A 115,343-nucleotide genomic window follows, 5' to 3' on the forward strand; every position below is an offset into this window, starting at 1 on the left:
GCCTGTCGCGCCGAGGGTGGCGCCCGGCAGCTCCCCCGCCACACCGCACACAACGAACGCGAGGGCGAAGCCGAGCCTGAATAAAGCCGTGCGATGATCGGGGTTTTCCCCGCACCCACGGAGCCCGCATGTCCCCCTGGATCCGAGCCATCGCCTTCGCCGGACTGTTCGCCGGTACCGCCCATGCCGCTCCGCCGGCCGACGACGCGTTCAAGGCCATCTACACCAAGGAATGGACATGGCGTAACGGCCAGGCGGGCATCCTCACCTCGGGCGAGGCGCAGCCAGGTGACGGACGGCTCGATACGGTGGACGCGGCGAGCCAGGCCAAGCGGCTCGCCTACTGGAACGACGTGCTGGCGCAACTCGACCGCATCGATCCGAAGTCGCTGAGCGGGACCGTCCGCGTCGACTACGCCGTCTACCGCGAACAGATCGGCAACCTCGCCGCCGCGCAGCGTTTCGCGCAGTGGCAGATGCCCTTCAACAGCGACTCCGCCTTCTGGTCCGATATCTCCTATGTGCTGCACGGCGACGACCTGCGCACGCGCGACGACTACCGTCACTACATCGAGCGCCTGCACCAGATTCCCGCGTACATGGACCAGGAAATCGCGAACATGCGCCTGGGCCTGGCACGGGGATTCACCGTGCCGCGCGAGGTACTCGGTGGCCGCGACGTCTCGATCGCCGCGGTGGCGGAGCTGAAGAGTCCCGAAGACAGCGCCCTGTACAAGCCGTTCAAGGCGATGCCGAAGAACCTCCCGGCGGCCGATGCCGAAGCCTTGCGCACCGACGCGCGCAAGGCGATCGCCGAGGGCGTGATCCCGGCCTACGGACGCCTGCTGACCTTCTTCCGCAACGAGTACGTGCCCAGGGCGCGGCCGACGCTGGCCGCCGAATCGTTACCCGATGGCAAGGCCTACTATCGCCAGCAGATCCACGAGTACACCACGCTCGACCTCTCGCCCGACGAGATCCACGCGATCGGCCTGCGCGAAGTCGCCCGACTCCATGCGGACATGCTGGAGACGATGAAGGAGACCGGCTTCAAGGGTGACTTTCCTGCCTTCCTCACCTTCCTGCGCACCGACCCGCGGTTCTATGCGAAGACGCCCGACGAGCTGCTGATGCGCACCGCGTGGGTTGCCAAGCAGGTCGATGCGAAGCTGGGCAAGTACTTCGGCTTGCTGCCACGACAGCGCTTCGCGATCGAACCGGTGCCCGCCGACATCGCGCCTTACTACACCTCCGGCCGGGGTGGCGCGGACGTCTATCTGGTGAACACCTACGACCTGCCGTCGCGACCGCTGTTCAACATGCCCGCACTGACGCTTCACGAATCCATGCCCGGCCATGCCCTCCAGCTGGCGCTTTCGGCGGAGCAGCAAGGCCTGCCGCCGTTCCGCCGCGACGGCTACATCTCCGCCTATGGCGAAGGCTGGGCGCTGTATTCGGAGTACCTGGGCGAGGAAATGGGCATCTACCACACGCCCTATGAGCACTTCGGCTATCTCACCTACCAGATGTGGCGTGCCTGCCGCCTGGTCGTGGACACCGGTATCCACCACCTGGGCTGGACGCGCCAGCAGGCGATCGATTACCTCACGCAGAACACGGCGCTGAGCGATCGCGAGATCGCCAACGAGGTGGACCGGTATATCAGCTGGCCGGGCCAGGCCCTGTCGTACGAACTGGGCTACCTGAAGATTCGCGAATTGCGCGAGCGCGCCGAGAAGCAGCTGGGTGAGAAATTCGACCTGCGCGCCTTCCATGACACCGTGCTGGCGCTGGGCTCCGTGCCATTGCCGGTGCTCGAACAGCATGTGGATGCCTGGATCGCGTCGAGGAAGTCATAGGCCTACTCCAATTTCTCCATAAGTAGAGTACACTGCATCACAACTCCACAGGTAAAGCCACGATGCAACCAGCCATCCACGCCGAACCGATCCACGCCGGAGACCTTGGCGGTCCCGCCCTCCGCGCCTTCTTCGCCCTCGCGGAGCGATGGAAATTACGCGCCGCCGAGCAGCGGACCCTGCTCGGCGAGCCGCCGGAATCCACCTATTTCAAATGGAAGAAGCAGCAGGACGGCGCGCTCTCGCGCGACGTGATCGAGCGGATCAGCTACCTGCTCGGCATCTGGAAAGACCTGCAGATCCTCTTCCCCGATCCGGCCCAGGCCGATGCCTGGGTACGCAAGCCGAACGACGCGCCGCTCTTCGGCGGCCATTCGGCCCTGGAGCGGATGCTCTCCGGCAACGTCGCCGACCTCTACGTCGTCCGCCAATACCTGGACGCCCAACGCGGCTGGAACGGATGAGCCCGGCGCCACCGCTCCGCCGGATTCGCTGGAGCCAGGCCTACCGGATCGTGCCCAGCCGGTTCCCCCCTGTAGGCCTGTTCGATCGCATCGCCGAGCCGAAGGACATCGACGCGGTCATGGCCGTCGAATCGCTGACCAACCCGCGCCTGCGCGAGGAGATGGGCGCGCTTCGGCTGACGCCGCCGGAACGCCGCGTCTCCGGCCCCGGCACCTCTCCGATCATGGCCGCTTTCACCCATATCCCGCCCGAAGGAAGCCGGTTCAGCGATGGCCATTGGGGCGTGTTCTACGCCGCGCACAGCGTGCCGACGGCGATCGAGGAAACCGTCTTCCACCGCGAGGCCTTCCTCGCCGCCACGCACGAGCCGCCCACCGACGTGCAGGTGCGCTGCTACAAGACCGCCATCTCGGGCCGCTTCCATGACATCCGCGGTGGCTGGCCCGCCGAGCACGATCCCGATTCCTACGCGGCCAGCGTGAAGCTGGCGCGGACGCTGCGCGGGCAGGGCTCCAATGGCATCGTCTACGACAGCGCTCGCCATGCCGGTGGCGAATGCGTCGCGGTGTTCTATCCCGACCTCGTCGCTCCCTGCGTGCAGGCCGAACACTTCATCTACCGCTGGAACGGCAACCGCATCGAAGCGGTGCTCAAGGTGACGCCCGTCGAGCGGCAGGGTTTACCCCAGCGTCTGTAAGAGGTTACGGTGCGTGGGATGAAACGCCTGACGCTCCTCCTCACCCTGCTCGCCCTTTCCTTCGCCGCCCATGCCAAGGGGCCGGACCACAGCCAGTGGGAACACGACATCCAGGCTTTCGAGGCCGCGGACCGGAGCACGCCCCCGCCGGCGAACGCCGTGTTGTTCGTCGGCAGTTCCTCGATCCGCCTGTGGACGAGCCTGGCGGCCGACTTTCCGGAGTACCGCCTCATCAACCGGGGTTTCGGTGGTTCCGACCTCGACGACGCCACCGCTTTCGCCGATCGCATCGTCAAGCCGTATCACCCGGTGGCGATCGTGATCTATGCGGGGGACAACGACCTGCAGAACGGCGACACGCCGGAACAGGTCCGCGATGACTTCGCCGCGTTCGTGGCCAAGGTACGCCAGGACCAGCCGGAGGTACCGATCGCTTTCATCTCGATCAAGCCCAGCGTGGCCCGCCTGAACCTGCTGTCGAATATCGAAAGGGCGAACGCGCTGATCCGTGACTGGTCGATGGCGCAGAAGGGCGTCGCCTTCCTCGACGTGGCACCGGCGATGCTGGACACGAACGGACAGCCGAAGCAGGAACTCTTCGTCGGCGATGGCCTGCACATGAATCCGAAAGGCTATGCGCTGTGGGTCGCGCAGGTGCGCCCATGGTTGGCGGAGCACGCTGCAGCGGCCGAAGTTAAACGGGACCCAAACGCAGCCATGAAGTGATACGGGAACTTCACGGCTCCGCCCTTATCTAAGTATTCGATCGCCGAGAGGCGACCTGTTGGCAACAGGCGCGATTGATTCGCCAGTTGTCCCGGGTCCCGCTATTTCCCCTGATAGCCTGGACCCGACGCGACCCCGGCAGCTCCTCCCCTGGCTGCCGGGGTTTTATTTTGTCTGATTTTTGTCACCAAAGAAAAAAGGCGGGCCAGCCTTTCGGCCAACCCGCCCTTGCTGCCCTTGTGGGAGCCGACCTTTCAGGTCGTCGTCAGACGTGATGCACCCGCGTCGCATAGGGGCGAATCGACGTATCGAACGCCCGCCACACGCCGTCGTTACCTTCGATGTTCAGCACGATGTCCGATGCCGCGTTGGCGGCCTCGATGCGGCGCGCCTCCTGCAGGGCGCATTCGAGCGCGTCATCGCGTGAGCAGAATTCCCCGTACTCGGACTCGTTTTTCTGCAGCAGCCAAAGACCGGGACCGACGGACTCGAACGGAATGTCGAAGACGACCACGATGGACCCACCCTGTTCAATGGAGTTGGGTCCATCGTAGAGACCCATTCGTTAGGCCGTCGTTGAGTTTCAGTTGTCTCCGCCGGAAACGAAGCCTTCGCGCGTGCCGCGCTGATACACCTTGTCCGTCGCCAGCACGTCCCCCGCCGCCACGGGTGTCCCGCCCGCGAGCTTCGCGTAGATCGGGGTGAAGTCCGGGCGAGTCGCGTCGAACAGTTGCTCGAAGTCGTCGATCACGAAGTAGGTCTGCTGGTAGGTGTCGATCTTGTACCGGGTATTCATGACCCGCTCCAGGTCGAACCCGATCCGGTTCGGCGCCGGCGAATCGATCGAATAAATGGACTCGCCCTTCGAACTGACGATGCCCGCGCCGTAGATGCGCAGCCCCGCGTCGGTCCGGATCAGGCCGAACTCCACCGTGTACCAGTAGAGGCGCGTGAGGTTCATCAGCGCGTCCGGGCCGATGGCATGGGCCTTCATGCCGCCCTTCCCGTAGGCCTGCATGTAGTCGGCGAACACAGGATTGAGCAGGAGAGGCACGTGGCCGAACAGGTCGTGAAAAAGGTCCGGCTCCGCCAGGTAGTCCAGCTGGTCGGGCTTGCGGATCCACCAGCTCACCGGGAAACGGCGATTGGCGAGATGGTCGAAGAAGACCTCGTCCGGCAAAAGGCCCTCCACGCCGACCACTTCCCAGCCGGTGGCCTTGCCGAGCACCTTGTTCAACTCGTCGAAGCGGGGAATGCCGCCATCGCCCAGGCCGAAGCGGTCGACGCCGTCGAGGAATTCCTGGCAGGCATAGGCCGGCAGCAGCTCACGCTGGCGGCGGTACAGGGTGTCCCACACCTCGTGGTCGATCTTCGAGTAGCTTGCCCACGGCTGCTCCACGGTGCCGGTCGCATAGACGGGCACGTATCCGCGGTCGGTCTGCTGGTGTTCGACGCGACGGGGGGTGTCCATGGCGGGCCTCCTTGGGGCTGTGGGTGGTCGTTGAGCAACAGCATAGCGAGGAGGATGCGCAATAGGCTTGCCTTGTTGCGTGAAAGCAGCCCGTATGTGCAATGATCTGTTGAATGTAAGCCATATGGCGGAAGAATCGTGCAAACCAACCTGGATCGTACCGACCTCCGGCTCCTCGCCGCGCTGCAAGCGAACGGCAGGATCAGCAACGCCGAGTTAGCCACCGAGGTGAACCTTTCCCCGTCGGCCTGCCTGCGCCGCGTGCAGAAGCTGGAGGCCGACGGCGTCATCGCCGGCTACGGCGCGCGGCTGGAACCACGTTCGCTGGGCCTGGGCTTGCAAGCCTTCGTCCGCGTACAGCTGAGCCGGCACGAGTCCGAGGCCATCGATTCCTTCACCGAGCGAGTGGCCGAATGGGATGAGGTGGTGTCCTGCTACGCGTTGACCGGGGACATGGATTACCTGCTCCAGGTATACGTGGCCGACCTGGACGGATTTTCCCGGTTCCTGCTCGATCGCCTGTTGAACGCGGCGGGCGTGGCGGACGTCAATACCAGCTTCGTCCTGCGCACGGTGAAGGCTTCCACGGCCCTTCCCCTCGGGAATGTCCGCACTTAGCGCGGCGCAAGCCCAGGTGTCTCAACAATAAAGACAACTTCCCCTAGCGGCAGCGACCGCCCATCGTTAATCTTGTGCGCTCGATGGAAGCCGCCTCCGCCAACCCGACCCCACGCGACCGACTGCGTCCGCTGCGCTATGTGTGGCGAGTGCCGTTGCTGGTGCTCCATGTCCTGTTCGGCATCGTCATCTGCGCGTTGATCCTGAGCTGGGCAGGCGGGGTGATGAAGAACGGGCGCGAGCCGCTGGCCCACCGAACCATCCGCATGTGGTCGACCCTGCTGTTGCGCGTGTTCGGGTTCCGAAGCCGGCGCTTCGGCCAGCCCTTGCCCGACCCGGTGCTCTTCGTGGCCAACCATACGTCGTGGCTGGACATCGAACTGCTTCATTCGCAGCGCGCCGCTTGCTTCGTCGCCAAGGCCGAGATCGCCAGCTGGCCCCTGGTCGGCTGGATGGCCGCGCGCGGCGGCACCATCTTCCACCGCCGGGGCAGTAACCACTCGCTGGCCTCGGTCATGGCCTCGATGGTGGAGCGCCTGCGCGAAGGACGCTCCGTGGCGGTGTTCCCCGAGGGTGGCACGGGCCACAACGGCGTGCTGCGCGTGTTCCATGCACGCATCTTCCAGGCCGCCCTCGACGCCGGTGTGCCGGTGCAGCCGGTGGCCCTGCGGTTCGCCCGTCACGGCAAACGGCTGATCGATGCCGGGTTCCGCGAAGGCGAGAGCTTCATGGGCAATTTCCTGCGCTTGCTGGGCGAGCCTCCGCTCGACGTGGAAGTGCATTTCCTCGAGCCGGTCCCGGTCTCGGCCGACGGACGTCGCCGCATGGCGGAGGCCTCGCGCGAACGCATCGCGCAGGCCCTGGATACCGATACCCCGGCATGAGCCTGCCGCAGGGCTCCGACTTCCTGCCGCCGTGGCCGCTGCGCAGCGGACACATCCAGACCATGCTTTCCTCCAGCGGCATCCGCCGCCGCCTGCTGCCGAAACGGGCGCACCAGGTGCAGGAGAACGCGCAGGAGGTGCTGATCGACGTCGGTCGCGGCGACCGATTGAGTGGCCGTTTCACCGCGCAACGCACGGGTCGTGAGTCGCGTGGCCTGGCCATCCTGTTCCATGGCTGGGAGGGCAGCGTCGATTCCACGTACGTCTTGCAGACGGGCAGCCGCTTGCTCGAGGAAGGCTGGGATGTCTTCCGCCTGAATTTCCGCGACCACGGTGACAGCCACGGCCTCAATGAAGCCCTCTTCCATTCCTGCCGCATCGACGAGGTGGTGACCGCCCTCGGTGAGATCGTCAGGATGTTCCCGGCGAAAGCCGTGGGCGTGGCCGGATTTTCCCTGGGTGGCAACTTCGCGCTGCGCGCCGGCATGCTGGCGCCCAGCCAGGGTGTCTCGCTGGATTACGTGCTGGCCGTCTGCCCGATCATCGACCCCAGCGAAGGCCTGTTCTCCCTGGAGAGCGAAGCGCCCTGGTTCTACCAGGCCTATTTCATGCGCAAGTGGCGCCGCTCGTTGCAACTCAAGCAGCAGGCGTTTCCGCACGCGACGTACTTCGAACTCGAGGAACTGCGCCAGAACATGCGCGACCTCACCCGTTCGCTGGTGCTGCGGCACACCGACTTCGGTTCGCTCGAGGCCTACCTCGATGGTTATTCCGTGGCCGGCGACCGGCTGATGGACCTGCACCTGCCGGCGACCATCCTCACCTCCCGCGACGATCCCGTGATTCCGGTCGGCGCGTTCGACCAGTTGCGCGTGCCACCGAACATCGAGCTGGACATCGCGACCCATGGTGGTCATTGCGGTTTCATCCGCGATTTCAGCATGACCAGTTTCACCGACGACTACATCGCGGCCCGTTTCGACGCCATCGCTCGTTGAACCTTCCACGCCTGGCAAGAATTGCGAGGAGTTCACGCCGCCCGTGCTTAAGCTGGGGGCCCTCATCGTCGCCGAGCACGGTTCGTGGACCTGCTGATCAGCGATGACGACAACGGTGCCATCTATCGCGTGACCTATTAAGAAGCCATAAGGAGTCCCCATGCGCCTCAATAGCGACAGCATCCAGAACGGCAAGCCCATTCCCCCGAACTTCGCCTTCATGGAAGTCGGCGACCCCATCAAGCCAGCCGGTAACGTCACGCCGCATCTGGCCTGGACCGAGGTACCGGCCGGCGCGCGCTCGTTCGCCATCGCCGTGATCGATACCGACGTGCCCTCCAAGCCGGACGACGTGAACGTCGAGGGCCGTGAAGTGCGCCGCGACCTGCCCCGCGTGGAATTCGTGCACTGGCTGATGGCCAACATTCCCCTGGAATGCCGTGAGCTGGGCGAAGGCGCCTGCGGCGAGGGCATCGTGCCCCGTGGAAAGAAAGATCCGGTGGGCCCGCCAGGCTCGGTGCAGGGCCTCAACGACTACACGGGCTGGTTCAAGGGCGATCGCGACATGGAAGGCCACTACCATGGCTACGATGGCCCGTGTCCGCCGTGGAACGACACCATCCCGCACCATTACCACTTCCACGTCTATGCCTTGGACGTGGAGAACGTACCGCTGGAAACCGGCTTTTCACTGGCCGAGTTCCGCGACGTGATCGAAGGCCACGTCGTGGACCAGGCGACGATCACCGGAACCTATTCGCTGAACCCGAAGGTCAAGGCGTGAGGACGAAGTGAAGGACACTGGCTGAATGCCTATTGAGCGAGGCCTGCGGGCTTCACGCGGCATGCGCGGCGCGCGGGACTAAATGGTCCCGCGCTACCCACGGAGAAACCACCATGTTGCACTACGCCCTCGTCTTCCTCGTCATCGCGATCATCGCGGCCGTGTTCGGCTTCGGCGGCATCGCGGGCACGGCGGCCGGCATCGCGAAGATCCTCTTCGTGATCTTCCTGATCCTGGCGATCATCTCCTTCTTCCGCGGCCGTAACGTATAGACCACGGCGTCACCCTTTTTGCCGTACCTTGTTCGATCCCAGTCCCGGAGACCGTCAAATGAACAAACCTGCCGACCCCGTCGCCAACGCCGCGACCGCCGCCGCGAACACCGTTTCGGCCGCCGAGCGCATCGACGCACGCGCCGAGCGAGTGAAGCAGGCCACCTCCGAAGCCGTCGACCGGACCAAGGAAGTGGTCGACCGTGCCGCCGACAAGGTGGAGAACACGCTGCACAACGCCACCGACAAGGCCGCCCATGGCGCCACGCGCGCGGCTGAAAAGGCCGAGGAAGCCAAGCTGCGCGGCAAGGAAGCCTATGGCGAGGCCGTGGAGACCGCGAACGACTGGCTGGACACGGCCCGCGAATACGTCCGCGAGAAACCCGTGCAGTCCATCGCCCTGGCCCTGGCCGCGGGTTGGCTGGCCGGCCGTATCCTGCGCAACTGATCCTTTCCTCCCCAGGGGCGCGACACATGCTGGAAGACGGCCCCTCGGGGCAAGACGACGCGGACGGAACGGCGCCGGCGGATGCGGCAGCCGGTCCCAAGCTGGCCATGCCCGCCTGGGTGGCGGATGTCCGCCGCCTGGGCGCGGGGCTGAAGAAGCTCTTCGCCGCGCAGTTGAAGCTGCTCGGCGCGGAGATCGGCCTGGCCCGGAGCGGCATCGTCTTGATGCTCTTCATGGGGCTGGCCGCCATCGTCTTCGCTGTGGCGCTGGGATTCACCCTGCTGGCCTTGGCCGGTTGGGGCCTGGCCCAGTGGTTCGGTTCCTGGGCGTGGGCATTGACCGTGCTGGCGGCCTTGCAACTCGTGCTGCTGGTCGGCGCGATCCTCGTCTTCCGCCGCGGCATGCACTGGCTTACGCTCCCCGCCACGCGCGCCGAACTCTCCACGCTGGCAAGGGATGCCGCGAAGCAGGGCAAGGCGGAAAGCGAGCAGGCGGGAGAACAGGCATGAGCATTTTCAGCAGCATGGCGAAAGTCACCGCCGCCCGGGCCCGGGTCGCGGCGGCACGGCGGGAAACCGTCGAACCGGCCGCCGCCTTGATCGCGCGCGGCTATGAACACCCCCTCACGGTGCTCGGCATGGCCGCCGGTTCGGGTTTCCTGCTCAGCAAGGTCAAGCTCAACCCGCTCGCGGTGCCCGGTGTCACGGGCGTCGTGGCGGCGGGTAGCGCCGACCTCATCGGCAAGATCGTTTCCATCGCCGCCGGAAGTTTCCTCGGCGAGATGGCCGGCGACGTCGCGGACGCGGCCGAAGAGGCGCCGTGAGCGACTTTCCCAGCCCACTACCCACGCCGGTCCCTTCGACGGCGGCGCCGGGCGCGGCCGTGTCCACGATCGCCGTGCCCTCACGCCGGAAGCCCGGCAGCGGCCGGAGCAGCCGGCGGATGTCGCGCAACCTCCGCGCGATCCGCATTTCGCTGACCTGCCTCGTCCTGCTGGCGGCGATCTATACGGTGGCCATCGGCAAATCGTTGCTGGTGCCGCTCGTGCTCGCGGGGTTCATCGGCCTCGCGCTCAATCCCATCGTCGCCGCCGCGGCGCACGTGCGCATCCCACGCTGGTTGTCGGCGGTGACGGTGATGCTGCTGCTCGGCTTCGGCCTCGTATCGGCCGTGACCACGCTTTCGGAGCCCGCGCTCAACTGGTTCCACGAGGCGCCGACGGCGATGCGCGCCTTCGCACCGAAGATCAAGCCGCTGACCCAGCAGATCGAGGCCGCCAGCCGGGCGACGCAGAACCTGGTCGGCGGCACCGTGGTGCGCAACGCGCCGCAGAGCCCCAACAGTTTCGCCTTCACGGCGTGGGATATCCTCGCGGGCGCACCGAAGGTACTCGCGAGCGTGTTGACGGTCGCCTTGCTGGTGTTCTTCTTCCTCGTCTACGGCGACGAGATCCTGCGGCGCGCGGTCGAGATATCGCCCACCTTCGCCTATAAGCGACACACCGTAAGCATCGTGCGCAGCATCCAGGTGGAGGTGTCGAGCTACCTCCTGCTCACGGCGGCGATCAATGTCACGCTCGGCCTGGTCACGTCGGGCATGCTCTACCTCTATGGCGTGCCCGATCCGCTGCTATGGGGCACCGTGGCGACGATCGCCAACTTCATTCCCTACGTCGGCGCGATCACCACGACATCCGTGCTGGCCGTCGTCGGTGCCCTGCACTTCCAGGAACTCGGTCCCGCCTTGCTTCCCGCCGCCACGTTCGCGGGCATCACGGCCGTCGAAGGCAACATGATCACGCCGATGCTGCAGGGACGCCGTTCGCGGCTCAGCCCGGTCGCGATCCTGCTCTGGCTGCTGGTGTGGGGATGGCTCTGGGGCGTGCCCGGCGCACTGCTGGCCGTGCCGATGCTCACCTGCGTGAAGCTGATCACCGCTAAGCTGCGTGGCTGGCAGTGGTTCGCGCATATCATCTCGCGCTGAGTTCGCCCGCCTACCAGCCGATCTTCACCCGGTCGCGAAAGAACTCGCCCGTGGCCGCTTCCCGTTCCGGCAGCAAGGCCGCCCATACGACGCCTTCGGCGCTTTCCGCGGCGGGCCGGCCGCCGCTGCCGCCGAGCGCGGTGGCGGTCCAGCCGGGACAGACGGCGTTGACGAGGATGCCGCTGCCGGCGACTTCGCGGGCGGCGACTTGCGTGTACGCGTTGAGTGCGGCCTTCGAGATGCGATACGCCGGGGCCTTGTCGCTGCACATGGCGTGTACGGCGCACTCGCTCGACACGTTGACGATACGGCCGTAGCCGTGCCGGTGCATCAGCGGCAACGTGGCCGCCGTGAGGCACCATGCGCCGAGCAGGTTCACTTCCAGCGCCCCGCGTATCGCGTCCAGGTCCGGTGTCGACGTGCGCGCGTCGGGATCGTAATAGCCACCCGCGTTGTTGATCAGGATATCGAGCCGGCCGAAGCGGCCGTCGATGTGTGCGATCGCGTGCTCGATGTCGCCCTGGCGGGTGACATCGAGCTTGATCGCATAGGCATCGCCGCCGAGCTCACGGATGGCGCGGGCGGCCTTCTCGCCCTTGCCGGGTTCGCGCATGCCCATGAACACCGTGACCCCGAGCGAGGCGAGCTGGCGCGATACCTCCAGCCCGATGCCGCGATTGGCGCCACTCACCAGCGCGACGCGCTGGGTGAGTGGCGGCTCGACCGCCATCGCGCTCCTGCGCTTCGCCTGCACGGGCAGGCGATGAACCTTGGCGGCACTCATGGCACCTTCGCAACCTCGCTGCACGCGTTGTCGCCACACGCCTGCCAACCACCGCCGAGCGCCTTGTACAACTGCACCGCGCGGGTGTTGATCGCGGCCTCGGCTTCGGCCAACTGGTCTTCCGCCGAAAGCTGGGTGCGCTCGGCGTCGAGCAGTTCGAGGTAATCGGTGCGGCCGGCGTCGTAACGGATCTTTGCCAGGTCGGCCGCGCGACGGCTTTCCGTGGCCTGCACCACCAGTTTCTCGACGCGCTCGCGCTGCTGATTGAAACCGACCAGCGAATTGTCGACATCCTCGAGCGCCGCCAGGACGGTGCGCTCGTAATTGGCGCGTGCCTCGTCGGCGCGCGCCTCCGCACCCTTCACGCCCGACCGCACGCGCTGCACGTTCAGGCCCGACCACGAGATGCTCGGGGCGAGCGACCACGCACGCGAATCGGCACCGCCGAAATCGTTGCTGCGACCGGCGAGGAAGCCGATGAATCCGCCCAGCGTGATGTGCGGGAAGTAATCGGCCTTGGCCACGCCGATGCGGGCGTTCGCGGCGGCGAGCTCGCGCTCGGCGATGCGGATGTCCGGGCGCCGTTGCAGCACCTCGTCGGCACCGCCGATGGCGAGGCTGACGTCGATGGGCTTGAAGGTCGCCGGCGAGAGGTCGATGTCCAGTTCGCCCGGACGCGCACCGAGCAGCACCGCGATGCGGAACTGGTCGGCGCTGGCCTGGGTCTCCAGCACGGGCAACTGCGCTTCCACGGAAGCCAGCCGCGCCTTGGCGCTGGCGAGGTCCTGCTCGGCCCCGGTGCCGACCTCGACGCGGGCGGCGATCACCTTCAGCGAGTCCTGCTGGTTGGCGATGTCGCGCCTGGCCACGTCGATGCGCAGCTGCGTGCCGCGCAGGTCGAAATAGTTGCGCGCCACTTCGGCGAACAACGTGACCTGCGCATCTTGCAGCGACGCCTCGCCGGCGGCGGCGTCGGCGCGTGCGGCCTCGACCGACCGGCGGATGCCGCCGAAGAGATCGAGTTCCCACGACGCATCGAAGCCGGCCTGGTAGGCCGTGACGGTCTGGCGCTGGTCGCTGAAGCCCGGCTGCTGCTGGCGACTGCGCTGGTAGGACACCCCGGTTTCGATGTCGGGGATCTGCTGCGATTTCGCCGTGCCGAGCGCGGCACGCGCCTGGTTGAGGCGCGCCACCGCGATCTTCAGGTCCGGCGAGCCCTGCGCCGCGCGGACGATCAGCGCGTCGAGGGTCGGGTCGCCGAACTGCTTCCACCAGCGTGCCTGCACGTCGCCGTTGTTCTGGTGCGTCGCGTCGACGCCCTGCAAGGTCACCGGCGCTTCCTTGGGCGCGTGGTAGTCGGGGCCCACGCTCGCGCAACCGGCGAGGACGAGGGCCGCGAACAACGCGGTACTGCGAAGAACGATTTTCATATCAGGACTCCCGGGCCGCATGGGCGAGGAGACGGCGTTCGCGGCGAGCCTGGCGGCGTGCCTCCGAACGCTCGTTCCACGCGCGGATCAGCACGTAGAAGAGCGGGGTGAAGATCAGGCCGAAGAAGGTCACGCCGAGCATGCCGGAGAACACCGCCACGCCCATCGCATGGCGCATCTCAGCACCCGCGCCGTGCGAGGTCACCAGCGGCACCACGCCCATGATGAAGGCGAACGAGGTCATCAGGATCGGGCGCAGTCGCAGGCGCGCGGCCTCGAGCACGGCATCGATGCGGTTCATGCCACCGATCTCCGCTTCGCGGGCGAACTCCACGATCAGGATCGCGTTCTTGCAGGCCAGGCCCACGAGCACGATCAGGCCGATCTGGGTGAAGATGTTGTTGTCACCACCGGTGGCGATGACGCCGGCAATGGCGGACAGCAGCACCATCGGCACGATCAGGATGACCGCGAGCGGCAGGCTCAGGCTTTCGTACAGCGACGCCAGCACCAGGAACACCAGCAACACGGACAGCGGGAACACCAGCACCGCGGTATTGCCGGCGAGGATCTGCTGGTAGGTCAGTTCGGTCCACTCGTAGCTCATGCCGTTGGGCAGGCTCGAGGTAACCAGCTTCTCCATGGCTTCCTGTGCCTGGCCCGTGCTGTACCCCGGGGCCGCGCCGCCGTTGATCTCGGCCGTGGGATAACCGTTGTAGTGCTGCACGCGGTCCGGGCCGTTGGTCTGGCGCATGGTGAGGAAGGAACCGAGGGGCACGAGGTCGCCGGCGGCGTTGCGGGTCTTGAGACCGACCACGTCGGACGGCTCGTGACGGAAGGACGGTTCCGCCGACACGTTCACCTGATAGGTGCGGCCGAAGCGGTTGAAGTCGTTCACGTAGAGCGAGCCGAGATAGGCCTGCAGCGTCTGGAACACGTCGCCCAGGTCGATGCCTTCCGACTTGGCCTTCTCGCGGTCCACGTCGGCGTCGAACTGCGGCACGCTCACCTGGAAACTGGTGAACAGGTGCGCGAGTTCCGGCGTCTTCTGGCTCGCCGCGATGATGCCCTGGGTCTGCTTGTAGAGTTCCTCGAAGCCCATGTCGCCACGGTCTTCGATCTGCATGCGGAAACCGCCGATCGTGCCAAGGCCGTTGACCGGCGGTGGCGGGAAGATCGCCATGTACGCACCCTGGATCGACGCGAACTGGGCGTTGAGGCGCGCAGCGATCGCATCCGCCGAGAGGTCGGCCGAACGGCGTTCCTCGAACGGCTTCAGCGCGACGAAGACGATGCCCGAGTTGGTACTGTTGGTGAAGCCGTTGATCGACAGTCCGGGGAACTGGATGGCGTTGGCGGTACCCGGGTCCTTCAGGGCGATATCGCCCATCTGGCGGATCACGGCTTCGGTGCGGTCGAGCGAGGCGGCATCGGGCAGCTGCGCGAAGGCGACCAGGTACTGCTTGTCCTGCGGCGGCACGAAACCCGTCGGCGTCCTCATGAAACCGAAGACACCGAGGGCGACAAGGCCGGCGTAGATGAACAGCACCATGGCGGAGAAGCGCAGGATCTTCTGCACGCCACCGACATAGCCATGCGAAGCGCGTTCGAACGTGCGGTTGAACGGGCGGAACAGCCAGCCGAGGCTCCGGTCCATCCAGACGGTAAGCTTGTCCTTCGGCTCATCGCGGCCCTTGAGCAGCAGCGCGGCGAGCGCGGGGCTGAGGGTCAGCGAATTGAAGGCGGAGATCACCGTCGAAATGGCGATGGTCAGGGCGAACTGACGATAGAACTGGCCGGTGAGACCGCTGATGAAGGCGGCCGGGACAAACACCGCGCACAACACGAGTGCCGTCGCGACGATAGGGCCTGTCACTTCGGTCATGGCCTGGCGCGTGGCCATCTTCGGATCGAGCCCATGCTCGATATGACGCTCGACGTTCTCAACGACCACGATCGCGTCGTCGACGACGATGCCGATGGCGAGCACCAGTCCGAACAAGGACAGCGCGTTGAGCGAGAACCCGACCATGTACATCACCGCGAACGTGCCGATGAGTGAAACCGGCACGGCCACGAGTGGGATGATGGACGCACGCCACGTCTGCAGGAACAGGATCACCACGAGCACGACGAGAATGATCGCCTCGAACAGCGTGTGCACGACGGCTTCGATGGAGCCGCGTACGAACACCGTGGGATCGTAGACGATGGTGTAGTCGACGCCTTGCGGGAAGTCCTTCTTCAGCAGGGCCATCTCCGCCCTGACCTCGTCGGAAATGGCGATGGCGTTCGAGCCCGGGCGCTGGAAGATCGGGATCGCCACCGCTTCGCGGTTGTTCAGAAGGCTGCGCAGGGCATAGTTGTTCGAGCCCAGCTCGACACGGGCGACATCTCGCAGGTGCGTGACGGAGCCGCTAGGGTCGCTACGCACGATGATATTGAGGAAGTCGTCCTCGGTGACGAGGCGGCCACGCGTATTGATGTTGACCTGGAAAGCATTCGTACTCGGACCGGGTGGCGCGTTCAGCGCACCGGCGGCGACTTCGATGTTCTGCTCACGCACCGCCTTGATCACGTCACCCGTGGTGAGGTTACGGATGGCCAGCTTCTCCGGGTTCATCCAGATACGCATGCTGTATTCGCCCGCGCCGAACAACTGGACGTCGCCCACGCCGTCGAGACGGGCGAGCTGATCCTTGATGCGCGTGCGGGCGTAGTTCGACAGGTAGAGCATGTCGTACCGGTTATCCGGCGAGGTGAGATGCACGACCATGGTCAGGTCGGGCGAACTCTTGGTCGTCGTCACACCGAGGCGTTGCACTTCTTCCGGCAGTCGCGGAAGGGCCTGGGCGACGCGGTTCTGCGTCTGCACCTGCGCGTTGTCGAGGTCGGTGCCGAGGGCGAAGGTGACCGTGAGGGTCATCGTGCCGTCGCTGGTCGCCTGCGAGGAGGTATAGAGCATGCCTTCCACGCCGTTGATCTGCTCTTCGAGCGGCGTGGCGACGGTTTCGGCGATGACCTTCGGGTTCGCACCCGGGTAGGTCGCCTTCACCACCACGGTCGGCGGGACGACCTCCGGGTATTCGCTGATCGGCAGCTTGAACACGGCGATACCGCCCGCGATCAGGAACAGCACCGATAGCACGCCCGCGAGGATCGGGCGTTCTACGAAGTATTGAGCGATTTTCATGGCGGAATCAGTCCTGGTTCTGCGCCACGCTGTCGACGCCGGCCGGACGCGCCGCCGCGACATTGCGCGCGGTGTCCGGTACGAGCGAGGCCATCGTCACGCGCTTGGCATTCACTTCCACGCCCGGGCGCACGCGCTGCAGGCCGTTCACGACGACCACGTCGTCCGCGTTGAGGCCCGAATCGACCACGCGCAGGCCATCCACCAGCGCCCCCGTGGCGACGCGGCGGTACTCGACCTTCTTGTCCTTGCCCACCACGTAGACGAACTTGTTGCCGAGGTCGGTGCCCACGGCCTTGTCGTCGATCAGTGCGCGTGGCTGGGTGTTGCCGCTACGCAACTGCACGCGGGCGAAAAGACCCGCGGTGTAGGCGCCGTCCGCGTTCGGGAATACCGCGCGCAAGCGGATCGTGCCGGCCCCGGCACGCACCTGGTTGTCGACGAAGTCGATCTTGCCGACGTGCGGATAGGCCTGCTCGTCGGCGAGGCCCATTTCCACTTCGGGCGCACGGCCGTTCTGCCGGCGCAGGCGGTCCAGCTTCAGGAAGGTCTGCTCGTCGACATCGAAGTAGACGTACATCGGGTCGACCGTCACCACGCTGGTCAGCGTGTCGCTGGGGGTGACCAGGTTGCCCGGGGTGATCTGGGCATTGCTGACCTTGCCGTCGACGGGGGCGCGGACTTCGGTGAACGACAGGTTGAGGCGGGCGTTATCGAGCGCGGCCTGCACGGAAGCCACCTGGGCCTTGGCGCTGGCGGCGGCGGTATCGAGGCGGTCGGCTTCCTCGCGCGACACCGCGTGCTGTTCCACCAGCTTGGTGCCACGGGCGGCGTTGGCGTCGGCGTTCTTGCTTTCGGCCCTGGCCTGGGCGAGGTTTGCCGCCAGGCGGTCTACCTCGGCGCGATACGGGCGGGGGTCGATGGTGAAGAGCAGGTCGCCCTTCTTCACCGTCGCGCCTTCGCGGAAGTGGATCGAATCGACGTAGCCGCTGACGCGCGGCTTGATCTGGATCGTGTCCACCGCCTGGATCCGGCCGGTGAAGGCGTTGGTGTCCGACACGGGGCGCAGGAGGACCTGGGCGACGGTCACTTCGGGGGCCGGCGGCGCGGCGGCGGGCTCGGCGGCATGGCTGGGCGTGCCACCGGAGCTCAGCCAGATCGCCGAGGCGACGGCGACCGCCAGGGCGGTCGAACCGAACAGGATTTTCTTCTTCATGACGGGTCCTGGAGTGTCTAGGGGGATGCAAGATCTTTCGTCGGCCGCGCAGCGTGCGACCTCAACGTTGGTTAAGGTCAAGTCGGTCCGTCGCAGGTGGCGAAATCTAGGTCTTGCTCGTCAAGCGAAAAATGGGTCTACAATCATTCCGCCTGTGACGCTCAGTCACGAATGCAATCTCCGGAGTCGGCGATGGAAGACTTTTCCGCGATCAGCGTTTTCGTCCGCGTGGTGGAGGCCAAGAGCTTCTCCGCCGCTGCGCAACACCTGCAGATGACCCCGTCGGGAGTCAGCCGGGCCATCTCGCGCCTGGAGGAAAGCCTCGGCGCCCGGCTGTTCTTCCGGTCGACGCGTTCGCTGAGGTTGAGCGACGATGGGGCCGCGTTCTATGCGCGTTGCAAGGAGATCTTGGCCGACCTGACCGAGGCCACCGAGGCTCTCGGGTACGCCAAGACCAAGCCGGCGGGCAAGTTGCGCGTGGCGGCATCGTCGGCGGTCGGGCGCGCGGCGTTGATCCCGAACCTCGCCGAGTTCGAGCACAAATTTCCCGATATCCGCCTCGAACTGACGATGTGCGACTTCCCGTTCGACCTGAACGAGGAAGGCTTCGATTGCGCCATCCGGATGGGCGAGCTGGCCGATTCGAGCCTGATCGCACGCAAGATCGGCCATTTCAGCAACGTCCTGTGCGCCGCGCCGTCCTATCTGGCGCGGCACGGCATGCCGACCTCGATCGAGGACCTGAAGAACCATCGCTCGGTGAATTTCGTCCACCCGAGCACGGGCAAGCCTTACCAGTGGCAGTTCGATTCGCCGAGCGGCCGGGTGTCGGTGGACGTCGACGCGCACATGCTCATCAATGACGGCGAATCCGTGATCCAGGCGGCCATCGCCGGCCTGGGCATCATCCAGGCGCCGCATTGCCTGGCGGCGAGCGCCCTGGAGAAGGGCTTGCTCGAGATCATCATGACCGACACGATCTCCACGGGATCGAACCTGTGGATCGTCTACCCGCAGAAGCGTCACCTCTCGGCGCGGGTGCAAGCCTTCATCGAGTGGACCAGCGAGTTGTTCCAGCGCACCAGCGAGCCGAAGTGCAAGCTCGTGCAACAGCAACAGGCGGAGCTGGCGCGCATGCGCAAGTCGCAGCCACTGGAAATCGCGGCGGTCGCCTAGGCGCCGCCCGCGCTTCATAAATCTTCATACGCACTTCAGGCGCTTCACCGCGCCGCGCGCTTCACTCCGGGCTCCACCAAGGGAGTCCCGACCATGCGCCGCACCACTACTCGTCCGTCCTTCCCCGCCATGCGCCGCGTCGTTGCGGCGCTGGCGCTCGCCATCGCCTTTCCCGCCAGCGCGGGTCAGTATCAGCCACCGAAGCAGGCGAACGACGGCTGGCCCACGGCCGACGCCGGCACGCTCGGCTGGAAGACCGCCACCCTCGCCACCGTCGAGGACAAGATCGCCGACGGGACGTACAAGAAGATCACCAGCGTGCTCGTCGCCGACCACGGCCGCCTGGTCTACGAGCATTACTTCAATGGCGGGTCCGCCGACCTGCTGAACGACGTCCGCTCGGCGACCAAGAGCCTGACCGCCATGCTCGTCGGGGCCGCCATCCAGCGCGGCGCGATCCGCGATGTGACGGCGCCGGTGTACGCGTTCTTTCCCGATGTCCACCTCGAGCGTCCGGACCCCCGCCGTGAAGCGATCACGCTCGAAGACCTGCTGACGATGAGTTCGATCTGGGAGTGCGACGACGACAATGCGTTCTCCACGGGCAACGAAGAGCGCATGTACGTGTCCGAGCACTGGCTGGACTTCGCGCTCAACTTGCCGGTTCGCGGGTACGCGCCGTGGGTGAGCCGGCCCAAGGACTCCCCCTATGGCCGTACGTTCTCCTATTGCACGGCGGGGGCGTTCGTCGCGGGAGCCGTGGTCGAGCGGGCGACGAAGCAGCCGCTGGCGTCTTTCGCGCATGAGGCGTTGGAAGTGCCGCTGGGCATCTCGCAGGTGAAATGGAACGTGTCCGCCGAGGGCATCGGCATGGGCGGCGGCGGAACGCGCTACCGCTCGCGCGATCTGGCGAAGCTCGGCCAGCTTGCCGCGGACGCGGGACGTTGGCAGGGGAAGGCGGTGCTGCCGGCTGCCTGGGTCACCAGGATGTTGACGCCGCACGCCCAGGCACGCGACGACGCCGATTACGGTTACCTGTGGTGGCAGTTCCGCTTTCCGATCGGCGGCGTGGAGACGAAGGTGTGGGCGATGGGTGGCAACGGCGGCAACTATGTCTTCGTGCTGCCCGAACGTGGGCTGGTCACGGTGATCACCAGCCAGGCCTACAACCAGGGCTACGGACATGCCCAATCGCAGGCGATTTTCCGCGACATCGTGCTGAAGGCGTTGCCTTAGCGGCGGCCTGCGCCGAGGTCGGGCGGGCACCAGGGCGCCTGGAGCACCCGATCCCGGTCGGCGGCGACATGTCGTGCGATGGTATCGAGCACCGCTTCGAAACCCGGATCACCTGCCAGCGGCGAGAACAGCGGCGATGCGCGCAGGTAGCCGGCATCGCGCCAGCCCTTGTCCACGGCATCGGCGAGGGCGGCGGTCGCACCTCGGCGATCGCCCGCGGCGTGCAACAACAGGGCGAGTTCGAGCCGGCTCGCCGGCCAGGGGTCTCCCGCCAGCGATGCGCGGGTAGCCGCGATGCGCTGTGTCAGCCATGCCGGATCGACCGGCGCCACGCCATGCAGCACCGCCAGCGTGGCGGGCAAGGAGGCGTCGGGTCGCAGCGCCCTCGCTTCGGCGAACGCGTTGGCGGCGGCCGTGCGATCGCCGCGGCGCAAAGCCAATTCACCGTCCAGCTGGGCCAGTTCGGCACGCGAAGTGCCGCGCGCGCGTGCCTGCGCCAGCGCGCCGCGTGCTTCCTCGAAACGCCCATGGGCGAACAGGAAGGCGGGCCAGCCGATGTTGCCGAAGACGTTATCCGGCGCGAGGTCGAAGAGACGCTTGTAGCGGGTCTCCGCAACGCTGTCGAAACCGAGCAACTCGTATTCGCGGGCCAGTTGCACGTCACGGAATCGCACACGGGAAGGGTCTCCGCGCATGTCGAGGTTCGCATGCAGGGCATCGGCCAGGCGGCCTTGTTCCTGGTAGAGGTAGGCGGCGGAGGCGCGGCTCGCGTCGTCGGTGGGATCGAGGCGCACCGCGCGCTCGTAGCCGGCGATGGCGCCGGGAATGTCGCCGAGGCAGTCGCGTGCGTAGCCGAGCGCGGACCACGCCGTGGCGCTGTCGGGGCGCACGGCGACGGCGCGCGTGGCGAGCCGCAGCGCATCGCGCGCTTCCGCCGGCCCCGCGTTGTACAGGCAACGGCGCGCCGAGCGCGCACGGCTGGCGCCCGACAATGCTTCCACGTCGTCCGGCGCTTCACGCAGGGCGCGATCGTAGAGGTCGAGGGCGCGTTCGTTGTTGTCGCGCTGGCCCATGGCGGCGTACCAGCGCGCGCGATCCAATACCTCGCGTTGCGCACCGGCCATGGGTTTCTGTTCGCGGGCGAGGAAGCCCACGCCGACGGACGTCGCGGCGAGGATGCCGACGGCGGCGACCGCCGGCCATAGCGTGCGCCGGCGTCGCGCGGTCTCGGTGAGCGGTTCCGGCGGCGCACCCAGCTGGTAACCACGGCTGCGCACGGTACGGATGTAGCGGGGCTGGCGAGCGTCGTCACCCAGCGCCTGGCGAAGCAGGCGCACGCGCTGGGTCACGGTTTCCTCGTTCACCACCGCGGGTGCCCAGACTTCCGACATCAGCTCGTCGAAGCCCACCACGCGGTCGCCACGCTCGACCAGGCAGGCGAGCAACTGGAAGCTCAGCCCCGCCACGTCGAGCGGCGTGCCACCGCGTTCGACCCGCTGCCGGGCGAGGTCGATCGTGAGGTCGAGCAAGCGGTAGCGGGTCACCTTGTCCATGTGCGCGGCTGTCGTGGGTTTCAGCCGCCGGCGGGCAGGAACAGCAACAGCGCGATGCCCAGCGCGATGCGATAAATCGCGAACGCCGTGAACCGGTGCGAGCGGATGTAGCCGAGCAGCCATTTCACCGCCACGAAGGCGACGATGGTGGATACGACGAACGCCACGCCCAGGCCGGTCCAGTCCTCACCGGCGGCACCGCCGTGCTGGAAGGTCTTCAGCAGTTCGTAGCCGGTCGCGGCGTACATCGTGGGGATGCCGACGAGGAACGCGAACTCCGTCGCCGCGGCGCGGTTGTTCGTACCGGCGAGCATGGCGATGAAGATCGTCGCCGCCGAGCGGGATGTCCCGGGAAAGATCCCGGCGACGATCTGCGCCAGACCGACGAGGATCGCCACCTTCCAGGTGATGAAGGCGCGCTCGGGCCGCTGCGCGGCGAGCTTTTCGGCGGCCATCATCCAGATGCCGCCGATGATGAGCGCCCAGGCGATGGGCGTCACGGTTTCAGGCAGCTTGAAGCCGAGCTTGGCCACGACGAGGCCGAGCGCCGCGGTGATCAGGAAGGCGACCAGCAGTTTCAGCACGTAGTCGCGCGTCTCTGGCCTGCGCCAGTTCATGGCGAGACTCCACAGCGTTCGCCAGTAGATGAAGGTGACGGCGAGGATCGCGCCGGCCTGGATCGCCACGTTGAACAGGTCCGAGCGGGCGCCGAGCCAACGCTCGGCGATAAGCAGGTGGCCTGTGCTGGAGATGGGCAGGAATTCGGTGATCCCCTCGACGATGCCGAGGAGGATGGCGCTGATCAGGTCGTTCACGTCGGGGACTTTCCGATGGGGGACGGCCCCATAGCTTAGCCGCAGGTCACCCCGTCCCGTCACGCGGTGCCCACGCGGGGCGCTGATATGTTCGGTGACGCATGGCGGGCGACCCCGCGTGGCCGCCCGGTCGCAAGAACTTCCGATACGGACCTGCCATGGCGTCATTCACCCAACGGACGCGCCGTCCCCACGGCGGCTTGCGCGTCGCCGTCATCGTCGCGCTGCTGGCGCTTACCGGCTGCGCTCCCCCGGTGCGGCCCCCGGCTTTCGTACCGCGCGACGAGGTGCCGCTCGCCGGTTTGCCCACGTCGCAGGCGGGCTGGCCGCGCGCCGAATGGTGGAAGCGTTACGGCGATGCGCAACTCGATCGCATCGTCGACCTCGCCATGCGCGGTTCGCCGGACATGGAGCAGGCCGAGGCGCGCTACCGCGCGGCGCTGCGTGCCGTCGATTCGGCCAGGGCCGAGCTGAACCCGCAGGTGCGTGGCCTGCTGGACGGTACACATGGCTATAGCGACGTCGCCGTGCGTGGCGAGACGCCGGGTGCCGCGGGCAGCGCGCAGCGCTTCCAGCTCAATCCCGGACACAGCTGGAGCAACAGCGGCGTGGCCGGTGCGCTGGCGACGTGGGACCTGGACCTCTGGGGCAAGCAAAAAGACGCCGTGGCCGCGGCCGTCGGGCAAGCCCGCGCCGCCGAAGCGGAGCGCGCGTCGGCGGCCACGTCGCTTCAATACAACGTGGTGAACACTTATTTCGATTGGCAGGCGCAGCAGGCAAGACTCGAGATCGCCCGTCACGCTTCGTCGAGTTCGGCGCAGTACCGCGAACTGGTCGCGCTGCGCGTGCGAAGCGGCCTCGACGATCCCTCGGCACTCGACCAGGCCGATGCGCAACTCGCCCAATTGCGCCGCTCGGAAGCGCAACGGGAAGGTGCCGCGAACCTCGACCGGGTGCAGCTGGCCGCGCTTGTCGGCGTGTCGCCGGACGAGCTGGGCACGTTGACGCCTGCGCCGCTGCCCACGCCCGACACTCGCCTTCCGTCCGACGCACGGCTCGGCCTGCTGGCGCGGCGACCCGACATCGCCGCCGCGCGCTGGCAGATCGAGGCCTCGTCGAAAAACATCGACCAGGCCCGCAAGGCCTACTACCTGGACGTGAGCTTGATGGCCCTCGGCGCCTTCCTTCGCACCTACCCGGACCTGGGTTCCGGTACGCGCACCGACCTGACCCTCGGTAACATCGGTGCCAGCGTGCAGTTGCCGATCTTCAGCGGCGGACGCCTGCGTGCGCAGTACGAGAGCGCGCAAGCACAGCTGGATAGCGCCGTCGCCCGATATGACGGCGCCGTGGTGCAGGCGGCCGGCGACATCGCGCAAGGCGTCGCCACGCTGCGGACACTCGACGACCAGCGCGTGCAAGTGGACCGCCAGTACGAGGCGACGGCGGCACAGAAGGCCAAGGCCGCCGACCGCCGCTCGAAGGGCCTGATCGACGACCGCACCTGGCTCAACGCCGACATGCAACTGGACCAGCAGCGCGACGCGCGCCTGCAACTCGCCAGCCAGCTGCTATCGGCCAACCTCTCGCTCATCCACGCGCTCGGCGGCGGATACCACGTCGACGACCTGCCCGATCTTCCGGCCACCGCCGCCGGAAAGGATTCAACGCGATGACTCCAGAGAAAGACGAACGCCGTGATGAAGAGCGGCGCGACGAAGAACAGCGCACGAAGGACGAGAACAAGGACGAAAAGACGAACGAAAAAAAGGATGGAAAGAAGGAGGACCCGAAGGCCCGGCGCAAGAAGGTGATCATCCTCTCCGCCATCGCGGCCGTCTTCGTCCTTGCCGGCCTCGCCTGGCTGCTGCTCTACATCTTCGTCTTCTCGCAGCGGGAAACCACCGACGATGCCTACGTGAAAGGCGACATGGTGACGATCTCGTCGCGGATCGCGGGCACCGTGGTCGAAGTGGCCGTCGAGGAGACCGACCGCGTCCATCAGGGCCAGGTGTTGGTGAAACTCGATCCGGTCGATGCCCGCGTCGCCCTGATGAACGCGGAGGGGCAGCTCGCCCAGGCCGTGCGCGAAGCACAGGCGCGCATGCAGCAGGCGAACCAGGCCGACGCCGCGATCCCCCAGCGTCGCGCGCAGTACGAGCAGGCGCGCGACGAATATAACCGTCGTCATCCCCTGTTGGAGCGGCGGGCGGTATCTGCGGAAGAAGTGGACACAGGCAAGCGGCAGATGCAGCAGGCGCTGGCCGCCTTGCAGGCCGCGGAACGCGAGGCCGCCGCCGCCCATGCGCAAGTCGACGGCACCACGGTGGAGGATTTTCCCGCGGTGATCCAGGCGCGCGCGCAGTTCCGCAACGCCTGGGTGAACAACGGGCGCAACGCGATCGTCTCGCCCATCGAAGGCTATGCGGCGCGGCGCCAGGTGCAAGTGGGCCAACGCATCCAGCCGGGACAGGACTTGCTCACGGTGGTTCCCCTGTCCGATCTCTGGGTGGATGCGAACTTCAAGGAAACCCAGCTGGAACACATCCGTATCGGGCAGCCGGTGAAGATCACGACGGACATGTACTCGGATGTCGAATACCGCGGCACGGTGGTGGGTCTCAACGCGGGTACGGGCAGCGCCTTTTCGTTGCTGCCCGCCGAGAACGCCACGGGTAACTGGATCAAGGTGGTGCAGCGCCTGCCGGTACGCGTGGCGATCAACGCCGACGACCTGCATAGGCATCCCTTGCGCATCGGCTTGTCGACCTATGTGAACGTGGACACGCACGATCGCAACGGCCGCGTGCTGGCGGAAACACCACGCGACAAACCACTGGCCAGCACCAACGTATACGAGCAGGAGATGGACCGCGCCGACGAACGCGCGCAGGAAATCATCCGTGCCAACACCGTCGATGCGGTGCCGAAGCCGGTGGCGGCGGCAAGGCGCGGCGGTTGAGTCATGGCGGCACCGAACGAGAAAGGCCAGTCGAGGCCACCGCTGCGCGGCGCGCAGCTGGCGCTCCTGACGGCGGGTGTTGCTTTCGCCACCTTCATGGAGGTGCTCGACATCTCCATCGTCAACGTGTCGGTGCGGACCATCGCCGGCAACCTCGGTGTCAGCAGCAACGAGGGTACGATGGCGATCAGCGCGTATTCCATGGCGAGTGCGGTGATGCAACCGCTGACCGGCTGGATCGCGCGGCGTTTCGGCGAAGTGCGTACCTTCGCCATCTCGGTGACCTTGTTCGTGGTGTTCTCGGCCCTGTGCGGGTTCTCGCAGAGCATGCCGATGCTCATCGTGTTCCGCCTGTGCCAGGGCGCCGTATCGGGGCCGATGGTGCCGTTGTCGCAGACCCTGTTGCTCAACAACTACCCGGTGGCCAAACGCCCGATCGCGCTGGCGCTATGGGCGATGACGGTCGTGGTGGCGCCGGTGTTCGGTCCCATCCTCGGCGGCTGGATCACCGACAACTACCACTGGTCGTGGATCTTCTTCATCAACATCCCCGTGGGCCTGTTCGCCATCGTGGTCACGTACGCGCTCCTGCGCGACCGCGAATCGAAGATCGTGAAGATGCCGGTCGACGCGGTGGGCCTGTTCCTCCTTGCCGTGGGCGTGGGCTGCCTGCAGTTCATGCTCGACAACGGCAACGACGACGACTGGTTCACCTCAAAGACGATCACCGTGCTGGCGATCGTGTCGCTCGTGTGCCTGACCTTCCTCGTCGCCTGGGAGCTGATGCACAAGAATCCGGTGGTGGAGTTGCGCCTCCTGGGCAAGCGCAACTTCCTCGTGGGCGTGCTGTGCCTGTCGCTGGGCATGTTCGCCTTCTTCGGCGGCACGGTGGTCATGCCGATGTGGGTACAGGAGGTGCTCGGTTATACGGCGACGTGGGCGGGCTTCGTCGTCGCGCCCATCGGCGTGCTGGCGATCGTCATGTCACCCCTGGTGGGCGCTTTCCAGAACAAGTTCGACCTGCGCCTGCTGAACACGGTCGGCTTCGCCATCTTCGCCGGGGCCTCGTTCTACATGTCCACGCTGAGCACCAACGCGCCCTACAGCGAGCTGGCGCTGCCACGCATGTGCATGGGTGCGGGCGTGGCGTTGTTCTTCGTGCCGGTGAACCAGATCATCCTGTCCGGACTGCCCGACGAGCGCGTGGCCAGCGCCTCCGGCCTTTCGAACTTCTTCCGCACCCTGGCCGGCAGCATCGCGACGGCCGTCAGCACGACGATGTATTCGCACCGGACGACCTACCATCACGCCATGCTCGCCGAGAACGTCTCCGAAGGCAGCCGGACAACGACCGAGTACCTCGATCGTTTCCAGGCCTTCGGCGTGCAGGGACCCACGGCGAACGCGGCCTTGAACCGGATCGTGGACATGCAGGCCGCGACCCTCGCCGTCAACGACGTCTTCTGGGTCTTCGGCCTGATGTTCGGCTTGGCCATGATCGCGATCTGGTTCGCGAAGCCGCCGTTCGCCTCGGGCGGCACGCCGGGACACTGAGGCGGGGTCGCTATGCCTCGATGCTGAAGTCGAGCGTCTCGGTCAGGTCGCCGGGCGCGGGTCCGCCGGCGGCGATCATCGCGTCGTCGCGCATCTTCAGACCGGGCAGGGTTTCCAGCTTGAACCTGCGGGTGATGAAGCGGGCGATGGAGCCTGTGTCGTAGACCGTATGTTCCACGTGACCGCGTTTCGCATAAGGCGAGATCACCAGCGCGGGAATGCGCGAGCCCGGACCCCAGCGGTCGCCCTTGGGCGGCGCGACGTGGTCCCACCAGCCGCCGTTCTCATCGAAGGTGACGACGACCAGCATGTTCTTCCACTGCGCGCTCTTGCGCAGGTGGTGGATGACGTTGGCGATGTGGCGATCGCCGGCTTCCACGTCGGAATAGCCCGCGTGCATGTTGAGATTGCCTTGCGGCTTGTAGAACGTCACCGCCGGCAGCTTGCCCGAGTCCACGTCGGCGAGGAAACGATTGGTCGCGGATGTCTCGCCCAGGCCGCCGTCACGCAGGTGCCGCTCGCGCGCCTCGCTGCCAGGAGCGAGCGACACGAAGTAATTCAGCGGCTGGTGGTGGGCCTGGAAATTCGGCGTCTGCGGGAAGCCGCCGTCCGTGCCGTCGCCCTTGCCGTCGAGCGCGGCCTGGAAGCCACCGGCGTACCAGGCCCAGTCGATTCCCTTGTCGGACAGGAGGTCGCCGATGTGCTTGTGCGTTTGCGGCGGCAGCGTGTTCGCGCTGGTGGCATCGGCGAGCAGTGGATTCTTGCGGTCCACGTTGAAGCCGGGCGAATAGGGCGGGCCCATCGTGTTCACGGCCCAGAAGTCCGGCGTCAGCGAATTGTGGTGGGCGAACTTCGGCTTGCCCTGCATGGCGCTGGCCGGTGAGTCCTCCGCCATCTTCAGGCGGTGATCCTTCGGATCCCCGCTTTCGGTCACCGCGATGTTGAACTGCGCCGGGCTCTTGTCCGCGGCGGGATAGAAGGGCGGCTGCGCGGCCACGAGATACTGGTGGTTGAGGAAGGAGCCGCCGAACGCGCCCATGAAGAAGTTGTCGCAGAGGGTGAACTGCTCGGCGAGGCGCCAGAGGCGCAGGTGCACCGGCGTGCTGGCGTAATAGCCCATGGTGAGCGCGCCATTGTCGCCCCAGGCGACGAAGCCGTCGTTCTTGCCGCCGTTGATCTGCAACTGGTTGTTGTAGAAGGCATGCACGAGGTCGCGCGTGATGAGGCCATGCGGCAGTGGCGTGCCGTCGCCCGTGTGCAGCGCCCAAGGCGCGTTCGGCAGGCCGGCGATGTCCTTTTCGACGATCTTGTAGCTCTTGTGATCGACGACCTGCTCGTGGGGCACCATGCCGCCCCAGATCGGCGGAAGCGTCTTGAAGACCGTGCCATCGCGATCGCGCTGGATGTAGCGTTCCGGCGGCACCGCGCTCAGCGGTTGCTGCAACCCCGGGTAATCGCCGAACAGGTTGTTGAAACTGCGATTTTCCGCATAGATCACCACGACGTTCTGGATGTGCTTGTCGAGCAGGGTATCCAGATCCTTCCCGCCGGGCGGCCGTGCCGCGGGCTTCTTGCCGTCGGCGACGGCCTCCTGCAATCCACCCAGCGCAAGCAGCGCGCCCGTGGTGGCCATGCCCCCGAGCAGGCGGCGGCGCCCGGTGTCGGGAGTGTCGTCATCGTGTTCGTTCGTCATGCCATTACCCGAAATGAAATCGCGCCGCCGCCCTGGGGGTGGGAAGCAGCCTGGTGGGAAGCGGCCTAGGCCGCGACGCAGGGTAAACGATGACGGCCGGTCTCGCGAAAAACGCTGAAAGGCGGCCAGAACGGTGCATTCGAAGGACTGACGCACCAATATGGTGCATTTGCACACGAGCCGTTGACCCGTTCTATGATGCCGAGGCTTGCCCCAGGCCGGTCCGTCGATGGCGGAAACGCTGGCACAGCGATTGCTAAATGCACTCCGCCCATACCCATTCGAGGTTTGTATGTCCGCCGCTTCCAAAGTGCTGAACCTGATCCAGGACGAGGAAATCGAGTTCGTCGACCTGCGCTTCGCCGACATCCTCGGCAAGCACCACCACGTCACGTTCCCTGCCCATGCCATCGACGAGGGCACCTTCGAAGACGGCAAGATGTTCGACGGTTCGTCGATCGCCGGCTGGAAGGGCATCAACGAGTCGGACATGGTCCTCATGCCGGACCCGGAAACGGCGCACCTCGACCCGTTCAGCGCGCACAAGCAGCTGATCATGCATTGCGACGTGCTCGAGCCGAGCACCATGCAGGCCTACGGCCGCGACCCGCGTTCCATCGCCAAGCGCGCCGAAGCCTTCCTGAAGTCCACCGGTATCGCCGACACGGCGTTCTTCGGCCCGGAGCCCGAGTTCTTCATCTTCGACTCGGTGCGCTGGCAGAACGACATGGGCCGCGTGTTCTACGAGATCGGTTCGGAAGAAGCCGCCTGGTCGTCGCGCTACAAGTACGACGGCACCAACACCGGCCATCGCCCGGGCGTGAAGGGCGGCTATTTCCCGGTCAGCCCCGTGGACAGCCTGGGTGACCTGCGCGCCGACATGTGCAAGGTGCTGGAATCGCTGGGCCAGGTGGTCGAAGTGCACCATCATGAAGTGGCCAACGCGGGCCAGTGCGAGATCGGCACCCGCTTCAACACCCTGGTGAAGAAGGCCGACGAACTGATGACGATGAAGTACGTCATCAAGAACGTCGCCCATCAGGCCGGCAAGACGGTCACCTTCATGCCGAAGCCGATCGTCGGCGACAACGGTTCGGGCATGCACGTGCACCAGTCGTTGTCGAAGAACGGCGAGAACCTGTTCGCCGGCGACCTTTACGGTGGTCTCTCGCAGACGGCGCTGTGGTACATCGGTGGCATCTTCAAGCACGCCAAGGCGATCAACGCCTTCGCCAACTCCACCACGAACAGCTACAAGCGCCTGGTCCCGGGCTTCGAAGCGCCGGTGATGCTGGCCTATTCGGCACGCAACCGCTCGGCGTCCTGCCGTATCCCGTACGTGTCGAGCCCGAAGGGCCGCCGTATCGAGATCCGCTTCCCGGACCCGATGCAGTCGGGCTATCTGACCTTCACCGTGCTGATGATGGCCGGCCTCGATGGCATCCTGAACAAGATCGACCCGGGCGCACCGGCCGACAAGGATTTGTACGACCTGCCGCCGGAAGAAGAGAAGAACATCCCGCAGGTCTGCGCCAGCCTCGACGAGGCGCTGGTCGCCCTCGACAAGGATCGCGAGTTCCTGAAGGCCGGTGGCGTGTTCACCGACGACTTCATCGACGGCTACATCGCGCTGAAGATGCAGGAAGTGACCCGCTACCGTGCGAGCACGCACCCGCTCGAGTTCCAGATGTATTACGCGATCTGATCCTGCGATCGATCTCGCGGTGATCGAAAGGGGCGCTTCGGCGCCCCTTTCCTTATGATGCGGCGTCCGCCGTGGAAGTCCTTCCCTTGAACAAGATCGCCATACTCGCCTTCGTCGCGCTGGTCGCAGGTTCCCTCGCCGCGCATGCCTCGGCCGGAACCATCCCCGTGTATGGCTACAAGGTGGTCCACACGTATCCGCACGATCCCCAGGCGTTCACCGAAGGCCTGTTCTATGAAGACGGCTACCTGTACGAAAGCACCGGCGAGCGTGGCACGTCGACCGTGCGCAAGGTGAAACTGGCCACGGGCGAGGTCGTGCAGCGGCTCGATACGCCGCCGGGGTATTTCGGCGAGGGCATCGTCGCCGCGGGCACGAAGCTGGTACAGCTGACCTGGCAGGAAGGCATCGCCTTCGTCTACGACAAGGCGAGCTTCCGGTTGCTCGGCGCCTTCCGTTATCCCGGTGAAGGCTGGGCGTTCACCCGCGACGCGACGCACATCTACATGAGCGACGGCACGCCCACCATTCGCGTCCTCGATCCGGCCAATTTCGATCGCACCGGCTCCATCGATGTGACAGCGGATGGCGTTCCCCTGCGAAGCATCAATGAACTGGAGTGGGTGAAGGGCGAGATCTACGCCAATGTCTGGCAGACCGACCGCATCGCCCGCATCGACCCCGCCACGGGTCACGTCGTCGGCTGGATCGACCTGAAGGGTCTGATGGACAAGACCCGCCTGGCCGACCTCAGTGATGACGTGCTTAACGGCATCGCCTACGACGCCACGCACGACCGTCTGTTCGTGACCGGCAAGCGCTGGCCCTCCTTGTTCGAGATCCGGGTTTCCCGCCAGCCACAGCGTCCGTAGAGCCTGCCTGCGCCTCGTCCACCCACGAATGTGAAGACGCCCTTTTCAAGCCTTGGCGCGCCCTGCCGATGATGTATGGGCGGCGTTGAGTCGATTCTCATGTCCGCTGTATAGTCAGGTTCATATCGCAAGCCGGTGCCGCCGGCCTGCCTTGGAAGGGGTACCCGCTTGAAGAAGTTCATCCTCGGCGCCGTGGCGCTGATCGCTCCCGTGCTTGCGGAGGCGGCCGACGCCACACGCAACGATTACGACTGGCGCACCAACTGGCCGACCCATTACGTGTTCGCCGACGGCACCGATGTGGGCTTGACGGTGAAATACCAGTACGACCTCGCCCGCTTCTCGCACGACGAGGGCATCTACGAGGACGCGCAGACCAACCGCCGCAAGGAATTCGGCTTCTTCGTCCGCAAGAAGGGCGTGTACGACGCCACGGCGGTATTCGATTTCCAGGCCAAGACCTGGCTGGACGTGTTCTTCCGCCTGCAGACCAAGGCCGTGCTGGGTAGCGATGCCGGCGCGGTTCGCATCGGTTTCATGAAGACGCCCGTCGGCTTCGAGGGCAATACCAGCACGGGCAGCACGTCCTTCCTGGAAACCTCGCTTCCGATGCAGGCCATCTATGCGAATCGCCGCCTGGGTATCGACTGGGCGCTTGCGCGCAAGGCCTATCTCGTGCAACTGGGCTACTACAACGGTGGCAACCTCCAGGGTGACCTGGACGGCCACATGGTGGCTGGCCGCGCAGCGTGGACGCCGCTGAACACGCCGGGCAACGTCCTGCATATCGGCGGATCGTTGTCGCGTGAAACGCCCTATGGAACGACCGACGGCCGTGGCCGCTATACGCCACCGAGCGTGCGCTTGCGGGCGTTGCCGGAAGCAGGGCTCATCACCCAACGCCTGATCGACTCCGGGGCGCTGAGCGTGGCCGAGCACGTGGATCGCCGCGGGCTCGAGGCACTGTGGATCGGCGGGCCATGGTCGGTGCAGGGCGAATACCTGGATGCCAGGGTAAAGCTGGAGAACAAGCCCGCCTACAAGGCGCATGGCTGGTACACCTTCGGCAGTTGGGTGGCGACCGGCGAGTCGCGCTCGTACAGCGCGGGCAATGTTTCCGACGTGGTGCCCAAGGGTCCTTGGGGCGCGCTGGAATTCGTGCTCCGTTACAGCACGCTCGACCTGGACGATGGTCCCACGCTGGGTGGCACCGAACACGACTGGACCTTCGGTGCGAACTGGTACCTGACGAAGTACCTCAAGTTGCAGGGCAACTATGTCCGGGCGATCAGCGATCGACGCGATGTACGCGTCGATCCCCGTATAGTCGAGGTGCGTGCCCAGGTGATGTTCTGACCGACGCGTCAGGGCGAAGGCAACGCGGCGGCGGCGGGTAACCGGCAATTGGTCAGCTTGTCGGCTGGAAGGGCGCCGTCCGCGAGGAACCGGCCGGCCACGGCCGACACGCAGGGACGGTCGGTGCGCGTGACCACGCCATGCGCACGCAGGCCACGCGCCACGACCATGGTGGCGCTCGCATGTGCGTTGAGCATCATCGCCGCGTTGCGCAACGGCGCTTCGTCATCGAATTCCGCATGCACCATGAGGAACCGTGGCACGTCGTGGAGCGCGGGTGCCGAGGTGATCTTCTCGAAGGCGCCTGGCCATTCGCTACAGACCATGCCCTGGAAGGTATCGTTACCGACCCCGGCGGGCCATGCTTCTCCCAACTCGAGTGTGCGATCACGCCAGTATCGGCGACGCGTGCCCCACGAACCGTCGTTGCAACGCGCTGCGAAGGCGCTGGCCACGACCGCGGGCGGGATGCCGTCGGCGCGGGGGCCGAAACCATAAAGGTCGCCATTGGCTTCGACATCGAGCCGATCGAGCAGCCGTTCCGCCGCGGCACGGATGGCGCCGTCGTCCTTGGCGTCGACCGCGAATCGTATCGTTGCAAAGGAGCCGCGAAGCGCGCTTGTCGAAAGCGTGGAATCACGCTCCAGAAGGCGTCCCATCGCGAGCGCGGCCGATAGTTCGTGTTCGCCATGCACGTGGCGCATCCAAACGGCATGTGCCGAAGCGGGAAGCATGCCGAGACGCCGATGGATGTCGTTGGCATCGTTTCCCCAGCCATAACGACCGGAAGCTTCAACCAGGGCCGAGACGGCCCGGCGAATCGTCCGCCCGCGTTCGGCGATACGTGCTTCCATCGCTTCGGAGAGGGAGCCGTCCGCATCCCACGTGCTATCGAGCAGCAGGCGACCGACGTTCCGCGGGTAGCGTTCGGCGTAATACGTCGCCACCCAGCCGCCGTAGCCGGTGCCGAGGATGTGCAGCCTGGACTGGCCGAGGGCGCCGCGCAGCATGTCGATGTCCTCCACGCGCGGCGGCATGCCGATATGCGCATGCATCGGGTCGTTCTGGCATGCCGTGCCTACGGCCAGCGCGAGATTTTCGGCGTCCACGAAATTGGCGTCGGTCGTGTCGGCACCCAGTGAAGCGTGGCGGGGAAGCCGCGAGGTCGCCGACAGGCAGTCGTATCCGCTCGCTTCATCCATCAGGCGCGGTGCGAGGCCGACCAGATCGAGGCGATTGGCGACGTCGCGCCAGTTCTCGTCGCCTTCCAGCCATCGCGATGCCATCGCCGCGATGGATTGGTCCAGGGAACCCGTGAATTCATCCGGCTCCAGGAGCAAGGTGCCGTCGTGGCGCGCGCCACGTTCAGCAGCGGCTCTCACTCGGACCACATCCAGGTTCAGGGTGCCCGCGGCGGGGTTGGCGTAGTCACGCGGCACGGCCAGGCGTGAGCATTCCATGCGAGCCGCGACGTTGGTCGCCACCGCAGGCACGCTGTCGCAGGATGTCCATGCAAGTGGAGCGGCGGATTCCGCCGTGGCGGGGAGAGAGGTGGCGAGGGCTGCGGCGAGCAGGCCAAGCGAGGCAGGTTTCATCGACGTTCCTATCGATCGGGGCGGCCGACAAAATTAGGGGCTGCCGCCGAGGACCGGTAGCGGATAACCGCCAGTGTTGCGTCGGCGAAAGATGGGACATCGAGCAAGGGTTATGCATTCGGCGGGAAGGCGGGTTTCCGTCAATGCATATGCCAGCCATGCGTCACCACGAGCGATTGTCCGGTCAGGGCTTTCGACCCGAAACCCGCGAGGAACAGGGCGGCTTCAGCGATATCTTCGAGCGTGGTGAATTCGCCATCGACGGTATCGCGCAGCATCACGTCGCGGACGACTTCCTCCTCGGAGATACCCAATTCGCGCGCCTGCTCGGGAATCTGTTTTTCGACCAGCGGCGTTCGCACGAATCCCGGGCATATCACGTTGGATCGGATGCCGTCGGCGGCACCCTCCTTGGCGATCACCCGGGCAAGGCCGAGCAAGCCGTGCTTCGCCGCGACATACGGTGCCTTGAATTTCGAGGCGACGTGCGAATGCGCCGATCCCATCAGGATCACCGATCCGCCGCGGCCGGAGGCCACCATCTGGCGCATGGCCGCGCGGCTGGTGAGGAATGCTCCGTCCATGTGGATGGCCAGCATGCGCTTCCAGTCGGCGAAGGAGAGGTCGACCAGTGGCGAGATGACCTGCACCCCGGCATTGCTCACCAGGATATCCACCGGCCCGAGTTCACGTTCCACACGGGCGAAGCCGTCCTCGACCTGCGCTTCGTCCGTTACGTCCATGCCGATACCGATGGCGCGTCCACCGATATCGGCAGCCACCTGCATCGCCCTGTCGTGGGCGATGTCGGCAATGGCGACCGATGCGCCGGCGCCTGCGTAGGCGACGGCGATCGCGCGGCCTATGCCGCTGGCGGCGCCCGTGACGAGGGCGACCTTGCCGGTCAGGTCGTTCATGCGTGCATTCCCATGGCTGATGTCGCCCGGATTATGCGCGCCGCCGACAGGCGGGCGCATCGTACCAAGGTACGTGGTGGCCCGGGGAGGATGCGCCGTTACCGTCAAATGGCCCGATACAGACGCCGCAGTTCGTCGCGAACATCGCTTTCCGTCGGTGCGTCGCTTGCTTCGCGGACTTCCCGCCGCGTGGGTGGTGCGACGAAGTCGCAGCCCGACAGGTGTGAGGCCGGCAGTTGGCCGGTGAGGAGGAAACGACCGGCGGCACGTTCGACGCATGGCGTCGCCGATTGGCCGAACAACCCGTGCATGTCCGAGCCGCGCGCCAGGACCATGTACGCATCGGGTGATGCGTCGAACGCCTTCATGGCACCCGTGAACGGTGTTGCCGGATCGAACTCGGATTGAATCATCAGCACGGGCGGGGCCTTCGCCAGTTCCGTCAACGCGGGTCTCCACCGTGGCGCCGAGGGCCAGTGCGAGCAGATCAGGCCGATGATGACCGCTTCGCCGCCGGCGGCCGGATAGTTCTTTCCTATCCGGCTGACCAGTGAGCGCCAGGCCTTGAGGTCGTTCCGCCATGACGTGTCGCCGCAAATCACGGCGGTGTATACGGAATGATCGACCAGGCCATCCAGTGACGGATCGACCGGTATGTCCAGCAGGGAGACGAGTTCCGTGGCCGCCGCCTTGATCGCGTCGTTCGCTTGGGTATCCGGACTGAAGATGTGATTCCATAAGCGCGTCACGAGACGATCGCTGGATATCTGCATATCGCCCCGTACCCAGTCCGCGAGGGTCAGCGCCGCGGCCAATTGGTAGGGCGTGTTTATCCCTTGGGCCCATGCCGAGAGTGCCCGGGATGGCATGTCGCGAAAGCGGGACATCGCTACCCGGGGATCGGTGCCGATGCCGTACACATCGGGTTGGGCCAGGGCTGGCCGCAGGGCGTTTCGTGCGAACAGCGCCTGGCGCTCCTCGGGAGAATCCGTGAGCTGCTGTTCGAACGTCCCGGCGTAGTTCATGACGGAATCCAGCAGGATGCGGCCACTGTGCTGCGGATACATCGACGCATAGAAGGCACCCACCCAGGAGCCGTAGGAAATGCCGACGAAGTGCATCACGGGCTCGTCCAGTGCGCGCCGGGCATGTTCGATGTCGACGACATGCTGCAGGGTGCCCACATGCGAATGCAGCGGATGCTCGCCGCAGGTATCCGCATACATCCTGGCGGATTGAACGAAGCCGACCCAGTTCCAGTCGGCCAGGTAGACCGTCGGGTCATGCGTGGTGAGGAACGCCGGGTAGGTTCCGCATGTAAACAGGGTTCCTCCACGCAATCCTCGCGGAATCACCGCGACGAGATCGAAGCGGTCGGCCAGGCGCCGCTTGTCGCCATCCAATGGATGGTCGATGGAGCGCGAGGCCCAGAGGTGGGCGATAGGCGGCAGGAAATCCAGCGGATTGGCACCGGGACCTCCGAAATTGAAGAAAATGGCCCCTTCTCGTTTCTCGGGTCGTCCCGCCTTGTGTCGAACGAGGCCGACGGTGACCGGGCGTTTCCCGGTGACATCCTCGTCGGGTGTAGCCAGCATGCTTCCGCATTCCAGCCGTTCCCCCAAGGCGGCGGCCCAGCTGTCGTTTACCAGGTCCGGCGTGCAGGGACGCCAGGTGATCGGTGCCACGCCGGGCTGCATGGGGGGTACCTGGGCGATGCCGAGCGTGGGCGCGAGCGCCATGCACAGGGTTATGCACACACGGCGTGCAGCCGCATGGCGCGAGATCCGACGTTGTCGTTTCATCGTACGCTCCTTCATGGGACGCGTACGCTATGACGAGGCAGGCAGTGCCCGGGAGCGGGCGAAGAGGGCAGCTATGTAGGCTTCCTGCCCTTCGAACGCAAGGCTACCCCGTCATTGGCCCAACAGCACGAACGTCGCAGGTACACCCGCCGCCGACGAACCCGAGATCCACACCTGGAAGTCGCCGGGTTCCGCTTCGAACGTGGTGCCGTCGCGATGGGTGAACGCGAGATCCTTGCGGGTCAATTCGAAGGACACTTCCTCCGACGCGCCAGGGGCGAGCATGATCTTGCGGAAGGCCTTCAATTCGCGCACCGGCCGCACGCGGCTGGCCACGCGATCGTGGACATACAGCTGCACCACCTCTTCACCGGCGACCTTCCCGGTGTTGGTCACGGTGGCCGATACGACGATGGTTTCATCCCAGCCCACCGTCGACTTCACCTGGGGAAGGCTGTACTCGAAGCTCGTGTAGCTGAGCCCGTGTCCGAAGGGGTACAACGCGTCGAAGGTGACTTCGCGATAGCGCGACTTGAACGCCGGTGGCTGGTCGGCCAACTCCGGGCGCCCCGTGCGAAGGTGGTTGTAGAAATAGGGCTGCTGTCCGGCATCCTGCGGGAAACTCACGGGCAGGCGCCCCGAGGGGTTGTAGTCGCCGAAGACCACATCGGCGATCGCGGGGCCTGTCTGGCTACCGAGGAACCAGGTGACGAGGATCGCATTCGCCTCGCGTATGGCGCCGGTGAGCGCCAGTGCCCGGCCGTTCTTCAGAAGCACCACGACCGGCGTGCCCGTCGCCGCCACGGCTTCGGCCAGCGCCTGTTGCGCGGGAGGGACCACGATCTGCGTGCGCGACTGCGCTTCGCCGGAATAATTCTGCGGCTCACCAATGGCGAGCAGCACCACGTCCGCCTGTTTCGCGGCGGCCACGGCGGCCTCGATGCCACCCTGGATGGGCTCTTCGATGCCGCAGCCGGCGACGACGTCGAGCGAGCTCGCGTCCGCCAGGGCGTCGCGCAATCCGGTCTCGATGTCGACGTGGCGCCGCTTGTCGCCGAACAAGGTCCAGCATCCTTCGAGGTTGTCGACATCGGCCGCGAACGGGCCGATCAGTGCGATCTTCTGTCCGGACTTGCGCAGCGGCAGCACGCCGTCGTTCTTGAGCATGACGATGGAACGACGCGATGCATCGCGTGCGAGCGCAGCGTGGGCGGCATTCGGCGATGTATCCGCCTCGACGGCGGGATCGAGCGAACGGTATGGGTTGTCGAGCAGGCCGATGGCCTGCTTCACCGAGAGCACGCGACGCACGCCTTCGTCGAGCACCTCCAACGGCACGTCGCCTTTCTCGACGAGGTCGGCCAGGTGCGCGGCGTAGAAGCCGCTCTGCATGCTCATGTCCACGCCGGCGAGGAACGCCAGGCGCGCCGCGTCGCGTTCGTCGTCCGCGAAGCCGTGTGCGATCAATTCCATATCGGCGGTGTAATCGGAGACGACGAGGCCTTCGAAGCCCCATTCGCCGCGCAGGATGTCCGTCATCAGTTCGCGGTTGGCCGACGCCGGCACGCCGTTGATGTCGTTGAACGCGCTCATGAAGGTGAGCGCACCTGCGTCCATTGCCGCCTTGAAGGGCGGCAGGTGCACGTCGCGGAGTGTCTGCGGCGCGATGTCGACGGCGTTGTATTCCATGCCGCCGGCGACGGCGCCATAGGCGGCGAAATGCTTCGGCGTGGCGAGGAGGGCATCGTCGGCCGTCAGGTCCGGGCCCTGGAAGCCACGCACGCGCGCCGCGGCGAACGCGGAGCCCAGCACCACGTCTTCACCGGCACCTTCGGCCACGCGGCCCCATCGCTGGTCACGTGCGATGTCCACCGCCGGTGCGAACGTCCAGTGGACACCCGCCGCGGTGGCTTCCACGGCGGTGGCACGCGCCGTGCGCTCGGCGAGGCCCGGTTCGAAACTGGCCGCTTCACCGAGCGGGATCGGAAAGACGGTGCGCATGCCGTGGATCACATCCGCTCCGAACAGCAGCGGAATTCCAAGGCGGCTTTCCTCCACGGCGACACGTTGGGCCTCCCGGCCTTCCGCGGCACCCACCCCGTTGAACAACGCGCCGACCCTTCCGGCACGGACCTGCTCGAGCACCTCGGCGGCGCCGCGGGCATTGGTCTCCGGATTGATATCGGGTGCGAAGGGGCGCACGGCATCGGCGAACACGCCCAACTGGCCGACCTTCTCTTCGAGGGTCATGCGGGCGATCAGGTCTTCGATGCGGGGGTTACGGTTCATGGGCGAGGCCTTGGGGGACGGAGCGACGGCGAACGGAGGCACGTCAGGCGGGCAAGGATACTGGCATCGGACGACGAAGTGGGCACGTAAATGATGTTACATGTAAACGATTACGTCGTTGGGACACAATGCCTTTACATATGTGAAGGGTGCCTCCGGGCCGATCGCGGGACCAGGGAGGACGCTTCGCCCGCGACGCCGGCAAACGCAATCGCTACGCCTTTCCGGCAGCGTTGGCGTTCTCTTGACACAGAAAGGTCTAGCGCCCGGGACAACGCTGTGGACTGCAGTTAGGCTGGGTGAACCGCCGCACCGGAGTTTCGCGATGCAAGCGCACACGCGGCCAGCGATCATCGAGATGCATGGCATCGGCAAGGTATTCCATGCTGGATCGGTGGAATGCCAGGTGCTGACCGACATCCACCTGACCGTGCGGCAGGGGGAATTCGTTTCGATCGCCGGTCCGTCGGGATGTGGAAAGACCACCCTGTTGTCGCTGATGGGCCTCCTGGACGCGCCCAGTCATGGCGAATTGCGTTTCCGCGGCGAAGCGGTTCACACCATAGGACGCACGGAGAGGGCGCGCCTGCGCAACCGGCATATCGGTTTCGTCTTCCAGGCGTTCAACCTGATCGACGACCTGAACGTGGCGGACAACGTCGCGCTGCCCCTGAGCTTCCGTAAGGACATGCTGGCGCGCGATCGTGCGCGACGCGTCGTCGATGCCCTGGGTAGCGTGGGCATGGCGCATCGCATGCGTCACTACCCAGCCCAGTTATCGGGTGGCCAACAGCAACGGGTGGCGGTGGCACGGGCGTTGGCGGGCGACCCGTCGATCCTGCTTGCGGACGAACCGACCGGCAACCTCGACCTGCACAATGGCGAAACCGTGATGGCGTTGCTGAACAGCCTGCACATGGACGGCCGGACGATCTGCATGGTCACGCATGACGACCGTTTCAACGCGATGGCCGATCGCACCGTTCGCCTCCTCGATGGCAGGGTCGTCGACGAGAGCACGTTCCGGCAGTTGCAGAGCGAGGCGGAGTCGGGCCTGGACGAACGGCGGCACAGTGCATCGTCCCCATGAACCGCTTCATGGACATCGTACGTTTCTGGCGGGCCTCGCCGCGCCAGCCTGGTTCGCTTTTGCTGGCGTCGGCGACGCTTGCCATCGGAGTAGCCGCCCTGGCCGGCGCGTTCACGCTGACGGAAGCCGTATTGCTCCGTCCACCACCCTGGCCCAACCATGCCAGGGTCGCCGTCTACGGTGGACGGACGGCCGACGATCCCATGCGTGCGGCCTCACCAAGCCTCTACAACATGGTGGGAAGCCCGACGCCAGTGCTTTCACGTGGTGCCGCCCTCATGCCCGAGGCGATGAACGTCGTTCATGGACGTCATCGGGGCCTGCTGCGGACGCAACGCGTCGATGTGGGATTCCTGCCGACGCTTGGTGTCGTCCCCGCATTCGGTGAGCGTGTGCCGTCCCACGGGGGCGGTGCGGAGGTGATGGTGTCGGATTCGCTGTGGCGCCGTTGGTTCGGAGCCGACCCGGCGGCAGTCGGGCAGGTGCTGCTGGTCGACGGCCAACCGATGCGTATAAGCGGCGTCTTGCCGCCGGACTATCGGTTCTTCACCGATGTCGACCTGATCCTGCCCCTGGTCCTGCCCGAGGATTCCGCCGATCGCACCGAGAACATGACGGCGGTGGCCCTCCTTGCGCCTGGGAGCATCGTGGCGTTTTCCGATAGCGTCATGGACACGGCCGGGCGCAACACCGCCAGGTTGCACCTGAAGCCAGCGGACGGGCAGTGGTACGGCGCGACATCCCTGGATGCACTGACGGCTCCGGGAGCCAGGACGACCATCTGGTTATGCGTGGGAAGCGCACTGCTCGTGCTCACCGTGGCTGCCATGAATGTCTCCAACCTCATGCTGTCCCGCGCACTGGACCGCAGGCGGGAAACGTCCTTGCTGTTCGCATTGGGAGCCACGGGATGGCGTCCCTGGGTGCCGGCATTGTCAGCAGCGGTGATCATCGCACTGCTCGCGGTAGCGATAGGCATGCCTGTCGGAGCCCTTCTGGTGATGGCGGTCCGTCCGCTCGTACCGGATAGCTGGCTGGCTTCGGCCGCACCGTTGGCACCCGGAAGCGACGTGCTGGTGGCGGTCCTTGCCAGCGCTCTGCTCGCCGCCCTGCTGGCTACTTGCAGCGCGGTGGCTCACCAGCATTTCGCCGCGCCCGGTTATCCGGCCGCGGCTTTCGCGTCGCGCCGGATGTATTCGGCGATGGCCCTGGTACAGACGGCATTGGCGACCTTGCTGCTATGCGCCTCGAGCGCGGCGGCATTGCGCTGGTGGCGGCTCGACCAGCGTCCACTGGGTTTCGATCACGCAAATGCCCTGGTCGTGGAAATCCGCGCGCCACCCGCGTGGTATCCGGAGCGGGGCACCGTCGAACGGCTCACCGGGGGCCTGCGCGCCAGAACCATGCGCTTGCCCGGTGTCGAAAGCGTGGGATGGTCCACCCAGCTTCCTGTCGGCGACGGTTTCGTGATGCCCTTCCTTCGTCCTGGCGGGGCCGTGGTTCGGCTGCAGTACGTGGTGGTGACGCCGGGCGCGCTCGAGTCGCTCGGATTGGAAAAGACCCGTGGCCGATGGTTGGACGATGACGATCGGGACGATTCGGAGCGCGTCGTCATGGTGAACCAGGCCTATCTCGACCAGGTCGATGGACGTGGCGTGGACGGTACGGTGCGTCCGGCATCGGGCCGGCATGCCGCGCGGATCGTCGGCGTCGTCGCCAATACGCCACTCGCGGGCGTTTCGGCCGAGGTCGAACCGGCTGTCTTCGTTCCGCTCGTGCAAATCGATCCCTCGTCGTTCGCCATCGTTCGCCAGTGGACATCGATGTATGCCGTGCTGCGCGGGCCGGGCGTGGGCCCTGCGACCGCGGACGCCTTCGCACGGATCATCGAGGACATGGCACCGCCCCTCGCACCCGCCAACGCGCGAACGCTCGACCAGGTGGCGCAGACGGCATACGCGGAACCGCGCCGCGACGCCGTGCTCCTTTCCAGCTTCGCGGCGTTCGCCCTGGCGCTCGCCTGCGTAGGCCACTACTCGGTGCAGGCTGTCGAGGTGGTGTCACGCCGTCGCATGTTCGCCCTGCGCGGTGCCTTGGGTGCGACACCCGCGAACCTCATGGCGCAAGTGTTGCGGCGGGCCCTGGTTTGGGCGTTACCCGGCGTCGCCGCGGGATTGCTCGCCGCACTCGCCGCGCATCGATGGTTGTTCACGGCCGACTCCCTCCTGGGCATGAGCGATCCATGGGTATTCGCCACCGTGGTGCCGATGATGACCGCGGCCACGATCGCTGCCGTGCTGTTGCCCGCATGGCGGGCGGCCGCGGTGGAACCTTGGCGCGTCCTGCGCAGCGACTGAAAGGGACAAATATGTACCAAGATCACAGGGTCCAGGTGCCGGTGCTCGTCGTCGACGACCATCCAGACGTTCGCCTGGCGATGCGTATGCTGTTGCGTTCCGAAGGCATTCCCTCCGTGGAGGTCGACTCCCCGGCCGCGGCGCTGGATGCCGTGTCGCGGAGTGAATTCGCGTGTGCGGTCGTCGACCTGAATTACTCCGCCGATACGATCTCCGGCCGCGAGGGGCTCGAACTCGTGCTGCGTATCCGTGAGGAAGCACCGGAACTACCGTTGGTGGTCATGACGGCCTGGGGAAGCATCGACGTGGCGGTACAGGCCATGCGCCTTGGCGCGGCGGATTTCATCGAAAAGCCATGGAACAACGCGCGGCTGATCCACACATTGCGTGGCCAGATCGCCTTGCGCGAGATCCGCGAGGAGAACAGGCGGCTGCGCACGGAAACCGCCCTGTCCCGCCAATCCGGGGACATGCTTCGCGTCTGCGAATCGTCCGCCATGCGGCGCGTGGTCGAACTGATCGAGCGGATCGCCGTCGGCGACGCCAACGTACTCATCCTGGGGGAAAACGGCACGGGGAAATCGTTGTTCGCCCGTGAAATCCACGCGCTGTCGAAACGCGCGGAGCAACCGGCGATCCGCGTCGACATGGGTAGCCTTCCCGACGCGCGCTTCGCCGACGAGATGTTCGGCGAAGACAAGCCGGTGCCGCGATCCGGCCGTTTCGAACTGGCCGATGGGGGAAGCCTTATCATGGAGGAAGTCACCAATATCCATCCCCTGCAGCAGGCAAAGCTGCTGCGCGTGATCGAGGAGGGTGAACTGGAGCGCGGCGGCACCATGCGTACACGGCGCGTCGACGTGCGAATCATCTCCACGACCAACGCCGATCTCGATGCGGCCATCCGTAACGATCGCTTTCGCCGCGATCTGCTCTATCGGCTCAACGCCATGCAGGTGCGCTTGCCTGCCTTGCGCGAACGCCAGGAGGATATCGTGCCGCTCGCACGTCACTTCATGTTGCGCGACTGCCAGCGCCGCGGCAGCGGGGCCATGACATTCTCACCGTCCGCCGAGCGGGTGTTGCGAGGCTACGACTGGCCGGGCAACGTGCGTGAACTCGAGCATGCGGTCGAACGCGCCGTCCTTCTCGCCAATCACGACACCATCGATGCGGAAGGTCTGGCGCTCCGCCGTCCCGGCGACACGCCGCTGGCGCTCGATGGCCTGACCCTGCCCGAGGCCGAGGAACTCCTGGTCCGGAACGCGCTCGAGCGCAACGAGCACAACCTGCAACGTGCGGCCGATGCGCTTGGGATTTCGCGCCAGGCGCTCTATCGCCGACTCGGCAAGCAGCGGACGAAGGGAGCGGAGTTGACCGGATGAGCCGTGCCCGCCGTCTTGTCCTCCGGTACTGAAGGATGACCTACACCTTGCACCCCGACCGGATGCGTCGCGGGGTGATGACGTGGGCGGGTATCGTCCTCCTGCCGATGATGGCCTCCGGTGGCGTCCTCGCGGTTTGCGATGGATTGCCGTTGACGGTCCGCGCGAGTGTTTTTTTCGCTGGGCTGGCGCTCACGTTCGCGCTGGGCTGGCTTGCCGGGTACCGCTCGTTGGGAACATTGGCCGCGGTATCCGATCTCCTGGGTGCGCTGCGCGAGGGCGATTTCGGCATGCGTGGACGGGTGCGTCCAGGATACGATCCCCTGCAAGACCTGATGGCCGACGTGAACCTTCTCTCCGACGAGCTTCGCGAAGGCAGGCGGAAACGGACCGCGACCTCGCGGTTCCTCGGCAAGACGCTCGTTGCACTGGGTGACCCAGTCTTCGTCGTCGACGACAAGGATGCTTTGCGGCTCATCAATCCTTCCGCCCGCAAGCTGATCGGTGCAGAGAGAAGTACGGTCATCGGCCAGGACGTGAAGTCGCTCGGGCTAGCCGAAGTCCTTGCCGCGCCCGACAACGCCGTTTTCAACGGACGCTTTCCTGGAGGGAGCGGACGTTGGTCGATACGGCGCGCCGCATGGCACAGCGATGGACGAGAGCACAGATTGCTCATGCTGCGCGATCTCAGCGTCGCGCTGGGAGAAGAGGAGAGACGGGCCTGGCAACGCCTGATCCGTGTTCTGAGCCACGAGTTGAACAATTCGCTCACGCCGATCGGCTCGCTCGCGGGCAGCCTTTCGACCCTGCTCGCGGAGCGCGGTGTCGACGAGACACGCGAGGAGTTGCAGATCGGACTGGAAGTCATCGAACGGCGCGCCGTCTCGCTGGCACGGTTTCTTTCCGGTTACGGCAAGCTGGCCCGACTACCGCCGTTACACGTCCGCCTGTTCCGTCTCGACCGCGTGCTTGCCGGATTGGCCATGTTCGAGCAGCGCCTGCCCGTCGCCATCGTCGGCGTGGAGGCCGTGACACTGAGCGGCGACGAGGACCAGTTGACGCAGGCCTTCATCAATCTGCTGCGCAATGCCGTCGAGGCGGCCCTTCCCGTGTCTGGCGCCGTCCGCGTGGACTGGCGCCTGGAGGGCCGTTACGTCCGGATAGTCATAGAGGACGGAGGCATCGGATTACCGTCCAGCGACGCACTGTTCGTCCCCTACTTCACCACCAAGCCCGAAGGATCGGGCATCGGTCTCAGCCTCACCCGGATGATCGTCGAAGCGCATGGCGGCACGGTGGAACTTTCACCCATGGTCGACGCACCGGGGGCCGTCGCGACGGTCCGCCTTCCCCTGGGAGGCTGAGGTCTTCCATGTCCATAAACGGACGTCGTCGTCCATTTCCGGACAGGATGACGACCGCTTTCGATAGACCACCCGAGAAACATGCGTCGCACGGATCGGAACCACCATGCGCGGGCATGGCCGCCGTTGCCAGTCCTCGCCGCGCTATCTAGATTCGTCCTGCATCCGCGCCTCGCGGAGGCGAACTCATCACCCACAGGAGGGAAGGCATGGACCGGATACTGGATCTTCAGCGATTGATGGCGGAGATGGACTCCGCGGACGTGACGGGCACCAACTACAGCAGCTGCAGTCATCGGGCCTGCTCGATCGCCAACTCGGATGGATTCGAGGACTGACCGGTTCACGACGACACCCCTTCACAGGAATCACCGAAGCATGGAGCGACGTACGGAACTGCTGCATTACACGGCGATCGACCGCGAATTCTTCGAGCCCTATGGGCGGCATGTCATCGACCCGGCCGACTTCGTCGAGCCTGTCCGCAAGATCGTTCCCGACGAGTGGCGGATGCGGCGCACCGGTATCTGGATGCATTGCGCGCCGCCCGGCCTCGTGTTGCCGGCGCAAGGCTGGAAGATCCACGTCTCGTCCGTCGCCTCGACGGCACGCATCGTGCTGTCGATCGCGGCCGCGATGCTGGCCGCCGCCGGCATCGCGTTCAAGTTCGCCGCCGATGCCCGGATACTATCCGCGGTGAACGGAAAACGCTGGCCGCGCGGTGGATCGGGCAAGTTCATCACCGTCTATCCGCATGACGCCGCCGACTTTCGCGGCATCATCGACGATCTCCATGCCGCGCTTTCGGGATACGCGGGACCCTATATCCTGAGTGACCGGCGGTATCGCGATTCGCGTGTCCTTTACTACCGCTACGGCGGAATCGCCGGCGAGCATCGCCTCGCGGCGGACAGCCGCCCTGAATGGTTGCTGCGCCGGCCGGACGGCCGGATGGAACCGGATCAGCGCAAGCCGCACTTCCACCTTCCGGACTGGCTGCGCGATCCGTTCCCGCGCGAGGAGGCGGGCAAGTCGATGGACGCGCCGCTCCTGGGTGGAGGCCGCTACCGTATCAAGCGCTCGTTGTCGTTCTCCGCCGCCGGCGGCATCTACCTGGCCGATGACCTCGACGAAGGCCGCGCCGTGATCGTGAAGGAAGCGCGTCCTTTCATCGGAGGTGGTGACGCCGCGACGGCGATGTTGCGCAAGGAATACCGGCTGCTGCGCCGGCTGGCCTCCCTGCGCATCGCGCCGGCACCCGTCGCTTATTTCCAGGACTGGGAGCACAGCTATCTGGTCGAGGAGTACGTCGAGGGCGTCACGCTGCGCAGCTGGCTGGCGCGCCGGTATCCCTGGTTGAAGACGCGGGCGACCCGCGCCGACGTCGCCGGATTTCTCGACGAGGTGGTGGAGGTATTCACCAGCATCGCCCGGAACCTCGAACGCCTGCACGCGGCTGGCATTTCGATGGGCGACCTGTCGTTCCACAACTGCATCGTGACCGCCGAGGGAGGCACCCGTCTGATCGACCTGGAATCGGCGGTCGAGGAAGGCCTCGATCACCCGGTGGACGTACGTACGCCAGGATTCGCATCGCCGCTGTCCCGGCGTGAGATGCCCGTCGACGCCCGTGCGGAAGACGTCTATGCCTTCGGTGCGAACCTCGCCGCGGCGATCATGCCGATGAATGCCATGCTGCCGCTGGACCGGAGCGCAGCGCTTCGCTTCGCGCGCCGCATGTCGACGGACATGGGTTATCCGGAGGCTTTCGTCCAGGTTCTCGAGCAGTTGCTTGCCGCCGACGTCCACCGGCGGCCTCCACCGGTCGCGGCCATGGCGTCCCTGCGTGCATCGATCGCCGACCTGCCGCGGGACACCGCACCCGTGCCGTACCTCGCCTCCTCCACGGAAGCGGCCACGGACGCCGCCGATGCGCTGTTCGACTATATCGATGAGCGAGCTCGTGGCGCGCGCGTGGACCGCTATGTGCCCGCCGGACCCGAGGTATTCGAGACGCATCCCTGGGGCGTGGCTCATGGCGCCGCGGGTGTGCTTCACGCCTATCTGCGCGGCGGTAGGACGCCACCGCCGGGCCTGCTTACCTACGTGCTGGAGGGTTGCCAGCGGCCGGACCATCGGGGTGACAGCCTCATGTACGGCGATGCCGGCATCGCCTGGGTGTTGTTCGATGCGCATGCGCGCGCCGAGGCGGCGTCGCTGCTGCGGGGACGGCCGGCGGGCGAAAGCATCCGTGAGCGCCATGGCCTGTACGATGGACTGGCCGGATGGGGTCTTGCACGTATCAAGGCATGGCACGAGACGTCCGATGCCGGCTTCCTCGACGACGCGTGTGTCGCTGGCGACATGCTCCTGCATGACTCGCGCATCGACAATGGCATGCTGCACTGGCCACGGGGAACCGTACAACCCGTGGGCCTTGCGCACGGTGCCTCCGGCATCGCGCTGTTCCTGCTCCACCTGCACGTGGCTACCGGTGACGAGCGCTTTCTTCGCGCTGCGCGCGACGGACTCGCCTTCGACCTCGCGCAGCGTGGCATCAATCCCGACGGTGCCGCGAGCTGGCCGAAGGACGTGGGCGGACCGACCCTGTTTCCCTACTGGCGTAACGGCACGGCCGGCATTCTCGCCGTCGTCGCCCGCTTTTTCGCATGCACGGGCGACATCCGCTACCGCGAGATCGTGCTCGGTGCGGAGGGCGACCTGCTGCGAAGGCATGCCGTGTCGCCGGGTGCGTATGACGGCCTGGCCGGTATCGGCGAAACGCTGCTGGATCTCGCGGTGCTGCTTCCCGAGCGCGCGTCTATCTACAAGGAGGCGGCGCACGGCGTCGCGCGAGGCATCGAGCCGTTCCTGGTACGCCGTCCCGGCGGCCTCGCCGTACCCGGCGCTGAATTGCTACGCCTCAGTTGCGACCTGGCGACGGGGAACGCCGGCGTGGGAGCCTTCTTCGACCGTCTCTGGCGTGGCGGTCCGGCGTCTTTCATGCTCGACGAGCACATGCCTGCAGCCGCGTGGGAGCGCGCGGTGCAGGTGGCGGCCTGACCGATGCGCGGCGACGCCCTAACGCCGCCGCGCATCGGTCAGAGGTGGAAGGTCGCTTCCATCAGCCAGGTTCGTGACGGGTAGGGGTAGTACACGTAGTAACGCCGATCGGTGAGATTGTCGACACCGATGCCGAGCGAGACATGGGGGCTTACCTTCCAGTCCACCTTCGCATCGAAGACGAGGAAGTCGCTGGCCCCACCGAACGTGTCGGGGTTCACGTCGCTGTGGTCGAGCGTGTTGTACTGGCGTCCCGAATAGCGCCCGGCGAGCGTCATCGACAACCGTTCCGTGGCGCGCCACGTGGCGACCACGTTCGCCCGCCAGCGCGGTACGCGGTAGAACTGCTTGCCTTCCGAGGCGGGATTGCGCGCGTTCCGCACGGTCGTCGCCTGCGTATACGCCGCGTTGGCGACCAGGTCGAATCCCTGCCAGAACACGTCGCGGCCGTCATAACTGGCTTCGGCGCCGCGCGTGCGAACACGATCCACGTTCTGCACGCTGGTGACGTTGGGAAACACGGTGGTGTCGGTCTGGCTGAACAAGGTGTCCCGGGTGTCGCTGCGGTAGAGGGTGAAACGGGTGAGGCTGTTCGCCCGGTACCACTCGACCGACAACTCGCGCGACAAGTCGTTTTCCGGCTTCAGGTTCGGATCGTTGTTGACCAGCGAAATGCCGTTGAAGCTTCCCTGGAACAATTCGTTGACCGTGGGAAAGCGGTAGGCGCGTGCGCCGGAGAGCCGAACCACCATCGAGTCGGTCGCGCTCCAGGCCAGCGATGCCTTCGGTGAGGCATGCGATTCGTCACGCGCCGGATAGCCGATCGATGCGGCGCCTGTCGCGCGTGAACCGCCGAAGGCCCGCCATTGCTCGTACCGCGCACCGACCGTCAGGCGCCAGCGCTCATCGAGTTGCCATGCATCCTGCAGGTATACCGCTTGGGTCTGCGTGCTGCCGCCGTTGGCTGCGGTGAGCGCGCCCGCGCCGCCCGTGCGCCATTGGGCGAGCGCGTAGCTGGCGTTGTCGAGCCGGTAGCCGTCGAAGTGGTAGCCGAAGCTCACGGTATGCGTGTTCGGCGAGAGCGAATCCGGCGTGTGGCTCGCCCGCAGGTCCAGCGTGCGCCAGCGGCTGCCGTCACCCGCGGTCAGCAGGCCCGCGCCATCGTCGGTCACGCCGGAAGCCACGCGGTCGCGGTTGCGACCCATGTCGAACAGCGAGGCATCGGCCTCGACGTTCCATCCGCTTTTCCGGTGCGTCCCCAGTGAAATGCCGTAGAGCGTATTTCGGCTTTGCCGCGTGCTGGGCGCGAAGAAATTCCCTGGGATCGTGTACTGGCGGCCGTCGATCGTGACGGGGCCCGACCAGACCGGATTCCCGCTGCCGTCACGCAGGAAGGTTTCCGTGCGATGCGAGAGGTCCTGCTTCCAGTAGCTGGCGGTGAGCGCGCCCGTAAGCTCGGGCGTGAAATCGTAGGTCAGCCGGATGTGCGCTTCGTCCTGGCTGGTGGCTTCCTGCCCTTCGCTGTTGATGCCCAACACTTCGCGCGGCAAGCCATTGGCACCGGTGTCGGCGACGGCACCCGTGACGGGATTCGCCGTGCCGCTCCGCGCGGAGCGTGCCTGCGTCGCATAGACCAGTGGCTGGCCATTCGATTGCAGGTGCGCCACGCCGATGAGGAAGGCGAAGCGTCCGGAACGGTCGCCGATCGTCACGCTCTGCCGGCTGCCGCCGTAGTCGCGGTCCACGCCGTAGCTGTCGACATGCTGGGTGAACGCCTGCACATGGCCGGTGACCTCCAGTTTTTCGGGCATGCGTGTGGTCATGAGCACGGTCGCGCCGATGGCGTTCCCCGGATACAGCGCTGAATACGCACCGTAGAGCACCTCGACGCGCGCGAGGTTTTCCGGGAAGGCCATGGACCAGCGGGGTGGATTCGCCCAGTTGTTGCCCAGCAGGTTGGAGAGCAGCAGGCCGTCGAGATAGACCAGGCCGCGCGCGCTCTGCTGGTTGCTGGTGCCACGTACGGAGAAGGTGGCGTTTTCGTCACCGGCGAAGCGTTTGCGGATGCCGAAGGAAGGCAGGTACTTCAAGGCGTCTTCGGTATTGACGATGTTGAGCCGGTCTAGCTCCGCGGCGCTGACGGTTTCCACGGCCGAAGGCATGTCCGGATCGATGGTGCTGGCATGGCTCGCGGCGGAGACACGTACTTCGCGCAGCGTCGTGGCGCGTTGCGGGTCGTCGTCGCCGGTGGCGTGGACGGCAAGGGAGGAAGCACCGATGGCGCAGGCGATGGCACGCGCGAGCGCGCGTCCATGGTTGTGAGGCGAGGGCATGGGAGCGGGGTCCGTGGTCGTTGGCGTACGTCGGGATCGGAAGCGATCAGGCGTGCGCGGCGGACGGCGGACCTCGGGGCGAAGCATGGATGGTGAGCGGTGCCGGCCCGTGGCGAACCGCCGGTGGCAGGGCCTGGGCGGGAGCGGACGATGCCTGCACATGGCCGATGAAGAACGATCCGGCGAGCGCGGGCTGCTGGGCGAACAGCGTGCAGTAACCGCAAGCCGCATCGGTATCGCGTGTTTCGTGCCCGTTGCCTCGATGCTCGCCGGGGGCGCTTTCGCACCACGCGCCAAGATCGGGGAAGACGAAGACTTGCGCCGTCCGCGATGCCGTCGGCGCAAGCACGGTGAGCCAGACGGCGACGAGCGCCATCCATGCCAACCAACCGCTTCTTGTCCGAGCTCGACGCACCGGCGCCCCTGTGTTGCAACCCTGGACATGGGTCCAGGGATGATCGCACGGCCCGTCGTGAAGGCGATGCGACACGGTGTCGCTGGTCCGCATGTCGACTCAGGGCGGCGGCAGGGGCGGTACCGCGGGTGGCGTGGCGAGCACCGGCGGTTCGCGAAGGAGCAACACCAGCGCCACCCCGAGCACGCCCACGCAAGAGGCGAGGAGGAAGCCGTCGAGGATGGACAAGGTATAGGCCTGCGCACGCACCGCGGTGGAGAGCAGGCCGGCGCCCCGCGCCTCCGCCTCGCCCGCGCCCTGGCTCGCCGCACCCACCACGCGCGCGTACGCCGCGATGCGTTCGGTGGTGACTGGGTCGCCCGCGATCACATGCTGGCCGATCAGGTTCGAGTGCCACTGTTCGGCCTTGCGGGTGAACATGATCAGTACGGAGGTGCCGAGTTCGCCGCCGAACAACCGCGCCGTCTGGATGATCGCGCCGAAGGTGATGCCGTCGGCCGGTCCCACGTGGTGGCCGAAGAAATAGATCACGGCCGTGAGTTCCAGCGTTTCCCCCACCGCCTGCAAGAGCAACGCCACGCTGAAGTTTCCCTCCGCCCATTGCGACGTGATGCCGGTCGCGAGCAGGAATCCCGTGGTGGCGATGGCGAAGCCGGTACCGATGGCGAAACGCGCATCGATGCGATTGAGCAGCCAGGCCACGGTGGGCGCGATGATCAACTGTGGCAAGGCGACCCAGAGCAACGCGTTGCCCACCTCCAGGGGGCGCAGGCCACGTACCTGGATAAGGTAGTTGGCCACCAGCGTATTGCTCGAGGTCACCAGGAAGCGGGTGGCGAGCACCAGCACGATGAGTACGAACACATTGCGGCGAACCAGCAGGCCGAAGTCCACGCTCGGCGTATCCAGCGTCGACTCGTGGAGCAGGAACAGACCCAACAGGATGACGCCGAGTGCGAGCAGCGTGACCACCAGCGAGGACGAGAACCAATCCAGGCGATCGCCCTGGTCGAGCCCGATGAAGATGAGGGTGAAGCCGGAAGCGCCGATCAGCATGCCGCGAAAGTCACCGCCACGCAGGTACTCGCGATCGATCGGAAGACGGCGCAGGCCTAACCAGTACAGCGCGAACAAGGGAAGGGCGACGACGGTGTTCTGCCAGAAGATCCAGTCCCAGGTCACGTGCTCGACGTACCAGCCTTCCAGCGACGAGGCGACGTTGAGGCCCAGGATGATGTTCATCGCATAGGCCGCCAGGCCCCAGGGCCAGAGGTTGCGTGGCAGGCTGAGCAGGATGAACGAGGCCGTCAGCGGGATGAAGGTGCCGGAGCCGAGGCCGGCGAAGATCTGCAGCACGATCAGGGTGCGCAGGTCGGGCGAATACGGGATCAGGAATTCGGCCACGCCATAGACGACGCAACCCGCCAGCAGCACGCGCCGCGGCGTGAACGCGCGGCCGAGGAAGATCGCCAGCGGTCCGATCATCATCTGCGACGCCGAGAACGCCGTGGGAATCCATGCCCCCTCGTCGAATCCCGCACCGATCGCACCGCGAAGATCGGCCAGGCCGATGGACGTGAGACGCGAGGTGAGCGTCGTCGCCACCGCGCCGACGAGCACGGCCACGATGCCGAGCCACGGCAGGTTCGCGGGAGGGGTGGGAGCCGCGGTGGCGGTGGTACCGGCGACCGCGTTCACGGCGAGCCTGCCGCGGTCGCCACCGGCTGCCTCGGCACGCTATCGCCTTCCTGCCAGCCCCCGCCCAACGCCTTGATAAGCGAGACGGCGGCGAGCAGGCGCTGCTGGTCGTTCTGGATCGCGGCGCGCTGGCTGGCCAGCGCCTGGCGCTCGGAATCCACCACCTCGAAATAGCCGGCAAGGCCGCGGTCGTAGCGCGAACGGGATACCTTCGCCGTGGCGGTGGCGGCCTCCACCGTGGCATCGAGCGCGGCGCCACGTTCGCGCAGCCAGCGCGTATCGCCCAGCGCATCCTGCACTTCGCGGAAGGCCACGATGCCGCTTTGCCGCCAGTTCGCGAGCGCGCCGCGATAGGCCGCTTCCGCGGCTTGCAGGCGTGAGCGGTTGCGGCCACCTTCGAAGATCGGCAGGTGCACGGACGGCCCGATGGACCACGCGCGGCTGTCGGCGGCGGTGAGGTCGCCCAGGCCATTGCTGGCGACGCCGCCCGAGGCGGTGAGTTTCACTTGCGGGAAAAAAGCGGCTCGCGCCACGCCGATCCGCGCGCTCGCGGCCGCCAGCGACCGTTCGTTGCCGGCAACGTCGGGCCGCCGTTCGAGCAACGAGGAAGGCAATCCGGCGGGTACCTCGGGAACGTTCGGCGTCCACGGCTGGGGCACGACTGAAAAATCCGGCGCGTCGCGGGCCTCGAGCACGGCCAGCGCGTGTTCCAGGTTGTCCCGCCGGCGGTGCGCATCGGCGAGATCCGCGCGGGTCTGGGTCAGGTCGGCGCGCGCGCGGAGCACGTCGAGGTCGCCGACGACACCGGCGTGCGCACGGCGTTCCGCAAGACGCAGGGCATCCTCGCGCAGGCTCACCGTGCGTGCGAGCACGTCGATATCGCGATCGGTGCTGCGCAGGGACAGGTAGGTCGACGCCGTGGTGGCCGCGAGGCTCAGGCGTAGCGCCGCCACCGCATCGGCACTGCTTTCCACGTCCGCGCCGGCGGCCTCCACGCTGCGCCGCACGCGGCCCCAGAGGTCCACTTCATAGGCGACGTCGACCGGCACGCGCCAGAGTGTGGTTTCCAGTTCGGGCAACCGGTTGGAGACATTCGCCGAGGTGCGCCCGCGTGCGAAGGCGGGATCGAGGGCGATATCGGGGAACTCGTCGGCGCGCGCGACGCCGAGCAGGGCGCGGCTCTGGTCGTGGCGGGCCAGGGCCACGGCCAGGTCCTGGTTCGCGGCGAGGGCCGCTTCGACGTGCCGGCCCAGTTCCTCGTCACCGAAGAGGTTCCACCACGCGTCCGGCAATACGGCGACGGGCGCGGAGGACGCTGGCGCATCGCGCCAGCCTGCGGGTGCGGATATATCCGGACGCCGGTAGTCGGGCCCGACCACGCAGCCGGCCAGGCCGAGGGCGAGGACGGCCAGTACCATCGGCCGCGCCGTCATGGCGCCTTTTCTCCTTCGCCACGGATCTTCACGATCGTCGACAGTCCGGGTGCGAGCCGCTCGCGGTAGCGGCCGAGGTCTTCGGCGGAGAAGATAATCTTCACCGGCACGCGCTGGACCACCTTGGTGAAGTTGCCCGTGGCGTTGTCGGGCGGGAGCAGGGCGAACTGCGATCCGGAGGCCGGCGAGAGGCTGTCCAGGTGGCCGATGAAGGTCACGCCGGGAATCGCATCGACGGTCATGCGCGCCTCGGTGCCGCGATGCATCCCGTGCAGCTGGGTCTCCTTGTAGTTGGCCACCACCCATACCTCGTCGGAGACGATGGAAAGCAGGGTCTGCCCCGCGTTGACCCGGGCGCCGACCTCGACGGTGCGGCGTCCCACGTAGCCACTCACCGGCGCGATCACCCGGGTGTAGCCATAGGCCAGCAAGGCGTCGTGCAACGAGGCTTCGCCGGTGGCGACCTGCGCCTTCGCCGATTCGCGGGCGGCGAGCGCGGCCACTTTGCGTGCACCGGCGCTGGCACGGTTGGCCACTGCCGAGTCGGCCGCGGCCTTCGCCGCGTCGTATTCCTGTCGCGACACGCCGCGCGGTGTCTCGTTCACCAGCTCGGCGGCGCGCCGCAGATCCAGGGCGGTCTTCCGTGCGCTCGCCTCGGCGGCGACGATGGCCGCGTCGGCCTCGGCGATCTGCGCCTCCGCGCTGGCCAGCTGGCCCTTCGCCCGGTCGATCTCCGCCCGCGCCTGTTCCACGCGTACGTCGAAGTCGCGCGTATCCAGCTCCAGCAATACGTCCCCGGCCTTCACGTGCTGGTTGTCGTTCACCCGCAGTACCTGCACGGTGCCGGTGACGCGCGGAGCCACAGGGTGGATACGTCCCGTCACGTAGGCATCCGTGGTCGTTTCGGTGCGGTCCAGCCAGAAGAACAGGAGCACCGCCAAGGTGCCGAGCACCAGCAGTCCCCCGATGATGCGCAGCGCGTGTTTCATGCGGCCCCTTCCACCCTCGATACAGCGCCCAAGCTGCCATCGATCGCTGTCCGTTTGCTTGGCGATTCCTGCGCGGACGCGGCGGGTGGAATGTCATTGACCAACCGCTATGTAGGTTCCTATATTGCGATGATCCCTACCCGGAACCCCCGCCATGCGCCTTCGGCCGTTCGTCGCCGCGCTGTTCTTCCTTGCCGGTCCGGCCGGCGCGGCCGCGGCCGATCTCGTGGTTTCGGCGGCCTCCAGCCTGACCGATGCTTTCCAGGCGGTCGGAAAGGCTTATGAGGCCAGGCATCCGGAAACCCGCGTGGTCCTGAATTTCGCCGCGTCGGATGTGCTGTTGCGCCAGATATCCAGTGGCGCCCCGGCCGACGTGTTCGCCTCGGCCGACCAGTCCGCCATGGACAAGGCGGTCGCGGCGGGCGCCATCGACCCCGCCACGCGGCAGGATTTCGCCAGCAACCGGCTCGTCCTGGTCGTGCCGAAGGACGGCCGCGTCCACGTGACGGGTCCCGCCGACCTCGAGGACCCGAAGGTGACACGCGTCGCCTACGGCGATCCGGCGTCCGTGCCCGTGGGCCGGTACACGAAGGCCGCGCTTGAGCGGCAGGGACTCTGGGGCGTCATATCGGCGAAAGGCGTGCTGGCGCAGAACGTGCGGCAAGGCCTGGATTACGTCGCTCGCGGGGAGGTGGACGCCGGCTTCGTGTTCGCCACCGACGCGGCGATCATGAAGGACAGGGTGGACGTGGCCGCCGTCGTGGCCACGCCCACGCCGATCACCTACCCGATCGCCGTCGTCGCCGGTTCGAAGCAGGCGCGCGAGGCGGCCCGGTTCGAGGCCTTCGTCCAGTCGGCCGACGGACGGGCGATCCTCGCCGGCTTCGGTTTCCGGGCGCCCTGAGCTCCCGTGGGCGCGATCTGGATTCCGCTCGCGCTCTCGCTCAAGGTCGCGTTGTGGGCGACGGCGATCAACCTCGTGCTGGGCGTGGCCGTCGCCTTCGGACTGTCGCGCTGGCGCTCGCATGCGCGCGAACTGGTCGATTCGATCCTGACCTTGCCGCTGGTGCTGCCTCCGACGGTGCTGGGTTACTACCTTCTCGTCTTGCTCGGCCGTCGCGGCGTGTTCGGTGAATGGCTCGACCGCCTGGGTATCCAACTGGTCTTCACCTGGCAGGGAGCGGTGATCGCTTCGACCCTGGTGGCCTTTCCGCTCGTGCAGAAAGCGGCCCGCGCCGCTTTCGAGGCGGTCGATCCACAGCTCGAGGATGCGGCGCGGGTGCTGGGGCTGCGCGAGGCCGCGGTGTTCTTTCGCATCTCGCTGCCGCTCGCCGCGCGCGGCATCACCGCGGGGGCCTTGCTCGCCTTCGCCCGGGCACTCGGCGAATTCGGCGCGACCTTGATGATCGCCGGCAACTTGCCCGGACGGACACAGACCTTGTCGGTCGCGATCTACGCCGCCGTGCAGGCAGGCGACGATCGCTCGGCGGGGATCATGGTGGCGGTCACTTCGGTGACCTGTGTCGTCGCCTTGTTACTGGCTGGCTGGCTGGCGCCCGACCACCTGCGGCGGATGCGTCCATGAGTGTCGACATCGCCATCCGCAAGACGCTGCGTGCCGACGACCGGTACTTCGAGCTGGACGTGGCTTTCGCATCGGAGCACCGGCGCATCGTCATCTTCGGTCCCTCCGGCGCAGGCAAGAGCCTGACGCTGCGTGCGATGGCCGGCTTGCTCACGCCGGACGAAGGACACGTCCGGGTCGACGGACGCACGTTGCTGGATACCGCGACGGGCGTGGACGTGCCACCGCGCGATCGCGGGGTGGCATACGTGTTCCAGGACTATGCGCTGTTCCCCCACCTCACGGTGGCGCAGAACATCGGCTTCGGGCTCGCGCGGCGCTGGCTCAATCCCCGCCGCCACTCGCACGACGACCGTGTACGCCATTGGCTCGACATCTTCGAACTGGCCGCCGTGGCCGACAGTTATCCGGTGCGGATCTCCGGTGGCCAGCGCCAGCGGGTGGCGCTGGCGCGCGCGCTGGCGGTGGAGCCGCGTCTCCTCTTGCTCGACGAACCTTTCGCCGCGCTGGACCCCGCCCTGCGCGGTCGCATGCGCCACGAACTGATGGCATTGCAGGCGCGCCTCGACCTGCCGCTACTGGTGATCACCCATGACCCGGCCGACGTCGAGGCGCTGGACGGCCACACCATCGAGGTGCGCGACGGCCGGGTCGTATAGCCGCTCCCTCAGTCGGTCACGCCGACGATCACCGATGAGGCATCGAAGATGGCGACGACGGCCGAGCCCTCGGCCAGTCCCAGCGCGTTCGCGCTTTCCATGGTGACGATGGCCGTGACGGTACCTCCACCGTCGAGTTCGACGGATACCTCGGCATTCACCGCGCCCGTCGTCGTCCGCCGCACCCTGCCCGGCAACTGGTTGGACGCCGATACGCGCAGGCGTTCGTCCGGCAGGCCGAGCATGACCCAACTGGCCTTGACCAGGGCGATCACCGCGCGCCCCGGCGCCAGTGCCAGGCTGGCCGTGCTCTCCTTCGTCACCGTGGCGACGAGCGACGTGCCGCCCGGCAAGGCGATGTCCACCGTGTCGTTGACCGCTCCGGCGGTGACGGCGCGAACGACGCCGGACAGTTGGTTGCGCGCGCTGGTCCGCATGGTGAATCGCCTCAGCAGGTGGATGTCGTCGATGGCTTCGTCGCCGAGCGCGGCAAGACGCTCCACGAAACGCCGGTGCTCCGCGTCGATGCCGCGGAACGCGGCGATAAGGCGCTCGGCACGCGGCGTGAGACGGGCGCCACCACCGCCGTGCCCTCCGGTGGCGCGCAGGACAAGGGTTTCACCCGCCAGGTTGTTCATGGTTTCCACGGCATCCCATGCGCCCTTGTAGCTCATCCCCACCGCCTTGGCGGCGGCGGTGATGGAACCGGTGGTGCCGATCTGCGCGAGCAGTTCGACGCGATCGGCGCCACCCCATCGGCGGGCACCGTCGGACAGCCAGAGCGAACCTTCGTAACGAAGCATGGTGTCTCCGGAAAAAACCTCTGGACGCAAGTCTAGCCCCGCCGGGCCCTCGTCGTGGGATGATGCCCGCCGTTCGTGGGCGAGCGCCCGTTGGGGTAAGAGTGGAGCAGTGACGGATAAGAAGCGGTCCCCCAAGACGGTCGCCGTATGGCTGGCGAAGCACGTGCTGATGCTGGCGATCCTCGGCGTCGCCGTGTTCCTGCTGCATCGGTACATCGCCCGCATGGCCTGGCACGACGTACGCGATGCCGTCGACCGGATTCCCCGCTGGCACGTCGCCGGGTCCATCGCCGCGGCCCTGCTCAGCTGGGCCTGCCTTACCGCCTACGATGTCTTCGCCGTGGAAACCGTGGTGCCGGGCAAGGTGTCGATGCGCATGAAGATCTTCGCCGGCGCGACCGCGCACGCGATCTGCAACGCGCTCGGGTTCCACGCCATCACCGGTACCGCGCTGCGCTATCGCATCCTGTCGACCCGCGGTGTGAGTGCGGCCGACGTGGCGCGGGTCGTCGGACTGGTCGGTTTCGCCGTGGCCATGGGCTTCGCGGCGGTGGCCGCCATCGCCCTGATGCTGGAGCCGTCGATAGCGCATGGCTGGGGCCGATGGCTGGGTGCCGCGCTGGTGAGCCTCTTCGTGCTGTTGCTACGCTGGCTGGCTGGCAAGCACGACGAACTGCGGGTCTGGAAATTCAGCACGCCCGTGCCGTCGGCCCGGTCGGCCGGGGCGCAGATCGTCATCGGCGTACTCGAGATGATCGGCGCCATCGCCGCCATGTACTTATTGCTTCCCACCGAGATTGCGGGCAGCTTCCTCGATTTCGCGCCGATCTACGTCGGCGCGATCATCGCCGGCATCGTCAGCAATACACCAGGCGGGATCGGCGCGTTCGAAGCGCTGACGTTGGCGGCCTTTCCACAGGAGCAGCGTGCCCAGGTCCTGGCGGCCTTGCTTGCTTATCGCGTGATCTACGGGCTGGGGCCGCTGGCGATCGCGTCGCTCGCACTAGGCGCCTTCGAACTCCATAACCGCACGAGAAAGCCCTGATGAAGCCTGCCTGGTGGGAGCCGACCCTGTCGGCGATTGGGGGCTGCGGCAAGTCCCATCGCCGACAAAGTCGGCTCCCACCAAGCCTGGGCTTTCGGCTCCCACCGGGCCTGGGGTTGTTGCTTGTCCTCGTGTTCCTTGTGGGATGCTCGGCGCCGCATGCGCGCCGCACCGACGTGCTGTTCTGGAACCAGCCGCAGCGCGAAGCGGCGTTCCGTGCGATGGAGACACATTACGCGAGCAACGTGGTGCGGCACGGCAGGGCGCATCCACTACCGGCAGGCGCGCCGCTGTCACCGCGTTTCGACGACGATTCGACGCTCGAACGTTACATGGCCGCCCACCACGTGGCGGGTGTCATGGTCGTCGAGGATGGCCGGGTACGCCTTGAACGCTACGGCCTCGGCGCCGGTCCGGCTACCCGCTGGACTTCGTTCTCCGTGGCCAAATCGTTCACCTCCACCCTGGTGGGCGCCGCCTTGCGCGACGGTGCGATACACAGCCTCGATGACAAGGTGACGCGGTACATCCCCGAACTGGCCGCTGGCGCCTATCGCGACGTGACGATCCGGCAACTGCTTTCGATGACCTCGGGCGTGCGCTGGAACGAGGACTACACCGATCCGCATTCGGACGTCGCGATGATGTATGAAGGCGCGCGCCAGCCCGGCGTTCCCTTGCTGGTCTCGTACATGTCGCGGTTGCCACGGGAGTTCGCGCCCGGCGAGCGCTGGGTCTACAAGACCGGGGAGACCGACCTGATCGGCATCCTGGTCACACGGGCGACGGGCAAGACGCTGGCATCGTACCTGTCGGAGAAGATCTGGAGACCCTACGGCATGGCGGCCGATGCGCTCTGGCTGAAGGACGACATGGATGGCACCGAAGCCGGTGGCTCCGGCGTCTCCGCCACCCTGGGCGACTATGCCCGGCTGGGACAATTCCTGCTCGACGGAGGCATGGCCGACGGCAAGGCGGTACTCGCGGATGGCTGGATCGAAGACGCCACGCACACGCATGCGGCGATCGGCGTGAAGGGACGTGGCTACGGCTACCAGTGGTGGGCGTACGACGATGGCAGCTTCGAAGGCATCGGCATCTTCGGCCAGTTGTTGCACGTCGATCCGAAGCGGCGTCTCGTCATCGTGCAACTGGCGGCGTGGCCCGTGGCGACGGACGAGGCGCAGGCCAAGGCGCGGGCAGCCTTCGTGCGCGCGGTGAACCGCGCCGTGGACGACGCGCCCGGTCATTGAGCCTTGTCGGGCCGGTTCGCGAGGCATCGCGCGCGAAGAAGGCCTAAAATGGCGGCCCCGATCGAAAAAGGCGCCCCCATGGCCCTCTCCTGGAACGACCTCATCTGCACGCCGGACAAGGACGCCATCGACGCGCTCGCCGAATCCTGGCGCTGGCGCATCGGCGACGCCTTCACGCCCCTGCTGTTCACCGCGCTGGGCGACATGTTCTACGAGGCGGACGAAGGCGGCATCTTCTGGCTCAACACGGGCACCGCCGAGATCGAGCGTGTCGCCGAGAGTGTGCCGGGATTCAACAACCTGTTGCGCGAGGAAATCGCCGAAGACTGGCTGTTGCCGCCGCTGGTCGAAGCGTTGATCGAAGCGGGAAAGACGCGGGCGGAAGGCGAGTGCTACACCTATGTCACCTTGCCGGTCTTCGCCGAGGGCGAATACACGGTCGAGAACCTGAACCCGGTGCCGGCCAAGGAGCACTTCGAGCTGACCGGTTCGGTACTGCAACAATTGCAGGACGTGCCCGACGGCACCAACGTCAAGATCGACATCACGCACTGAACGCGGATCAGGCGAAATAGTCGTCCTCGCGCTGGTGGCGGATGGCGACGATCGCGACGTGTTCCTTGCCGATATGGAAAAGCGCCACGTAGCCGTGGGCGCCTAAAGGAATCACGAGTTCGCGGAGGAAGGGATTGTTCGCCTCTGCCTTGCGGCAGGTATAGGGGAATTCCTCGAGGACCCGCACGGCGCGCACGAGCGTCGCGAGCGCCCGTTCGGCCAGGTCCGGATCGTGGCCGGCGAGGAAGTCGGTGAAGCGGAGGAGGTCGAATCGCGCGCCATCCGTGTAGCGAACCTCGTAAGTCATTCCTTTCCTTTGTTTCGTCGCGCGGCGGCGATTCGCTCGGCGGCCTCCTTATGTACGCTCTGCGCGGCGTGATAGATGTCGGTCCGCTCCGCCTGCGCCAGTGAGGCAAGGCCACGGGCGACGAACTCACGCTGCATGGTTCGACGCTCGATGGCTTCCGCCATGGCGGTCTCGACGAAGGCGGACAAGGTTTCCTCCTTGCCGAGGACATCTTCGGCTTTCTCCCGGAAGGCGGGCTCCACGCGGATCGAAGGAATGGTGGCGGTCTTCATGGCGCGCTCCTGCATTGCATTTGCGATGCAGGCTAACACGGTTCGGGAATCCGTGCGCAACGTTGTCGGCAGGTTCAATCCGGCGTCGCGCTCGTGCAGGCCCGGGCACGTGATTCGAGCAAGGTGCGTTCGCGTTCGTTCCGTGTCATGCGCGCCGCGCGGAGGAATGCTTCGCGCGCGTCGTCGATGCGGCCGAGGCGGAACAGGAGGTCGCCGTGCACGCTGGGCAGCAGGTGGTAGTCGCGCAGAGCGGGTTCCCCGATGAGGGCCTCGACGATGGGCAAGGCCGCGTCCGGTCCTTCCGACATCGACACCGCCACCGCGCGGTTGAGTTCGACGACCGGCGAGGGCACGACCTCGACGAGTTCGGCGTACAACGCGGCGATGCGTGGCCAGTCGGTATCGTCGGCACGCGCGGCGCGTGCATGGCAGGCCGCGATGGCGGCTTGCAGCGCGTAGGGGCCATGCGCTCCGCCCAGGCGTTCGGCGCGTTCCAGCGCGGTGAGGCCGCGTCCGATCAGCAGGCGGTCCCAGCGGTGCCGGTCCTGGTCGAGCAACAGGATCGGCTGGCCGTCCGGCCCGGTACGTGCGCCCGCGCGGGACGCCTGGATTTCCATGAGCGCCACCAACCCGTGGACTTCCGCTTCACCGGGCATCAGCTCGGCGAGGATGCGGCCCAGGCGCTGCGCTTCATCGCAGAGCGCGGGGCGCATCCAGTCGCCGCCGGTGGTGGCGGCGTAACCCTCGTTGAAGATGAGGTAGAGGACGCGGAGCACGGAAGCGAGGCGCTCCTTCAAGGCCTCGCCGCGAGGCACTTCGTAGGCCACCGCTTCATCCGCCAGGCTGCGCTTGGCCCGAACGATACGCTGGGCGACCGTGGCTTCGGGAACGAGGAAAGCGCGTGCGATCTCGTCGGTGGTGAGTCCGCCGAGCAGGCGAAGCGTCAAGGCCACCCGCGCCTCGATCGACAGCGCCGGATGGCAGGCGGTGAAGATCAACCGCAGCATGTCGTCGCCGATGTCGTCGTCGAGCGCATCGATCAGGCGGTCATCGTCCGACTCGAGCAAGCCCTCCATGTCCTTGCCGAGGGCTTCGAGCTTGCGGCCGGCCATGCGTTCTCGCCGGATGCGATCCACGGCGCGATGCTTCGCCGCTTGGGTCAGCCATGCACCGGGATTCCGCGGCACGCCTTCACGCGGCCACTGCTCCAGGGCGGAAACGAGCGCGTCCTGGGCCAGCTCCTCGGCCAGGTCGAGGTCGCGCACCATGCGCGCGACCGTGGCGATCAGGCGAGGCGACTCGATCTTCCAGATCGCATCGATGGCGCGATGGGTGTCGTGTTTCGTCATGGCCACGCATGACAGCATCCGCCGTCATGCGTGGCAAGCCGCGTTGCGGCAATCAGGACGCCACGGGCATCAGTTCTTCCATGCGGTAGAGCTCGCGGATTTCCAGCCGGGCGTCGTTGCCGTCGGGGAACGGATAGGTTTCCGTCCAGGCGATGACGTCGTCCAGGCTGTCGACGCGCAGTACCCAGAAACCGGCGACCATTTCCTTGATCTCGGCGAAGGGGCCGTCGAATACCGTGGGCTTGCCCTTGCTGAAGCCCACCCGCTTGGCGTGGCGGCTGGACGACAGTCCATGTCCGGCGATGAGGAATCCGGCCTCGTTCCCCGCGCGGTTGGCTTCGACCATGCGGCCGAGGATCTCGGGACCGGGATTCCAGTCGGTTTCGCTGCGTTCGTTCGCCTTCAACATCACGACGTAACGGGATTGGGGGGAATCGGCTTCGCTGGGATCGCCGAAGCCGCCCAGGCCGCCGGGGCAGCCGATCGGCCGGATATCCACCACGGCATCGCCGTGCGCATCTTCCGCCGGCCAGCCTTTCACCCAGTCGACCGCTTCTTCCATCGATCGGGCCTCGATGATGCTGATGCCGGCGACCAGTTCCTTCGTTTCGGCGAAGGGGCCGTCCTGTACCACGGCCTTCCGGTCCGGCCCGAAGGTGACCCGCACCCCTTCGCGGCTGGGCTTCAAGCCTTCGCCGGCGAGAAAACGGCCCTCGGCCGCAAGCGTGTCCACATAGTCGCCCATCGCTTCGATGAGCTCGCGCGTGGGACGTGCGCCGGCTTCACTATCGTTGTCCGCCTTGCGGATTATCAGGAATTGCATGGTTGGCTCCTCACGGGCTGGGCTTGTCGCCGGCGTTGATCATCCAGGGCACCCCGAACTGATCCTTGAACATGGCGAAACCGTTGGCCCAGAAGGTCTCGCCATACGGCATCTGCACGTCACCCTTCTCCGAAAGCGCTTCGAACACCTTGCGGCCTTCTTCCACGTCGGTGAATCCCAACGTGATGGTGACGCCGTGGATGCCGTCCTTGGAATCGTCGGGGCTGTCCGATCCCATGATCATCTGGTCACCGACGACGAGATTCACGTGCATGACCTTCTCGCCCATCGCCGCGAGCGCCTCCGGCGTCATGCCGCCGCAGCCGTCGTTGGCGGACCCTTCCTGTGGCGGCATGTCCTTGAAACGATGCAATTCGCCGATCTTGCCGCCAAGCGCCTTCTCATAGAATCGGAAAGCCGCTTCGCAGGTACCGTTGAAAAAGAGGTAAGGCTGGATCTTCATGACGAACTCCGTCTGTCGTGGGTCAATGGTGTGAGGCGAGCTCGGCGCGCAGGCGTTCTTCCTGGGCACGCGCTTCCGGTGTGAACTCGACGCCGAAATCCTCGGCCTCGAAGATGCGGCGAATCTCGATCTCGGATTCGCCCTCGAATGGATTGGGTGCGCGCTTGACCCACTCGATGGCCTCGTCGAGCGAACGGACCTGGATGAGCCAGAAACCGGCGATGAGTTCGCGGGCCTCCGCGAAGGGGCCGTCGATGACATCGCGACGATTGCCGGAAAAGCGCACGCGGGCGCCCTTGCTACTGGGGTGGAGACCCTCCGCCGCCAGCATGACGCCGGCCCGGACCAGTTCCTCGTTGTAGTTGCCCATGGCCGTGAGCATTTCCTCGCTCGGCATCTTGCCGGCTTCGGAATCCTCGTTCGCCCTTACGATCACCATGAAACGCATCGCCGTTCTCCTTGCTGGTCACCGGAAAGGACTCCCGGTGTTCATGGAGACGTCGATTGTGGCCCGACCTTATCGACAAGGGCGACCGACATTTATTCAACCCGGAGCGTTCTACTTGGGCGGACGGGACCAGGGCAGTCCGGCGGCGGCTTCGAAGACGGCGCGGACACCGTCCTGCTCGAAGCGGATGGCGGCCTGGCCGCGCGACTGGCCCGACAGCACCCGTTCGATGAATCGTGTGCCGAATCCGCGTCTCATGGGGGCAGCGACCGCCGGACCGCCGCGCTCCTTCCACTCCAGGCGAGCCTTGCCCGGGCCGGGCGTCCCCACGTACGTCCAGGCGATCGCCACCGTGCCCGACGGCGTGGACAGCGCACCGTACTTGGCGGCGTTGGTCAGCAGTTCGTGGATGGCCATGGCCATCGCCACGGCGGCCTCCGGGTCCAGCACGAGGGGCGGACCTTCGAAGGTGATCCGGGCGTTCCCCGGATCGTGCGGGGCGACGGCGGATTCGATCACCCCGTGCAGGGTGAGGTCGTCGCGCGAGGGGTCCAGGAGCAGATCGTGCGCGCGCGCCAGTGCGCGCAGCCGGCTGCCGAAGGCGCCCATCGAGACGTCCAGCGGACGATCGTCGGTGAAACTCTGCATCGCCATGGCCTGGACCACCGCGAGGACATTCTTCATGCGGTGGTTCAGGTCGTTGATGACGATGCGCTGGGCGCGCTCGGCATCGCGATGGTTGGACACGTCCACGCAGCTGCCCCAATAGCCGGCGAACGATCCCCCGCGATGGAAAGGCGCGCCGTTGTCGAGCAGCCAGCGGTATTGGCCGTCGTGCCGGCGCAGGCGATATTCCATCGAAAACGGCTTGCGCGCGTCGAATGCGTCCACATAGGTGTCGAGGCAGCGTTCCAGGTCGTCCGGATGCACGCCCGTGGCCCAGCCATCGCCCACTTCCGCGGCCATGTCGCGGCCGGTGTAGTCGAGCCAGGGCTTGTTGAACCAGTCACAGAGCTTGTCCGGCCCCGATCGCCAGATCATCACGGGCGCGAAGTCGGCCAACTCACGAAATTCGTGGTCGCCCGTGGCGATCGCCCTCTCGATCGGACCCGTCGCGTCGTCGTTCATAGGTTCACGTTGTCGGCGAATGTAGCGACCATAGCGCAATGTTCGCGCCCTTTACATGCCGTTACCCGGCATGCGTGAGGCGGATCACGTCATATCGGATCGGAAAGCTTTTTCAGAATCGTTCTATTGCAACATGCCCGCAAAAGCCCCGATCGTGTCCCGCGCTGTGCCAGAATTCCGTCGCAGCCGCGACACCGTTCGCGCGCAGCATGGTCATTGGGGATACGAAGCGAAGGCCGGTTCACCGCGGATGCGGGGGACGGGCCTTGCCGTATCCGCGGCACGGCGACGACTGCGCCGTCATCTTATGGGATCGGAAAGGGACACATGGATCTGCTTCGTTTCATCGCCCTGTTGCCCGTGCGCTTCGTGCGCGGCCTGTTCTGGTTGCTGGGCCGGTTGTTCCGGCCCATTTTCGGCAACATGGCCTGGTCGGCGCCCGGCTGGGTGCCGGCGACCGCCCGGGTCGCCCGCAGCCACCCGCTGAAATTCACCGGCAGCATCGCTGGAACGCTGCTGCTGATCGCCGGCGGATGGTTCGGCTGGCAGTGGTGGCAGAACAGGCCCAGGCCCGCGGAGCCGGACCGGGTGAGCTTCGAGGCGCCGGCACCGTCGATCAGCGATTACGAGCACGTTCCGGTGACGATCCATCCCCTGACCGTGACCTTCTCCGGCTCGGCGGCCCGGCTCGAATCGTTGGGCAAGCCGGTCACCGACGGCATCGCCATGGACCCGAAACTGCCCGGCCAATGGGCATGGGAAAACGATCGCGTGTTGCGTTTCGTCCCGGCGGGCGACTGGCCGGTCGGCCGCAAGATCGATGTGAGCTTCGATAAGGCGAAGGTGTTCGCGCCGCAGGTATTGCTGGCCGACGATCATTTCAGCTTCAGCACCGCGCCCTTCACCGCGAGGGTCGTCAACGGCGAGTTCTACCAGGATCCGCAGGACCCGACGAAGAAAAAGACGATCGTCCAGTTCGGCTTCAATTACCCCGTGGACGCGGCGCAGTTCGAGAAGCGCCTTTCGCTGGACCTGCGCAATGGCGACGAGAAGCGCGGGGCCGCCCTGAAGTTCAGCGTCACCTACGACGAGCGCCGCCTCAATGCTTTCGTCCACTCGCAACCGTTGCAACTGCCCAGGGACGACGGTGCCGTGGGTGTCAAGCTGGACGACGGCGTGCGCAGCAGCCGCGGCGGCGAAGGCACGGAAGAGGCGCTGGAGACCTCGGTGCGCGTGCCCGGCCAGTACAGCCTGAAGCTCGACGAGGTCTCGGCCACGCTGGTGGACAACGCGAAGTTCGAGCCGGAACAAGTGGTGGTGATGCATTTCGGCGGCCCGGTGAGCGACAACGAGCTGGCCAAGCGCTTGCACGTATGGGCCGTGCCGGAGGGGGACGACAAGCATTATTCGGTGTCGCAAGTGGGTGAGGCCGACTTGCGGTCCTTCACCCCGCTCAAGCCGGAGGTCGTGCCCACCGAGAACGACTGGTCGGAAACGCAGAGCTTCCGCTACCACGCCCAGCCAGGCCAGCGTATCTACGTACGCGTGGACAAGGGCATGACTTCCTTCGGCGGCTACGTGATGCCCAAGGCGCGGGCCGACATGCTCACCGTGCCCGACTACCCGCGCCTGCTTCGCTTCATGGCGGATGGGTCCCTGCTTTCGCTCAGCGGCGATCGCCGCGTCTCGGTGGTGTCGCGCAACATCCCCGGCATGCGCGTCGAGGTCGGCCGCGTGCTGCCGGACCAGTTGCAGCACCTGGTGTCGCTCAACTCCGGCAGTTATGCGAAGCCGGAGATGTATGGCTTCACGCCGGACCACATCGTGGACCGCTTCGTGAAGAAGGTTTCCTTCCCGGACGAAGGCCCCGGCAAGGCGCACTACGAAGGCTTCGACCTGGGCCAGTACCTGGCCGCCGGCAAGCGCGGCGTATTCCTTCTCAAACTTTCGGGTTACGACGCCAAGGCCGAGCAGGAAGCACGCGAGCGCCGCGAGAAGGCCGCGCGCGAGGCTGCCGCACGCGAGGCGGGAGGCGATGCGGACACCGCGGCCGCCGATGCCGCGTCCGAGGACGACATCGATACGGCGCCTTACGATTGGCCGAAGGACGAGCGCCTCGTCGTCATCACCGATCTCGGCGTCATCGCCAAGAAGTCACTGGACGGTAGCCAGGATATCTTCGTGCAATCCATCCGCAGCGGCTCGCCGGTGGGCGGCGCCTCCGTGGCGGTCATCGCGAAGAACGGCAGCACGCTGTTCACCCAGAACACGGGTGCGGATGGACGCGCGCACTTCGCCAATCTCAAGGGCTTCACGCAAGAGAAGGCGCCGGCGATGTACGTGGTGCGCCAGGGTGACGACCTGTCGTTCCTGCCGGTGACCTCGTACGACCGCACCCTGGACTTCTCCCGTTTCGACATCGGCGGTGAGCCCAACGCGCACAGCCAGGGCCAGCTGTCGGGATACCTGTTCTCCGATCGCGGCATCTACCGGCCGGGCGACCTCTTCCATGTGGGCATGATCGTGCGTGCCAACAGCTGGACGCGAAGCGTCGCGGGCATGCCGTTGATCGCCGAGGTGGTGGACCCGCGCGGCACCACGGTACGCCAGCAGACGGTGGCCATGGACGCCGCGGGCTTCGCGGAACTGGACCACACCACGGCCGAGACCTCGCCGACCGGCAACTGGACGGTGAACCTGTACATCGCCAAGGACGGCAAGCCCTACTCGCAGATCGGCAGCACCACGGTCCAGGTGAAGGAGTTCCAGCCGGACCGGATGAAGGTCTCGGCGGCACTGTCGACGGCCGTGCCCGAAGGCTGGGTGAAGCCCACGCAGCTGAAAGCGCTGGTCGACGTGCGGAACCTGTTCGGCACACCCGCGGCGGATCGGCGCGTGGAAGGCTCCTTGACCCTGCGCCCGGCGTTCCCCTCGTTCCCGAGCTACAAGGATTACCACTTCTACGACGTACGCCGCGCGAAGGAAGGCTTCGAGGAGAAGCTGGCCGATGTGAAGACCGACGACAAGGGCCACGCGGAGTTCGCGCTGGACCTGTCCAAGTACGCCGACGCCACCTACCAGCTGTATTTCCTCGCCAAGGCCTATGAGGCGGAAGGTGGCCGCAGTGTCGCCGCGGCCACGCAAGGCATGGTGTCGTCCAACGACTGGCTCGTCGGATACAAAGCCGTCGACAACCTCGACTACGTGAGCCGTGACGCGAAACGCAGCGTCAACCTCGTGGCGATCGATCCGAATGCGAAACGCATGGATCTGCCAGGGCTGAAGCAGGCGATCGTGGAGACGCGTTACGTTTCCGTCCTCACGAAGCAGGATTCGGGTGTCTTCAAGTACGAATCCAAGGCGCGCGAGTCGACGCTGTCCGAAGTACCCTTGAGCATTCCCGCCGCGGGCGTCGACGTGACGCTGCCGACGGACAAGCCGGGCAACTTCGCCCTGGTGGTGAAGGATGCCAACGGCAAGGAAGTCAATCGCGTGGCGTGGTCGGTAGCCGGCGAGGGCAACGTCTCGCGGTCGCTGGAACGCAACGCCGAACTGCAACTCACGTTGTCCAAGACCGACTATGCGCAGGGCGAAACGGTCGACATCGCCATCCGTGCCCCCTATGCCGGCAGCGGCCTTATCACCATCGAGCGCGACAAGGTCTACGCGCACGCCTGGTTCCACGCCGATACCACGAGCACGGTACAGCACATCACCGTGCCCGCGGACTTCGAAGGCAACGGCTACATCAACGTGCAGTACGTCCGTGATCCTTCCTCGGACGAGATCTTCATGAGCCCGCTGTCGTTCGGCGTGGTGCCGTTCTCGGTGAACATGGACGCGCGCCGCAATGGCATCGCCGTGGAAGCCCCGGCCCTGGTGAAGCCCGGCGATACCGTCACCTTCCACGTCACCTCGCCCCACCCGACGCGCGCCGTGGTCTTCGCGGTGGACGAAGGCATCCTGCAAGTGGCTCGCTACAAGCTGGGCGACCCGCTGCAGTACTTCTTCCGCAAGCGCATGCTCGAGGTGTCCACGTCGCAGATCCTCGACCTCATCATTCCCGACTTCCAGAAGCTGATGGCGATGGCCGCGCCGGGCGGCGACGCCGACGGCGCGATCGGCCGCCAACTGAATCCGTTCCGGCGCAAGCGTGACAAGCCGGTGGCCTACTGGTCGGGCATCGTCGATGTCGACGGGTCCCGCGACCTGACCTACAAGGTGCCCGACTACTTCAACGGCAAGCTCCGGGTCATGGCGATCAGCGTGTCGCCGGAACGCATCGGCACGTTCGAAGGTGCCACCACGGTCCGCGGCGACTTCGTCCTCTCACCGAACGTGCCCACCACGCTCGCCCCGGGCGACGAGGCGGAAATCAGCGTCGGCGTGGCGAACAACCTGACCGGCCTGGGCGGAAAGGAAGTGCCCGTCGCGGTCGGCCTCAAGCTGGGCCCGCAATTGCAGATCGTGGGTGACGCGACGAAGACGTTGAACCTTGGCGAGATGCGCGAGGGCGTGGCGATTTTCCGCGTGCGCGCGACGGACAAGCTGGGCTCGGGCAACCTGGGCTTCACGGCGAGCTATAACGGCAAGTCCGCGAAGCAGGGCGTCGACCTGTCGGTGCGCCCCGCATCGCCCATGCGCACGGATCTCACCTTCGGTCACGTCGATGCGCACTCGCGCGGCGACGTGACCGGCCTGCGCGACATGCACGACGAATACGCCAAGCGCGACGCGGCCTTCTCCACCGTGCCGGTCGTGCTGGCGCGCGGACTTGCCGCATACCTCGTGGACTTCCCGCACTACTGCACCGAGCAGGTGATCAGCGCGGCGATGCCCGCCCTGATCCTCGGGCGGAACCCCGAGTTCGGCGATGTGAAGCTGGCCCGGATGTCCGGTGACGCGCCGCCCCCGTCGGACCCGGTCGCAGCCTTGTTCGATGTCTTGCGCGCGAGGCAGAACGGACAGGGCGGCTTCGGCCTGTGGACGGCGACGCCCGACACGCATACCTTCGCCACCGACTACGCCGTGCATTACCTCGTCGAGGCGAGCGATCGCGGCGTGATCGTGCCGCGCGACATGCTGGCCTCGGCCGACGAGGCCCTCCGCCAGATCGCCGCCAACGACAGCGGCGATTCGCTGGTGGAGATGCGCCAGAGGGCATACGCCATCTACCTGCTGACGCGGCAGGGCAATGTCACCACGAACGACCTCGCATCCTTGCAACGCCGCTTGCAGGAAGTGCATGCGAACGAGTGGAAAAACGACCTCGCCGCCGCGTGGCTGGCGGCTTCGTACAAGCTGCTCCACCAGGATCGCCTGGCCAGCGACCTGATCGCCGGGCCGCGCAAGATCCTCGTGCGCAAGCCCACGGACGAGTCGTACGTCTACGGTGACTACTACGACGCGCCCATTCGCGATGCCACGGTGCTGTACCTGCTATCGAAGCACTTCCCCGATCTGGCGAAAGCCCTGCCGCCGGAGACGGTCGAGAACCTGGTTCGTCCGTTAGGCATGGGGCACTACAACACCCTCTCCTCGGCGATGATCATCCTCGCGCTGGATGCGTGGGCGAAGGACGCGGGGGGCGATCCGGCCAAGCTCTCCATCGGTGCGGTAGCGGCCAATGGCACCGTCACGCCGATCGGCGCGGCGAAGGGGTCGATCCTGGATGGGCACTGGCCCGCCGGCACGCAACGCCTCCGGCTGGTCAACGACGCGGACTCCACCGGCTGGTACGGCGTGGCGCAGACCGGCTTCGACCGCAAGCCGGCCGGCGACACGCGCAAGGATGGCCTGGAGATCACCCGCACCTACACGGACACCAAGGGCAAGTCGGTGGGCAGCGTGAGTACCGGCGACGAGATCGACGTGCACCTGCGCATCCGCGCGACGAAGGACGAAGGTGTCGACAACATCGCGATCGTCGACTTGCTGCCCGGTGGATTCGAACCCGTGCTCGATACAGCGGCACCCCCGGAAGCGGCAACGGCTTCATCCGACGAGACGGCGCCGGCCACGGAAGAGGGTGCCGAGGGAGACGAAGCGGCCCAGGGCGAGGACGGTGGCGAGGGCGACGGGACGCCCGCATGGCGCTCGCCGATCGGCAACCCGGAATCCACCTGGAAACCCGAGTACGCCGATGTCCGCGAGGATCGCGTGGTCGTCTATGGCTACGCCAGCCGTGACGTGCAGGAGTTCGTTTATCGGATCAAGGCGACCAACGCCGGCAAGTTCGTCATTCCCCCGGCCCTGGTCGAATCGCTTTACGACCGCGGTGTGCAGGCACGCGCCCCTGGCGGCGGCGTGATGACGGTGGAGCGGAAGCCATAAAGGTTGGATGCTTCTTCCACCGCATCAAGTGGCACAACGCCCTCGTGGCGTTGCTGCTGCTCGTGGCGGTACCGGTCGGGCTGCGCCTGTGGCCGCACGACGATCTACGCATGTGGTTTCCCTCATCCACGGCCGTGTACGACGCGAATGGCCGGCTGCTTCGGCTGACATTGGCGAGCGACCAGCGGTACCGCTCGTGGGTGCCGCTGGAGGATGTTTCCCCGGCGCTCGTCGACGCCGTCCTCCTGCATGAGGATCGCTGGTTCCGCTGGCATCCCGGTGTCAGTGCCTGGGGCCTCGTGCGCGGCGCGTGGATGACCTACGTGCGCCGAGGCAATGCACAAGGCGGCTCCACGATCACGATGCAGCTCGCCAGGCTGATGTGGCGCCTGGACACGCGGAGTCCGGGCGGCAAACTGGTGCAAGCGGTTCGCGCGGTGCAGCTGGAGTTGCTGTATTCCAAGCACGATATCCTCGAGGCATACCTCAACGCCGCGCCCTACGGCCGTAACGTCGAAGGCGTCGGCGCGGCCAGCCTCGCCTATTTCGGCAAGGCGCCCGCGCGGCTGAGCCTGCCCGAAGCGCTCACCCTTGCCGTCATCCCGCAGGAGCCGTCGCGAGGCCTGCCGGGCCATGTGGACGGTAGTGCCGTGATCGGCAAGGGCCTCAAGCTATCGCGCGACCGCCTGTTCTCGCGCTGGATCGCGAAGCATCCCGACGACGCGAGCGCGCGGCCGTTGTTCGATCTTCCCCTGCGTCTACGTCCGCTGTCGCAACTGCCGTTCGAGGCGCCGCACTTCGTGGAGCAGGTGCTTGCCGAACGTCGTCTGGACGGCGACAGCGACATGCGTGTCGCGACGACGCTCGACCTCGGCCTCCAGCACAGCCTGGAGCGTCAGGTGCGCCAGTACGTCGAGCGCAGCGGCGATCGCGGCATCCGGAACGCGGCGGCGATCCTGGTCGATACGCGCGACATGGGCATCAAGGCCATGGTCGGGTCCGCCGACTATTTCGATGCGTCGATCCAGGGGCAGGTCAACGGCACGTTGGCGAAACGCTCGCCCGGCTCCACGCTGAAGCCCTTCATCTATGCGCTGGGTTTCGACCAGGGCGTGCTCCACCCGGAGACCGTGCTGCGCGACGTGCCTTCCGCCTTCGGTCCTTATACACCGGAGAACTTCGATGGCCACTTCCTTGGCCCGGTGACGGCGACCCAGGCGTTGGTCAGAAGCCGCAACATTCCGGCGGTGCAGGTGGCGGCCAGGCTCGCCAATCCCAATCTTTACCAGTTCCTTCGCGATGCCGGCGTCTCGCGCATGGCCAGCGAACAGCATTACGGGCTGGCCCTCGTGCTGGGTGGCGGTGAAGTGACCATGCAGGAGCTTTCCGGCCTCTACGCGATGCTGGCCAACCGGGGCGAACTTCGACCGCTGCGCCTGCTCGCCGCGCAGCCGAAGAGCGGTGGCACGCGCCTTCTCAGCGAGGAGGCGAGCTTCATGGTCATGGACATGCTCAGGCAGAATCCGCGTCCGGACGATGCGGTGGCCGCACAATCCTCGCGCCTTCCGGTCTACTGGAAAACCGGCACCTCGTGGAGTTTTCGCGACGCATGGACCGCCGGTAGCTTCGGTCCCTACGTACTGGTCGTATGGATCGGCAACTTCGATGGCGCGGGAAATCCGGCTTTCGTCGGCGTGGACGCCGCCGCGCCGTTGTTCTTCCGTATCGCCGATGCGCTGCGTGCCGAGCGCCCCGGCCTGGCCGAGCCCATCCGGCGCAATCCGCCGAATCTTCGCCGCATACCCGTTTGTCTCGCCAGCGGTGATTTGCCCAACGCATGGTGCCCCCAGGTGGGAAGCACGTGGTACATCCCCGGCAAGTCGCCGATCAAGGTGAGCAACGTGCACCGCCCCGTCGTGGTCGATACGGCGACGGGGAAGCCGGCGTGTCCTCCCTACGAACCGGGACGGACGCGTACGGAAGTCTACGAATACTGGCCCTCCGATCTCGCCCGCGTCTTCGCCCAGGCGGGCATGCCCCGAAGGAATCCACCGTCGCTGCCGGACTGCCAGGGCGGTGGCCAACCGGTGGGTGATCCACCGAAGATCACCTCGCCCTTGAAGGGCAGCACGTACCAGATACGCGTGTCGCGCCTGGGTAGCGAAAGCATCGCCTTCTCGGCGACGACCGATGCCGCCTCGCACACGCTTTACTGGTTCGTGGACGACGCCTACCTCGGCAGCGTTCCGAGCGGCCAGTCCTTGATGTGGGTACCGGAACGCTCCGGCCGCTTCCTCGTGCGCGTGGTGGACGACCATGGCCGCATGGACTCGCGAGAGATGGGAATCGGGGTGCTGGAGTAGCGCGGTCACCGTGGGGTGACATGCCGCACACGGGATGGATACATGCCTAGGCCTCCAATGCCGGGCATGTCATCCATAGAAGGACCCGTTTCCATGGACGTCGCAGCCCATCGAACCCAGGCCAACCCCAAGGCCGCCATCGTCACCACATGTGTCATCGCCGCACTCGCCGGCTTGATGTTCGGCCTGGACATCGGCGTGATCTCCGGCGCCACGCAATTCATCCAGTCCGACTTCAAGGTGTCCGACAGGACCATCGAGTGGATTGTCAGCGCCATGATGGCCGGTGCGGCTGTCGGCGCGTTGGGCGCGGGATGGATGTCCGCCACCCTGGGGCGAAAACGATCCCTGGTCCTGGCGGGCGTGTTGTTCATCGCGGGCTCCCTCTTCTGCGCTGTCGCGGGATCGGCCACGATCCTCATCGTGGCTCGCTTCGTGCTGGGCCTCGCCATCGGCGTGGCGACGTTCACCGCACCGCTCTATCTCGCCGAGGTCGCGCCGGAACGGGTCCGTGGCGCGATGATCTCGACCTACCAGCTGATGATCACCACGGGCATCCTGCTGGCCTTCCTCTCCGACACGGCCTTCAGTTCGACCGGGAACTGGCGCTGGATGTTGGGCGTCATCGCTGTGCCTGGTGTCTTCTTCCTTCTCGGCCTGTTCTACCTGCCCGATAGCCCGCGTTGGTTGCTGATGCGGGGACGACGCAAGGATGCCGAGGTGGTGTTGGTGAAGTTGCGCGGTGACCAAGCCATCGTGAAGAAGGAGATGGACGATATCGACGAGCAGCTGAAGACGCGACAGCACGGCTTGAGCATGTTCAGGGAAAACCCGAACTTCCGCCGCTCCGTGGGCCTCGGCGTACTCCTGCAAGCCATGCAGCAATTCACGGGCATGAACGTGGTGATGTACTACGCACCACGCATCTTCAAGGACATGGGATACGACACACAGGCACAGATGTGGTTCACCGCGGCCGTGGGTCTGACCAACGTGCTGGCGACGCTGATCGCGTTCGCTTTCGTCGACCGCCTGGGTCGGAAACCGATTCTCTATGCGGGCTTCACGATCATGGCGTTGGGTCTCGGCATCGTCGGGACGATGCTCGGCCTGGGCGTGGATTCGCGCGGTGAGCAGTACTTCACCGTGGCGATGTTGCTGCTCTTCATCGTCGGCTTCGCGATGTCCGCGGGGCCGCTGATCTGGACCCTGTGTTCGGAGGTACAGCCACTCAAGGGCCGTGACTTCGGCATCGCCTGCTCCACGTTCACCAACTGGGTGACCAACATGATCGTGGGAGCGACCTTCCTCACGCTGCTCAGCGGCATAGGCAATGCCCAGACATTCTGGCTATATGCCGCGCTCAATGCCTTGTTTATCGTCATCACGTTCTGGTGGGTGCCGGAGACGAAGAACGTGACGCTCGAGCAGATCGAAAGAAACCTGATGAGCGGCAAACCGCTGCGAAAGATCGGCCAATAGGCACGGAATCGGCAAATCGGCCGATAAAAAATAAATACGAACTTGCTCGTGTCGTCGGTTAGCACGGCACGGGCTTTGCTGTCCTGAGAAATTGGATCACGTGACGAAAGCGTGAGCCGTGTCGAAGGTCGAGAACAAACTCGAAATTTTGAGGAATCTTCCATATGGATTGCGGGCGCATTCCTACACACTTTCGTTAGCGCTCGCGTTTGTCGAGCACGGCTGCGTGATGCGCGGGGATGACCCCGTGTCTCCCCAGGCCGACGGCTCCGAAGGAGTCGTTGCTCAAAAAAAATCATGAAATGAAAGGTTGATTGGATGAACCTCAAGGTAATGACCTCCGCCCTGCTCATCGCGGGCCTGGCGGCTCCGTCCGCATTCGCGGTCGACGGCGGCACGATCACGTTCGATGGCTCGATCAGCAACGTAACCTGCTCGGTCCATGGTGGCGATCCCGGCAACGGACCGGATTTCACCGTCGCGATGCAGGGTGTAAGCGCGGCGAACTTCGCCAACGTGGGTGACTTCGCCGGCAAACCCGGCCAATGGGTACGCAATGACAACGGCACCTTCGACGTCGGTGCGCTTCAGTTCAACACGGCCTATCTCCACGACCTCGATCGATACGGCATTACCGCGGCGGACGTCGCCGCACCCGGGTGTTATCCCTTCATGCTCGCGGCATGGCGCATACGCGGGCACCTGCACAACGACAGCGGCGATGTATGGACGCGAGCATCGAACTATCACTCGCGCACGCCCCGCTTCAACAGGCGCTACCGCGCGGACCTGATCCGTCGCGCGGTGCGATGGACCACGTGGCTGGACAGCCACTTTCCCACCCACGACGTCGTCGTGGATGTCACTCCTTACGGAACGAGGTAAGCAATGAAGCATACGAGCAAGCGACTCCACCGAAACCTGCTGCTTGCGGTGGTTGTCGGCGCATCCTGGCATTCCGGCGCAGCGTGGGCCAAGGGAGGTTGCTATCACTCCGCCGATGGCTACTACCAGATCGGGCAGACCGCGCAGATCACCGTCACCAACGACATGCTCCCCGGAACCATCGTCCGTGACGAGAAAGCACACGGCGATGGCAATGTGCTGGCGACGTGCGCGGAAGGCGAGGCGACATTCGAAGGGGCCTACAGCAGGGTCACGGTCAATGGCCTCGTACCGTTGACCGTCGATGGAAAGGACTCCGGCTTCGGTGTCGAACTCTACATCGACGAACTTCAGGAAGGCACCAGCTTTTCATTTCCGCATACCTATCAACGCACATTCAAGCTGGGTGAGCCGGTGCGTAGCAACCATGCCGACATCGGGTACCGTATCGTCCGTACGGCGGGTCCGGTGGAATTCGGCGCCTTCGACAGGTTGATCATCGGTCAGCAATGGACATATCAGCCTAACGGTGCGGCGACGAAACCGTTCCGTCACATGAAGATCTATGACCTGACGCTCATCCGTCCGGCGTGCAGTATCGTCTCGGAGGATCTCAACCAGACGGTGACGCTAGGCCCCTTCAACACGGGCAACTTCGCCACACCCGATCGGGCGACACGATGGGAAGCCTTCCATCTGAGGGTGGAGCAGTGCCAGGAGCCGGTGGGCCTCGTCGCCAAGTTCACCTTCGGCGATCCCAGTGATGCGGTCGTCGGCCAGCCGGATCTGTTCACGCTCGACGGCCCCGAGAATGTCGGGCTCGAACTCGCCGATGAGACTGAAAAGAATATCGCTCCGGGTGCCGAGACCCGATTCAATGCCTTGGGCACCGGCGAGATATATACCTTCAATGCGCGCTTGCGCGAGATCCGCCCGACCGTGCGGGGTGGCCGTTTCAGCCGCAGGGTCAGGGTTCTCGTCGAGTTCATGTAACCCCTCAGTACTCCGCCGTGAGGGTGTGGAAGGGCTTGGCGAACCTCACGCCATCGGCATCCCATTCCTTCACCGCCTTGCCATCGGCGGTGACCTTCACGGGCTTCGCCCGCCCAGGCCAGAACACCCGCACCGGGGTTCCGGCGCGAATGCCCTTGTCGAGTGTCACTGTTAAGGTCTTGCCGTCCCTGCGTGCGGTCATGCTCAACGATCCATAGGCGACGGGTAGCCGCGTTACCGAGAGGCCGCTTCCCGCCACCCACGATGCCGGCACTCCCGGCAGAAGGTACAAACCGTCGTCGGCTTCGCGCATCAGCATGCCGAAGATGGTGCGCGCGTACTCGGAGCCGATCCAGGTATGCGGCATGTCGCCGAGATAGCCGGGATGGCGCAGCCGCGAATGAACCACCTCGGCCCACATGTTCCATTCGGGCGGCCGGCGATCGCGAACGACATCGGCGAGCAGTTCGGCGGCGTCGTCCGGCCGGTCGAGATACACGTAGGTCAGCACGTTGCGCAATTCATACGGGGTGTATGCGAACAACTCGCCCGGCGCTTCGCGCTTGCGTACGTCGGCAAGGTAACGGTCGAAAGTCCGGACCAGCGCATCGTGTGGCAGGACGTCCATCTGTCCCGCCGGGTCGAGGGCGATCGACACGCTGGTGGGGTCGCCGTCGCCGAGATCCGCGGCGGCGGGAATGGTATCCACGCCTTTCCACGCCATCGTCGTCTCGATCGACTTGCGCAGCGACTCTCGCAGGGCGGCGTACTGTTCACGCGCATAGGCGGCCAGTTCCTTGTCGCCCCATTGGTCGGCCAGCCACGCACCGTCATGCCAGCCCTTCAACGCCCAGTAATCGTCCCAATAGCTGTGCGTGGGGCTGGAATAGCCTTCGTGGCTGATCGAAGGCGCGATGATCCCGTGGAAGCGTTCCGGCGCGGGCAGGTTCGACAGGTAGCCCGGCACCATCGTGCGTTCACGCAGCTCCTGCATGAAACGCATCGCGGCACGAACCTTGGGGAGATAATCCTTCACGCTCGCAGGGCCACCACCGAAGCGGGCCACGTCGGCGACGAGGTTGATGAATTCCCCTTGGCTGTCGTATTCGATGTCCGAGCCGAAGCCGCGGTTCACGCTGCCGTCGGCGTTGAGGATCGGTGAAACAAGGCCGTTCTCGTGCACCGCATGTGCCGCGTACCAGTCGAGGTAGTCGCGTGCGGTCTTGACCTCGCCCATGCGCAACAGGATCGAGGCGGTCGCGGCGCCGTCGCGGATGAACGAGCGATTGTAGTTGCGCGGTCCCGCCTGCATGGCGTGGCCGGTCTGGTTCACGAGCATGTATGCCGCCTGCGACCGCAGGATATCCACGAGCGACTTGTCCGGCAGCGAAATGCCCACGCCGCCGAGGCGCTTCTGCCATTCGTCGGATACGTTGTCCGCCAGCGTGTCGTATCCGGCGGCGGTGAAGAGCGAACGGTCAATCGCCGGTGGCTCGGGCAGATGACCGTTCGCATCGGCCGGTGCGTTGCCGAGTGGGAAAGCCAGTACGACGTCACGCTGCTCGCCGGGCTGAAGGTGCACGCGATAGCCGAGCAGTCCGGCGGCGAGACCGTCGGCGTCGTGGGCTTCCCTCGCGCCGGGAGCGGTGCCGGCGGCCGCGTTCGCCGTGATCTCCGTCTCGCCATGCGCGCCGAAGGGAGCGGCCCCGGCCTGGTCCACCGGCGTGAGCGAGGTCAGTAGCGTCCGCCCTTCCACGCGCACGTTCGTGCTCGCGCCGGTGCCGGTGATCGCGATGTCGTGGATCGGCGATGCGCCACCATTTTGCCAGGGCGGATTCACCTGGATCGGACGCACGACCAGGGACAGCGTGCCATCGACGGGAGTGGCGCCGGCATTACGGAGGCGATGACGCAGAAGCACGACCGGCTGGCCGTTCCCTTGCACCGCGATCGCCTCGCTGGTCATGGACAAGCCGGGTTGCACGGTCCAGCTGACGGATGGCATGGGTTTCCAGCCGTCGCGCAGCGCGTGTGATCTTTCGGCACCGTCGGAGACCGCAGTGCGGCCGGAAGCGTCGCGCCAGATCGCCTGGATCTGTGGGCCACCCTTGAATGGCTCGATATTGCCGTATTCGTCGAAGATCGACTTCTGTAGCCCGGCGGGCACGCCGACGGCCGTCCAGTACACCTGCTGCATGTGCAGCGAGGAAGGGAACAGCGTGGCGTTGGCGCGTGAAGCGGCTACCTGGTACCGCTTCATCGGCGTCATGGCACGGAGCGGGCCGAGGAAGCGCAGGCGTTTGATCCGAGGCGAGGCGCCATCCTTCGCGCCGACGACGAGACGCAACGCACCGACGTTCCGCGCCTCACGCGCCGCGAGGTAGGAACTGTCGCCGAGGCTACCGGGATCGCTGTCGAGAGTGGACCATGCGCCCGTGGCGTCGCGTCCCTGGAGCGTGGCCCCGTCGCGCGGCCCATCCCAGAGAACCTCGATCCCGGCGATATCCAGCGGACGGGGCAGGGTGACCTCGAGTTGCCGTGTACCGCCCGGGCCCTTGCCGACGATCCCCCGTGCGTGGCCGTCGGACCAGAGCGAGGCGCCATCATCCTTGCCATCGAGGCCGGCGATGCGCGCCGCATCGGCTGCCGCGAACGGTTCGAACTCGAACACGGAGACGCCCCAGTCCGCCGTGCGCGCAGGCGCGGCGAGGCGTACGAAGCGTGCCTCGGTGGCGGGGAATACGAGGTACTCCGTCCCGCCTGGCGAGTCGGTCACGGTATAGACGGGATGGAAATCCTTGCCATCCACGGAGGTCTGGATGGAGTACGCGGCGGCGAAGCCGCTGTCCCAATGGATCCGCACACCGCCGACCTTCGCTACCTTGCCCAGGTCCACCTGGAACCACTGGCCCGGGCTGAAGGCGCCACCCCAGCGCGTGGTCTCATCGGTGTCGATCGCGTGTTCGGGCGCCAGCGCGGGTACCTGCTGGGAGGAGCTGCTCGCCTTCCATTCCGCGCGTGGCGGCAACCGGTCGGCCGCGAACGCGGGGGTGGCCAGGAGGGTGGCCAGGGCCAGGCTCAGGCGCACGGAGCGCGGGAAAATGAGGACGTGCATTCGTTCTACCTCCGGGGAGGCCACCAAGCCTAGGCACGTAACGCAATGTAACCAACCCTTCGGCGCTAGAATCGATGTCCCAGCGGAAAAGAAACGTTCGCCATGCGCAACCCATTACAGGAACAACTTCTCAAGGCCGGCCTGGTCAAGAAAGACAAGGCCGCCAAGATCGTGCGCGACCAGGCCAAGCAGCGGCAGGGCAAGGCGCCGCCGCCTCCGGCCGATGATTCCATCGACGCACGCAAATTGCAGGCGGAACGTGCCGAACGGGACCGGGCCCTGGCCGCCGAGCGCAACGCCGAGGCCCGCGCGAAGGAAATCCGCGCCCAGGTGCGCCAGATCATCGAGACGACCAAGGTGAAGCGCGAAGGCGACAGCGCCTATCGTTTTCCCGATGGCGACAAGATCGCCAGCATTTTCGTCAACGACGCGCTCCGCGCGCAACTGGCATCCGGCGCGCTCGCCATCGCACGTGCCGGCGAGGGCTACGAATTGATTCCCCGCTTGCCCGCCGACAAGATCCACGCCCGTGCGCCGGACATGATCGTGCTCGACCACGGGCGCAAGGAGGGCGCGGCGGCGCCGTCGGAAGAAGATGTCGACGACTACTACAAGCAGTTCGTCGTGCCCGACGACCTCATCTGGTGAGGATGCGATGACCGTTCTCGTCACAGGCAGCGCTGGCCATCTCGGCGAAGCGCTCGTGCGCCGCTTGCGAGCGGACGGCCGTGCGGTGAAGGGCCTGGACATCAAGCCCTCGCCGTACACGGACATCGTCGGTTCCATCGCCGACGAGGCCTTCGTGCGTGATGCCATGTCCGGCGTCACCCGCGTGATCCACGCCGCCACGTTGCACAAGCCGCACGTCGCGACGCATTCCAAGCGGCAGTTCGTCGACACCAACGTCGGCGGCACGGTGGCGCTGCTGGAGGCCGCGGTGGCGCATGGCGTGCGCTCGTTCGTTTTCACCAGCACGACGAGCGCATTCGGCGCGGCGTTGTCTCCCGCGCCCGGCGAACCGGCGGCGTGGATCGACGAAGACGTCGTGCCCGTGCCGAAGAACATCTACGGCGCGACGAAGATCGCCGCCGAGGGCATGTGCGAACTGGTGGCCCGTAAGGACCGCCTGCCGGTGCTCGTCCTGCGGACCTCGCGCTTCTTTCCCGAAGACGACGACAATGCCAGCGTGCGCTCGGCATACGGCACGCTGAACATGCAGGCCAACGAACTGCTGTATCGGCGAGCCGACATCGAGGACATCGTCGAGGCGCATCTGTGCGCACTCGACAAGGCGCCGTCGCTAGGATTCGGTCGCTACATCGTTTCGGCGCCGACACCTTTTTCGCGGGACGACGTCGCCGCGTTGCGCCAGGACGCAGCCGCCGTGGTGCGAGGGTTGTTCCCGGAGGTGGATGCGCTCTATTCGGCGCGTGGGTGGAAATTGCTGCCGTCGCTGGACCGCGTCTATGACAGCGCCCGCGCCCGTCGCGACCTTGCCTGGACGCCGAAGCGCGACTTCCCCTTCGTGCTGGAATGCCTGCGGCGCGGTGAGGATTTTCGTAGCGACCTGGCGCGGACTATCGGCGTGAAGGGATATCACGACGAGGTGTTCGCGGAAGGGCCGTATCCGGTGTTGGGCTGAGGCGATCAAGTTGCCGCCACCTTCCGCTCGTGCCGCAACAGCCAGTCCTTCCGCCATAACCCACCGCCATATCCGGTCAGCGACCCATCCGCGCCGATCACCCGGTGGCACGGGATGATGATGGCGATCTGGTTGGCCCCGTTGGCCCGGGCGACCGCCCGGACCGCCGTGTGCCGTCCCGCCGCCGCCGCGATCTCCGAATAGCTGCGTGTCGTCCCCGGTGGAATGGCGATCAACTCGTCCCACACCGCCTTGGTGAACACCGAGCCATGCAGGGCGAGGGGCGTCTCGAAGGCCAGCCGGGTTCCGGCGAAATAATCACGCAGCTCCGCCTCGATACGGTCGATGACCGGCGTGCGGCCGAACGTGATCGTGGAACGGCTCGCCTCGCGCAAGCGTTTCAGTTCGGTGGGCAAGGCGGCCCGGTCGAAGAACTCGAGCAGGTGCAAGGCACGGGTATCGGCCACCGCCAACATGCTGCCGATAGGGGTTTCGATCCAGTCGGCCTTGAGCAGTTCGCGCCCGCGCAGCTCCACCGGGCTGTCGCCGATCAGCTTGACGATGGCTTCGCGGAAACCGCTGCCGGAGTCGTAGCCGGCCGACTGCTGGGCGTCGATGACGCTGGCTCCCGCCGCCAGTCGATCCATGCCACGTCCGGCCCGGCGCAGGCGGGCCATGTCGAGGAAGGTGAGGCCGAGGTGACGCTTGAAGGCCCGGCGCACAGTGGAAGGATCATGGCCAAGGCGGACGAGGTCGTCCTCGGACCAGATCCGCTCCGGCTCGTCTTCCAGCCGCCGAAGCAGGGCCGACACCACGGGTTCGCGCTGGCCCACCGGGTCGAGGGGGCGGCAGCGAAGGCAGGGCCGGAAGCCGGCTTCGAAGCAGCCGGCGACGGAGTCGAAGAAGCGGGTGTTTTCGAGCTTCGGCTTCCGCGCGGGGCAGGTGAGCCGGCAGAAAACGCCCGTGCTGGTCACGCCGACGAAGACATGGCCGTCATAGGCGGGATCACGCTCGAGCAGGGCCCGGTAGAGGGTCTCGTGGTCGGGGAGGTCGAAGAGCATGCGACATAGGGTACGCCGTGCCGGAGGGGCACGGCGCCGAAGATCGGGCGGCTATTCGGGGACGATCCGCCCCCCTCAAGCCTTGTTCCGGTCCGTCTCGAAGGCCTTGTTGATGCGCAGCGCCAGCAGGGTGCAGGCCACGCCGGAGAGCAGATAGGCGCTGACCGCGACCAGGCCGAAGCGGGCCGAGAGGCCCAGCGCCACCAGCGGAGCGAAGGCCGCGCCGATCAGCCAGGCGAAGTCGGAGGTCAAGGCCGCGCCGGTATAACGGAACCGCTTGGCGAAGTTGGCGGTGACGGTGCCGGCCGCCTGGCCATAGGAAAGGCCGAGCAGGGCGAAGCCGACGATCAGGAAGGCATCCTGGGCGACCTTGCCGCCACCCAGCAGCCAGGGCGAGGCGATGGCGAACAGGCCGATCAGCACGGCCATCGTGCCCAGCGTGTTGCGGCGGCCGACCTTGTCGGCGATGACGCCCGAGGCCACGGTGGCCAGGATCGCCACGAAGGCACCGACGATCTGCACGATCAGGACGTTGTTGATGTCCTGCGAGCGATTGAGGGAGATCCACGACAGCGGGAAGATCGTCACGATGTGGAACAGCGCGTAGCTGGCCAGGGCGGCGAAGGCGCCGATGAACAGGTTGTAGCCCTGTGCCTGGATCATCTCGATGATGCCGATCGGCTCCAGCTCGCGCTCTTCCAGGAGCTGGGTGTATTCCTCGGTGACGACCAGGCGAAGGCGGGCGAACAGCGCCACGACGTTGATCGCGAAGGCCACGAAGAAGGGATAGCGCCAGCCCCAGCCGAGGAAATCTTCACGGGACAACTGGGTATTGAGGAAGAGGAACAGCGAGGCGGCGATCAGGAAGCCGGTCGGGGCGCCGAGCTGGCCGAGCATGGCGTACCAGCCGCGGCGGTTCTTCGGTGAGTTCAGCGAGAGCAGGGAGGGCAGGCCGTCCCAGGAACCGCCCAGCGCAATGCCCTGCAAGAAGCGCAGCACCGACAGAATCACAATGACCGTGTAGCCGTTGGACGTGTTGGCCGGCAGGAAGGCGATGCAAACCGTGGAGGTGCCCAGCAGGAACAGGGCGGCGGTAAGCTTGGTGCCCCGGCTCCAGTTGCGCTGGATCGCCATGAACAGCGTCGTGCCGAAGGGGCGCGCGATGAAGGCGAACGAGAAGATCGTGAAGGCCAGCAGGATCCCGTCCAACTGGCTCAGGAATGGAAAGAACACCGACGGGAACACGAGGACGGACGCGATGCCGTACGTGAAGAAGTCGAAGTATTCCGAAGCGCGGCCGATCACCACGCCCACGGCGATTTCGCCTGGGGCAACGGCGGCATGGCTGGTCTGGTGCTGGCGGCGGACGTCGTTCTCGGCGCCTTCCGCGGCATTGTGATGGGCGTGTGAAATGCTCGACATCGTATTCGGCCCGCTCGGGGAGGTGGATGGCAGGATAGCCAAGGATCGCACTACTCGGCTTGCAGGGCCATGGGACAAAGTGTCCTATGGCCTGCGCAGGCGTATCGGCGTATTTTTTCGTGTCCCCACGGTTGCCTCCATCATGCGAATGTCCATGAAGATGTTGCGCGGATTGCTGATCCCCGCCCTGGCCCTGCTCTTGTCGGGCTGCGATGCCGTGCTGCTATCCCCCTCGGGCGACATCGCCCGGCAGCAGCGCGACCTGATCATCATTTCCGTGGTGCTGATGCTGATCATCATCGTCCCGGTGATCGCGATGATCCTGATCTTCGCCTGGAAGTACCGGGCGTCGAACGAGGCGGCCCGCGCCGAATACGCCCCGGACTGGAACCACTCCACGGTGCTGGAGCTGCTGATCTGGGCGGCCCCCCTGCTGATCATCATCGCCCTGGGCGCCGTGACCTGGACCAGTACCCACAAGCTGGACCCGTACCGGCCCCTGGAGCAGATATCCCAGGGCCGCACCGTGGCACCCGGCACGAAGCCCCTGGTGGTCGAGGTCGTGGCGCTGGACTGGAAGTGGCTCTTCCTCTATCCGGAGCAGGGCATCGCCACGGTGAACGAGATGGCGGCCCCGGTGGACCGTCCCATCGAGTTCCACATCACCGCCTCGACCGTCATGAACGCGTTCTTCGTGCCCTCGCTCGCCGGCATGATCTACGCGATGCCGGGCATGGAGACCAAGCTCCATGCGGTCATGAACAAAACCGGCGATTTCGAAGGCATTTCCGCCAATTACAGCGGCGCCGGCTTCTCCGACATGCGCTTCCGCTTCCATAGCCTGTCCGACGCCGATTTCGACGCCTGGGTGGCGAAGGCCAAGGCGAGCGCGGACCAGCTCGGCCGCGAGGACTACCTCAAGCTCGAACAGCCGAGCGAGAAGGAACCGGTCCATTACTACGGGACGGTCACCCCCGGCCTCTACAACGCCATCCTCAACCGCTGCGTCGAATCCAACCGCATGTGCATGAACGACATGGCGGCGCTCGATGCGCGTGGTGGCCAGGGCGTGGTCGGTGCCTACAACGTGACCTCGCTCGACGCCGCGACCCGCGCGCGAGTGGGCCTGGCCGACGCCCGCCAGCGTTATGTCGGTGCCCTGTGCGTCGGCAACGGCAGCGCCGGCCAGCCGATGACACCTGCCGGACGTCCGCTCTAAGAGCGGCGGCCTCCTCAGAATTCAAGCCTTGCCGAGTCCGGTAATGAACATGCCCGATCTAGCCAAACTGATCTTCGGACGCCTCACCCTCGAGGCGATCCCGTACCACGAGCCGATTCTCGTCGGCACCTTCATCGCGGTCGCCATCGGCGGTATCGCCCTGCTCGCCGTCATCACCCGGGCGAAGCTGTGGGGTTACCTGTGGAGCGAGTGGTTCACCAGCATCGATCACAAGAAGATCGGCATCATGTACATGGTGTTCGGCATCGTGATGCTGCTGCGCGGCTTCTCCGACGCCCTCATGATGCGCGCCCAGCAGGCGATCGCGTTCAACGGCAACCCCGGCTTCCTGCCCCCGCACCACTACGACCAGATCTTCACCGCCCACGGCGTGATCATGATCTTCTTCGTGGCGATGCCGCTGGTCACCGGCCTGATGAACTACGTCGTGCCATTGCAGATCGGCGCGCGCGACGTGGCCTTCCCGTTCCTCAACAACTTCAGCTTCTGGATGACCGTCGCCGGTGGCATGCTGGTGATGGCCTCGCTGTTCGTGGGCGAGTTCGCCCGCACCGGCTGGCTGGCCTATCCGCCCTTGTCCGGGCTGGCGCAGAGTCCGGATGTCGGGGTCGATTACTACATATGGTCGCTACAGGTGGCCGGCGTGGGAACGACCCTCTCCGGCATTAACCTGATCGCCACCATCGTTAAGATGCGCGCGCCGGGCATGTCCATGATGAAGATGCCGATCTTCACCTGGACGTCGCTGTGCACCAACGTGCTGATCGTGGCGGCCTTCCCGGTGCTCACCGCGGTGCTGGTGCTGCTCTCCCTCGACCGCTACGCGGGCACCAACTTCTTCACGAACGACTTCGGCGGCAACGCCATGATGTACGTGAACCTGATCTGGATCTGGGGTCACCCCGAGGTCTACATCCTGGTGCTTCCGGTCTTCGGCGTGTTCTCCGAGGTCGTCTCCACCTTCAGCCGCAAGCGCCTCTTCGGCTATGCGTCGATGGTGTACGCCACGGTGGTCATCACGGTGCTGTCGTACCTGGTGTGGCTGCACCACTTCTTCACCATGGGCTCGGGCGCGAGTGTCAACTCGTTCTTCGGCATCACCACGATGATCATCTCGATCCCCACGGGCGCGAAGATCTTCAACTGGCTGTTCACCATGTACCGCGGTCGCATCCACTTCGAGGTGCCGATGCTGTGGACGGTGGGCTTCATGGTCACCTTCGTGATCGGTGGCATGACCGGCGTGATGCTGGCGGTGCCGCCGGCCGACTTCCTGCTGCACAACAGCCTGTTCCTGATCGCGCACTTCCATAACGTGATCATCGGCGGCGTGATCTTCGGCTTGTTCGCCGGTATCAACTACTGGTTCCCGAAGGCCTTCGGTTACAAGCTGGACCCGTTCTGGGGCAAGTGCTCGTTCTGGTTCTGGCTGGTGGGCTTCTACCTGGCCTTCATGCCGCTCTACGTGCTCGGCTTCATGGGCGTCACGCGCCGCATGAACCACTTCGAGGACCCGTCGCTCGCCATCTGGTTCCGCATCGCCGCCTTCGGCGCGGTGCTGATCGCGCTCGGCATCGGCTCGTTCCTGGTCCAGCTGTGGGTCAGCTACAAGCGCCGCGACGAGTTGCGCGACGTCACCGGCGACCCGTGGCACGGCCGCACCCTGGAATGGTCGACATCCTCGCCGCCGCCGGAATACAACTTCGCGTTCACCCCCGTCATTCACGAATCGGATGCGTGGTGGGACATGAAGGAGCGTAACGCCGGCCGCCGCACCGAAGGCTACCTGCCGATCCACATGCCGAAGAACACCAGTGCCGGCATCATCATCGCGGGCTTCGCCTTCGTGCTCGGCTTCGCCATGATCTGGCACATGTTCCTGATCGCCGGCATCGCCTTCGTGGCCCTGCTGGTGACCGCGATCGGCCACACCTTCAACTACAAGCGCGACTACCACATTCCCGCCGATGTCGTGGCCCGGACCGAGGCCGCCCGCACGGAAGAGCTTGCCGCCCATGTCTGATATGAACGCCACGCCCTCCGCCGCCGTCGCGGACCAGGACATCCAGTTCTGGATGAAGGAAGACCACCACCCGGCCAACGGCACGTTGCTCGGGTTCTGGATCTACCTGATGAGCGACTGCCTCATCTTCGCCTGCCTGTTCGCCACCTATGGCGTGCTCGGCCGCAGCTATGCGGGTGGTCCTTCGGGGGCCGACCTGTTCGAACTGCCGCTGGTCGCGATCAATACGACGATGCTGCTGCTGTCTTCGATCACCTACGGCTTCGCCGTGCTGGAGATGCAGAAGAACCGCAAGGGCACGATGATGGCCTGGCTGGTCGTCACCGGCCTGTTCGGCGCCACCTTCCTCGGCATCGAACTGTACGAGTTCGCGAACCTGATCCACGAAGGCGCCGGTCCGCAGCGCAGCGCGTTCCTGTCGTCGTTCTTCACCCTGGTCGGTACCCACGGCCTGCACGTGACCTTCGGCATCATCTGGCTGATCACCCTGCTGTTCCAGGTGGGCCGCTTCGGGCTCACGCCGGCCAACAAGCGCCGCATCATGTGCCTGTCGATGTTCTGGCATTTCCTCGACGTGGTCTGGATCGGTGTCTTCACCTTCGTTTACCTGATGGGAGTGCTGCCGTGAGCGCGCACATCGAATCGCACGACCACCCACAACACGATCACCACGACCACGACGACGGGCACAGCCACAGCACGCTGAAGGGCTACATGACGGGGTTCTTCCTCGCCGTGGTGCTCACCGCCATCCCGTTCTGGCTGGTGATGGGCAAGGTCATCCCGAACTCGCAGACGCTGGCGGTGGTGATCCTCACCTTCGCCGCGATCCAGATCGTGGTGCACATGATCTACTTCCTGCACATGAACACGAAGTCGGAAGGCGGCTGGAACATGCTGGCGCTGATCTTCACCCTGGTGCTGGTCGTGATCACGCTTTCCGGTTCGATCTGGGTCATGTTCCACCTCAACTCGAACATGATGCCGGGCATGTCCCATGACATGACCGAGCAGCAGGTGAAGAACCTGCCTTGAGCGTGGAAGGCGCCGACGACACCACGACGCCGCGCCGACCGCGCGGCGTCTTCGTTCTGGGCTTGCTGGCCCTGCTGGGGGCGCTGTTGTTCGCGACGTTCGTCGCGCTGGGCATCTGGCAGGTACAGCGCCGGGCGTGGAAGCACGACCTCGTCGTCCGCGTGGATGCGCGGGTGCACGCGGAACCGGTGGATGCACCGGGTCGCGGCCAGTGGCCGGTGGTGAGCGCGTCCAACGACGAATACCGCCGGGTGAAGCTCGTCGGCCGCTTCCTGCAGGACAAGAGCGTGCGCGTTCGGGCGAGCACCGAACTCGGCATGGGCTCATGGCTGCTGACGCCACTGCGCTTGCGCGGTGGCGATGTGGTGATCGTGAATCGTGGCTTCGTTTCGCCCACCTGGTGCGGGGGCAAGGCCGCTTGCACCCCGGGGCCGTCGGGGGAGACCTCGGTGACCGGCCTGCTTCGCATCAGCGAGCCGAAAGGCGCGTTCCTGCAGCCGAACCGGCCGGCGGAGGATCGCTGGTTCTCGCGTGACGTGGCCGCCATCGCCGCGGCGAAGGGTCTCGACGATGTGGCGCCGTATTTCGTCGATGCCGATGCGGCATCCTCGCCGGGGCGCGGCGAGGGCAACGACGGCCCGGTCGGTGGACTCACGGTCATCGCCTTCCCCGACAACCACCTGATGTACGCGATCACCTGGTTCGCCATGGCCCTGCTGACCCTGCTGGCGGCATGGATCGTCTGGAAAGACGAACGGCGCAAGCGCCGCGCCTGATCGTCCGCACCCATCGCCGCTGAAGCGGCTTCCCACCAAAGCAGAGGCTCCCACCAAGGCAGAAGCGGGCTCCCACCAGAGCGGAAGTCGGTTTCTATCAGAGCGGAGGTCGGCATTTCAATTTCAGGGATGCCGTACGTCTTGTAGGTATGCAGCCTCGCTACCCCCACAGCGCGCCCTTCGACGACCTGCCGCTAGGCTGGACGTCGCCCCGCCAGGATCGCGGCCCCCTGGGCCTGGTATTCGACCATGCGCGGCGGCGCGCGATCTTGCGACGCTCCCGGCCCATGCCGGAACGACGGCTCGCTTATCTCCTGCGCACGCTCACGGCGTTTCGCCGCCAGGCCCAATGGCTCCGGCTGGTAGGTGCATCGCGTGCGATGCGGGTGGCTGCCGAGTTCAACCCGCGGGTGTACGAGCGCTGGCAGTCGCACTACATCTCGCGGTCTTTCGATCTCGACGCCCGCGCGCGGCTCATCGAAGCCCACTATCGCTTCGTGGCGCGCGAGTTCCCCGAACGCTTGAGCAACCGCCTGCTCAAGGGCCATGACGTGAGGCTTGCCACGCTCCCACTCGGCGATGGCGAAGTGGCCTACCTGCATGCGCGGGCGCCGGAAAGCGAGTGCACGGGGGAGCTCGGGTTGTACCTGTTGAACGGCGACAAGGAGGTGATCTCGTCCTGCGCGATCACCTTCGGTGGCGCGGAGGGGCTACTCGTCGGCGCCATGCGTGGCTCATGGGCCTATCTCGGCCGTGGGGCGATAGCCCGGTTCAGCCGGGCCAGCGGCGGCCTGCGCCCGCGTGACCTGCTGTTGGCGGTGGTGCGTGCACTGGCCACGTATTACGGCGTGGAGCGCGTACGCGGCGTGTCGTGCGCTGCGCATCCACTGGACCGCCGTGCCGGCGTGACAGCTGCATCTTACGACAGGTTCTGGCGCCGCCACGGCGGCGTGCCGGGTGCCGATGGCTGCTACGACATCCCCCGTCTCGGCGGATCGAGCGGACGTGCCGAGCGTGACGCATTCCGCCGCGAGGCATGCGAGGTCGCGCTGAAGGCATTCGCGAAATCGGTTGGCTGACGAATCCGAGCCGTTAGAAGTCGTAGGTGCCGGTGAGCAAGACCACACGCCCTTGTCGTATCGGAACGAAGGTCTCGTCGAAGTTCACGGCGTACAGCGTGCGCGCGAAGAGGTTCTTCACGCCGAGCGTGAGCCGCCAGTGCTCGCCGTAGCGCGATACGTTGGTTTCCACGCTGGCTTGCCCGGGGATGCCGAAATATCGCCCGTCCGAACTCGTGCGGCCGAGGCTGCGGCTGCGGGCGAGAATGCCGGCCGCCACGCCCCACGGCTTCACCGTCCCCTCGCCGAAGCGGTAGCTCGCCCATACGGCCGCCTGGTGCTTCGGCGCACCGGTCGGCCGGGTGTCGTCGTGGTTGCTGATGTGCGCTTCGGTGAGGCTGGCGAGCACGTCGAGCCCGGGCGCGACCTGCCCCGCGAATTCCAGTTCCAGGCCGCGGTTGGTCTGGCCCGGCCCCGGCGTCGCGAAGAACGGCGGTTCGGGCGAGACGAGGTCGATGCTGTGGTCGACGTGGATGCGGTAGAGCGCCGCCGTCAGGCGCGCGCGCTGGTCGAACAGGTCGAACTTCGCACCGAGTTCCACCTGGCGCGAGGTGGCCACCGGTAGCGGCTGGCCGTCCTTGCCGAGCAGGGGATCGGGCTGGAAGCCGGTGGAGGTGTCGGCGTAGACGGCGATGGTGGGCGAGATCTTGTAGACCACGCCCAGCTTCGGAATCCATCGCGACTTGTGCACCCGGCGGGGTGAACCGTCCTGCCAGCGCGTCTCCAGTTCGTACTGGGTACGGCGCAGCGCCACCAGCACGTTCCATTGCTCGCCGATCGCCATCTGGTCCTGCAGGTACAGGCCCGCGTTGGTCTGCCACGAACCGCCCAGTGCTTGCACCGTCGTGCTGACCGGCGACACCAGCGCGTTGAATTTCGCGGAAAAATCGCTGCTGCTGCGCAAATCGTAGGCAAGCGGGCGAGTGACGATCACCGCGTCGCTGTTCGAGGTATCCGCCGTGACGCCTTCCTCGGTACTGCCGCTGCCGTTGTCGCCGGCGTGTGTCCGCGCCAGGTCCAGCCCCATCAGCACGGTGTGCGTGACGTCGCCATGGCGGAACGTGGTGCTGAGGTCGTTCTGCCAGGTCCAATACGTTCCCGAATAACGGAAGCGGCGATCCACGGCATCCAGCGCCCCGGCGAACCCGCTGGCGAGATAGGACTGGCTGCGGCCGTCGCTGCGCTGGCGCACGTACTGGCCCTGGCTGTGGAAGGTCCAGTCATCGCCGAATTCATGATCCAGCTCGAATACCGCCCGGCTCGTACGATAGGTCGATTCGTCGGTGGGATCGGCGGACAAGGAACGGTAAGGCTTGGCGGTGGACAGACCGGGACCCAGCAGCACGGTGTGGTCGGGGCCGGGTACGCGGTTGTCCACGAACTCCAGTCCACCCATCACCCGCGTCTGCTCCCCCTGCCACGCCAGTGACGGGGCGAGATAGGCGCCCCTGCCGCCGCCGAAGCCCTGCGGCGTCTTCTCGCCGCGCTGGCCCGCCGCCACCAGACGGTAGGTCACGCTGCCGTCTTTCGAAGCGGCGCCCGCCAGGTCGAGGCCGAGCCGCGCACCGTCGTACTCACCCAGCGAATAGGTCAGCGTGCGCACGGGCTGGGCCTGCGGCCGCTTCATCACGACGTTGATCGAGCCACCGAAATTGTTGTTCTGCGAGGCGTCGCCCAGGATGGCCTCGGGGCCACGCAGCACTTCCACGCGCTCGATGCCGATCAGCGGGGGAAGATCCTCGGTACGGGCGATACCGTTGGGCATGCCGTCGGTCATGCCGTGGCCGGCATCGAAGCCGCGGATCAGGAAGAGCGGTGAGCCGCCATAACCGTCCACGTATTGCACCCCCGCCACGTAGCGGGCGACGTCGCCGATATCCAGTGCCTGCTGCGATTCGATCACGTCCCGGGTCACCACGGTGACCGACTGGGGTACGTCGGTGAGTCGCGCTTCGTTGCGCGTGACGGTGCGCGTGGTGTCGGCCTTGAAGCCCGTGTCGGAAACCAGCCCTTGCACGTCCACGGTGGCAAGTGGCACGACGGTGCCGGGATCGAACGCGACGTCGGGATCCACCGGGGCGGGTGTCGCGTTGTTGGGTTTCTGCCGCTGCCGGACCACGACGGTGCGCTTGTCGTACGACTCGCGTTGCAGGTCGGTGCCTTCGAGCAACTCGTCGAGCGCGGCATTCGGAGTCAATACACCCTGCGCGCCACCCGAGCGCCAGTTGGCGATCGAGCCGGAAGCGGTCAGGACCTGCACGTTCGCTTGCTTCCCCCAGGCCAGCAACGCCGTGGCCAGCGGTTGCGGCGCGATGGCGAATGGCATGGGGGTGGACGGGCCGTCGGCAGGTGCTTCGGCCGCCCCGGCGGCATGCGCCGAGAGAGCCAGCGCGAGCGCGCCGGTGAGTGCGCGCCGGCGCCCGCGAAGCATGTACTGCAAGACTTGCGGCCCTTGTGGTCTTCAGCGCGGCTGGATGCTCCGCGCCATCGTGGTCTGGCGAGCGAGTTCCAGCCGGTCGGGATAGGTGTCGACGCGGACGGGAAAGACTCGCGGCAAGGCGGATACCCAGCTGTCGATGGTATCCACCTCGACCGTACCGGTAAACGTCAGTTTGCCGAGGGCAGGATCGGCGAGCCGGATCGGCCGCGCGCTGTAACGGTTCACGTTTTCGATCACCGAGGACAGGGGCTCGTTGACGAACTCCAGGCGGTGACCGCGCCAGGCGGTGGCGCTCGCGGGGTCGATGTCGAGGATTCGCATCGCCTGCGTCTCAGGATCGAAGGAGACCTCGCGTCCCGCTCCCAGTTCGATGGTGCCGGCGTCACCCTGGGTGGCCAGGGGCGACACCCGCACGCGGCCCTCGGTGACGGCGACGGTCACCCGGTCGCCGGTGCGGCGCACGTTGAAGGCGGTGCCCAGGTCGAGGATCTGCAAGGGCCCCGCATGGACGACGAACGGCCGTTCGGCATGCGCGACGCGGAAGAAAGCCTCGCCTGCTTCGAGGTCGACGGTGCGCTCGTCGCGTCCATAGCGCGCAGTGATCGAGCTGGCGCCGCCGAGTTCGATGCTGGAGCCGTCGGGAAGGTCGATGTCGCGGTGGCCCGCCCGTTCGCTGACGTATTGCCTAGGCGCTTCGCCCTGGCCATGGCGCAAACCCAGGAACGCACCCGCTCCGACGACCGCGAGCAGCACGCTGGCCGCCAGGGCGAGAGCGAGGCGCGGAACCGTGCGGCGAGCCGGCTTGGGCGGGGCGAACCGATGCGCGAATGCCTCGCGGCTCGCCGCGTCCATGGCTCCGGCCACCTCGGCGAGGGCGGATGCGCGGTCGAAAGCCTCCGCATGCCGCGGATCGGCTTCGAGCCACTCGCTCCATTGGAGCAAGGCGGGATCGGGCAGGCCGGGGTCGCGCAGGCGGACCCACCAGTCGGCGGCGGTGTACTCGATCTGCCGATCGGGAGCGTAGGTGGTCGTGGTCATCGGAGGTTCTCCGCGCGGTCGCGGCGTTCACGGCAATGCGCAAGGGCATTGCCGACGTGGTAGCGCACCATGCGCTCACTGAGATTCATCTCACGCGCGATCGTGGCGAATTCCCGCCCTTCGATCACGTGCATGACGAAGGCGCGGCTGGTCTTGGGGGGCAGTTCGTCGAGTGCCTGGCGCAGGTCGCGCCACTGTTCGTGGGCCGAGGCGTGCTGCTCGGGAATCGGCGTGGCGTGCCAGTTGTCGGCGTCGGGGTCCGCGGGCGCCGAGGCTCGCACGTTGCGCATGCGCAGGCGGTCCACGGCCAGGTTGGAGGCGGCCCGGAACAGGAAGGCGCGCGGCGAGTCGATCACGGTCGCGTCGTCCAGCGAGAGCAGCTTGAGGTAGACCTCCTGGGCCACTTCCTGGGCATCCGCGAGCGAGTTCAGCCGGGCCCGCAGGAAGCCCACGAGTGCCGCGTTGTGCTCGCGGAACAGGGCCACCACCTGGGTGGCGCGCGTGCCGCCGGGCGGTGTGCCCGCCTCGGATGGATCCATGGTTTGCCTGACCGCGTTCATGAGCTGGGGATAAGCGCTATATGGTCGCACGGTGGGAAATCGACGCCCGTACGGGCAGGGACGAACGCCGATTTCCGCACCGGCGAACCCTTTAGACGTGCCAGCCCCGGAAAATTGAAATGAACCCCTAAGCGAACGGTAAGGGTGGCGGGCTGCCCCTTCGGCTACGATGCGCGGGACTGCCTTGCCAGACGTATCCATGCTATCCACCGACGAACGATCCCTTCGCCGCGAGTTCGGCTGGTTCATGCTGATCGCCCTGGCCGTGCTGGCGGCGGGCATCGGCCTGCGCGACCCCTGGCCGCCGGATGAACCGCGCTTCGCCCTCGTCGCCCGGCAGATGCTCGAATCCGGCCAGTGGCTGTTCCCGCACCGGGGCATGGAGCTGTATTCCGACAAGCCGCCCATGCTGATGTGGACGGAGGCGTTCTGGATGTGGCTCACCGGCGGCTGGCGCGGCGCCTTCCTGTTGACCTCGCTTTTCTCCGGCCTCGGCACGCTCGCCCTCGTCTGGCACCTCGGCCGGCGCCTGTGGAACGCGCGCGTGGGCCTGGTGGCGGCCACGCTCGTGCTGGCGACGATGCAGTTCGTCGACGTCATCAAGCACGCGCAGATCGACCCGCTCAACCTGTTCTGGATCACGCTGGGCAATACCGGCATCCTGCTGCACTGCCTGCGCGGCCCGAACTGGCGCATGTACTGGCTGGGTTGTTTCGCCGCCGGGCTGGGCGTGATCACCAAGGGCGTGGGCGTCATCGCCTTGCTGATGCTGGTTCCCTACGCCGTGATGCGTGCGCGGCAATGGCCCGGGGTGACGATGACCCGGGGCGACGGCTGGCGCTGGGCGGGCGGCGCACTGGCTTTCCTGCTCGCCATCGCGCTATGGCTGGCGCCGATGCTGGCGACGGCCTACGGGCTGCGCACGCCGGAATACCTGGCCTATGTGCACGACATCCTGTTCCGGCAGACCGCCGAGCGCTACGCCAATTCCTGGCAGCACGAGGAAAAACCCTGGTTCTTCCTGCTCGTGATCCTTCGCGAGTGGATTCCGCTTTGGCTGCTGGTGCCCTTCCTGGTGCCACGCTGGCGCGAAGCCTTGCGCCTGCGTGAGCCGCGGGTGTGGATGCCCCTGCTGTGGTTCGTGCTGGTGCTGGTGTTCTTCTCGATTCCGCGCGGCAAGCGCGAGATCTACATCCTGCCCGCGCTGCCGATGCTGGCCCTGGCGATGGCGCCGTATGTCGTGGACCTGCTGAAGACGCGCTGGCTGCCCAGGGTCGCCTTCTGGATCACGCTTGCTTGCGCCGTGGTGTTCGGCGGAGCCGGCCTGTGGGCGCTGACGAAGGCGCCGAAGGCCGCGCAACGGATCGCCGAAGGCTACGAATTGCCCGGCCACGGCCACGACCTCTGGGTCTGCGTGATCGCGGTGGGCGTGGGTTTCCTGGTGTCGGCGCTGGTTTTCAGGCCACGGCGCGGCGTCGCCGCCTTGCTCGGCGGCATGGCGCTGGCATGGATCATCTGGCCGTTGGGCACGTATCCGCTGCTCGACGCCAACCAGTCCACGCGCCAGCTGATGGAAGAGGCGGACGCCGCGATCGGTACCGACGGCCAGCTTGGCCTCGTGGTGTGGCGCGAGGAGCTTCTCTACCAGGCCCGGCGGCCTGTGGCGGAGTTCGGCTTCGCGCGCGATTCGGCGGCACAGCTGCGCGATGCGCGTGCGTGGCAGGCCGCCGATCCGGCGCATCGCTGGCTGCTGATCAACGAGGAAGCGTTCGACGACTGCATCGTCGCCGACAAGGTCGTGCCGCTGGGCGTGGCGAACCGCTCGCGCTTCGCGTTGCTGCCCGCGGCTGCGTCGAAGACCGGCTGCGTGCCGTCGCCAGCGGTTACGAAGTAGGCGGAGCCTCGGCCTTCGTCCGCCGCAGCATGCGCTCGTACTTCCTCTTCGTCCGCGAGGCGTTGTGCGCGCGGTTCATCGAGCAGTGCGGGATGATGTTCTTCTCGCCGAAGCCGTCGATCATGACCAGGCGCGGGCCACCGCGGGAGTCCTCGCCGTAGACCACGTTCCATGCGTGCAGGTCGGCGGCGATGGTGTTGTGCGAGAGCAGGCGCGCGTAGAACTCGTCCAGTTCCGCCTGGGTCTTCGCCGTGAAGCCTTCCGCCTTCACCCAGTCGTGCAGGGTCGGCGCCAGCCGGCCATCGGGCGTGCGCACCTTCTCCACGATCTGGCCGAGCCCGATGTCGGTCATCTCCAGTCCGACTACCCGGGCGATGGGCGAGGTGGCGTAGCCGCCCACGTAGATCCCGGTGACGTACTCGCGGAACTCGCGCACGAAATCCTTGTACGGCCCGCTGCGCGCCATGCGGCGATACCACGGGGCCTTGTTCCAGCGTTCCTCGATGGAGCCGCTGGCGATCACCTTGATCAGCAGGTCCGCCTCGCCGGGGTGCTGGTACACCTCGCGGACATGCCCGGTGGCGATCGGCTGGGCCTCGGCCAGTCTGAACATCGTCGATCCTCGCGCGGTGGCCGAAAGGCCGCCGTAAGTTGCTGATGGGACGCACAGTGTAAAGTCTTGGCGCTGTAACATGCGTCTTCCACGCGTGGCCATCCGCCGCGCCCCACCCGGATCTCCAACGTGCGCAAGCTCACCTGGCGTTTCATCGTTGCCGCCCTCGTCTTCCTGACGCTCTCGCGCGTGGGGCTATCGTTGTGGCAGTGGACCCGCGTCCACGATGCCGGCGGCCTCTGGCCGGTGCTGTTCGGCGGCTGGCGCATCGACCTCTCGCTGGTCGCCATGATCGTGGCGTGGCCGGCGCTGCTCTCGCCCTGGCTCGGTCACCGCGCATGGCCCACGCGCATCGCCGCATGGTGGTTGCGCTTCTGGTGGCTGGCCTTCGTGTTGCTGGAAGTATCCACGCCGCAGTTCATCGTCGAGTACGACACGCGCCCGAACCGTCTTTATTTCGAATACCTGACCAGCCCCAACGAAGTGGCGGCCATGCTCTGGCATGGGTACAAGCTCTCGGTGGCCGCGGGCCTCGTGGCCTTCGCGCTGATCGGCTGGCTGGGCTTCCGCCTGCTGCCCACGCGCCGGCCGGATCGCGTGCCGATGCGCGGCTGGTTGCGTCCCGTGGCGACGGTACTCGCCTTCGTGGCGCTCTTCCTCGCCGGACGCGGCACGTTGCAGCATCGTCCGCTGAACGCCTCGCAAGTCGCCTTCACCAACGACGCGATGGTCAACACCTTGCCGTTGAACTCGCTCTACAACGTGCTGAACGCGGCCATCGCACTGGGTAATGAGCGCTCCGCGTCGGCGGTGTACGGCAAGATGCCCGAGGACGAGATGCAGGCCATCGTGCGCCGCGACGCCGGCCTGGAAGGTGCACCGCTCGACCCGCAGTACCCGAGCCTGCATCGTCAGCAAGCGACACGGCAGGGGGAGAAACCGCTCAACCTCGTCATCATCCTCGAGGAAAGCCTCGGCGCGCAGTTCGTCGGCAGCCTCGGCGGCGCGGGCTACACCCCGGAACTCGACAAGCTGGCGAACGACGGTTGGTGGCTCACCCGCACCTATGCCACCGGCACGCGCAGCGCCCGCGGCCTCGAAGCGGTGACCACCGGCTTCCTGCCCACCCCCGCCGAAGCCGTGTTGAAACTGCCGCGCAGCCAGCGCGATTTCTTCACCCTCGGCGCACTGCTGGATACCTTCGGTTACCACACGCGCTTTCTGTACGGCGGTGAGGCGCATTTCGACAACATGCGCTCGTTCTTCTTCGGCAACGGCTTCAACGAAGTCGTGGACCGCGCCACCTTCGAGACCAAACCGGGTTTCGTCGGTTCGTGGGGCGCGTCCGACGAGGACATGTTCAACGAATTGCACCACCGGCTGCTCGACGATGGCGACAAGCCCACCCTCACGGTGGCCTTCTCGGTGTCCAACCACACGCCATGGGAATACCCCGCCGGCCGTTTCCAGCCCGAAGGCGATCCGGCGAGCAATGCCAACGCGGTGCGCTACGCCGACTGGTCCATCGGCCGCTTCTTCGAGCGGGCGAAGCAGTCGCCGTACTGGAACCACACGGTGTTCCTGATCGTAGCCGACCACGACGCGCGCGTGTTCGGCGCGAGCCTCGTGCCCGTGCGCCACTTCCACATTCCCGCGTTGATCCTCGGCGCAGGTGTGCCGGTGAAGAAGGACGATCACATCGTCAGCCAGGTCGATCTGGCGCCCACCCTGCTTTCGCTCATCGGCATCAGCAGCGAACACCCGATGCTCGGCGCCGACCTCACCCAACGTTATCCGGACCGCGCCATCATGCAGTACGGCGACAACTATGGTTACCTCAAGGATGATCGCCTGATCGTGCTTCGCCCCAACCAGCCGCCGACGCAGTACCGCTACACCTTGCATGGCGAATACAGTCCCAACGGCGAGAAGCTCGAGCCGCAGCCGGTCGATCCGCAACTCGAGAAGACCGCGCTGGCGCATGCCCTCTGGCCAAGCTGGGCCTACGGCAAGCAACGCTACCGTTTGCCTGAGAAGGCTGGCGCGACGAAACCGTAGACCGGTCTGCCCCGAGGGAAGAATTGGTTTTTCACGGAAGTTCAGGGAAGCACGGCTCTTCCGGGCACAGAGGGCGCGTGTGGCAAGGGCAACACCCGCGACCGGGGGCAGTGACTACGTGTGAACCCGCACTCGCGGGTGGGAAGCACGACCACCGGCCTATTGACGGGGGTCGCGTGTTCTTGCTGTACTAGTTGCACTAGTACAGATGGTTCACCACGATGGCCCGTACCCGAGCACTGCCTATCCAGATCGCCACCGGCGATCCCCGTCCCATCGGCAAGCAGATCGTCGACGCCGTGCGCATGCGCATCGCCACCGGCGAACTCGAACCGGGGGCACAACTTCCCAGCGTGCGTGGCCTCGCGCAACAGCTGACGATCAACCCGAACACGGTCGCGAAGGCCTATGCCGAGTTGACCGCGGAAGGCTGGCTCGAATCCCGCCAGGGCCTGGGCCTGTACGTCGCGCCACCGCGCCAGCGGCTCAGTACGGCCGAGCGCGACCGGCGCATGGATGAGGCGATACAGGCCTTCGTCCACGAAGTGGTCGCCCTGGATTACCCGCCGGACCGCGCCATCGCCCGCCTGGACAAGGCGTTGGGCGTACTGGCGAAGAAGTCCGCCTGATACCCGCCCGAGGAACGCCCATGAACGAGACACCGCACGCGGGGTATGTGATCGAGACTCGTGGCCTGACCAAGCGCTACGGGCAAAAGGTCGCCATAGATCACTTGGACCTGGCGATCGAGAGCGGCAACATCCACGCCATCGTTGGCGCGAACGGCGCGGGCAAGTCGACATTGTTCCGCATCCTGCTGGGCTTCCTTCCCGCGACCTCGGGCGAAGCACGCATCCTCGGGCGCGACAGCCGGCGGCTGACACCCTCGGATCGCGAACGGATCGGCTTCGTCAACGAGGAACACACCCTGCAAGGCTGGATGACCGTCGCCGCCGTCACGGCGATGCAGCGACGCCAGTATCCGCGCTGGAACCAGGCCGCCTTCGACGAGGTGATCGGCCATTACAACGTGCAGGCGAGCCAGAAGGTGAGCCAGCTGTCGCGCGGTGAGCGCGCGGGTTTCAACCTGGCGCTCAGCCTGGCGCAGCGCCCCGAACTGCTCGTGCTCGACGAGCCGACGCTCGGCCTGGACGTCGTCGCCAAACGCGCCTTCCTGGAGACCCTGCTCCATTCCCACGCCATGGCGGGCTGTACGGTCATCTATTGTTCCCACCAGATGGAGGAGGTGGAGCGTGTCGCCGACAACCTCATCATCATGGAGCGTGGCGCATTGCGAAACATCTCGCCGCCGGACGACTTCCGCTCGCGGGTATCGCATTGGGTCGCCGACATTCCGTTTCGTGGGCCCGATCCGCGAACCATTCCCGGCCTGCTCGACGCGCAGCGCATCGACGGCATCCATCACTACCTGGTGCTCGACCAGGGTGAAGAGTTCGCGGAGTTCCTCCATGCCTGCGGCGCCCGTGACGTGCACCGCCTGCCGGTGAGCCTCGACCGCGCCGTCAACAGTTTCCTGTCCAAACAGCACGCGGCGCCCGTGGCCGCTTGAGCCACCACCGCCAGGGGATTCCTCATGCGCGACATCTTCAAGGCCGAATGGCTGCGTTACCAACTCTGGGTGCTGGTCTACGCAGTCGGTCACCTGTTGGTGCTGGTGTTCTTCAACCGGCTGGTCGACCTGGGCCAGCAGCCGATCAATGTCCGGCGCGTGTTCGGCGTGGTGTACGCACTGACAGGCATCCTCCTGGGGCTACACCAGATGGGTACCTGGCGTCGGCCGAACCAGTGGATCAATCTCCTGCACCGGCCCGTGGCGCCGCGGCGCATCGCCTTCGGTGTGCTGAGCGCCGGCGCACTGGCGATGCTGGTGGCGGTGGCTTTGCCGATTGCCGCGGCCGTGGCATGGCAGGCGTGGGGCACGGCGCGCATCGTCGAACTACGCCAGGCGATCTTGCCGGCGGCGGCGTTGCTTATCGCCCTCTGTGGCTACTTCGCGGGTGCGTATGGCGTGCTGGCAAGCCGCCGGTATTCGTTCGCGGGGCTGGTGCCGCTCGTCTGGATCGCCATGTCGGATGCGACGGGTCCGGCGGCGCTGGCGGTGCAGGCACTCGCGTGCGGTTGGCTTCTCGCCATGGTGTTGATCGCGTTCCGGCCGAATCTCGGCGAGGCGCCACGTTCCGCCATCGCCACGATGGTCACCGCCATCCCGGTGCAGACAGCCGTCTACATGCTGCTATTGCTCGTGGGTTTCGTCGTTGAACTGTTGTGGATCATGCAGGGCACGCATCCGAACAACATGAGCACGCCACCACGAGGTGGCCATGTCGAATCCGAACGCATGTCGGGGCGCGACCGCATGATCGCCGGACTCGCCGGCGCGACATCGGTCGATACGGCGCTGTGGCGCGAACAGGTGGTGCTGTCCGATGTGCACGAGCTGGAGCGGCAGGTCCGCGGTATCGCCACGCGTGGCGAGCTCAATAACACGACGCCGATCGAATTCGACGATCCGGAAACGCGTTCGCGCTGGACGTTCAGTCACCGGCACATGCGTTTTGAAGGCACGGGCATCGCGGACGGGCAACGCGTGGGCGAACTGGGCATGGGGGACGGCAACACGGCTTTCGATACGATCGCGGCGCCGGCGGGCGCGCTTCCCGGTATGGCCAAGGGCGATGCGACGATCATCGCGGGACATACGCTCTACCACTACCTTTCGGCCGCCCGCCGCATCGTTCCGCGGGCGAGCGTACCCGCCGATGAATGGTTGCTGGGGACCACGCCCATCGGCGGCAGCCTCGCGGCGCTGACCGACCGCGCCGTCTATCTCTTCGACGGCCGGCATCTGCTCGACAGTGACACGCCGCCGCTCCCCCGCTATCGCGTGCCCATACCCGGGGCGCCGGGTGACCTGTACACGGCGGAGATGGTCGAGCTGGTCGATGGCTACCTCGTCTCGTTCAATTTCACCCAGCGTGCGCATACGATGCTCGGCGCGCTTCCTTATCAAACCGTCCTCTGGGTGGACGATGCGGGACGAGTCACGCCGGTCGCCACCCGCATGCTTCGCGAGGATTTTCCCACCTTCTATCGCTACAAGTCGTGGTGGGCATCGCCCGTCATGTATACGGCGCGTGCGATGGCCACCGGACTGTTCGCGGCCCACGACCCGCTGGCTGAAACCGCCGTGCCACCCATCCCCGCTTCCGTGAGCGCGCTCGCCGTCGCGCTGGCCTTGCTCTCGTTGTGCCTCGGTGGCTGGTTCGCCTGGCATCGCGAATCCTCGCTTCCAGCGCGAGCCGCCTGGACGCTGGCATGCGGGTTCGTGGGAATCCCCGCGTTGGTCAGCCTCTTGCTCATCGTTCCGCGTCGCGAGGACGTCGTGGACGAGACGGTCCGCGCCATTCCGGCTGCCTGACGCCCGCAAGGAGAAGATGATGACTACGTTCCGGGTATGGCTCGGGGCGCTCGGCGCGCTCGTCCTCGCCACGCCGTCCTTCGCGGCCGACGAGACGTTCCGCCAGGCGTTACGCACCGAACGGGAGAGACCGCGGGCGGTTCGTTTCGAACGCGACGCGTTTCTCGTCCGTCCGGCCATTACCGACGTGACCTTGTCGCCGGATGGCAAGCGGCTCGCCTTCATCCGCGGCGTGGACGACAAGCGGGGCCTCTGGCTGGCGACGACCGCCGATGGGGCCGAAAAGCAGGTACTCGCGTCCACCGACGCGACCGGCCTTGCGTGGACGCGCGACGGCCGCTGGTTGCTGGTCGTTTCCGCTCGCCGCCTGTTCGCCGTCGCCGCGGCTGGCCAAGGCGGTTCGCGCTTGCTGGCCAACCTCGGTGGCGCGGAGGAGCGTGCTTTCATGGATGCCGATCCGGCGAAGGCCGCCGCGGCGATCGTGCGCGAACGTTCGCTGGAGGCGACGGGTTCGACGAGGTCATGGCGGCTCGTGCGTTTCGATGTCGACGGCCGTCGCGACGTGCTGGAGGAGACGCCGGATCGCATCACCGGCTATGCACTCGACGGGGGCGGGCGACTCGCCTTCCTCCAGGCGATGCACGGCGACAGGCTGGTGACCTGGCGGATCGATGCGGAGGGCACCCGGCATGACGTATTGCATTGCGAAGGCATGCATCGCTGCGGCCTGTGGCCACGCGTGGACGACGAAGGAAGGGCGTGGTTCGCCGGCGACATGGGAGGCAGTCTTCGCCGGCTGCAGCGGCTGGAACACGATGGGACGATCGACGACATGCTCGTCGATCCACTTGGCGAAGCGGATCTCGACGATTTCGTGGCCGATCCGTCCTCGGGAATGCCGGTACTCGCGGTGTTCCGTGGAACCATCGTCGTCAACAAGGGCCTCGACCGCGCAGCGCAAGCGCACGTCGATGCCATTGAAAGGCGCTATGCAAGCCGCGCCCTGACGCTTCAGCCGGGGCGATCGCGTTGGCTGGTGGTGGAACGCGGAGGTGCGCTGCATGGCGCCCGTTATCACCTCTACGATCCCGCGAACGGAGAGGTCGGTGACATCCTCGGCGATCCGCCGCGACGGGCGCGCGACGAAAGCACGACGCCATGGCTGCCGGAGTCCGCCATGGCACGGCAACTGCCGTTCTCATGGACCGCCTCCGATGGCATGCGACTGCATGGGTTCGTTCGCGTGCCTCCAGGGCTCGATCCGGCGCGGGTGCCGCTCGTCGCCATGATCCACGGCGGACCGTGGGGCCAGGTCGCCCCGGAGGAATTCGGCACGGGCTACGCGCAGTTCCTGGTGAACCGGGGCTACGCGGTGTTCGAGCCTAACTTCCGGGGGTCCACGGGCTTCGGGCGCGATTACATGCTCGCGGCGAAAGGCGACTTCGGCAACGGCCGCGTCCAGCGGGACATCGTGGAGGGCACGCAGGCCGTGCTCGCCGCGGGCGTCGGCGACCGGGGGCGCGTCGGCATCGTCGGTGCGTCCTTCGGTGGTTACTCGACCCTGCTCGGGCTGACCTGGCAGCCCGAACTGTTCCGTGTCGGCGTGGCCTTTGTGCCGCCGGCGGATTTTGCCTGGGACCTCACCTGGATAACGCGCACACGCGAAGCGCAGGTACTTTCGGCCGTCCTTCCGTTCGAACGATGGATGTCGCTGGTCGCGCTCGACCTCGGCGATCGCGGGCGCATGGGCAGCCTGCATGCGCAATCGCCTCTCGCGAACGCGGCACGCATGGCCCGTCCACTGACGATACTCGCCGGTGGCGACGACCAGCGCGTGGCCCTGCGCGGCGTGCTCGGCTACGTGGCGAGACTGACCTTGCTCGGCAAGGACGTGACGCTACTGGTGGACCCGGTGGCGGGACACCGGAACGAACGCGCCGTCGCTCGCGAAGCGGGCATGTACCTCATGGCCGAGGCGCTGCGTGGACCGTTCGGCGGGGCCGCGGAAACACCTCCCGATCCCGTCCTGCGGGAGTACCTGGTGAACAACCTGCGCGTGACCGGTAGCCCGGTGGCTTCCGTTGCACAGGGCATCACCACGGCGTCATCCGCCACCCCGCCGGCGTCGGCGAAAGACGGTCGGTAAGACGAAGGCGATCGAGGAAAACGTCATCGTGCGACACCACCACGAGCGCGCCTTCGTACTGCTGGAGCATCGTCTCCAGTGCCTCTAGCGAGGCAAGGTCGAGGTGGTTGCCGGGTTCGTCGAGAAGCAGCAGTCGCGGTGGCGGATCGGCGACGAGGGCCATCGCGAGGGCGGCCTTGAGGCGCTCTCCGCCGCTCAGTTGGGCGGCAGGCACAGTTACCTTGTCCGCATCGAGTCCTAGCAGGGCGAGCCGCAGGCGTAGCGCATCCTCGGCCGCCGCGGGATTCGCTTCCCGCATGTGGTCGATCACGGAACGGCACGGCGCCAGCGTCGAAAGCCGCTGGTCCAGCCAGGCCACGGGCACGGGAACGTCGACATGCCCGCCCCGTGGCGCGATTCGCCCGGCGAGCACCCGCAGCAAGGTGGACTTGCCGCTGCCGTTGGAACCCACGACACCGACGCGTTGCCCGCCCATGAGGACGAGATCGACGATGCCCGCGGCGCCACGCACGAAAGGTAGCTCCACGCGCTCCAGCAGGGCCACCCTGCGGCGTGCCACGTGTGTCGCGCTCGGGGCAAGCACGGCGAGCGATACCTCGCTTTCCACGTGCCGCGCCGCTTCGGCGACCTTTTGGGAAAGCATGTCGCGCGTGGTTTCCCGTTGTCGCTTCAACTTTCCGGCCGAGCCTTCACTCCGGCTCTTCTGTCCACCGAGCAAGATGGGCGCCTGGTTGGCCCGGCTGGCGTCGCGTTGTCCGCGGGCCTGTCGCTGTGCCTGCCTTTCCTGCTGCTCGCGCAGCGCCTGCTCGCCACGCTTGCGTTCCGCCTTTCGCGCATCGAGTACGCGTTCGGCAGCGTGCCTTTCCTCGCGACGTATCTGTTCGTAAAACGCGTAGTCGCCTCCATAGCTACGCAAGCCCTGGGACGACAGCTCGACGATGCGTTCCATCTGGCCGAGCAGTTGCCGGTCGTGGCTGATGACGAGGAGGCCACCCTTCCATTCTCGCAACCACCGCATCAACGCCGTGCGGCCTTCCTTGTCGAGATGGTTGCTCGGCTCGTCCAGGATCAGGTAATCCGCGTCGCGCAGGCGTGCGCCGAGCAGGGCCACGCGCATGGCCTCGCCGCCGCTCAGCGCATGGGTCGGGCCGCGCGCGTCCACGTGGGCGAGGCCTTCCGCATCGAGTGCGTCACGAAGCTGTTCGCGCACGGTCCAACGATCGCCCGCTGTATCGAAGTCGCGCTGGTCGGTGCTTCCGGCCTCGATCCTCTCCAGCGCGGCGATCGTGTCGCCGACACCGGCAAGCGAGGCGACCGATTCACCCGCATCGTCGGCGACGCGTTGCGCCAGGTAATGGACGGACGCGGTACGCATGCAGCTTCCGCGCGTCGGCTCCTGCCGCCCCGCGAGGATGCGCGCAAGTACGCTCTTGCCCACGCCGTTGCCGCCGACGAGGCCCGTGTGGCGGCCGTCGAACGATTCGTGAAGATCGGAAAAAAGCGTCCTTCCGTCGGGAAGGACACAGGTGACGCCGTCGAGCGTCAGGTAGGTCGTCGTCATGCGCTGTCTCTTCATGCCATCCGCTTCCCACTGTGGGGAAGATCGAAGCTCACCCCCGAGGGGTAATGGCATTACTGGCGCATGGGGGCGATACCTGGCTGAAGGGGTGGGACGGAATCTTACCGCGGTTACGTCCCGGCTGCAGGAATGACGACGCGTGAGACGGCCTCCGCCAACGACGCCTGTGAAAACGGCTTGGCCAGTCGAGGAAGGTCCAGTTGGGGACCGGTCGGCAGATCCGCGTAGCCGGTGGCCATCACGACGGGCAACGTGGGGTAGCGCTCCCTCAGTCGCACGGCAAGCTGCATGCCCGTCATGTGGGGCATCGCGTGGTCGGTGATGACGAGGTCCACGCAGTGGGTCTCGAGCAAGCTGAGCGCTTCCGCCCCCGAGCGTGCGGGAACCACCGCATAACCCAGGTCTTCGAGCATTTCCACCGTGGTCGCGCGAACGAGTTCGTCGTCGTCCACGGTCAGGATTTTCAAGGTGCGTGACGAAGCGCAGCGTCCGGTCGAGGGGCCGGACGGCAGGGTCGCCGCCGGCGCGTCGGGCAGTGGCGCCGCGGCGGGCAGCCAGATCTCGGCCGTGGTGCCTTCATCGACGCGGCTCCGCAGGATCAATGCACCGCCGAGTTGCTCGGCGAGGCCGTGCACCATCGATAAGCCGAGTCCGGTGCCCTTGCCGACGCCCTTGGTGGTGAAGAAAGGCTCGACGGCGCGCTTCAGTGTCGCTTCGTCCATGCCCGAGCCGGCATCGGACAATGCGAGGCGGACATAGTGACCCGGTGCCACGGGGCCCTCGCCGACGCCTACCCATATCTCATCCGTGACGATCACGATGGTGCCGGCACCATCCATGGCATCGCGTGCGTTCACGGCGAGGTTGAGCAACGCCGATTCGAGCTGGTTCGGGTCGGCTTCCACGGCAGGAAGGCTTGGCGCGAAGTGCGTCTCCACCGCCACTGTTCCGCCGAGCGTGCGCTGCATGAGTTCCTTCATGCCATCGACGAGCGTGCGCAGGTCGACGCGTTCTTTCTTCAGTTCCTGGCGCCGCGCGAAAGCGAGCATGCGCCGGGTAAGCGTGCTTCCACGTTCGGCGCCGGCCCGGGCGTTATCGAGCAGGCGTAACAGCAGGGGTTCCTGCGGCATGCGCTCGCGGAGCAGTTCGAGGCTGCCCTGCACGGCCATCAGCAGGTTGTTGAAGTCGTGTGCGATGCCACCCGTGAGGTTGCCCAGCGCTTCCATCTTCTGCACCTGGGACAACGCTTGTTCGGCCTTCGCGCGCGCCGCCTGGCTGCGCTCCAGGTCGGCCGTGCGCTCCGCGACCTTCGCTTCCAGTTCCTCGCGAAAACGGCGGAGGCGTTCCTCGGCCAGCACGCGCTCGGTCGTCTCCGACACGATGGCGATCACGCCGGCCGGCTTGCCGCTTTCATCCAGCACGGGGGAATAATCGAGGTTCATCCAGACCGGCTCGGGCTTGCCGTGCCGCACCAGGGTCAGTTCCTGGTCCCTGTAGGCGAGCGTGCCGCCAGCCAGTCCCACACGCATGACGTTGTCGTTGAAGTCGGCCACTTCCGCCCAGCCTTCGCGCACCTCCGAGCCGAGCAACGCCGGATGCCGGTTACCCGCGAAAATCGAGTAGGCATCGTTGTAGATCATGATCCCCTTCTCGCCCCAGAGCAGCACGATCGGCACCGGCGACAGCAGGAGTATCCCGGTCACGGTACGCAGGCTTTGCGGCCAGCTCTCCAACGGGCCAATGCCCGTCCGCGTCCAGTCGAACGCACGGATCAGCGCGCCGGCTTCGCCTCCCTGGTCGAGCCATGAGAGATCGGCGGGATCGCCGGGTGAGGCGGGGGAAACGAGGGTCATCGGCTCCGTTCCGGTGGGGGGACGTGTCGATGTGGAGTTTAGCGAAGGGGAATGTGACGGCAGCCGCAAGATCGCTGAATGGGCCGGGTCACCGCGCTGCCCTTGTACGAGCCTGGTCCAGGCCATGGCAGAGGGTGGTCACCCCGGACAGGATCGAGGGAGAGGGGAGGGCCAGGGTCGGCGCATCGATGGCGAAGACGTTGTCGTGCTTCACGGCGGAAAGGAAGGCCGACGCCTTCCAGTCGTTCAACGATTCTCCCTCTCCGCCACCGCTCAGGATGGCGTCGGGATTGCGCGCCAGTACCGCTTCGCGACCGACCGTGGGGGCGGCCTGGTCGAGGTCGGCGAAGATGTTGTCGCCACCACAGAGGGTAAGAGCGTCGTCGATGATCTGTGCGCGGCCGACGGTCATCAACGGCCGGTCCCATATCTGGAAGAACACCTTCAGACGCTTCTTGCCCGCATTGGCGGTTTTCAGCCGGCGAAGTTCGGCCTCGAAGGCAGCGGCGTTGCGCTCGGCGGTCTCTTCCGTCCCGGCGAGTTTGCCCAGGCGGCGCGTGGTGGACGCCACCTGGTCGAGCCTTGCCGTTTCCGAATAGAACACGGGTATGCCCAGGCGCGTGAGCTTATCGACCTGCGCCGCCGAATTGCCGCTTTTCCACACCACGACGACATCGGGTTTCAGGCCGACGATGCGCTCGAGGTCGATCATGGTGGCGTCGCCGACCACCGGAACGTTTTTCGCTTCGGCCGGATAGTCGCTGAATCGCGAGGTGCCGACGACGTAAGCCCCCGCGCCGGCGGCGAACAGGGCATCGGTGATGTTCGGGGCCAGGCTGACGATGCGGTGGGCGGGAGCGGGCAAGGTCACGTTCCGCCCCGCGTCGTCGACGACGGTGACCGATGCCGTCGCCGTGGCGGTGACGAGGACCAGACCGAAGAAAGTGAGGAGTCGCGTCATCGTGACGATCCGTTGAGGCGTTCGGCGCGGAAGAAAAGCTCGTCGCCGAGCGTGACGCCATGAATGGGATGGTGAAAAGCGGCGCTGAGATGCTCGCTGGTGACGATGTCGTCCTTCAGCCCGGCCAACGCGGCGCCCTTGCCGTCGAGCAGGACGGCATGCGTCGCGTGCTGGAAGGCGAGGTTGATGTCGTGGACGGTATAGATCACGGATTTGCCATGCTCGGCGGCGGCGCGCATCAACTCGTGCAAGGTCTTCATCTGGTGATGCAGGTCGAGCGACGACAATGGTTCATCGAGCAGCATGATGTCCACGTCCTGGGTGAACAGCGTGGCGATGTTCACCCGCTGGCGTTCGCCGCCGGACAACGTCGTGATATCGCGCTCCGCCAGCGCCTCCAGTTCGAAGGTGCGCAATGCGTTCGCCGCGTGGCCGGTGTCCTCGTCGCCCCAGGCCCAGAAGGGCAGGCTGGGGTGGCGGGCCGACATCACGGCTTCCATGACCGTGAGGCTGAAGGCGTCCACGATCGTTTGCGGGAGGAAACCGCGCCGGCGTGCGATCTCGATCGGGCGATACGAGGCGACATCGCGGCCTCCGAGCACCACCCGGCCGCCATCGGGCGCACGCAGGCCCGCCAGCGTGCGCAGCAGGGTGGACTTGCCCGCGCCGTTCGGACCGAGCACGCACCAAACCTGCCCCGGCGCGATACGCATGTCCAGCCTGCCGACGAGCGAGCGTCCACGCATGGATACGGCCAGCGATTCGGCGACCAGTTCGATGCTCATCGCCGCCGCACCAGCAGGAACATGAAGGTGGGCACGCCAATGATCGCCATCACCGCGCCGACGGGAAGCTGGATGGGATCGGCGACGATGCGCGAGATCGTATCGGCCACGACGACGACGATGCCGCCGCAGATCGCGCAGGCCGGCAGCAGTACACGCTGGTCGTTGCCGACGATCCGGCGCAGCGCATGCGGCACCACCAGCCCGACGAAACCGACGGTACCCGCCGTGGTCACGGCCACGGCCGTGGCCAGCGACGCGATGGCGAAGATCGCCGACTTCACCGCGTTCGGCCGGACGCCAAGGGCGCTGGCCGATTCCTCGCCACGCATCAGCAGGTTGAGCTGTCGCCCCAGGGGCGCGATCAGCAGTACGCAAGCGAGCAGCGTCACGACCGGCAGCGGCCAGTTCGCCACGCCACTGAGGTCGCCCATCATCCAGAACAACATGCCGCGCAGGTTCCTGTCCGGCGCGAGCACCAGCATCATGCTGACGATCGCGCCCAGGCCCGAGGCCAGCATCACACCGATCAGGATGAGGTCGGTGGAATCTTCGCGCTGCGCGGCACGCGCACGGGCAAGCAGGTCGCGATGGGCGAGCACGAATACGGCGATGCACGCGAGAAGGGCTCCCGAGGCCGCACCCAGGGCGGTCGCCAACGCACCGGCTCCGGCCAGCATGGCGCCGAGCGCCCCCACGGCGGCGCCACCGGAAAGACCGAGCGTATAGGGGTCGGCCAGGGGATTGCGCACGAGGATCTGCATCAGGCAACCCGAGATGGCCAACAACCCACCTACGCCATAGGCGGCCACCGCGCGCGGAATGCGTAGCTCCCAGACGATGGCGTTCATCGGCGTCTCCGCGGGTGACACCAGCGCCTGCCATGACGCGGCGATGGTGGAATCGCCGCCGCCGATGAGCACCGAACCCAGCAACACGGCCAGCCCGCAGGCGAGCAGCGCCAACCAGAGCCGGAGGGCGGAGAAGAAGGTGGTCGTGCGGGGCGCCGTGGACTCACGCATCGGGCCGCTCCTCCGTATCCGCTACGCCCGGGCCGGGCCATGCGATGCGGTAACGCGTGCTGCGGCCTCCGCCGGGCAGGCGCACGATCATTCCCTTGTCGAGCAGGTCGCCCAGGTGACGCGTCGCGGTGGCCTTGGAGACTTTGGCGACGGCCTGGTATTGCGACGCGCTGATGCCTTGCGGGAATCCACGGTCCCCTCCATCGAGCAGGCGATTGAGCACCTTCACCTGTTCCGCCGAAAGCTCGTGTGTACGGTGTTCCCGCCAGAAGCGGGTCTTGCCCATCACGCGGCCGATGTGCGCCAGCGCCTGTTCGAGGCTTCGCAGCAACGTCCGCAGGAACCATTCGAGCCAGGGCGTGATGTCCAGGCCAGCGCGCTGGCTTGCTTCCAGCACGTCGTAGTAGCCCACGCGATCGTCGAGGATGCTGGTGGCCATCGCGTAGAAGCGGATGGCCTGGTGCTCCGCCTGGGCAAGCGCGAGGTCCGTGAGCGCGCGGGTCATTCGGCCGTTGCCGTCGTCGAAGGGGTGCAGCGTCACGAACCAGAAGTGGGTGATGCCGGCCCGGAGCAAGGGATCGAGCGCGGGGTTCCCGCGACTGGCGGAAAACCAGTCGAGGAAGGCATCGACCTGATTTTCGAGTCCGCGCCTGGGCGGCGCCTGGAAATGGATACGAGGTTTGTCCGTCCGGCCGCCGGAAACCACCTGCATCGGTTCGTCGCCACGCAACGCTCCGATGCGAGTGCGCAGGGGCGGGACGTTTCCATCCGCGGGAAAGAGCAGGGTGTGCCAGTGCAGCAGGCGAGGGAGATCGAGGCGCGCGCGGTAGTTCCTCGTGGCGTCCAGCATGAGTTCGGCCAGGCCCTCGCTGCGCGCACTCCGCCGGCTGGGGGCCTCGTCCTCCAGGCCGAGGCGGCGCGCCAGCGACGAACGGACCGACCCGGCATCGAGAACCTCTCCCTCGATGGCCGATGAGGCCACGACGTTCTGCAGCAAGGCATCGAGTTCGCTTCGGGCTCCCAGGTCGGCATCCACGGCGCCGGCGGCGCCCATCAGCCGGCCCTGGGCAAGTTGGCAGGCGCGCAGGAGTGGCGCGATGGCCTCGTCACGCCAGCGGAACGCCGGCCACTCGGAGTGCTGCCAGATCCAGGTGAGGTCGTTCATGCCGCCGTCGTGAGCCGATGAGGCGAGCCATTCGGCTCATTTCGTGAGCCGAATATACCCTCTATTGGGCTCACCACCAACGGTCACCCCGCTGGGAAGCGGATCTCCGCCGCCGCTTTCACCCGCGCGCGCGGGCCGAAGCTCGCGATATTGCTGAGCGTGCGGTTGTGGTGGGCAATGATCTGGGCCGCGGTAAGCACGCCGTTATCGAGGGTCGAGTGCGCATCCCCCGCGAGGGTGACGGGAAAACCCAGGGCCAGGGCCCGCCGGACCGTCGTGTCGACGCAGAAATCCGTCTGCAGTCCGCAGACGACGAGGTCTTTCACTTCCAGCCGCTCCAGTATCTCGTTCAGCTCCGTCTGGTGGAAGGCGTCCGGCGTGGCCTTGCGCACGCGGATATCGCCATCGGCCGCCGCGAGCCCCCGGGCCAGCTGCCATCCGTCGCCACCCAGGACCAGTGAGCCTTCGTCCTCTTCATGCTGGATGAAGATCACGTGGGCGCCGCCAATCTTCGCGTTGGCGATCAGCACGTTGACGCGTTTGAGCACGTCCTTGATGTCGAACGCTTCTTCCTCGCCGGAACAGAGCGCTTGCTGCATGTCGATGACGAGCAGGGCCGTGGTCATGTGTGCGCTTCATCCGTCTTTCGAAGATGCCGCACAGTCTGCACCTATATCCGCTTCAGCGGAACGACGCGTAACATTCGGGTCTTCATTTGATGGAGCATCACCCGTGCCCTACCAAGCCGCATCGAATCGTTACGACAACCTCATGCCTTATCGCCGTTGCGGGCGGAGTGGCATCGACCTCCCCGCCATCTCGCTGGGCCTGTGGCAGAACTTCGGTGGCGCCGACGTCTTCGAGACCGGCCGCGCCATCCTGCGCCGCGCGTTCGACCGAGGCGTGACCCATTTCGACCTCGCGAACAATTACGGCCCGCCGTACGGGTCGGCCGAAGAGAATTTCGGCCGGGTGATGGCGAGCGACTTCGCACCCTACCGCGACGAAATGATCATCTCCACCAAGGCCGGCTGGGACATGTGGCCGGGCCCCTATGGCGGCATCGGTGGCAGCCGGAAGTACCTCGTCGCCAGCCTCGACCAGTCGCTCAAGCGCATGGGGCTGGACTATGTCGACATCTTCTATTCGCATCGCGTCGATCCCACCACGCCCCTGGAAGAGACGATGGGCGCGCTGGCGCACCTGCACCGCCAGGGCAAGGCGCTGTACGTCGGCATCTCCAGTTACTCGCCCGAGCTCACGCGCAAGGCGGCCGCCATCCTGGCCGAGGAGCGCGTGCCGCTGTTCATCCACCAGCCCAACTATTCGATGTTCAACCGCTGGATCGAAGGCGGCCTGCTCGACACGCTGGATGAACTCGGCACCGGATGCATCGCCTTTTCGCCCCTGGCCCAGGGCCTGCTGACGTCGAAATACCTGAAGGGCATTCCCGCCGATGCGCGCGCCACCCGCGAGGGCTCGCTCGGCAAGGACCAGCTCAGCGAGGCGAACCTCGAGCGCATCCGCGCCCTCAACGCCATCGCCGAGCGCCGGGGCCAGACCCTCGCCCAGATGGCGATCGCCTGGTCGTTGCGCGACCCGCGCGTCACTTCCTCGCTGATCGGCGCGCGCACGGTGGAGCAACTCGACAATTCCCTCGACGCCGTGAAGGGCCTGGATTTCACGGCCGGGGAATTGGCAGAGATCGACGAATATGCGACCGATGGCGGAACGGATCTCTGGCGCGAGTCGGCGAAGCTCTGAGTCCCCCCATGAATCGCGTTCCTGGCATTCCATGGCGCACGGATTGGCGTAATCTTCCCTACACCGCACGCCGTGCGACCACGATCTCAACCAAGGAGGCGATATGAGCAAGGGTATGGATTCGAAGAAGAGCGACAAGAAGAAGCCGGCCAAGACGATGAAGGAAAAGAAGGCCGCCAAGGACGAGAAGAAAAAGAACCTCCGGTAGCTTCCCGGGCCGTCATGGCCCGGGTTGGTCGTCTCGTGTCCGAGAGGGCTTCTGGTGGGAGCCGACCTTGTCGGCGATCCCGCGGCAGCGGGCCAGATTATGGCGAGCACCCTTCGCCGGCAGAGCCGGCTCCCACAGAGAGCAGGGGCAGAGCCGGCTC

Annotated in this window: 92 protein-coding genes and 1 pseudogene; 53 read left to right on the forward strand and 40 right to left on the reverse strand. The window is 66.2% G+C overall.

Annotated features, from left to right (window positions below):
* Nucleotides 1–128 precede the first annotated feature (128 nt).
* The 4 genes from AB6730_RS10240 (at nucleotide 129) to AB6730_RS10255 (ending at nucleotide 3,747) form a co-directional block, all read left to right on the forward strand.
* Nucleotides 129–1,859: a DUF885 family protein gene (locus tag AB6730_RS10240; protein ID WP_371023508.1), complete on the forward strand. Its 1,731-nt coding sequence runs from the start codon at nucleotides 129–131 to the stop codon at nucleotides 1,857–1,859.
* A gap of 62 nt (nucleotides 1,860–1,921) precedes the next feature.
* Entirely contained in the window at nucleotides 1,922–2,323 is a 402-nt protein-coding gene (locus tag AB6730_RS10245; RefSeq protein WP_371023509.1) for an antitoxin Xre/MbcA/ParS toxin-binding domain-containing protein, read from the forward strand.
* On the forward strand, nucleotides 2,320–3,021 hold the full coding sequence (locus AB6730_RS10250) for an RES family NAD+ phosphorylase (protein WP_371023510.1): 702 nt from the start codon (nucleotides 2,320–2,322) through the stop codon (nucleotides 3,019–3,021). The genes AB6730_RS10245 and AB6730_RS10250 overlap by 4 nt, the downstream gene beginning before the upstream one ends.
* A gap of 18 nt (nucleotides 3,022–3,039) precedes the next feature.
* Nucleotides 3,040–3,747 carry an SGNH/GDSL hydrolase family protein gene (locus tag AB6730_RS10255; RefSeq protein WP_371023511.1) on the forward strand — a complete coding sequence of 236 codons (708 nt, stop codon included), beginning with the start codon at nucleotides 3,040–3,042 and terminating at the stop codon, nucleotides 3,745–3,747.
* A 265-nt stretch (nucleotides 3,748–4,012) separates the two neighbouring features.
* On the opposite strand, the gene AB6730_RS10260 is transcribed toward AB6730_RS10255, so the two are convergent.
* Together AB6730_RS10260 and phhA are read right to left on the reverse strand one after the other, a co-directional pair.
* Entirely contained in the window at nucleotides 4,013–4,261 is a 249-nt protein-coding gene (locus AB6730_RS10260; RefSeq protein ID WP_371023512.1) for a hypothetical protein, read from the reverse strand.
* A gap of 69 nt (nucleotides 4,262–4,330) precedes the next feature.
* Complete coding sequence (gene phhA, locus AB6730_RS10265; RefSeq protein ID WP_371023513.1) at nucleotides 4,331–5,218, reverse strand: phenylalanine 4-monooxygenase; 888 nt, start codon at nucleotides 5,216–5,218, stop codon at nucleotides 4,331–4,333.
* Nucleotides 5,219–5,356: 138 nt separating this feature from the next.
* Here phhA and AB6730_RS10270 point away from each other — a divergent pair, with 138 nt between their 5' ends.
* The 9 genes from AB6730_RS10270 to AB6730_RS10310 all read left to right on the forward strand — a co-directional run bounded on the left by AB6730_RS10270 (nucleotide 5,357) and on the right by AB6730_RS10310 (nucleotide 11,205).
* The gene (locus AB6730_RS10270) at nucleotides 5,357–5,836 is read left to right on the forward strand and encodes an Lrp/AsnC family transcriptional regulator (protein ID WP_371023514.1); all 480 of its coding nucleotides are present in this window, start codon (nucleotides 5,357–5,359) and stop codon (nucleotides 5,834–5,836) included.
* 83 nt (nucleotides 5,837–5,919) lie between these two features.
* A complete protein-coding gene (locus AB6730_RS10275) occupies nucleotides 5,920–6,720 on the forward strand; it encodes a lysophospholipid acyltransferase family protein (RefSeq protein ID WP_371023515.1) in 801 nt (266 codons plus the stop codon).
* Nucleotides 6,717–7,718 (forward strand): YheT family hydrolase, encoded by a 1,002-nt coding sequence (locus tag AB6730_RS10280; RefSeq protein ID WP_371023516.1) that lies wholly within the window; start codon nucleotides 6,717–6,719, stop codon nucleotides 7,716–7,718. Before AB6730_RS10275 ends, AB6730_RS10280 begins: the two co-directional genes overlap by 4 nt.
* A gap of 160 nt (nucleotides 7,719–7,878) precedes the next feature.
* Nucleotides 7,879–8,502 carry a YbhB/YbcL family Raf kinase inhibitor-like protein gene (locus AB6730_RS10285; RefSeq protein WP_371023517.1) on the forward strand — a complete coding sequence of 208 codons (624 nt, stop codon included), beginning with the start codon at nucleotides 7,879–7,881 and terminating at the stop codon, nucleotides 8,500–8,502.
* A 113-nt stretch (nucleotides 8,503–8,615) separates the two neighbouring features.
* Complete coding sequence (locus AB6730_RS10290) at nucleotides 8,616–8,774, forward strand: DUF1328 domain-containing protein (protein ID WP_306848471.1); 159 nt, start codon at nucleotides 8,616–8,618, stop codon at nucleotides 8,772–8,774.
* 58 nt (nucleotides 8,775–8,832) lie between these two features.
* Complete coding sequence (locus tag AB6730_RS10295; RefSeq protein ID WP_371023518.1) at nucleotides 8,833–9,222, forward strand: hypothetical protein; 390 nt, start codon at nucleotides 8,833–8,835, stop codon at nucleotides 9,220–9,222.
* Between the two features lie 26 nt (nucleotides 9,223–9,248).
* Nucleotides 9,249–9,731, forward strand: coding sequence for an ABC transporter ATP-binding protein (locus AB6730_RS10300; protein ID WP_371023519.1), 483 nt, complete (start codon nucleotides 9,249–9,251; stop codon nucleotides 9,729–9,731).
* Nucleotides 9,728–10,045: a hypothetical protein gene (locus AB6730_RS10305; RefSeq protein ID WP_371023520.1), complete on the forward strand. Its 318-nt coding sequence runs from the start codon at nucleotides 9,728–9,730 to the stop codon at nucleotides 10,043–10,045. Before AB6730_RS10300 ends, AB6730_RS10305 begins: the two co-directional genes overlap by 4 nt.
* Nucleotides 10,046–10,164: 119 nt before the next feature.
* On the forward strand, nucleotides 10,165–11,205 hold the full coding sequence (locus AB6730_RS10310; RefSeq protein WP_371023521.1) for an AI-2E family transporter: 1,041 nt from the start codon (nucleotides 10,165–10,167) through the stop codon (nucleotides 11,203–11,205).
* 10 nt (nucleotides 11,206–11,215) lie between these two features.
* Here AB6730_RS10310 and AB6730_RS10315 read toward each other — a convergent pair whose 3' ends face one another.
* The 4 genes from AB6730_RS10315 to AB6730_RS10330 are packed head-to-tail and all read right to left on the reverse strand — an operon-like array spanning nucleotide 11,216 to nucleotide 17,828.
* Nucleotides 11,216–11,989, reverse strand: a complete 774-nt coding sequence (locus AB6730_RS10315) for an SDR family NAD(P)-dependent oxidoreductase (RefSeq protein WP_371023522.1) — start codon at nucleotides 11,987–11,989, stop codon at nucleotides 11,216–11,218.
* On the reverse strand, nucleotides 11,986–13,419 hold the full coding sequence (locus AB6730_RS10320; protein ID WP_371023523.1) for an efflux transporter outer membrane subunit: 1,434 nt from the start codon (nucleotides 13,417–13,419) through the stop codon (nucleotides 11,986–11,988). The genes AB6730_RS10315 and AB6730_RS10320 overlap by 4 nt, the downstream gene beginning before the upstream one ends.
* 1 nt (nucleotide 13,420) lies before the next feature.
* Nucleotides 13,421–16,612, reverse strand: a complete 3,192-nt coding sequence (locus AB6730_RS10325; protein ID WP_371023524.1) for an efflux RND transporter permease subunit — start codon at nucleotides 16,610–16,612, stop codon at nucleotides 13,421–13,423.
* 7 nt (nucleotides 16,613–16,619) lie between these two features.
* On the reverse strand, nucleotides 16,620–17,828 hold the full coding sequence (locus AB6730_RS10330) for an efflux RND transporter periplasmic adaptor subunit (protein WP_371023525.1): 1,209 nt from the start codon (nucleotides 17,826–17,828) through the stop codon (nucleotides 16,620–16,622).
* A gap of 192 nt (nucleotides 17,829–18,020) precedes the next feature.
* Between AB6730_RS10330 and AB6730_RS10335 the strand changes: the two genes are divergently transcribed.
* Together AB6730_RS10335 and AB6730_RS10340 are read left to right on the forward strand one after the other, a co-directional pair.
* Nucleotides 18,021–19,004 carry a LysR family transcriptional regulator gene (locus AB6730_RS10335; protein ID WP_371023526.1) on the forward strand — a complete coding sequence of 328 codons (984 nt, stop codon included), beginning with the start codon at nucleotides 18,021–18,023 and terminating at the stop codon, nucleotides 19,002–19,004.
* Nucleotides 19,005–19,097: 93 nt separating this feature from the next.
* A complete protein-coding gene (locus AB6730_RS10340; RefSeq protein WP_371023527.1) occupies nucleotides 19,098–20,240 on the forward strand; it encodes a serine hydrolase domain-containing protein in 1,143 nt (380 codons plus the stop codon).
* On the opposite strand, the gene AB6730_RS10345 is transcribed toward AB6730_RS10340, so the two are convergent.
* Both AB6730_RS10345 and AB6730_RS10350 read right to left on the reverse strand, forming a co-directional pair.
* Nucleotides 20,237–21,793: a winged helix-turn-helix domain-containing protein gene (locus AB6730_RS10345; protein WP_371023528.1), complete on the reverse strand. Its 1,557-nt coding sequence runs from the start codon at nucleotides 21,791–21,793 to the stop codon at nucleotides 20,237–20,239. The genes AB6730_RS10340 and AB6730_RS10345 overlap by 4 nt on opposite strands.
* A 20-nt stretch (nucleotides 21,794–21,813) precedes the next feature.
* Nucleotides 21,814–22,608 (reverse strand): undecaprenyl-diphosphate phosphatase, encoded by a 795-nt coding sequence (locus AB6730_RS10350; RefSeq protein ID WP_371023529.1) that lies wholly within the window; start codon nucleotides 22,606–22,608, stop codon nucleotides 21,814–21,816.
* Nucleotides 22,609–22,766: 158 nt separating this feature from the next.
* Here AB6730_RS10350 and AB6730_RS10355 point away from each other — a divergent pair, with 158 nt between their 5' ends.
* The 3 genes from AB6730_RS10355 to AB6730_RS10365 are packed head-to-tail and all read left to right on the forward strand — an operon-like array spanning nucleotide 22,767 to nucleotide 27,124.
* Nucleotides 22,767–24,284 carry an efflux transporter outer membrane subunit gene (locus tag AB6730_RS10355; RefSeq protein ID WP_371023530.1) on the forward strand — a complete coding sequence of 506 codons (1,518 nt, stop codon included), beginning with the start codon at nucleotides 22,767–22,769 and terminating at the stop codon, nucleotides 24,282–24,284.
* A complete protein-coding gene (locus AB6730_RS10360; RefSeq protein ID WP_371023531.1) occupies nucleotides 24,281–25,570 on the forward strand; it encodes an efflux RND transporter periplasmic adaptor subunit in 1,290 nt (429 codons plus the stop codon). Before AB6730_RS10355 ends, AB6730_RS10360 begins: the two co-directional genes overlap by 4 nt.
* 3 nt (nucleotides 25,571–25,573) lie before the next feature.
* Nucleotides 25,574–27,124, forward strand: a complete 1,551-nt coding sequence (locus AB6730_RS10365; protein ID WP_371023532.1) for a DHA2 family efflux MFS transporter permease subunit — start codon at nucleotides 25,574–25,576, stop codon at nucleotides 27,122–27,124.
* A 10-nt stretch (nucleotides 27,125–27,134) separates the two neighbouring features.
* Here the strand turns inward: AB6730_RS10365 and acpA are convergent, their stop codons facing one another.
* Nucleotides 27,135–28,817: an acid phosphatase gene (gene acpA, locus AB6730_RS10370; RefSeq protein WP_371023533.1), complete on the reverse strand. Its 1,683-nt coding sequence runs from the start codon at nucleotides 28,815–28,817 to the stop codon at nucleotides 27,135–27,137.
* A gap of 292 nt (nucleotides 28,818–29,109) precedes the next feature.
* Here acpA and glnA point away from each other — a divergent pair, with 292 nt between their 5' ends.
* From glnA to AB6730_RS10385, 3 genes are all read left to right on the forward strand, one after another.
* Nucleotides 29,110–30,522 (forward strand): type I glutamate--ammonia ligase, encoded by a 1,413-nt coding sequence (gene glnA / locus AB6730_RS10375; RefSeq protein ID WP_306848445.1) that lies wholly within the window; start codon nucleotides 29,110–29,112, stop codon nucleotides 30,520–30,522.
* Nucleotides 30,523–30,608: 86 nt separating this feature from the next.
* Nucleotides 30,609–31,394: a glutaminyl-peptide cyclotransferase gene (locus AB6730_RS10380; protein WP_371023534.1), complete on the forward strand. Its 786-nt coding sequence runs from the start codon at nucleotides 30,609–30,611 to the stop codon at nucleotides 31,392–31,394.
* A gap of 168 nt (nucleotides 31,395–31,562) precedes the next feature.
* Nucleotides 31,563–32,750: an OprO/OprP family phosphate-selective porin gene (locus AB6730_RS10385; protein WP_371023535.1), complete on the forward strand. Its 1,188-nt coding sequence runs from the start codon at nucleotides 31,563–31,565 to the stop codon at nucleotides 32,748–32,750.
* Between the two features lie 8 nt (nucleotides 32,751–32,758).
* Here AB6730_RS10385 and AB6730_RS10390 read toward each other — a convergent pair whose 3' ends face one another.
* The 4 genes from AB6730_RS10390 to AB6730_RS10405 form a co-directional block, all read right to left on the reverse strand.
* Nucleotides 32,759–34,345, reverse strand: coding sequence for an alpha/beta fold hydrolase (locus AB6730_RS10390; protein WP_371023536.1), 1,587 nt, complete (start codon nucleotides 34,343–34,345; stop codon nucleotides 32,759–32,761).
* A gap of 140 nt (nucleotides 34,346–34,485) precedes the next feature.
* Nucleotides 34,486–35,262, reverse strand: coding sequence for a 3-hydroxybutyrate dehydrogenase (locus tag AB6730_RS10395; RefSeq protein WP_371023537.1), 777 nt, complete (start codon nucleotides 35,260–35,262; stop codon nucleotides 34,486–34,488).
* 104 nt (nucleotides 35,263–35,366) lie between these two features.
* A complete protein-coding gene (locus tag AB6730_RS10400; protein WP_371023538.1) occupies nucleotides 35,367–37,064 on the reverse strand; it encodes an alpha/beta hydrolase in 1,698 nt (565 codons plus the stop codon).
* A gap of 111 nt (nucleotides 37,065–37,175) precedes the next feature.
* A complete protein-coding gene (locus AB6730_RS10405) occupies nucleotides 37,176–39,353 on the reverse strand; it encodes a glycoside hydrolase family 3 N-terminal domain-containing protein (protein ID WP_371023539.1) in 2,178 nt (725 codons plus the stop codon).
* Nucleotides 39,354–39,678: 325 nt separating this feature from the next.
* On the opposite strand from AB6730_RS10405, the gene AB6730_RS10410 reads away from it, so the two are divergent.
* The 6 genes from AB6730_RS10410 (at nucleotide 39,679) to lanKC (ending at nucleotide 48,612) form a co-directional block, all read left to right on the forward strand.
* On the forward strand, nucleotides 39,679–40,443 hold the full coding sequence (locus tag AB6730_RS10410) for an ABC transporter ATP-binding protein (protein WP_371023540.1): 765 nt from the start codon (nucleotides 39,679–39,681) through the stop codon (nucleotides 40,441–40,443).
* An 8-nt stretch (nucleotides 40,444–40,451) separates the two neighbouring features.
* Entirely contained in the window at nucleotides 40,452–42,800 is a 2,349-nt protein-coding gene (locus tag AB6730_RS10415; RefSeq protein ID WP_371023541.1) for an FtsX-like permease family protein, read from the forward strand.
* Nucleotides 42,801–42,811: 11 nt separating this feature from the next.
* Nucleotides 42,812–44,185: a sigma-54-dependent transcriptional regulator gene (locus tag AB6730_RS10420; RefSeq protein ID WP_371023542.1), complete on the forward strand. Its 1,374-nt coding sequence runs from the start codon at nucleotides 42,812–42,814 to the stop codon at nucleotides 44,183–44,185.
* 35 nt (nucleotides 44,186–44,220) lie between these two features.
* A complete protein-coding gene (locus AB6730_RS10425; protein WP_371023543.1) occupies nucleotides 44,221–45,549 on the forward strand; it encodes a PAS domain-containing sensor histidine kinase in 1,329 nt (442 codons plus the stop codon).
* 209 nt (nucleotides 45,550–45,758) lie between these two features.
* Nucleotides 45,759–45,887 (forward strand): hypothetical protein, encoded by a 129-nt coding sequence (locus AB6730_RS10430; RefSeq protein WP_371023544.1) that lies wholly within the window; start codon nucleotides 45,759–45,761, stop codon nucleotides 45,885–45,887.
* Between the two features lie 40 nt (nucleotides 45,888–45,927).
* Nucleotides 45,928–48,612 (forward strand): class III lanthionine synthetase LanKC, encoded by a 2,685-nt coding sequence (gene lanKC / locus AB6730_RS10435; protein ID WP_371023545.1) that lies wholly within the window; start codon nucleotides 45,928–45,930, stop codon nucleotides 48,610–48,612.
* Nucleotides 48,613–48,650: 38 nt separating this feature from the next.
* Here the strand turns inward: lanKC and AB6730_RS10440 are convergent, their stop codons facing one another.
* From AB6730_RS10440 to AB6730_RS10460, 5 genes are all read right to left on the reverse strand, one after another.
* Entirely contained in the window at nucleotides 48,651–50,945 is a 2,295-nt protein-coding gene (locus AB6730_RS10440; protein ID WP_371023546.1) for a TonB-dependent receptor, read from the reverse strand.
* Nucleotides 50,946–50,991: 46 nt separating this feature from the next.
* The gene (locus AB6730_RS10445; RefSeq protein WP_371023547.1) at nucleotides 50,992–51,321 is read right to left on the reverse strand and encodes a DUF2946 family protein; all 330 of its coding nucleotides are present in this window, start codon (nucleotides 51,319–51,321) and stop codon (nucleotides 50,992–50,994) included.
* A 138-nt stretch (nucleotides 51,322–51,459) separates the two neighbouring features.
* Nucleotides 51,460–53,058: an MFS transporter gene (locus tag AB6730_RS10450; RefSeq protein WP_371023548.1), complete on the reverse strand. Its 1,599-nt coding sequence runs from the start codon at nucleotides 53,056–53,058 to the stop codon at nucleotides 51,460–51,462.
* Nucleotides 53,055–54,491, reverse strand: a complete 1,437-nt coding sequence (locus AB6730_RS10455; RefSeq protein WP_371023549.1) for an efflux transporter outer membrane subunit — start codon at nucleotides 54,489–54,491, stop codon at nucleotides 53,055–53,057. Before AB6730_RS10455 ends, AB6730_RS10450 begins: the two co-directional genes overlap by 4 nt.
* Nucleotides 54,488–55,480, reverse strand: a complete 993-nt coding sequence (locus AB6730_RS10460) for an HlyD family secretion protein (protein WP_371023550.1) — start codon at nucleotides 55,478–55,480, stop codon at nucleotides 54,488–54,490. Before AB6730_RS10460 ends, AB6730_RS10455 begins: the two co-directional genes overlap by 4 nt.
* Nucleotides 55,481–55,634: 154 nt before the next feature.
* Between AB6730_RS10460 and modA the strand changes: the two genes are divergently transcribed.
* From modA to AB6730_RS10475, 3 genes are read left to right on the forward strand one after another with little or no spacing between them, the layout of a single operon-like run.
* Nucleotides 55,635–56,384, forward strand: coding sequence for a molybdate ABC transporter substrate-binding protein (gene modA, locus AB6730_RS10465; RefSeq protein ID WP_371023551.1), 750 nt, complete (start codon nucleotides 55,635–55,637; stop codon nucleotides 56,382–56,384).
* 6 nt (nucleotides 56,385–56,390) lie between these two features.
* Nucleotides 56,391–57,065, forward strand: coding sequence for a molybdate ABC transporter permease subunit (gene modB, locus AB6730_RS10470; RefSeq protein ID WP_371023552.1), 675 nt, complete (start codon nucleotides 56,391–56,393; stop codon nucleotides 57,063–57,065).
* Nucleotides 57,062–57,724: an ABC transporter ATP-binding protein gene (locus AB6730_RS10475; RefSeq protein ID WP_371023553.1), complete on the forward strand. Its 663-nt coding sequence runs from the start codon at nucleotides 57,062–57,064 to the stop codon at nucleotides 57,722–57,724. The genes modB and AB6730_RS10475 overlap by 4 nt, the downstream gene beginning before the upstream one ends.
* 8 nt (nucleotides 57,725–57,732) lie before the next feature.
* Here AB6730_RS10475 and AB6730_RS10480 read toward each other — a convergent pair whose 3' ends face one another.
* The gene (locus AB6730_RS10480; RefSeq protein WP_371023554.1) at nucleotides 57,733–58,527 is read right to left on the reverse strand and encodes a TOBE domain-containing protein; all 795 of its coding nucleotides are present in this window, start codon (nucleotides 58,525–58,527) and stop codon (nucleotides 57,733–57,735) included.
* A gap of 109 nt (nucleotides 58,528–58,636) precedes the next feature.
* On the opposite strand from AB6730_RS10480, the gene AB6730_RS10485 reads away from it, so the two are divergent.
* From AB6730_RS10485 to AB6730_RS10495, 3 genes are all read left to right on the forward strand, one after another.
* Nucleotides 58,637–59,572, forward strand: a complete 936-nt coding sequence (locus AB6730_RS10485; protein WP_371023555.1) for a YbhN family protein — start codon at nucleotides 58,637–58,639, stop codon at nucleotides 59,570–59,572.
* A gap of 116 nt (nucleotides 59,573–59,688) precedes the next feature.
* Complete coding sequence (locus AB6730_RS10490; RefSeq protein WP_371023556.1) at nucleotides 59,689–60,825, forward strand: serine hydrolase domain-containing protein; 1,137 nt, start codon at nucleotides 59,689–59,691, stop codon at nucleotides 60,823–60,825.
* A 78-nt stretch (nucleotides 60,826–60,903) separates the two neighbouring features.
* The gene (locus AB6730_RS10495; RefSeq protein ID WP_371023557.1) at nucleotides 60,904–61,380 is read left to right on the forward strand and encodes a T6SS immunity protein Tdi1 domain-containing protein; all 477 of its coding nucleotides are present in this window, start codon (nucleotides 60,904–60,906) and stop codon (nucleotides 61,378–61,380) included.
* Between the two features lie 7 nt (nucleotides 61,381–61,387).
* On the opposite strand, the gene AB6730_RS10500 is transcribed toward AB6730_RS10495, so the two are convergent.
* The 7 genes from AB6730_RS10500 to AB6730_RS10530 form a co-directional block, all read right to left on the reverse strand.
* On the reverse strand, nucleotides 61,388–61,687 hold the full coding sequence (locus tag AB6730_RS10500) for a type II toxin-antitoxin system RelE/ParE family toxin (protein ID WP_371023558.1): 300 nt from the start codon (nucleotides 61,685–61,687) through the stop codon (nucleotides 61,388–61,390).
* A complete protein-coding gene (locus tag AB6730_RS10505; protein WP_371023559.1) occupies nucleotides 61,684–61,959 on the reverse strand; it encodes a YlcI/YnfO family protein in 276 nt (91 codons plus the stop codon). Before AB6730_RS10505 ends, AB6730_RS10500 begins: the two co-directional genes overlap by 4 nt.
* A 74-nt stretch (nucleotides 61,960–62,033) precedes the next feature.
* Complete coding sequence (locus tag AB6730_RS10510; RefSeq protein ID WP_371023560.1) at nucleotides 62,034–63,308, reverse strand: RNA polymerase sigma factor; 1,275 nt, start codon at nucleotides 63,306–63,308, stop codon at nucleotides 62,034–62,036.
* A gap of 52 nt (nucleotides 63,309–63,360) precedes the next feature.
* Entirely contained in the window at nucleotides 63,361–64,131 is a 771-nt protein-coding gene (locus tag AB6730_RS10515; RefSeq protein WP_371023561.1) for a YciI family protein, read from the reverse strand.
* A gap of 10 nt (nucleotides 64,132–64,141) precedes the next feature.
* Nucleotides 64,142–64,594, reverse strand: coding sequence for a VOC family protein (locus AB6730_RS10520; RefSeq protein ID WP_371023562.1), 453 nt, complete (start codon nucleotides 64,592–64,594; stop codon nucleotides 64,142–64,144).
* A gap of 22 nt (nucleotides 64,595–64,616) precedes the next feature.
* Nucleotides 64,617–65,042, reverse strand: coding sequence for a YciI family protein (locus AB6730_RS10525; protein ID WP_371023563.1), 426 nt, complete (start codon nucleotides 65,040–65,042; stop codon nucleotides 64,617–64,619).
* Between the two features lie 111 nt (nucleotides 65,043–65,153).
* Entirely contained in the window at nucleotides 65,154–66,170 is a 1,017-nt protein-coding gene (locus AB6730_RS10530; RefSeq protein WP_371023564.1) for a sensor histidine kinase, read from the reverse strand.
* Nucleotides 66,171–66,497: 327 nt separating this feature from the next.
* Between AB6730_RS10530 and AB6730_RS10535 the strand changes: the two genes are divergently transcribed.
* The 5 genes and pseudogenes from AB6730_RS10535 to AB6730_RS10555 all read left to right on the forward strand — a co-directional run bounded on the left by AB6730_RS10535 (nucleotide 66,498) and on the right by AB6730_RS10555 (nucleotide 78,226).
* Nucleotides 66,498–72,503 (forward strand): alpha-2-macroglobulin, encoded by a 6,006-nt coding sequence (locus tag AB6730_RS10535; RefSeq protein ID WP_371023565.1) that lies wholly within the window; start codon nucleotides 66,498–66,500, stop codon nucleotides 72,501–72,503.
* A 44-nt stretch (nucleotides 72,504–72,547) separates the two neighbouring features.
* The gene (pbpC, locus tag AB6730_RS10540) at nucleotides 72,548–74,866 is read left to right on the forward strand and encodes a penicillin-binding protein 1C (RefSeq protein ID WP_371023566.1); all 2,319 of its coding nucleotides are present in this window, start codon (nucleotides 72,548–72,550) and stop codon (nucleotides 74,864–74,866) included.
* Between the two features lie 93 nt (nucleotides 74,867–74,959).
* Complete coding sequence (locus AB6730_RS10545; protein WP_371023567.1) at nucleotides 74,960–76,348, forward strand: sugar porter family MFS transporter; 1,389 nt, start codon at nucleotides 74,960–74,962, stop codon at nucleotides 76,346–76,348.
* Between the two features lie 531 nt (nucleotides 76,349–76,879).
* Nucleotides 76,880–77,200 (forward strand): annotated as a pseudogene (locus AB6730_RS10550) (muramidase); the annotation flags it as partial.
* A gap of 36 nt (nucleotides 77,201–77,236) precedes the next feature.
* Entirely contained in the window at nucleotides 77,237–78,226 is a 990-nt protein-coding gene (locus AB6730_RS10555) for a fimbrial protein (RefSeq protein ID WP_371023568.1), read from the forward strand.
* A gap of 4 nt (nucleotides 78,227–78,230) precedes the next feature.
* Here the strand turns inward: AB6730_RS10555 and AB6730_RS10560 are convergent, their stop codons facing one another.
* Nucleotides 78,231–81,341 carry a discoidin domain-containing protein gene (locus tag AB6730_RS10560; RefSeq protein WP_371023569.1) on the reverse strand — a complete coding sequence of 1,037 codons (3,111 nt, stop codon included), beginning with the start codon at nucleotides 81,339–81,341 and terminating at the stop codon, nucleotides 78,231–78,233.
* Nucleotides 81,342–81,443: 102 nt separating this feature from the next.
* Here AB6730_RS10560 and AB6730_RS10565 point away from each other — a divergent pair, with 102 nt between their 5' ends.
* Nucleotides 81,444–81,989, forward strand: a complete 546-nt coding sequence (locus AB6730_RS10565; protein WP_371023570.1) for a DUF2058 domain-containing protein — start codon at nucleotides 81,444–81,446, stop codon at nucleotides 81,987–81,989.
* Between the two features lie 7 nt (nucleotides 81,990–81,996).
* Nucleotides 81,997–82,983 (forward strand): NAD-dependent epimerase/dehydratase family protein, encoded by a 987-nt coding sequence (locus tag AB6730_RS10570; protein ID WP_371023571.1) that lies wholly within the window; start codon nucleotides 81,997–81,999, stop codon nucleotides 82,981–82,983.
* Between the two features lie 5 nt (nucleotides 82,984–82,988).
* On the opposite strand, the gene AB6730_RS10575 is transcribed toward AB6730_RS10570, so the two are convergent.
* A complete protein-coding gene (locus AB6730_RS10575) occupies nucleotides 82,989–84,044 on the reverse strand; it encodes a bifunctional transcriptional activator/DNA repair enzyme AdaA (protein WP_371023572.1) in 1,056 nt (351 codons plus the stop codon).
* 75 nt (nucleotides 84,045–84,119) lie between these two features.
* Complete coding sequence (locus tag AB6730_RS10580; protein ID WP_371023573.1) at nucleotides 84,120–85,466, reverse strand: MFS transporter; 1,347 nt, start codon at nucleotides 85,464–85,466, stop codon at nucleotides 84,120–84,122.
* A 154-nt stretch (nucleotides 85,467–85,620) separates the two neighbouring features.
* Between AB6730_RS10580 and cyoA the strand changes: the two genes are divergently transcribed.
* From cyoA to AB6730_RS10610, 6 genes are all read left to right on the forward strand, one after another.
* Nucleotides 85,621–86,685, forward strand: coding sequence for a ubiquinol oxidase subunit II (gene cyoA / locus AB6730_RS10585; RefSeq protein ID WP_371023574.1), 1,065 nt, complete (start codon nucleotides 85,621–85,623; stop codon nucleotides 86,683–86,685).
* A gap of 70 nt (nucleotides 86,686–86,755) precedes the next feature.
* Nucleotides 86,756–88,729 (forward strand): cytochrome o ubiquinol oxidase subunit I, encoded by a 1,974-nt coding sequence (cyoB, locus tag AB6730_RS10590; protein WP_371023694.1) that lies wholly within the window; start codon nucleotides 86,756–86,758, stop codon nucleotides 88,727–88,729.
* Between the two features lie 52 nt (nucleotides 88,730–88,781).
* Nucleotides 88,782–89,357: a cytochrome o ubiquinol oxidase subunit III gene (cyoC, locus tag AB6730_RS10595; RefSeq protein WP_306849505.1), complete on the forward strand. Its 576-nt coding sequence runs from the start codon at nucleotides 88,782–88,784 to the stop codon at nucleotides 89,355–89,357.
* A complete protein-coding gene (gene cyoD / locus AB6730_RS10600; protein WP_371023575.1) occupies nucleotides 89,354–89,764 on the forward strand; it encodes a cytochrome o ubiquinol oxidase subunit IV in 411 nt (136 codons plus the stop codon). The genes cyoC and cyoD overlap by 4 nt, the downstream gene beginning before the upstream one ends.
* Nucleotides 89,765–89,766: 2 nt before the next feature.
* Nucleotides 89,767–90,540 carry an SURF1 family protein gene (locus AB6730_RS10605; protein WP_371023695.1) on the forward strand — a complete coding sequence of 258 codons (774 nt, stop codon included), beginning with the start codon at nucleotides 89,767–89,769 and terminating at the stop codon, nucleotides 90,538–90,540.
* A gap of 149 nt (nucleotides 90,541–90,689) precedes the next feature.
* Complete coding sequence (locus tag AB6730_RS10610) at nucleotides 90,690–91,619, forward strand: DUF535 family protein (protein WP_371023576.1); 930 nt, start codon at nucleotides 90,690–90,692, stop codon at nucleotides 91,617–91,619.
* A 13-nt stretch (nucleotides 91,620–91,632) separates the two neighbouring features.
* Here AB6730_RS10610 and AB6730_RS10615 read toward each other — a convergent pair whose 3' ends face one another.
* From AB6730_RS10615 to AB6730_RS10625, 3 genes are read right to left on the reverse strand one after another with little or no spacing between them, the layout of a single operon-like run.
* Nucleotides 91,633–94,089, reverse strand: a complete 2,457-nt coding sequence (locus AB6730_RS10615; RefSeq protein WP_371023696.1) for a TonB-dependent siderophore receptor — start codon at nucleotides 94,087–94,089, stop codon at nucleotides 91,633–91,635.
* Nucleotides 94,090–94,119: 30 nt separating this feature from the next.
* A complete protein-coding gene (locus AB6730_RS10620; RefSeq protein WP_371023577.1) occupies nucleotides 94,120–95,136 on the reverse strand; it encodes a FecR domain-containing protein in 1,017 nt (338 codons plus the stop codon).
* On the reverse strand, nucleotides 95,133–95,675 hold the full coding sequence (locus AB6730_RS10625; RefSeq protein WP_371023578.1) for an RNA polymerase sigma factor: 543 nt from the start codon (nucleotides 95,673–95,675) through the stop codon (nucleotides 95,133–95,135). The genes AB6730_RS10620 and AB6730_RS10625 overlap by 4 nt, the downstream gene beginning before the upstream one ends.
* Before the next feature lie 220 nt (nucleotides 95,676–95,895).
* Here AB6730_RS10625 and AB6730_RS10630 point away from each other — a divergent pair, with 220 nt between their 5' ends.
* Nucleotides 95,896–97,590 (forward strand): ArnT family glycosyltransferase, encoded by a 1,695-nt coding sequence (locus tag AB6730_RS10630; RefSeq protein ID WP_371023579.1) that lies wholly within the window; start codon nucleotides 95,896–95,898, stop codon nucleotides 97,588–97,590.
* Here the strand turns inward: AB6730_RS10630 and AB6730_RS10635 are convergent.
* Nucleotides 97,580–98,203 carry a YrbL family protein gene (locus AB6730_RS10635; RefSeq protein ID WP_371023580.1) on the reverse strand — a complete coding sequence of 208 codons (624 nt, stop codon included), beginning with the start codon at nucleotides 98,201–98,203 and terminating at the stop codon, nucleotides 97,580–97,582. The genes AB6730_RS10630 and AB6730_RS10635 overlap by 11 nt on opposite strands.
* 129 nt (nucleotides 98,204–98,332) lie before the next feature.
* Between AB6730_RS10635 and AB6730_RS10640 the strand changes: the two genes are divergently transcribed.
* The 5 genes from AB6730_RS10640 to AB6730_RS10660 all read left to right on the forward strand — a co-directional run bounded on the left by AB6730_RS10640 (nucleotide 98,333) and on the right by AB6730_RS10660 (nucleotide 105,846).
* On the forward strand, nucleotides 98,333–100,261 hold the full coding sequence (locus AB6730_RS10640; RefSeq protein WP_371023581.1) for an LTA synthase family protein: 1,929 nt from the start codon (nucleotides 98,333–98,335) through the stop codon (nucleotides 100,259–100,261).
* A gap of 221 nt (nucleotides 100,262–100,482) precedes the next feature.
* Nucleotides 100,483–100,890: a GntR family transcriptional regulator gene (locus AB6730_RS10645; RefSeq protein WP_371023582.1), complete on the forward strand. Its 408-nt coding sequence runs from the start codon at nucleotides 100,483–100,485 to the stop codon at nucleotides 100,888–100,890.
* A gap of 20 nt (nucleotides 100,891–100,910) precedes the next feature.
* Nucleotides 100,911–101,831, forward strand: coding sequence for an ABC transporter ATP-binding protein (locus AB6730_RS10650; protein ID WP_371023583.1), 921 nt, complete (start codon nucleotides 100,911–100,913; stop codon nucleotides 101,829–101,831).
* Nucleotides 101,832–101,855: 24 nt separating this feature from the next.
* A complete protein-coding gene (locus AB6730_RS10655) occupies nucleotides 101,856–103,700 on the forward strand; it encodes a hypothetical protein (RefSeq protein ID WP_371023584.1) in 1,845 nt (614 codons plus the stop codon).
* Nucleotides 103,701–103,716: 16 nt separating this feature from the next.
* Nucleotides 103,717–105,846, forward strand: coding sequence for a prolyl oligopeptidase family serine peptidase (locus tag AB6730_RS10660; protein WP_371023585.1), 2,130 nt, complete (start codon nucleotides 103,717–103,719; stop codon nucleotides 105,844–105,846).
* On the opposite strand, the gene AB6730_RS10665 is transcribed toward AB6730_RS10660, so the two are convergent.
* The 7 genes from AB6730_RS10665 to AB6730_RS10695 all read right to left on the reverse strand — a co-directional run bounded on the left by AB6730_RS10665 (nucleotide 105,794) and on the right by AB6730_RS10695 (nucleotide 113,837).
* Entirely contained in the window at nucleotides 105,794–107,407 is a 1,614-nt protein-coding gene (locus tag AB6730_RS10665; protein ID WP_371023697.1) for an ABC-F family ATP-binding cassette domain-containing protein, read from the reverse strand. The two genes, AB6730_RS10660 and AB6730_RS10665, sit on opposite strands and share 53 nt — an antisense overlap.
* A 128-nt stretch (nucleotides 107,408–107,535) precedes the next feature.
* Nucleotides 107,536–109,278: a response regulator gene (locus AB6730_RS10670; RefSeq protein ID WP_371023586.1), complete on the reverse strand. Its 1,743-nt coding sequence runs from the start codon at nucleotides 109,276–109,278 to the stop codon at nucleotides 107,536–107,538.
* A gap of 88 nt (nucleotides 109,279–109,366) precedes the next feature.
* Nucleotides 109,367–110,239 (reverse strand): cobalamin-binding protein, encoded by an 873-nt coding sequence (locus AB6730_RS10675; protein WP_371023587.1) that lies wholly within the window; start codon nucleotides 110,237–110,239, stop codon nucleotides 109,367–109,369.
* Entirely contained in the window at nucleotides 110,236–111,024 is a 789-nt protein-coding gene (locus AB6730_RS10680; protein ID WP_371023588.1) for an ABC transporter ATP-binding protein, read from the reverse strand. The genes AB6730_RS10675 and AB6730_RS10680 overlap by 4 nt, the downstream gene beginning before the upstream one ends.
* Nucleotides 111,021–112,046, reverse strand: coding sequence for a FecCD family ABC transporter permease (locus AB6730_RS10685; protein ID WP_371023589.1), 1,026 nt, complete (start codon nucleotides 112,044–112,046; stop codon nucleotides 111,021–111,023). Before AB6730_RS10685 ends, AB6730_RS10680 begins: the two co-directional genes overlap by 4 nt.
* Nucleotides 112,039–113,211 carry a Fic family protein gene (locus AB6730_RS10690; RefSeq protein WP_371023590.1) on the reverse strand — a complete coding sequence of 391 codons (1,173 nt, stop codon included), beginning with the start codon at nucleotides 113,209–113,211 and terminating at the stop codon, nucleotides 112,039–112,041. Before AB6730_RS10690 ends, AB6730_RS10685 begins: the two co-directional genes overlap by 8 nt.
* 83 nt (nucleotides 113,212–113,294) lie before the next feature.
* Entirely contained in the window at nucleotides 113,295–113,837 is a 543-nt protein-coding gene (locus AB6730_RS10695; RefSeq protein ID WP_371023591.1) for a cysteine hydrolase family protein, read from the reverse strand.
* Between the two features lie 106 nt (nucleotides 113,838–113,943).
* Between AB6730_RS10695 and mgrA the strand changes: the two genes are divergently transcribed.
* On the forward strand, nucleotides 113,944–114,975 hold the full coding sequence (gene mgrA / locus AB6730_RS10700; RefSeq protein ID WP_371023592.1) for an L-glyceraldehyde 3-phosphate reductase: 1,032 nt from the start codon (nucleotides 113,944–113,946) through the stop codon (nucleotides 114,973–114,975).
* Nucleotides 114,976–115,343 lie beyond the last annotated feature (368 nt).

The organism is Luteibacter sp. RCC_6_2, assembly GCF_041360655.1.
GTDB lineage: Bacteria > Pseudomonadota > Gammaproteobacteria > Xanthomonadales > Rhodanobacteraceae > Luteibacter.

Excerpts from the sequence above, each read along its gene's own strand:
- AB6730_RS10240 (WP_371023508.1), top strand. The coding sequence starts at position 129 with ATGTCCCCCTGGATCCGAGCCATCGCCTTCGCCGGACTGTTCGCCGGT.
- AB6730_RS10245 (WP_371023509.1), top strand. The coding sequence starts at position 1,922 with ATGCAACCAGCCATCCACGCCGAACCGATCCACGCCGGAGACCTTGGC.
- AB6730_RS10250 (WP_371023510.1), top strand. The coding sequence starts at position 2,320 with ATGAGCCCGGCGCCACCGCTCCGCCGGATTCGCTGGAGCCAGGCCTAC.
- AB6730_RS10255 (WP_371023511.1), top strand. The coding sequence starts at position 3,040 with ATGAAACGCCTGACGCTCCTCCTCACCCTGCTCGCCCTTTCCTTCGCC.
- phhA (WP_371023513.1), bottom strand. The coding sequence starts at position 5,218 with ATGGACACCCCCCGTCGCGTCGAACACCAGCAGACCGACCGCGGATAC.
- AB6730_RS10275 (WP_371023515.1), top strand. The coding sequence starts at position 5,920 with ATGGAAGCCGCCTCCGCCAACCCGACCCCACGCGACCGACTGCGTCCG.
- AB6730_RS10280 (WP_371023516.1), top strand. The coding sequence starts at position 6,717 with ATGAGCCTGCCGCAGGGCTCCGACTTCCTGCCGCCGTGGCCGCTGCGC.
- AB6730_RS10285 (WP_371023517.1), top strand. The coding sequence starts at position 7,879 with ATGCGCCTCAATAGCGACAGCATCCAGAACGGCAAGCCCATTCCCCCG.
- AB6730_RS10290 (WP_306848471.1), top strand. The coding sequence starts at position 8,616 with ATGTTGCACTACGCCCTCGTCTTCCTCGTCATCGCGATCATCGCGGCC.
- AB6730_RS10295 (WP_371023518.1), top strand. The coding sequence starts at position 8,833 with ATGAACAAACCTGCCGACCCCGTCGCCAACGCCGCGACCGCCGCCGCG.
- AB6730_RS10300 (WP_371023519.1), top strand. The coding sequence starts at position 9,249 with ATGCTGGAAGACGGCCCCTCGGGGCAAGACGACGCGGACGGAACGGCG.
- AB6730_RS10305 (WP_371023520.1), top strand. The coding sequence starts at position 9,728 with ATGAGCATTTTCAGCAGCATGGCGAAAGTCACCGCCGCCCGGGCCCGG.
- AB6730_RS10310 (WP_371023521.1), top strand. The coding sequence starts at position 10,165 with ATGTCGCGCAACCTCCGCGCGATCCGCATTTCGCTGACCTGCCTCGTC.
- AB6730_RS10315 (WP_371023522.1), bottom strand. The coding sequence starts at position 11,989 with ATGAGTGCCGCCAAGGTTCATCGCCTGCCCGTGCAGGCGAAGCGCAGG.
- AB6730_RS10320 (WP_371023523.1), bottom strand. The coding sequence starts at position 13,419 with ATGAAAATCGTTCTTCGCAGTACCGCGTTGTTCGCGGCCCTCGTCCTC.
- AB6730_RS10325 (WP_371023524.1), bottom strand. The coding sequence starts at position 16,612 with ATGAAAATCGCTCAATACTTCGTAGAACGCCCGATCCTCGCGGGCGTG.
- AB6730_RS10330 (WP_371023525.1), bottom strand. The coding sequence starts at position 17,828 with ATGAAGAAGAAAATCCTGTTCGGTTCGACCGCCCTGGCGGTCGCCGTC.
- AB6730_RS10335 (WP_371023526.1), top strand. The coding sequence starts at position 18,021 with ATGGAAGACTTTTCCGCGATCAGCGTTTTCGTCCGCGTGGTGGAGGCC.
- AB6730_RS10340 (WP_371023527.1), top strand. The coding sequence starts at position 19,098 with ATGCGCCGCACCACTACTCGTCCGTCCTTCCCCGCCATGCGCCGCGTC.
- AB6730_RS10345 (WP_371023528.1), bottom strand. The coding sequence starts at position 21,793 with ATGGACAAGGTGACCCGCTACCGCTTGCTCGACCTCACGATCGACCTC.
- AB6730_RS10355 (WP_371023530.1), top strand. The coding sequence starts at position 22,767 with ATGGCGTCATTCACCCAACGGACGCGCCGTCCCCACGGCGGCTTGCGC.
- AB6730_RS10360 (WP_371023531.1), top strand. The coding sequence starts at position 24,281 with ATGACTCCAGAGAAAGACGAACGCCGTGATGAAGAGCGGCGCGACGAA.
- AB6730_RS10365 (WP_371023532.1), top strand. The coding sequence starts at position 25,574 with ATGGCGGCACCGAACGAGAAAGGCCAGTCGAGGCCACCGCTGCGCGGC.
- acpA (WP_371023533.1), bottom strand. The coding sequence starts at position 28,817 with ATGACGAACGAACACGATGACGACACTCCCGACACCGGGCGCCGCCGC.
- glnA (WP_306848445.1), top strand. The coding sequence starts at position 29,110 with ATGTCCGCCGCTTCCAAAGTGCTGAACCTGATCCAGGACGAGGAAATC.
- AB6730_RS10390 (WP_371023536.1), bottom strand. The coding sequence starts at position 34,345 with ATGAAACCTGCCTCGCTTGGCCTGCTCGCCGCAGCCCTCGCCACCTCT.
- AB6730_RS10395 (WP_371023537.1), bottom strand. The coding sequence starts at position 35,262 with ATGAACGACCTGACCGGCAAGGTCGCCCTCGTCACGGGCGCCGCCAGC.
- AB6730_RS10400 (WP_371023538.1), bottom strand. The coding sequence starts at position 37,064 with ATGAAACGACAACGTCGGATCTCGCGCCATGCGGCTGCACGCCGTGTG.
- AB6730_RS10405 (WP_371023539.1), bottom strand. The coding sequence starts at position 39,353 with ATGAACCGTAACCCCCGCATCGAAGACCTGATCGCCCGCATGACCCTC.
- AB6730_RS10410 (WP_371023540.1), top strand. The coding sequence starts at position 39,679 with ATGCAAGCGCACACGCGGCCAGCGATCATCGAGATGCATGGCATCGGC.
- AB6730_RS10415 (WP_371023541.1), top strand. The coding sequence starts at position 40,452 with ATGGACATCGTACGTTTCTGGCGGGCCTCGCCGCGCCAGCCTGGTTCG.
- AB6730_RS10420 (WP_371023542.1), top strand. The coding sequence starts at position 42,812 with ATGTACCAAGATCACAGGGTCCAGGTGCCGGTGCTCGTCGTCGACGAC.
- AB6730_RS10425 (WP_371023543.1), top strand. The coding sequence starts at position 44,221 with ATGACCTACACCTTGCACCCCGACCGGATGCGTCGCGGGGTGATGACG.
- AB6730_RS10430 (WP_371023544.1), top strand. The coding sequence starts at position 45,759 with ATGGACCGGATACTGGATCTTCAGCGATTGATGGCGGAGATGGACTCC.
- lanKC (WP_371023545.1), top strand. The coding sequence starts at position 45,928 with ATGGAGCGACGTACGGAACTGCTGCATTACACGGCGATCGACCGCGAA.
- AB6730_RS10440 (WP_371023546.1), bottom strand. The coding sequence starts at position 50,945 with ATGCCCTCGCCTCACAACCATGGACGCGCGCTCGCGCGTGCCATCGCC.
- AB6730_RS10445 (WP_371023547.1), bottom strand. The coding sequence starts at position 51,321 with ATGGCGCTCGTCGCCGTCTGGCTCACCGTGCTTGCGCCGACGGCATCG.
- AB6730_RS10455 (WP_371023549.1), bottom strand. The coding sequence starts at position 54,491 with ATGACGGCGCGGCCGATGGTACTGGCCGTCCTCGCCCTCGGCCTGGCC.
- AB6730_RS10460 (WP_371023550.1), bottom strand. The coding sequence starts at position 55,480 with ATGAAACACGCGCTGCGCATCATCGGGGGACTGCTGGTGCTCGGCACC.
- modA (WP_371023551.1), top strand. The coding sequence starts at position 55,635 with ATGCGCCTTCGGCCGTTCGTCGCCGCGCTGTTCTTCCTTGCCGGTCCG.
- AB6730_RS10475 (WP_371023553.1), top strand. The coding sequence starts at position 57,062 with ATGAGTGTCGACATCGCCATCCGCAAGACGCTGCGTGCCGACGACCGG.
- AB6730_RS10480 (WP_371023554.1), bottom strand. The coding sequence starts at position 58,527 with ATGCTTCGTTACGAAGGTTCGCTCTGGCTGTCCGACGGTGCCCGCCGA.
- AB6730_RS10495 (WP_371023557.1), top strand. The coding sequence starts at position 60,904 with ATGGCCCTCTCCTGGAACGACCTCATCTGCACGCCGGACAAGGACGCC.
- AB6730_RS10500 (WP_371023558.1), bottom strand. The coding sequence starts at position 61,687 with ATGACTTACGAGGTTCGCTACACGGATGGCGCGCGATTCGACCTCCTC.
- AB6730_RS10505 (WP_371023559.1), bottom strand. The coding sequence starts at position 61,959 with ATGAAGACCGCCACCATTCCTTCGATCCGCGTGGAGCCCGCCTTCCGG.
- AB6730_RS10510 (WP_371023560.1), bottom strand. The coding sequence starts at position 63,308 with ATGACGAAACACGACACCCATCGCGCCATCGATGCGATCTGGAAGATC.
- AB6730_RS10515 (WP_371023561.1), bottom strand. The coding sequence starts at position 64,131 with ATGCAATTCCTGATAATCCGCAAGGCGGACAACGATAGTGAAGCCGGC.
- AB6730_RS10520 (WP_371023562.1), bottom strand. The coding sequence starts at position 64,594 with ATGAAGATCCAGCCTTACCTCTTTTTCAACGGTACCTGCGAAGCGGCT.
- AB6730_RS10525 (WP_371023563.1), bottom strand. The coding sequence starts at position 65,042 with ATGCGTTTCATGGTGATCGTAAGGGCGAACGAGGATTCCGAAGCCGGC.
- AB6730_RS10530 (WP_371023564.1), bottom strand. The coding sequence starts at position 66,170 with ATGAACGACGACGCGACGGGTCCGATCGAGAGGGCGATCGCCACGGGC.
- AB6730_RS10535 (WP_371023565.1), top strand. The coding sequence starts at position 66,498 with ATGGATCTGCTTCGTTTCATCGCCCTGTTGCCCGTGCGCTTCGTGCGC.
- AB6730_RS10545 (WP_371023567.1), top strand. The coding sequence starts at position 74,960 with ATGGACGTCGCAGCCCATCGAACCCAGGCCAACCCCAAGGCCGCCATC.
- AB6730_RS10555 (WP_371023568.1), top strand. The coding sequence starts at position 77,237 with ATGAAGCATACGAGCAAGCGACTCCACCGAAACCTGCTGCTTGCGGTG.
- AB6730_RS10560 (WP_371023569.1), bottom strand. The coding sequence starts at position 81,341 with ATGCACGTCCTCATTTTCCCGCGCTCCGTGCGCCTGAGCCTGGCCCTG.
- AB6730_RS10565 (WP_371023570.1), top strand. The coding sequence starts at position 81,444 with ATGCGCAACCCATTACAGGAACAACTTCTCAAGGCCGGCCTGGTCAAG.
- AB6730_RS10570 (WP_371023571.1), top strand. The coding sequence starts at position 81,997 with ATGACCGTTCTCGTCACAGGCAGCGCTGGCCATCTCGGCGAAGCGCTC.
- AB6730_RS10575 (WP_371023572.1), bottom strand. The coding sequence starts at position 84,044 with ATGCTCTTCGACCTCCCCGACCACGAGACCCTCTACCGGGCCCTGCTC.
- AB6730_RS10580 (WP_371023573.1), bottom strand. The coding sequence starts at position 85,466 with ATGTCGAGCATTTCACACGCCCATCACAATGCCGCGGAAGGCGCCGAG.
- cyoA (WP_371023574.1), top strand. The coding sequence starts at position 85,621 with ATGAAGATGTTGCGCGGATTGCTGATCCCCGCCCTGGCCCTGCTCTTG.
- cyoC (WP_306849505.1), top strand. The coding sequence starts at position 88,782 with ATGAAGGAAGACCACCACCCGGCCAACGGCACGTTGCTCGGGTTCTGG.
- AB6730_RS10610 (WP_371023576.1), top strand. The coding sequence starts at position 90,690 with ATGCAGCCTCGCTACCCCCACAGCGCGCCCTTCGACGACCTGCCGCTA.
- AB6730_RS10615 (WP_371023696.1), bottom strand. The coding sequence starts at position 94,089 with ATGCTTCGCGGGCGCCGGCGCGCACTCACCGGCGCGCTCGCGCTGGCT.
- AB6730_RS10620 (WP_371023577.1), bottom strand. The coding sequence starts at position 95,136 with ATGACCACGACCACCTACGCTCCCGATCGGCAGATCGAGTACACCGCC.
- AB6730_RS10625 (WP_371023578.1), bottom strand. The coding sequence starts at position 95,675 with ATGGATCCATCCGAGGCGGGCACACCGCCCGGCGGCACGCGCGCCACC.
- AB6730_RS10630 (WP_371023579.1), top strand. The coding sequence starts at position 95,896 with ATGCTATCCACCGACGAACGATCCCTTCGCCGCGAGTTCGGCTGGTTC.
- AB6730_RS10635 (WP_371023580.1), bottom strand. The coding sequence starts at position 98,203 with ATGTTCAGACTGGCCGAGGCCCAGCCGATCGCCACCGGGCATGTCCGC.
- AB6730_RS10645 (WP_371023582.1), top strand. The coding sequence starts at position 100,483 with ATGGCCCGTACCCGAGCACTGCCTATCCAGATCGCCACCGGCGATCCC.
- AB6730_RS10650 (WP_371023583.1), top strand. The coding sequence starts at position 100,911 with ATGAACGAGACACCGCACGCGGGGTATGTGATCGAGACTCGTGGCCTG.
- AB6730_RS10655 (WP_371023584.1), top strand. The coding sequence starts at position 101,856 with ATGCGCGACATCTTCAAGGCCGAATGGCTGCGTTACCAACTCTGGGTG.
- AB6730_RS10660 (WP_371023585.1), top strand. The coding sequence starts at position 103,717 with ATGATGACTACGTTCCGGGTATGGCTCGGGGCGCTCGGCGCGCTCGTC.
- AB6730_RS10665 (WP_371023697.1), bottom strand. The coding sequence starts at position 107,407 with ATGACGACGACCTACCTGACGCTCGACGGCGTCACCTGTGTCCTTCCC.
- AB6730_RS10670 (WP_371023586.1), bottom strand. The coding sequence starts at position 109,278 with ATGACCCTCGTTTCCCCCGCCTCACCCGGCGATCCCGCCGATCTCTCA.
- AB6730_RS10675 (WP_371023587.1), bottom strand. The coding sequence starts at position 110,239 with ATGACGCGACTCCTCACTTTCTTCGGTCTGGTCCTCGTCACCGCCACG.
- AB6730_RS10680 (WP_371023588.1), bottom strand. The coding sequence starts at position 111,024 with ATGAGCATCGAACTGGTCGCCGAATCGCTGGCCGTATCCATGCGTGGA.
- AB6730_RS10685 (WP_371023589.1), bottom strand. The coding sequence starts at position 112,046 with ATGCGTGAGTCCACGGCGCCCCGCACGACCACCTTCTTCTCCGCCCTC.
- AB6730_RS10690 (WP_371023590.1), bottom strand. The coding sequence starts at position 113,211 with ATGAACGACCTCACCTGGATCTGGCAGCACTCCGAGTGGCCGGCGTTC.
- AB6730_RS10695 (WP_371023591.1), bottom strand. The coding sequence starts at position 113,837 with ATGACCACGGCCCTGCTCGTCATCGACATGCAGCAAGCGCTCTGTTCC.